The sequence below is a fragment of the Methylobacterium brachiatum genome (assembly GCF_900113845.1).
Classification (GTDB): Bacteria; Pseudomonadota; Alphaproteobacteria; order Rhizobiales; family Beijerinckiaceae; genus Methylobacterium; species Methylobacterium brachiatum.
Map to the genome: position 1 here is coordinate 55546 of NZ_FOQW01000002.1, position 115343 is coordinate 170888.

91 protein-coding genes and 2 pseudogenes (2 of these 93 only partly in view) are annotated in these 115343 nt (G+C 67.5%); 40 read left to right on the top strand and 53 right to left on the bottom strand.

The annotated features are described in order from the left end of the window. The 4 genes from BMZ47_RS00275 to BMZ47_RS00290 all read right to left on the bottom strand — a co-directional run. Positions 1-51 carry the beginning of a M20/M25/M40 family metallo-hydrolase gene (locus BMZ47_RS00275; protein WP_091857433.1) on the bottom strand. It extends 1068 nt beyond the left edge of the window, so 51 of the gene's 1119 nt are visible here — the first part of the coding sequence; its start codon is at positions 49-51; its stop codon lies beyond the left edge, outside the window. Positions 52-145: 94 nt separating this feature from the next. Further along, positions 146-1357: a serine hydrolase domain-containing protein gene (locus BMZ47_RS00280; protein ID WP_244536696.1), complete on the bottom strand. Its 1212-nt coding sequence runs from the start codon at positions 1355-1357 to the stop codon at positions 146-148. Between the two features lie 4 nt (positions 1358-1361). Beyond that, positions 1362-2861, bottom strand: coding sequence for a M81 family metallopeptidase (locus BMZ47_RS00285; protein WP_091857435.1), 1500 nt, complete (start codon positions 2859-2861; stop codon positions 1362-1364). 73 nt (positions 2862-2934) lie between these two features. Further along, a complete protein-coding gene (locus BMZ47_RS00290; protein ID WP_091857437.1) occupies positions 2935-4506 on the bottom strand; it encodes an ABC transporter substrate-binding protein in 1572 nt (523 codons plus the stop codon). 505 nt (positions 4507-5011) lie between these two features. Here BMZ47_RS00290 and BMZ47_RS00295 point away from each other — a divergent pair. The 6 genes from BMZ47_RS00295 (at position 5012) to BMZ47_RS00320 (ending at position 15276) form a co-directional block, all read left to right on the top strand. Further along, a complete protein-coding gene (locus BMZ47_RS00295; protein ID WP_230365385.1) occupies positions 5012-5656 on the top strand; it encodes a dienelactone hydrolase family protein in 645 nt (214 codons plus the stop codon). Positions 5657-6529: 873 nt separating this feature from the next. Next, on the top strand, positions 6530-8359 hold the full coding sequence (locus BMZ47_RS00300) for an ATP-binding protein (RefSeq protein ID WP_091857440.1): 1830 nt from the start codon (positions 6530-6532) through the stop codon (positions 8357-8359). 2 nt (positions 8360-8361) lie between these two features. Beyond that, a complete protein-coding gene (locus tag BMZ47_RS00305; RefSeq protein ID WP_091857442.1) occupies positions 8362-10038 on the top strand; it encodes a putative bifunctional diguanylate cyclase/phosphodiesterase in 1677 nt (558 codons plus the stop codon). 365 nt (positions 10039-10403) lie between these two features. Next, positions 10404-13796 (top strand): YadA-like family protein, encoded by a 3393-nt coding sequence (locus tag BMZ47_RS00310; protein ID WP_091857444.1) that lies wholly within the window; start codon positions 10404-10406, stop codon positions 13794-13796. A 76-nt stretch (positions 13797-13872) separates the two neighbouring features. Next, positions 13873-14421, top strand: coding sequence for an invasion associated locus B family protein (locus BMZ47_RS00315; RefSeq protein WP_167368975.1), 549 nt, complete (start codon positions 13873-13875; stop codon positions 14419-14421). Positions 14422-14466: 45 nt separating this feature from the next. Further along, complete coding sequence (locus BMZ47_RS00320; RefSeq protein ID WP_091857448.1) at positions 14467-15276, top strand: IS5 family transposase; 810 nt, start codon at positions 14467-14469, stop codon at positions 15274-15276. 399 nt (positions 15277-15675) lie between these two features. Here BMZ47_RS00320 and BMZ47_RS00325 read toward each other — a convergent pair whose 3' ends face one another. Further along, on the bottom strand, positions 15676-16659 hold the full coding sequence (locus BMZ47_RS00325; protein WP_091857450.1) for a LysR family transcriptional regulator: 984 nt from the start codon (positions 16657-16659) through the stop codon (positions 15676-15678). Positions 16660-16765: 106 nt separating this feature from the next. Here BMZ47_RS00325 and BMZ47_RS00330 point away from each other — a divergent pair, with 106 nt between their 5' ends. Continuing rightward, positions 16766-17488 (top strand): SDR family oxidoreductase, encoded by a 723-nt coding sequence (locus BMZ47_RS00330; protein ID WP_091857452.1) that lies wholly within the window; start codon positions 16766-16768, stop codon positions 17486-17488. Between the two features lie 372 nt (positions 17489-17860). Here the strand turns inward: BMZ47_RS00330 and BMZ47_RS00335 are convergent, their stop codons facing one another. After that, the gene (locus tag BMZ47_RS00335; protein WP_091857455.1) at positions 17861-20512 is read right to left on the bottom strand and encodes a sensor domain-containing phosphodiesterase; all 2652 of its coding nucleotides are present in this window, start codon (positions 20510-20512) and stop codon (positions 17861-17863) included. A 1084-nt stretch (positions 20513-21596) separates the two neighbouring features. Here BMZ47_RS00335 and BMZ47_RS00345 point away from each other — a divergent pair. Further along, positions 21597-21797, top strand: coding sequence for a type II toxin-antitoxin system ParD family antitoxin (locus BMZ47_RS00345; RefSeq protein ID WP_091857459.1), 201 nt, complete (start codon positions 21597-21599; stop codon positions 21795-21797). Positions 21798-21803: 6 nt separating this feature from the next. Next, positions 21804-25637, top strand: coding sequence for a PAS domain S-box protein (locus BMZ47_RS29245; RefSeq protein WP_091857461.1), 3834 nt, complete (start codon positions 21804-21806; stop codon positions 25635-25637). Between the two features lie 240 nt (positions 25638-25877). Here BMZ47_RS29245 and BMZ47_RS00355 read toward each other — a convergent pair whose 3' ends face one another. Continuing rightward, positions 25878-26309 carry a MarR family winged helix-turn-helix transcriptional regulator gene (locus BMZ47_RS00355; protein ID WP_244536697.1) on the bottom strand — a complete coding sequence of 144 codons (432 nt, stop codon included), beginning with the start codon at positions 26307-26309 and terminating at the stop codon, positions 25878-25880. Between the two features lie 85 nt (positions 26310-26394). On the opposite strand from BMZ47_RS00355, the gene BMZ47_RS00360 reads away from it, so the two are divergent. Further along, positions 26395-26766 carry a VOC family protein gene (locus BMZ47_RS00360; RefSeq protein WP_091857465.1) on the top strand — a complete coding sequence of 124 codons (372 nt, stop codon included), beginning with the start codon at positions 26395-26397 and terminating at the stop codon, positions 26764-26766. A 59-nt stretch (positions 26767-26825) separates the two neighbouring features. Here the strand turns inward: BMZ47_RS00360 and BMZ47_RS00365 are convergent, their stop codons facing one another. Then, positions 26826-27728 (bottom strand): SDR family oxidoreductase, encoded by a 903-nt coding sequence (locus tag BMZ47_RS00365; protein ID WP_091857467.1) that lies wholly within the window; start codon positions 27726-27728, stop codon positions 26826-26828. A 99-nt stretch (positions 27729-27827) separates the two neighbouring features. Between BMZ47_RS00365 and BMZ47_RS00370 the strand changes: the two genes are divergently transcribed. The 3 genes from BMZ47_RS00370 to BMZ47_RS00380 all read left to right on the top strand — a co-directional run bounded on the left by BMZ47_RS00370 (position 27828) and on the right by BMZ47_RS00380 (position 30262). Next, complete coding sequence (locus tag BMZ47_RS00370) at positions 27828-28682, top strand: helix-turn-helix transcriptional regulator (protein WP_091857469.1); 855 nt, start codon at positions 27828-27830, stop codon at positions 28680-28682. Positions 28683-28902: 220 nt separating this feature from the next. Continuing rightward, positions 28903-29367, top strand: coding sequence for an Rrf2 family transcriptional regulator (locus BMZ47_RS00375; RefSeq protein ID WP_091857472.1), 465 nt, complete (start codon positions 28903-28905; stop codon positions 29365-29367). Beyond that, positions 29357-30262, top strand: a complete 906-nt coding sequence (locus BMZ47_RS00380) for an NAD(P)/FAD-dependent oxidoreductase (protein WP_091857474.1) — start codon at positions 29357-29359, stop codon at positions 30260-30262. Before BMZ47_RS00375 ends, BMZ47_RS00380 begins: the two co-directional genes overlap by 11 nt. 391 nt (positions 30263-30653) lie before the next feature. Here BMZ47_RS00380 and BMZ47_RS00385 read toward each other — a convergent pair whose 3' ends face one another. From BMZ47_RS00385 to BMZ47_RS00400, 4 genes are all read right to left on the bottom strand, one after another. Continuing rightward, positions 30654-31316 carry a thioredoxin domain-containing protein gene (locus BMZ47_RS00385; protein WP_091857477.1) on the bottom strand — a complete coding sequence of 221 codons (663 nt, stop codon included), beginning with the start codon at positions 31314-31316 and terminating at the stop codon, positions 30654-30656. Positions 31317-31480: 164 nt separating this feature from the next. After that, entirely contained in the window at positions 31481-31744 is a 264-nt protein-coding gene (locus tag BMZ47_RS00390; RefSeq protein WP_091857479.1) for a GCG_CRPN prefix-to-repeats domain-containing protein, read from the bottom strand. Positions 31745-31901: 157 nt separating this feature from the next. Next, positions 31902-33278 (bottom strand): sensor histidine kinase, encoded by a 1377-nt coding sequence (locus BMZ47_RS00395; protein WP_244536698.1) that lies wholly within the window; start codon positions 33276-33278, stop codon positions 31902-31904. Further along, positions 33275-34006: a response regulator gene (locus tag BMZ47_RS00400; protein ID WP_091857485.1), complete on the bottom strand. Its 732-nt coding sequence runs from the start codon at positions 34004-34006 to the stop codon at positions 33275-33277. The genes BMZ47_RS00395 and BMZ47_RS00400 overlap by 4 nt, the downstream gene beginning before the upstream one ends. A 226-nt stretch (positions 34007-34232) precedes the next feature. Here BMZ47_RS00400 and BMZ47_RS00405 point away from each other — a divergent pair, with 226 nt between their 5' ends. From BMZ47_RS00405 to BMZ47_RS00420, 4 genes are all read left to right on the top strand, one after another. Next, on the top strand, positions 34233-34751 hold the full coding sequence (locus tag BMZ47_RS00405; RefSeq protein ID WP_091857487.1) for a MarR family winged helix-turn-helix transcriptional regulator: 519 nt from the start codon (positions 34233-34235) through the stop codon (positions 34749-34751). Then, the gene (locus BMZ47_RS00410; RefSeq protein ID WP_091857489.1) at positions 34748-35116 is read left to right on the top strand and encodes an antibiotic biosynthesis monooxygenase family protein; all 369 of its coding nucleotides are present in this window, start codon (positions 34748-34750) and stop codon (positions 35114-35116) included. The genes BMZ47_RS00405 and BMZ47_RS00410 overlap by 4 nt, the downstream gene beginning before the upstream one ends. A 60-nt stretch (positions 35117-35176) precedes the next feature. After that, complete coding sequence (locus BMZ47_RS00415; RefSeq protein ID WP_244536699.1) at positions 35177-36835, top strand: FAD-dependent monooxygenase; 1659 nt, start codon at positions 35177-35179, stop codon at positions 36833-36835. A 230-nt stretch (positions 36836-37065) separates the two neighbouring features. Further along, positions 37066-37698, top strand: coding sequence for a tyrosine-type recombinase/integrase (locus BMZ47_RS00420; RefSeq protein ID WP_091857493.1), 633 nt, complete (start codon positions 37066-37068; stop codon positions 37696-37698). Positions 37699-38020: 322 nt separating this feature from the next. Here the strand turns inward: BMZ47_RS00420 and BMZ47_RS00425 are convergent, their stop codons facing one another. Beyond that, positions 38021-40684: an MHYT domain-containing protein gene (locus tag BMZ47_RS00425; protein ID WP_091857495.1), complete on the bottom strand. Its 2664-nt coding sequence runs from the start codon at positions 40682-40684 to the stop codon at positions 38021-38023. A 334-nt stretch (positions 40685-41018) separates the two neighbouring features. Between BMZ47_RS00425 and BMZ47_RS00430 the strand changes: the two genes are divergently transcribed. Next, positions 41019-42488, top strand: coding sequence for a PAS domain S-box protein (locus tag BMZ47_RS00430; protein WP_007569445.1), 1470 nt, complete (start codon positions 41019-41021; stop codon positions 42486-42488). A 261-nt stretch (positions 42489-42749) separates the two neighbouring features. Here BMZ47_RS00430 and BMZ47_RS00435 read toward each other — a convergent pair whose 3' ends face one another. Together BMZ47_RS00435 and BMZ47_RS00440 are read right to left on the bottom strand one after the other, a co-directional pair. Then, on the bottom strand, positions 42750-46583 hold the full coding sequence (locus BMZ47_RS00435) for a PAS domain S-box protein (protein WP_091857497.1): 3834 nt from the start codon (positions 46581-46583) through the stop codon (positions 42750-42752). A gap of 244 nt (positions 46584-46827) precedes the next feature. Continuing rightward, entirely contained in the window at positions 46828-47805 is a 978-nt protein-coding gene (locus BMZ47_RS00440) for an HWE histidine kinase domain-containing protein (protein ID WP_007569441.1), read from the bottom strand. 182 nt (positions 47806-47987) lie between these two features. On the opposite strand from BMZ47_RS00440, the gene BMZ47_RS00445 reads away from it, so the two are divergent. Next, the gene (locus BMZ47_RS00445; RefSeq protein ID WP_007569439.1) at positions 47988-48362 is read left to right on the top strand and encodes a response regulator; all 375 of its coding nucleotides are present in this window, start codon (positions 47988-47990) and stop codon (positions 48360-48362) included. Between the two features lie 306 nt (positions 48363-48668). On the opposite strand, the gene selB is transcribed toward BMZ47_RS00445, so the two are convergent. The 3 genes and pseudogenes from selB to katG all read right to left on the bottom strand — a co-directional run bounded on the left by selB (position 48669) and on the right by katG (position 54886). Then, positions 48669-50576 carry a selenocysteine-specific translation elongation factor gene (gene selB / locus BMZ47_RS00450; protein ID WP_091857499.1) on the bottom strand — a complete coding sequence of 636 codons (1908 nt, stop codon included), beginning with the start codon at positions 50574-50576 and terminating at the stop codon, positions 48669-48671. Between the two features lie 70 nt (positions 50577-50646). Continuing rightward, a pseudogene (locus BMZ47_RS00455) lies at positions 50647-52164 on the bottom strand (ABC transporter substrate-binding protein). Between the two features lie 400 nt (positions 52165-52564). Beyond that, entirely contained in the window at positions 52565-54886 is a 2322-nt protein-coding gene (gene katG / locus BMZ47_RS00465) for a catalase/peroxidase HPI (protein WP_091858069.1), read from the bottom strand. Positions 54887-55962: 1076 nt separating this feature from the next. Between katG and BMZ47_RS00470 the strand changes: the two genes are divergently transcribed. After that, a complete protein-coding gene (locus BMZ47_RS00470; protein ID WP_091857501.1) occupies positions 55963-59304 on the top strand; it encodes a PAS domain S-box protein in 3342 nt (1113 codons plus the stop codon). 1250 nt (positions 59305-60554) lie between these two features. Here the strand turns inward: BMZ47_RS00470 and BMZ47_RS00475 are convergent. The 4 genes from BMZ47_RS00475 to BMZ47_RS00490 form a co-directional block, all read right to left on the bottom strand. Continuing rightward, positions 60555-61664 carry a hypothetical protein gene (locus BMZ47_RS00475; RefSeq protein ID WP_139220898.1) on the bottom strand — a complete coding sequence of 370 codons (1110 nt, stop codon included), beginning with the start codon at positions 61662-61664 and terminating at the stop codon, positions 60555-60557. A 515-nt stretch (positions 61665-62179) separates the two neighbouring features. Beyond that, positions 62180-64147 carry a phospholipase D-like domain-containing protein gene (locus BMZ47_RS00480; RefSeq protein WP_091857504.1) on the bottom strand — a complete coding sequence of 656 codons (1968 nt, stop codon included), beginning with the start codon at positions 64145-64147 and terminating at the stop codon, positions 62180-62182. A gap of 387 nt (positions 64148-64534) precedes the next feature. Further along, complete coding sequence (locus tag BMZ47_RS00485; RefSeq protein WP_091857506.1) at positions 64535-65581, bottom strand: nucleotidyl transferase AbiEii/AbiGii toxin family protein; 1047 nt, start codon at positions 65579-65581, stop codon at positions 64535-64537. After that, positions 65578-66243 carry a DUF6088 family protein gene (locus tag BMZ47_RS00490; RefSeq protein WP_091858072.1) on the bottom strand — a complete coding sequence of 222 codons (666 nt, stop codon included), beginning with the start codon at positions 66241-66243 and terminating at the stop codon, positions 65578-65580. Before BMZ47_RS00490 ends, BMZ47_RS00485 begins: the two co-directional genes overlap by 4 nt. A 176-nt stretch (positions 66244-66419) precedes the next feature. On the opposite strand from BMZ47_RS00490, the gene BMZ47_RS00495 reads away from it, so the two are divergent. Together BMZ47_RS00495 and BMZ47_RS27705 are read left to right on the top strand one after the other, a co-directional pair. Beyond that, positions 66420-67724: a hypothetical protein gene (locus BMZ47_RS00495; protein WP_091857508.1), complete on the top strand. Its 1305-nt coding sequence runs from the start codon at positions 66420-66422 to the stop codon at positions 67722-67724. Positions 67725-67754: 30 nt separating this feature from the next. Further along, positions 67755-67847: pseudogene (locus tag BMZ47_RS27705) on the top strand (IS5/IS1182 family transposase); the annotation flags it as partial. A gap of 25 nt (positions 67848-67872) precedes the next feature. On the opposite strand, the gene BMZ47_RS00500 reads toward BMZ47_RS27705, so the two are convergent. Then, a complete protein-coding gene (locus BMZ47_RS00500; RefSeq protein WP_244536701.1) occupies positions 67873-68319 on the bottom strand; it encodes a hypothetical protein in 447 nt (148 codons plus the stop codon). Between the two features lie 108 nt (positions 68320-68427). Between BMZ47_RS00500 and BMZ47_RS00505 the strand changes: the two genes are divergently transcribed. After that, on the top strand, positions 68428-68925 hold the full coding sequence (locus tag BMZ47_RS00505) for a transposase (protein ID WP_091857510.1): 498 nt from the start codon (positions 68428-68430) through the stop codon (positions 68923-68925). On the opposite strand, the gene BMZ47_RS27710 is transcribed toward BMZ47_RS00505, so the two are convergent. Next, a complete protein-coding gene (locus BMZ47_RS27710; protein ID WP_139220899.1) occupies positions 68910-70466 on the bottom strand; it encodes an integrase family protein in 1557 nt (518 codons plus the stop codon). The genes BMZ47_RS00505 and BMZ47_RS27710 overlap by 16 nt on opposite strands. A 1521-nt stretch (positions 70467-71987) precedes the next feature. Here BMZ47_RS27710 and BMZ47_RS00515 point away from each other — a divergent pair. Genes BMZ47_RS00515 through BMZ47_RS00530 form a run of 4 tightly spaced genes read left to right on the top strand, consistent with a single transcriptional unit; the run spans position 71988 to position 77062 of the window. Next, on the top strand, positions 71988-73709 hold the full coding sequence (locus BMZ47_RS00515; RefSeq protein ID WP_244536702.1) for a PHA/PHB synthase family protein: 1722 nt from the start codon (positions 71988-71990) through the stop codon (positions 73707-73709). A 4-nt stretch (positions 73710-73713) separates the two neighbouring features. Then, entirely contained in the window at positions 73714-74487 is a 774-nt protein-coding gene (gene fabI, locus BMZ47_RS00520; protein WP_091857519.1) for an enoyl-ACP reductase FabI, read from the top strand. Then, positions 74487-75887 carry a bifunctional enoyl-CoA hydratase/phosphate acetyltransferase gene (locus BMZ47_RS00525; protein WP_091857521.1) on the top strand — a complete coding sequence of 467 codons (1401 nt, stop codon included), beginning with the start codon at positions 74487-74489 and terminating at the stop codon, positions 75885-75887. Before fabI ends, BMZ47_RS00525 begins: the two co-directional genes overlap by 1 nt. Further along, on the top strand, positions 75884-77062 hold the full coding sequence (locus BMZ47_RS00530) for an acetate/propionate family kinase (RefSeq protein ID WP_091857523.1): 1179 nt from the start codon (positions 75884-75886) through the stop codon (positions 77060-77062). The genes BMZ47_RS00525 and BMZ47_RS00530 overlap by 4 nt, the downstream gene beginning before the upstream one ends. Positions 77063-77083: 21 nt before the next feature. On the opposite strand, the gene BMZ47_RS00535 is transcribed toward BMZ47_RS00530, so the two are convergent. The 7 genes from BMZ47_RS00535 to BMZ47_RS00560 all read right to left on the bottom strand — a co-directional run bounded on the left by BMZ47_RS00535 (position 77084) and on the right by BMZ47_RS00560 (position 83892). Then, positions 77084-78619, bottom strand: coding sequence for a bifunctional aminoglycoside phosphotransferase/ATP-binding protein (locus BMZ47_RS00535; protein WP_208600996.1), 1536 nt, complete (start codon positions 78617-78619; stop codon positions 77084-77086). A gap of 21 nt (positions 78620-78640) precedes the next feature. Further along, positions 78641-81271: a magnesium-translocating P-type ATPase gene (gene mgtA / locus BMZ47_RS00540; protein WP_091857525.1), complete on the bottom strand. Its 2631-nt coding sequence runs from the start codon at positions 81269-81271 to the stop codon at positions 78641-78643. Positions 81272-81511: 240 nt separating this feature from the next. Continuing rightward, the gene (locus tag BMZ47_RS28855; RefSeq protein WP_244536704.1) at positions 81512-81631 is read right to left on the bottom strand and encodes a cytochrome ubiquinol oxidase subunit I; all 120 of its coding nucleotides are present in this window, start codon (positions 81629-81631) and stop codon (positions 81512-81514) included. A gap of 359 nt (positions 81632-81990) precedes the next feature. Next, the gene (locus tag BMZ47_RS00545) at positions 81991-82182 is read right to left on the bottom strand and encodes a hypothetical protein (protein ID WP_091857527.1); all 192 of its coding nucleotides are present in this window, start codon (positions 82180-82182) and stop codon (positions 81991-81993) included. Positions 82183-82199: 17 nt separating this feature from the next. Further along, positions 82200-83021 (bottom strand): universal stress protein, encoded by an 822-nt coding sequence (locus tag BMZ47_RS00550; protein ID WP_091857529.1) that lies wholly within the window; start codon positions 83019-83021, stop codon positions 82200-82202. A 140-nt stretch (positions 83022-83161) separates the two neighbouring features. Further along, entirely contained in the window at positions 83162-83518 is a 357-nt protein-coding gene (locus tag BMZ47_RS00555) for a c-type cytochrome (protein ID WP_091857531.1), read from the bottom strand. Then, complete coding sequence (locus tag BMZ47_RS00560; RefSeq protein ID WP_091857533.1) at positions 83515-83892, bottom strand: SPW repeat protein; 378 nt, start codon at positions 83890-83892, stop codon at positions 83515-83517. Before BMZ47_RS00560 ends, BMZ47_RS00555 begins: the two co-directional genes overlap by 4 nt. Before the next feature lie 182 nt (positions 83893-84074). Here BMZ47_RS00560 and BMZ47_RS00565 point away from each other — a divergent pair, with 182 nt between their 5' ends. The 6 genes from BMZ47_RS00565 (at position 84075) to BMZ47_RS00590 (ending at position 87048) form a co-directional block, all read left to right on the top strand. Further along, positions 84075-84593 carry a potassium channel family protein gene (locus BMZ47_RS00565; protein WP_091857536.1) on the top strand — a complete coding sequence of 173 codons (519 nt, stop codon included), beginning with the start codon at positions 84075-84077 and terminating at the stop codon, positions 84591-84593. 85 nt (positions 84594-84678) lie between these two features. Next, entirely contained in the window at positions 84679-84894 is a 216-nt protein-coding gene (locus BMZ47_RS00570; RefSeq protein WP_091857538.1) for a hypothetical protein, read from the top strand. Positions 84895-84904: 10 nt separating this feature from the next. Next, entirely contained in the window at positions 84905-85162 is a 258-nt protein-coding gene (locus BMZ47_RS00575; protein WP_091857540.1) for a hypothetical protein, read from the top strand. Then, positions 85159-85347 carry a hypothetical protein gene (locus BMZ47_RS00580; protein ID WP_091857543.1) on the top strand — a complete coding sequence of 63 codons (189 nt, stop codon included), beginning with the start codon at positions 85159-85161 and terminating at the stop codon, positions 85345-85347. Before BMZ47_RS00575 ends, BMZ47_RS00580 begins: the two co-directional genes overlap by 4 nt. Before the next feature lie 156 nt (positions 85348-85503). Further along, entirely contained in the window at positions 85504-86151 is a 648-nt protein-coding gene (locus BMZ47_RS00585) for a BON domain-containing protein (RefSeq protein ID WP_091857545.1), read from the top strand. An 87-nt stretch (positions 86152-86238) separates the two neighbouring features. After that, positions 86239-87048: a universal stress protein gene (locus BMZ47_RS00590; RefSeq protein ID WP_091857547.1), complete on the top strand. Its 810-nt coding sequence runs from the start codon at positions 86239-86241 to the stop codon at positions 87046-87048. Between the two features lie 176 nt (positions 87049-87224). Here the strand turns inward: BMZ47_RS00590 and BMZ47_RS00595 are convergent, their stop codons facing one another. From BMZ47_RS00595 to BMZ47_RS00615, 5 genes are all read right to left on the bottom strand, one after another. Beyond that, positions 87225-88085, bottom strand: a complete 861-nt coding sequence (locus BMZ47_RS00595; protein ID WP_091857549.1) for a universal stress protein — start codon at positions 88083-88085, stop codon at positions 87225-87227. A 15-nt stretch (positions 88086-88100) separates the two neighbouring features. Beyond that, complete coding sequence (locus BMZ47_RS00600) at positions 88101-88430, bottom strand: c-type cytochrome (protein ID WP_091857551.1); 330 nt, start codon at positions 88428-88430, stop codon at positions 88101-88103. Continuing rightward, positions 88430-89245 carry a universal stress protein gene (locus BMZ47_RS00605; protein WP_091857553.1) on the bottom strand — a complete coding sequence of 272 codons (816 nt, stop codon included), beginning with the start codon at positions 89243-89245 and terminating at the stop codon, positions 88430-88432. Before BMZ47_RS00605 ends, BMZ47_RS00600 begins: the two co-directional genes overlap by 1 nt. Positions 89246-89441: 196 nt before the next feature. Continuing rightward, entirely contained in the window at positions 89442-90089 is a 648-nt protein-coding gene (locus BMZ47_RS00610; RefSeq protein WP_091857555.1) for a BON domain-containing protein, read from the bottom strand. A gap of 26 nt (positions 90090-90115) precedes the next feature. Then, entirely contained in the window at positions 90116-90316 is a 201-nt protein-coding gene (locus BMZ47_RS00615) for a hypothetical protein (protein ID WP_091857557.1), read from the bottom strand. A gap of 132 nt (positions 90317-90448) precedes the next feature. Between BMZ47_RS00615 and BMZ47_RS00620 the strand changes: the two genes are divergently transcribed. Then, on the top strand, positions 90449-92995 hold the full coding sequence (locus BMZ47_RS00620; RefSeq protein WP_091857559.1) for a phosphoketolase family protein: 2547 nt from the start codon (positions 90449-90451) through the stop codon (positions 92993-92995). A 229-nt stretch (positions 92996-93224) separates the two neighbouring features. Here BMZ47_RS00620 and BMZ47_RS00625 read toward each other — a convergent pair whose 3' ends face one another. The 11 genes from BMZ47_RS00625 to BMZ47_RS00675 form a co-directional block, all read right to left on the bottom strand. Beyond that, positions 93225-93551, bottom strand: coding sequence for a hypothetical protein (locus tag BMZ47_RS00625; protein WP_091857561.1), 327 nt, complete (start codon positions 93549-93551; stop codon positions 93225-93227). Continuing rightward, positions 93548-93979 carry a hypothetical protein gene (locus BMZ47_RS00630; protein WP_091857563.1) on the bottom strand — a complete coding sequence of 144 codons (432 nt, stop codon included), beginning with the start codon at positions 93977-93979 and terminating at the stop codon, positions 93548-93550. Before BMZ47_RS00630 ends, BMZ47_RS00625 begins: the two co-directional genes overlap by 4 nt. 11 nt (positions 93980-93990) lie before the next feature. Then, on the bottom strand, positions 93991-94641 hold the full coding sequence (locus BMZ47_RS00635) for a BON domain-containing protein (RefSeq protein WP_091857565.1): 651 nt from the start codon (positions 94639-94641) through the stop codon (positions 93991-93993). A gap of 52 nt (positions 94642-94693) precedes the next feature. Continuing rightward, positions 94694-95041, bottom strand: a complete 348-nt coding sequence (locus tag BMZ47_RS00640; RefSeq protein ID WP_091857567.1) for a DUF1476 domain-containing protein — start codon at positions 95039-95041, stop codon at positions 94694-94696. Between the two features lie 157 nt (positions 95042-95198). Continuing rightward, a complete protein-coding gene (locus BMZ47_RS00645) occupies positions 95199-95567 on the bottom strand; it encodes an SPW repeat protein (RefSeq protein WP_091857569.1) in 369 nt (122 codons plus the stop codon). 77 nt (positions 95568-95644) lie between these two features. Continuing rightward, a complete protein-coding gene (locus BMZ47_RS00650; RefSeq protein WP_091857571.1) occupies positions 95645-96337 on the bottom strand; it encodes a helix-turn-helix domain-containing protein in 693 nt (230 codons plus the stop codon). 121 nt (positions 96338-96458) lie between these two features. Next, entirely contained in the window at positions 96459-96683 is a 225-nt protein-coding gene (locus BMZ47_RS00655; protein WP_091857573.1) for a hypothetical protein, read from the bottom strand. A 95-nt stretch (positions 96684-96778) separates the two neighbouring features. Then, on the bottom strand, positions 96779-97144 hold the full coding sequence (locus BMZ47_RS00660) for an SPW repeat protein (RefSeq protein ID WP_091857575.1): 366 nt from the start codon (positions 97142-97144) through the stop codon (positions 96779-96781). Positions 97145-97655: 511 nt separating this feature from the next. Then, positions 97656-98051, bottom strand: a complete 396-nt coding sequence (locus BMZ47_RS00665) for a response regulator transcription factor (protein WP_091857577.1) — start codon at positions 98049-98051, stop codon at positions 97656-97658. Between the two features lie 93 nt (positions 98052-98144). Continuing rightward, the gene (fixJ, locus tag BMZ47_RS00670; RefSeq protein WP_091857579.1) at positions 98145-98753 is read right to left on the bottom strand and encodes a response regulator FixJ; all 609 of its coding nucleotides are present in this window, start codon (positions 98751-98753) and stop codon (positions 98145-98147) included. Then, positions 98743-100290 (bottom strand): sensor histidine kinase, encoded by a 1548-nt coding sequence (locus BMZ47_RS00675; protein ID WP_091857581.1) that lies wholly within the window; start codon positions 100288-100290, stop codon positions 98743-98745. Before BMZ47_RS00675 ends, fixJ begins: the two co-directional genes overlap by 11 nt. A gap of 308 nt (positions 100291-100598) precedes the next feature. Between BMZ47_RS00675 and BMZ47_RS00680 the strand changes: the two genes are divergently transcribed. Further along, positions 100599-101459: a universal stress protein gene (locus BMZ47_RS00680; protein ID WP_091857583.1), complete on the top strand. Its 861-nt coding sequence runs from the start codon at positions 100599-100601 to the stop codon at positions 101457-101459. A 288-nt stretch (positions 101460-101747) separates the two neighbouring features. Here BMZ47_RS00680 and BMZ47_RS00685 read toward each other — a convergent pair whose 3' ends face one another. The 6 genes from BMZ47_RS00685 to BMZ47_RS00710 all read right to left on the bottom strand — a co-directional run bounded on the left by BMZ47_RS00685 (position 101748) and on the right by BMZ47_RS00710 (position 109379). Beyond that, positions 101748-102161, bottom strand: coding sequence for a BLUF domain-containing protein (locus tag BMZ47_RS00685; protein WP_091857585.1), 414 nt, complete (start codon positions 102159-102161; stop codon positions 101748-101750). Positions 102162-102329: 168 nt separating this feature from the next. Continuing rightward, positions 102330-103142 carry a universal stress protein gene (locus tag BMZ47_RS00690; RefSeq protein ID WP_091857587.1) on the bottom strand — a complete coding sequence of 271 codons (813 nt, stop codon included), beginning with the start codon at positions 103140-103142 and terminating at the stop codon, positions 102330-102332. 95 nt (positions 103143-103237) lie between these two features. Next, positions 103238-105151: a heavy metal translocating P-type ATPase gene (locus tag BMZ47_RS00695; protein ID WP_091857589.1), complete on the bottom strand. Its 1914-nt coding sequence runs from the start codon at positions 105149-105151 to the stop codon at positions 103238-103240. 459 nt (positions 105152-105610) lie between these two features. Next, on the bottom strand, positions 105611-107461 hold the full coding sequence (locus BMZ47_RS00700; protein WP_244536705.1) for a hybrid sensor histidine kinase/response regulator: 1851 nt from the start codon (positions 107459-107461) through the stop codon (positions 105611-105613). A gap of 305 nt (positions 107462-107766) precedes the next feature. Continuing rightward, positions 107767-108549: a hypothetical protein gene (locus BMZ47_RS00705; protein ID WP_091857593.1), complete on the bottom strand. Its 783-nt coding sequence runs from the start codon at positions 108547-108549 to the stop codon at positions 107767-107769. Positions 108550-108746: 197 nt separating this feature from the next. Then, a complete protein-coding gene (locus BMZ47_RS00710; protein WP_007565674.1) occupies positions 108747-109379 on the bottom strand; it encodes a LuxR C-terminal-related transcriptional regulator in 633 nt (210 codons plus the stop codon). A 276-nt stretch (positions 109380-109655) separates the two neighbouring features. Between BMZ47_RS00710 and BMZ47_RS00715 the strand changes: the two genes are divergently transcribed. The 5 genes from BMZ47_RS00715 to BMZ47_RS00735 form a co-directional block, all read left to right on the top strand. After that, positions 109656-110240, top strand: coding sequence for a hypothetical protein (locus BMZ47_RS00715; RefSeq protein WP_091857595.1), 585 nt, complete (start codon positions 109656-109658; stop codon positions 110238-110240). 3 nt (positions 110241-110243) lie between these two features. Further along, positions 110244-111341: an AAA family ATPase gene (locus tag BMZ47_RS00720; protein ID WP_091857597.1), complete on the top strand. Its 1098-nt coding sequence runs from the start codon at positions 110244-110246 to the stop codon at positions 111339-111341. Between the two features lie 64 nt (positions 111342-111405). Then, positions 111406-113370, top strand: a complete 1965-nt coding sequence (locus tag BMZ47_RS00725; protein WP_091857599.1) for an AAA family ATPase — start codon at positions 111406-111408, stop codon at positions 113368-113370. Between the two features lie 13 nt (positions 113371-113383). Beyond that, the gene (locus tag BMZ47_RS00730; protein WP_091857601.1) at positions 113384-114742 is read left to right on the top strand and encodes a hypothetical protein; all 1359 of its coding nucleotides are present in this window, start codon (positions 113384-113386) and stop codon (positions 114740-114742) included. Continuing rightward, positions 114739-115343 carry the 5' end (the start) of a peptidoglycan-binding domain-containing protein gene (locus BMZ47_RS00735; RefSeq protein ID WP_091857602.1) on the top strand. 763 nt of this gene lie beyond the right edge of the window, so only the first 605 of its 1368 coding nucleotides appear in the window; it begins with the start codon at positions 114739-114741; its stop codon lies beyond the right edge, outside the window. Before BMZ47_RS00730 ends, BMZ47_RS00735 begins: the two co-directional genes overlap by 4 nt.

The window sequence follows — 115343 nt, forward strand, 5'->3', positions numbered from 1 at the left end:
CGCGATCAACGGCGAGGCCAAGGCGATGACTTCTGAGAGCGGGAACGACATCGCGCGATCCTGGACGGCGTGGACGCCTAGATCATAACGATGTCGCAGTCTCACCAAAGATCAGAGCTGAGACGCCGTGACGGCATCTTTCACCTCAGGCGGCGTGGAGCGCGGCGTAGACCATGGCGCGGGTCAGCGTACGGTAATGCTGGCGCTGCGTGGCCGATGACGTCTGCATCATCAGGAGGGCGAAGAAGCCCGCCGCCGGATCGACCCAGAAGTAAGTGCCCCCGACGCCGCTCCAGAACCAGTCGCCGACGCTGCCCGGAACCGGCGCCTCGCCGGCCGCGAGCCGGACCGCCACCCCCAGACCGAAGCCGTAGCCCGGCCCTGGCGGATAGTAGGCGCCCTTCGCGATCGCCGTCCCAAGATGATCCGAGGTCATGAGCCGCACGCTCGCCGGAGCCAGGATCCGCATACCATCAAGGGCGCCGCCGGCCAGCAGCATGCGCAGGAAGCGGGCGTAATCCGCCGTGCTCGACACGAGGCCGCCATTGCCTCGCTGGCTGCGCCTGGGCTCGGTGGGATCGTGGAAGACCGGCCGCTGCCCGAACGCCTGCGGCAGCGGCTGGGCGACGCGCCCGGCCAGCGCCGTCGGGATCCGGAACCGGGTGTCGGCGAGCCCGAGCGGCCCGAGGAGGGTCGCGTCGAGGACGCCCTGCAGATCCGTGCCGCCGACCACCTCCAGGACGCGGCCGAGGATGTCGGTGGCGTGCGAGTAGTGCCAGACCGTGCCGGGCTCGTGCTCCAACGGCAGGCGGGCGATGCGCTCGGCAAAGGCCGCGTTGTCGAGATCCTCGGCGAGCAGGCCGTCGGCCTCGTAGGCCCGCCGCGTCGGACCATCGCCGAGATAGCCGTACGCGATCCCGGCAGTGTGGCGCAGCAGATCCTGAATGGTCGGCACGCTCCCGGCCGGCCTCAGGCCGCCCTCCGGGCCCTGCACGGCGAGGCGTCCGAAGGCGGGGATGAAATCCGCGACCGGCTGATCGAGGCGCAGGGCGCCGTGCTCGGCCAGGACCAGGGCGGCGACCGAGACGACGACCTTGGTCATCGAGTAGATGCGCCAGAGCGCGTCGGGCTTCAGGTCGTCGCCCGCGACGCTGTCGCGGAAGCCAACGGTGCGCCGCCAGATGTCCCCGCCCGTCCCGCTGACGAGCAGGTCGGCCCCCGCGATCGCGCCCGTGGCGACATCGTCAGCCAAGCGGTCGCCGATGCGATCGAGGCGGGGGAGGGAGAGGACCGGCGCGTTCCGCATGGCGCCGATGTAGCGCGGGGCCGCCGCGACGGCATCGCCGAGACGGACCATCTGGCTATCCGACGTCGAAGGCAGGATCGCCGTAGGGATAGAAGCCGGCGACGTTGAGATGCTGGTAGGGGAGGGCGTCCAGGTGGACCGTCCCGACGAACGGCTCGAGCGGCTCGACCAGCAGAATCGTCCGTGCATAGCCGCCGTCGTCGAAACCCCGGCGGAAATGAACCCGGGACTTGATCGCCACCACGTCGAAATCCTCGGGTGTAAGGCCGAGATCCCAGAGTTCCGACGGCTCCATGATCTGAACGAGGTAGGGGCTGAGGACCAGCACGTTGCCCCGGCCGAAGGCGACGCAGAGCCACGTGCCGGCGCCCCGGCCGGTCGTGCCCTCGACGACCGCACACACCGTGCCGGTGACGCGGACCGGGACGCCCGCGGAGGGTTCCGCCTCGCCGGCCACGGGGCCGCCGACCTCCGCGTCGAACGGATCGCCGGCCTTCACGCCCCCGGCCAGCAGCCGGCGCAGAAGCATGGGCGCGGCGACCGTTGCGATCAGCGTGCGCTCCAGCCCCTGGGCCAGCACCTCGGCGAGCAGCCATGTCGCCCGGCCCGAGCGGTCGCTGTAATCGGCGAGCACGACCGGCGCGCCGCCCGCCCGCGCAGCCTCGGATGCCTTGGCGATGCCGTCCCGCATCGGGTGGATCGCGACGCTCGACACCAGCGCCGCGCGGTGCCGCCACGTCCAGGCCGCCATGTCGCGGGCGATCCGGTCGGCGAGGGCGTGATCGCCGTTCGTCAGGACCTGGACCGCCATGCCGGCATCCGGCACGTCCGACCAGGGGAAGCCGAAATACACGTTGACGAAGACATCGGGCTCCCGCGCCTCCCAGACCAAGGCGCGCTGGATCAGGTCGGACCACGGCGAGGCGCCGGTCCACATCACCACGGTCGGGGCGAGGATCGGGATCGGGATCGTCCGGTGCGCCGGCCGGAAGCTGCCGCGGATCGTCCGCACCAGCATCCGCGCCGCGCGCTGCCCCTGGAGATGCATGTCGTAGTGCGGGAAGTACTTCACCGCGAACGCCATGTCGGCGTGGTGCAGGAACTCCGCATCCTCGTTGCCGTGCGGGTCGAAGGTCGCCGCGATGGGCACGCCCGCCCCCACCACCGCCCGCACCCGTCGGGCGATTTCGGCCTCGGGGCGCGGCACGCCGCGCACCGCCATCGCGCCGTGCAGCGCGAGGTAGACTCCGTCGAACGGCGCCCCCGCCTCTAGCTCCGCCAGCATCGCGTCGAGGAAGTGCGCAAATGCGTCCTGCGTTACCCAGCCTGAGCCGATGCCGGTGCGCGGCCAGAGCGGCGAGGTGAGGCCGACGAGGTCGACCCCCTCGTATTCCCGGGCGACCTGGCCGAAGCCGCCCATGTAGCCCTTGGGGTCGGTGGCGAGCAGCGCCTCGCCCCCCGCCGGGGAGCCCGGATAGATGAAGTCGTCGCGGGTCGTGTCGTTCGGCAGGAACGTCACGGTCTCGTGGGTGAACTGGAGCACGGCGATGCGCATCGGCTGCGGTCTCCTCGGGTGCGCTCCGTCGATGCGGAGGCCGGTTCGGCATGGGGGAGGGGGGGGCAGGCCGCTAAGCCGGCCGGACGTCGTAGAATTGCGGGAAGCCGGTGCGCAGGCCGGTCAGCCCGCGCGAGGCCGTCGCCTCGTAATAGGCGCCGAGCGGCAGGTACGGCACGTCGATGAAGAACTGCCGCTGGATCTCGGCGCAGATCGCCTTCTGAGCCGCGGGATCGGGCGCGGCGAACCATTGCGCGCGCAACTCCTCGAGCCGCGGGGCACGGGGCCAGCCGAACCAGGCCTGATCGCCGTTGCCGCGGATGCCGAGCTGGCCGGCGGGATCGAAGTTATTGGTGCCGTTCAGGTAGGTAACGAAGGTGCTCCAGCCGCCCTTGTCGGGGGACTGGCGACTCGCTCGGCGCTGCACCAAGGTGCCCCAGTCCATCGCGACGACGTCGACATTCAGCCCGCTCTTCTGGAACGCCTCGGCGGCAACTAGCGCCAGCGGGTGGGTGGCGGGATAGTCGGTCGGGTCGAGCATGACGACGCGCTCGCCCTTGTAGCCGGCCTCAGTGAGGGCGCGCTTTACGGCGCCGAAGTCGCGGGGGCCGACCAACACCTCGGTGCCGTCGCGCGTCGCCATCGGAGCGTCCGGGCTGAACACGCCGACATGGTCCTTCCACAGGGCGCGCTCGTCGCCGGCGACCGCGCTCATGAACTCGGTCTGGTCGATAGCGCCAAGCAGCGCTCGGCGGATCGCGGGATTGTCGAAGGGCGGGTGCAGGTGGTTGAAGCGCAGGCAGCCGACGCCGCCGACCGGATCGAGCACCTCCAGCCGGATCTGCGGCTTGGCCCGGAGCAGCCCCTGCAGGTCCGGCGTCGGGTTCTGCCACCAATCGACCTCGCCGGCCGCCAAGGCACTGGCAGCCGTGGAGGCGTCCGGCACGATCCGCCACTCGACCCGGTCGTAATGCGCGCGCTTCGGCCCGGCGGTGAAGCTCGCCACGCCGTCCGGGCGGGGCACGTAGCCGTCGAAGCGCTCGTAGACGGTGAGCGCCCCCGGGACCCGCTCGTCTGCCTTGAAGCGGAACGGCCCGGAGCCGACCATCTCGGTGACCTGCGTATTGGGATCGGTCTTCGCCAGGCGCTCCGGCATGATGCAGGGCATCGAGGTGCCGGTCTTGCCGAGCGCAGCGGGCAGCAGCGGAAAGGGTCGCTTCAGGCGGAACACCACGTTACGGTCGGAGGCGGCGGTGAGCTCGTCGGTGGCCTCCATCAGCGCTCGGGCGAAGGCGTCGCGGGCGGCGAACCGGCGGATGCTTGCCACTGCGTCGCGGGCCAGCACCGGCTCGCCGTCGTGGAAGCGCAGACCCTCGCGCAGGGTGAGCCGCCAATGGCGGCCATCCGCCTCGATCGCATGCCCTTTCACCATCTGCGGCTGGAAATCGTAGCGCGCGGTCTGGCCGTAGAGGGTGTCGAAGACGAGGTAGCCGTGGTTGCGCGTGACAGTCGCGGTTGTCCAGATCGGGTCGATGACCGCGACGTCGCTTTCCGGAATGAAGCGCAGGACCTTCGCGGGCTGCGCCACCGCGGGCCGCACGACAGAGGCGGCAGCCAGCGCGGCGAGAACCTCGCGGCGCCTCATGCGCGATCGCTCGTGCTTGGCACCATCAAGATCAAGCACCCTTCACGCTGGTGGCTTCGCAGAGTGCCCTTGGATCAGCGGCGAGGCAAGTTGGAGCGCCGGACGAAGCGGTGTCATGATTGGAGGGGCGCTGGGCCTATGAACCCGTGCCCTTCACTGCCCAAGGCGTAGGCAGGCCGCTCCGCGCCGCGCGTTGCCGTCAGAAAGCCGATATTCGGCTTTGCGCCCATCTCGGTCATCCATGGAGCCACGGACGCTCATCCATAGCGGACATTCACCGTGACGGCTGCGGCAGTGGCCCATTCGCATAAGGGCACGCTACGAAACGCGGCTTGCCGTGGCACTCACCGATGGCTCGCGACCCAAGGCGAGCCCTCGGAAAGTCCGCTTCCAGCCTAACGAGGGTCAGCAGTCTATTGCTGGGTTGGGTAGTTTGCAGTCGATCCGCTGGCGGTCGTAAGTGGTTCGAAGCGGACGCTGCGGATGTCCGGCCGAGGAGCATCCCATGCCGAACCAGCAAGTCACGATCCGGACGCGCGATGGTGATTGCCCTTCGCACGTGGTGCTTCCGGCCAGCGGCGGACCATGGCCCGCGGTGATTTTCTACATGGACGCTGGTGGTATCAGGCCGGCGATGCTCAACATGGCACAGCAGCTCGCTGACGCTGGCTACATCGTCCTGCTGCCGGATCTCTTCTACCGTTACGGACCCTACGGGCCATTCGTACCGGAGGAGGTGTTCGTGGGTGACTTTCGTGCCGTCCTCGGGCCGCTGATGGCTACAACCGGTTCCCTCACGGCCGCGGAAGATGCAGAGGCCATGCTCGCTTACCTCGACACGCGCGACGACGTTAGAGGTCGGGAGGTCGGGGTGGTGGGCTTCTGCATGGGCGGCGGCATGGCCCTGGTTACAGCGGGAACCTACCCCGACCGGTTCGCGGCAGCCGCGAGCTTTCACGGGGGCAATCTCGCGACCGATGCGCCGACGAGCCCCCACCTGTTCGCGCCGAGGCTGAAGGCGGAGGTCTATATTGGCGCGGCGGAGAACGATGGCAGTTATCCGTCTGCAATGGCCGAGCGGCTGCAGAGATCTCTCACGGAGGCCGACGTACGCTATACATCGCAAACGTATTCGGCTGCGCACGGTTAAATGATGCCGGACTTTCCAGTTTACGACCACGCCGCCGCAGAGCGTGGCTGGAGCGCAATGCTCGCGCTCTTCGGCCGGGCCCTGCACGGTGGCGAGTGATGACGCAGGCACTGATCCAGCCTCCGCTAACAGGCAGGCCGTGTAGTAGCCTGAACGGCGACGTCGGGTCGGATTCGGAATGGACGTTTAGGGGGCTCTGGACATGGTCTGCTTCCGCCGCGCGAAAAGCAAAAGCGGACCTCATGCGTCATGTGGCTAAGTTCGAGCTATGATACCTTGTCAAACGGCAGCGGGTTCGGCGCAACAGAGCTGGATCTGGGTTGCAACCATGATGAATAGCCACCCTTGGCTTTGAAGTAGAATGTCCAAGCATCGTGGTAGTCGCGCGCCATTGATACGTCCCAGCCGTCAGCACCTAAACCCCCAAGGTCGCTGAACCGGTCGATCTGTTCCGCCGCCTCGTCGACGTCCCGCTGTCGCGCCGACCCGACGGACAAGATTGATACCAGCCATTTCACCTCCAAGGCGCCTCTAATACAGCGCGCGTAAACGAGATCCATCAATAAATTTTATAATGAGACTCGAATCCTTCGCGCGGGCGATTCAATAAAAAATTAAATTAGCCGTAAAAGCATTGTTGGAGCGTATATATATTGAAAATTTGATCGGCAATTTTGCGAGCACGACGAGAATATGCGACGTATATCGCGGTTTGACCGTCAGAGCGATCCTTGATCGCGCGCCTATAAACGACGAAGAACAGGGTCAATAATAGACTATTAACCAGTAAGATGGAGATGTCTCCGCGTAGCGGAATATTTAAGCAGGGCATCTCTAAGATCCGGGCAAATTCTGAGCTCGAGGACACGCCTGATGCTGAACTGCGACGTAGCGACACGCCTCGAAACTACAATGGCGCAGATGGGCTTCGTGACGTCGATCGATGGTTCGAAGGTCCATCTTGGGCTGCTGGGCGGCGATGGACGTCCCAGGATCCGCGCGACGGTCGGGCATTTAGTTCAGATCCAGGCCGGCGCCGCCATGCTGGTCGGCGTCATCACCACCTTGTCGTCAGGCGGCGATCGCGGTGGGCCATCGGGCGCCTATGCAAGCCTCGATCTACTGGGAGAGTTCGTCGTCGAGGCCGGGGCAAAGCGGTTCCGCCGCGGCGTCTCCTGCTATCCGGCCATCGGCGATAGTGTTAGCCTGCTCGCTCCGGCGGACCTTCGGGTGGTGTACGAAGTCTCCGCCTCGAACGTCGTGGCCGTCGGTACGCTCGTGCAGGATCCGGATACGCCGGCCTGCCTCAAGATCGACGATCTGCTCACGAAGCACTTCGCCGTCTTGGGAACGACCGGAGTCGGGAAGTCGAGCGGCGTTGCCGTGATCCTCGATCAGGTCATGCGCGCGCAACAGAAGATTCGTATCTTCCTGCTCGATGTACACAACGAGTACGCCAATTGCTTTGGCGAACAGGCGAATGTGATCACCGCCCGCAATCTTAAGCTGCCGTTCTGGTTCTTCAACCTCGAAGAGATTGCCGATGTGATCTACGGCGGCCGCCCTCCGATCGACGAGGAGATTGAGATCCTGGCGGACGTGATTCCGCTCGCGAAGCTGAAGTACTCCCAGTACAAGGAGGCGAGTGAGCGACAGACCATAAAGCGTTCGAACGGTAAAAACGCCGGCTACACCGTCGACACGCCTGTGCCATACATGTTGCAAGACCTAATCGCGTTGATCGATGAGCGGATGGGGCGGCTGGAGAACCGTGTCACGCGGATGCACTTCCACCGCCTCATCACCCGGATCGAGGCCATTCGCAACGACCCGCGCTACGGCTTCATGTTCGAGAACGCCAATGTCGGCGGCGATATGATGGGCGAGATCCTCGCTCATCTCTTCCGGTTGGAGCCGGACGGGCGGCCGATGACGATCATGCAGCTCGGCGGGTTGCCGATGGAGGTCGTCGACGCCGTCGTGTGCGTGCTCTGCCGCCTCGCCTTCGAGTTCGGCATCTGGAGCGAGGGCGCGATCCCGCTGCTGTTCGTGTGCGAGGAAGCCCACCGCTACGCTTCAGCCGACCGTGCGATCGGTTTCATTCCGACCCGGCGCGCGCTCTCGCGCATCGCCCGTGAGGGCCGCAAGCACGGGGTCTATCTTGGCCTCGTCACGCAGCGCCCCGCCGAACTCGACCCGACGATCATGTCGCAATGCAGCACGCTGTTTGCCATGCGCATGACCAACGACCGCGATCAGGCGATCCTGGCAGCCGCCGTTTCCGACGCGGTGAACTTGCTCACGTTCGTTCCGTCCCTGGGTACAGGGGAGGTCATCGCGTTCGGCGAAGGCGTGCCGATGCCGGCGCGGTTCACGTTTCGCCCGTTACCGCCGGAGCGGCAGCCGCGCAACGATATGGGCGCGCGTCTCATGGATGACGGCGCGACGATCGCGGGCGCGGGATTCGTCGGCGCGGTGGTGGAACGCTGGCGCGGTGCCACCATGAACAAGGCAAGCGGGCTCGACACTGATCCGTCGGCCGCGACCCGCATCGGTCGCGACCCGATCACCGACGGCGGCAACGGTAACGGCAGCGCCATCGACCAAGTCCATCGCCGGCTGCTCAGGCGTCCTCTCGACGGCGCCGAACACGCGGCCGAGGTTGGTGCGCACGCCACCAAGTCCCTCTGGCAGCAGGGCTGACCGTGACCGAGCGATCCGTCACTCATCTGCAAAGCTTGCTGGAAGTCGCCATTCAGGCGCTGCCGGTCGGGATCGTGGTCCATGACGACTTGGGTCGGTGCATTCTGGCCAACGCCGCGACGCAACAGCTCGGAACCAAGGCCACGCGGGACTTGCCGCGCGCGGCCCTGACGCATCCGGACGGGGTTGTCGTCGAGCCGGTCGGCGAGCGCATGATGGAGGTTCAGGCGCGGAGCGTGAAGGTTGACGAGGAGGTCTACACGCTGACTTCCCTGATCGACGTCACGCACCACCACAGGCTCCAGCGCGATCTCATCAATCGCGCCTTTATCGATGCGCTCACCGGCCTGCCCAACCGGACCATGTTCGAGCAGAGAGTGGAGGAGCTGGTCGCACGGGCGGGTCGGGCCGACCGGTTCGCCCTAGCGTTCATTGATCTCGACAACTTCAAGCACATTAACGATTACTACAGTCATTCGGCGGGCGACGCCGTGCTGCGCCGCGTCTCCGACCGGATCCGCGGTGCCCTACGCCCCAGTGACATGCTGGCCCGCGTCGGCGGCGACGAATTCGTGCTGCTCTTAAATCCGGTTACCGATCGTGCTGCGACGTTCGCGGCGATAACGGAGATTTCCGAACGCCTGAAACAGCCGTGCTTAATTGACGGCCATGAGATCTTCCCGTCCGCGTCGATCGGCGTCAGCCTGTTTCCGGATCACGGCGCGACCTACGAGATCCTTCGCTGCCGAGCCGATAACGCAATGTATCAAGTCAAAGGCGGCGTGAAAGGGGGCGTTAGCCTGTTCGACGAGACCATGAGCCACGCCGCTACGGCGCGCATGGCCGTCGAGCAGCGGTTGCGCCTCGCCATTCGTGACCGCCGCTTCTGTTGCGCCTTCCAGCCAAAGGTCGATATGCGCACGCACGCGGTGCTGGGCGTCGAGGTGCTGCTGCGGTGGCGAGACGAACGTGGGACGATCCACACCCCGGGTGATTTCATCGGTCTTGCGATCGAACTCGGATTGATCAACGAGATAACGCTTCAGATACTGTCGGAGACCATCCTCACCATACCAGAGATCGATGACATATTCGGGACCGGCATCTCGATCAGCCTGAACATCGCCGCCAAGCAGGCGTGTGACGTTCCATTCATGACCCGGTTTTGCGACACCCTCGGCAAAACCGGCATGGCCAGCCGCTTCGTGCTCGAGCTCACCGAGGAGGCGTTCTTCACGAAGGGACTGTTCCAGCGCGAAGTCCTTCCCTGCATCCGGGCTGTCGGGGCGCGGGTCTCGATCGATGATTTCGGCGTTGGCTATTCTTCCCTCGCGGCCCTCGCTGAGATTACCGCGGACGAATTGAAGATCGATCGATCGTTCATCACGGACATTCACAAACGGCCGCGCAGCCAGATCTTGCTCAGGGCGATCGAATCCCTGGGTCTCGCACTCGGGATGTCGGTCGTCGCCGAGGGTGTCGAAACCCACGAAGAGGTCGCCTACCTGCTCGGCGCGACGCAGATCCGCTGCGCGCAAGGCTATTACTTCGCCAAGCCCATGCTGATTGACCAGATCGATAGCACGAACGAGCGGATTTCCGCACCGCGCGGCATATATTTGCAACGGCAAATCGCGAGCGGCCGGGCTTATGAAACCCGGAAACGTGCGCTGCGCTGAATCGCGTCGAATTTTAACGAATGACATCATCACATCGGCCGGTGTCCGACACCCCTGATGGGCGAGATCTCGGCGACAACGTCGACGGCGTCCGAGACGACAATTTTCGCATCCTTCAATGCTGCATTATGGCCACAAAACGCGTCAGCATCAGATTAATCATTTCTTGCCCGCGCCGCGAGATTATCGTTAATAACCTTTTATTTATCAGTCTTTGTTAGCTGTGTGCTCAGCAGAAAGCATGTGGTTATAGGTCGAATTCGATGAGTTCTTGATCCGAATACTATCATTTTGCATGCGCAGATATCCGTCAACGTTGGCTCGCGGATATTTCGAATAAAGTCTCCGATTTCGACGAATGAAGCATGAATACGACTGGCCCGCATTTTTCAAGATGTATCCGCCGAGACTTATTGACTACGACCGCCGTAGCGATCGGTCTCGGCTTGATGCTCAACGGGTCAGCCCGTGCGCAGCAAAGCAGCTATGCGGCGGGTGGCGGATCTACACCCAACGCGAATAACAACGCGACAGCGATCGGGCCCGGAGCCACAGCCAGCGGCGATCGCTCGTTTGCCGGCGGGTACAATGCCACGAGCAGCGGTGCGGACTCGACGGCCATCGGCTCGAGCGCGAGCGGAACAGGCGCCGGCGCCGTCGCAATCGGCTCCGGCGCGAAGGCGCAGTCGGCGACGAAAGCGCAAGGGATCATCAATTACCGCGACGGCAGTGGCGCCGGCATCAGCGGTGCCGCCGCGGGCGGCGATCTCTCCAGCGGCTCCAACGGCAGCTCGACGCCGCCTAACGAAACGTCGGATGCAGGTTCGATCCCGTCCGGTACCGCGATCGGATTGCGATCGTCGGTCGGCGCTGCCGGCGGTGTGGCGGTCGGCTACAACAACAGCGCGGGCAATCCGGACTACAACTCGACCGCGATCGGGACGAGCAACTCCGCCAACGGCGCGTACGGCGTTGCGATCGGCTACGGCAACACGGCGGATGGCCGTTCGACGCTGTCGCTGGGCACCGGCAACCAGGCGTCGGGCGATATCGCCATCGCCCTTGGGCGGCAATCCTATGCCGTCGGTGACTTTTCGTTCGCGCAGGGCTTCATCGCCAGTGCCTACGGCCAGGATGCGCTCGCCATCGGCCGTCTCTCGGTCGCGGGCGAGAAAGGCGCTAGTTCGACGGCTAGCAACATCGCCATCGGTGACAACACGTCCGCCCAGGGTGGCTCGGCGCTGGCGATCGGCAGCGGCGCCAAAGCGTCGTCGAAACGGGCGGTCGCGATCGGCTCGAACGCCATGGCGTTGCGCGGAACGATCAGCGGCACGGAGGCGTATAGCGGCACGGCACTGAGTTCGGCCAACACGGAATTCTCGGTCGGCGATTCCGGGACCGAGCGCCAGATCACCAACGTCGCGGGCGGCCAGAAAGACACCGACGCGGTCAACGTGCGTCAGCTTAGGGGCCTCGGCAACACCCTGGGCACCACGCTCGGAAGCTCGTTCGACCAGACGACCAACACTTACACGCCGCCGAAATATTCCTACGCGAAACGAAACTACAACACGATCCCGGATCTCGTCGGGTCGATCGACAGCCTTGCCTTGCGCTACGATACGGATGGTGGCGGAAAGCGTCTGGCGAGCATCGATCTGACTCGCAGCGGCGACCTCGGATCAGCCGTTTCGATCACCGGCCTGGCTCCGGCGACGACCGATAGCGGCGCCGTGGCCCTGTCACAGATGCCGCTGCGCTATTCGACCGCGAGCAGCCCGACCATCGCGAACCCGGCCGTTCCGTCGAACGACGTGACGCTGGTCGGTTCGAACGCCCGCCAGACGGTCCTTCTCCACAATGTCGGCCCCGGCGATATCACCACCAGCGACTCGACGGATGCCGTTAATGGAAGCCAACTCTATACGACCAACCAAAAGGTCGCTGCGCTCCAGAATGGCAGCCTCGGTCTCGTCCAGCAGAATCAGACCACCCGCACCATCAGCGTCGGCAAGGGCACCGATGGAAGCGCCGTCGATTTCACCGGGACCGACGGCGCCCGCCGCCTGACCGGCGTGGCCGTCGGAACCAGCGACAGTGACGCCGCGACGCTGGGTCAGCTCCGGGCGACCAGCGACGCGCTGGGCGGTGGCGCGGGCTACGACGCTACGGGTGTCTTCGCGAAGCCGAGCTACAGCGTCGGTGGCCAGATCTACCGCGATGTCGGTTCGGCCCTCGCGGCGAGCAACAACCTCGCGGTTCAATACGTGCCAGACAGGAATGGCAATCCGACCGACGTTGTCGATCTCGCCAAAGGTGGCACCACGGCCGTCTCCCTGCGCGGTGTCGTGTCGGGCTTGGTGGCAGTAGGCTCGACCGAGGCGGTCAACGGCGGTCAGCTCTACGCGATCAGCAACAGCGTCACCGATCTGCAGAACGGGACCTCCGGTTTGGTGCGACAAGACCCGACCTCGCGCGCCATTTCGATCGGCGGCGCCACGGACGGAACGGTGGTTTCCATCGCCGACCTGAACGGCACGGCGCGCACGCTGACCGGGGTCGGCACAGGCCAAATCGCGGCCGGCAGCACGCAGGCGATCAACGGCGGCCAGATCTACGCGGTCGGCGCCTCCGTGGCCTCGGCTCTGGGCGGCGGCGCTGGGATCGCCGGCGACGGGACGCTGCGCGCGCCCAGCTATGCGATCCAGGGGGCGACCTACAACACCGTCGGTGGCGCCCTCGGCGGCCTCAACGCGGCGGTGACGACGCTCAGCACCAACGGTAGCCGCTATGTGGCCGTGCGGAGCACGGGCGCTGCGGCGCAGGCCCTCGGCGCCGATTCCGTCGCGATCGGTCCTGCGGCGTCGGCCAGCGCAGATCGGGGCGTCGCCCTCGGGGCCGGTTCGGTCGCCAGCCGAGCCGGGATGGCGGGGGCGGCCGAAGCCTTCTCGGGAGCCGCGGTGAACTCGACGCAGGGGGCGATCTCGGTTGGCTTTGAGGGCGGCGAACGCCAGATCACCAATGTCGCCGGCGGAACGCAGGACACCGACGCGGTGAATCTGCGCCAAGTGCGCGCTCTGGGTGGCAACCTGGCGGGTGCGCTGGGTGGTGGGGCTCGCTTCACGGCAGATGGCGGCTTCACGGCGCCCAGCTACACGATCGGCGGCCAGACCTACGCCAGCGTCGGCGCAGCCCTCGGCGCCGTCGACACCTTCGGGGTGAGATACGACGTGGACCCCTCCACCGGCGGCCGCGGTCAGTCGATGACGCTGGCTGGCGGCGATCCGAACCAGCCGGTAATGATCCGCAACGTCGCGGCGGGCGTGCTGGCCACCGATGTCGCCAACACCGGACAGGTGGCACAGGCCAAAGCCGAGGCCAACGCCTATACCGATCGGAGCGTCGCGGTGGCTTCGGCCGCCAGCGCCGCCTACACTGATGCGGCCGTGGCCCCCCTGCACAAGCAGATGAGCAGCTTCGGCAGCCAGTTGCTCGATCTCAATCGACAAGTCGGCGAGGTTCGCGCGGACGCGCGGCGCGGAGCGGCGATCGGGCTGGCCGCCGCGGCCCTCCGTTTCGACGACCGGCCGGGCAAGCTCAGCGTCGCCGCCGGTGGCGGCGCCTGGCGTGGCGAGGCCGCTGCGTCCTTCGGCGTCGGATACACCCTGCTGGACGGCACGGCCCGGGTGAATGCCACCGGTGTCGCCGCAGGCCGCGATTTCGGCATCGGCGCCGGCGCAAGCTTCACCCTGAACTGAGGTATACAGCGTGGGGCCACCGCGGATGTCATGGCGACCGGGATGCGCATGCGCGCTCCTCCTCGGGGTCGGCCTGTTGTCGGCGGCACAGGCGCAGTCGCCTCTGCGCGGCAGCCTGACCGAGGAGCTACCGTCCGCCGCGCTGCCCTATCAGGTGAAGCCCGTCGACGGGGCCCCGGTCAGCCCGGGCATTCGCCGCGTCCTCGAACGGTTCCTGACTTGGACATTGATCTGCGACGAATCGAAAGGCCGTCAGGTCTGCAACATCGTCCAATCGATCGCTGCCCCGGACGGGAACTTGGTTTTCAGTTGGTCAATCGCTGCCACAGCATCAGGCGAACCGGTCTTCGTCGTGCGCGCGCCGGTGACGGGCATCCCCGCCCGCTCCGTCACGCTGAATTTCGGGGGTGCTGCAACGGTAATTCGTCTCACTGCCTGCGACGCCAGCCTGTGCGTCGGCTTTCTGCCAGTCGACCCGATGATGATGCGCCAGATCCGTGATAAGGGCACCGTAAAGATCCATTACTGGAAAACAGACGAATCGCCGAGAGTCGATATATCGTCGTCATTGGACGGGCTTGCACTTGCAATCAAAAGCTTGCGACGAAAATTTACCCCGAGCTAGAGGCTGTTATGGACCTGGGTCGGGCTGATGCTCAGATGAGCGGGGATGAGCGCGACCCGCAAGCCGTATCCGTCCGATGTTTCCGATGAGGAGTGGGCGCTGGTTGCGCCCTACCTGACGCTGCTGCGTGAGGATGCCGGTCAGCGTGAGCATGCGTTGCGCGAGGTGTTCAACGGCCTGCGCTACGTGGTCAGGAGCGGCTGCCCGTGGCGGCTGATGCCCCACGACCTGCCGCCCTGGTTTGCCGTGTATCAGCAGGCCCAGCGCTGGCTGGCGGCCGGCTGTTTCGAGCAGCTGGCCGAGGACCTGCGTGCGGTGCTGCCCATGGCGGCCGGTCGCCCACCGGAGCCGAGCGCGGCCGTGCTCGACAGCCGGACCTTGCGCTCCTCACCCGAGAGCGGCGAGCGGGCCGGCTACGACGGGGCTAAGCGCAAGAAGGGCTCGAAGCTGCACATGGCGGTGGATACCCTCGGCCACCTTCTGGCGCTGCATGTCACACCCGCCGATGCTGATGATCGGGCTCAGGTTGGCCGGCTGGCCAAGGCCGTGCAGGCAGCCACGAGCGAGAGCGTCGAGGTCGCCTTCGTCGATCAGGGCTACACGGGCGAGAAGCCGGCCGCGGCAGCCCGCGCGCACGGCATCGAACTGAAGGTGGTAAAGTTGCCCGAGGCCAAGCGGGGCTTCGTACTCCTGCCCCGCCGCTGGGTCGTCGAACGCTCCTTTGCCTGGGCCACACGCTTTCGCAGGCTCGTCAAAGATTACGAGCGCTATGCAAGCACCCTGGCAGACCTGCACCTCGTCGCTTTCGTCTGCCTCATGCTCAAAAAGCCCGCTCAACTCGCCACAGGTTCATAACAGCCTCTAGATCGCGGAGTCTGACATCCGGGGCTATCATCCGTCGGCGTCATGCGACTTCCGCATCGGATGTCGCTCCGCTGATGCGGCGACAGGAAGGTTCGCCCGCGCAGGCCGCATCGCCATGTCGCTGGGCTGCTATCGGTCAGACCGTGACCGTGGCGGTATCCTCTGCGAACCTCTCCGGCGAAACGATGCCCACGGGCAGTTCGAGCGCCGCCGCGGCGATTGTCAAACTGGGTGGCACCGGCAGCTGCTGGACTGTGGCGAGAGTGACCAGAGGCCCGCCGATGCGGTCGGCCGCATCGGGAGTTAGTTCCGCGTCCGCAACTCAGTTCCCATGACCGAGCGCGTCGAGGAGAGACGGACGCCGCTCAAGCGGCCATGACGCCAGCACGTTCATGCGGGCCTCGCGCCCATCGGGCTGGCATCCTGCTTGTCTCCGCCCCGTGCGGAGAGCAACCTGTCCCAAGGTGTCGGGGACGGAAACACCTCCCCGAGGAAAACCAGGAAGGCTTTCACGTTCGGGTTGCCGCGCCGGCTCTCCGGCCATAGCGCCGTGATTACGGAACGCTCGACAACGAATTCCTGCAGGACCGGCACCAGCACGCCCTGCTCGACGTACGGAGCAGCGATGTAAGTTGGTGAGACGCCGATGCCGCCACCGGCTACCAAGACGGCCGCCACGGCGTCGCTGAAGTCAGTGACGATGCTGGCGTTCGGCATAATCTCGACCGTGCGGCCGCCGATTTGAAACGGCCAGCGCAGAGCTTGGCCCGTGCTCTGGAAGCGAAAGTTCACGCAGTCGTGGCGGACCAACTCATCCGGATGCACCGGCGTGCCGCGCCGCTGCAGGTAGCTCGGGGAGGCGAAGGCGCCGAGCCGATGCGGCGCAAGGCGCCGGGAGATTAGGCGCGTGTCCGCGAGCTCGCCTACCCGGATCGCGACATCGATGCCCTCCTCGATCAGGTCCACGAAGCGGTCGCCCAGGCGCAGGTCTATGGATAGCCCTGGGTGGCGCTCGCGGAAGCGCGGCAGCGCCGGGGCAACTAGATGTACCCCGATGGGGAATGGCGCCGTCACCTTCAGGGTGCCGGCCGGCTCGGAGCGCGCTGCCACGGCGGCCTGCTCGATTTCCTCGGCCTCGCGCAGGAGACGAAGCGCCCGCTCGTGCAGGTCGCGGCCTTCCGGCGTCAGGGTCAGCGAGCGCGTGGTACGGGTGAATAGGCTCAGGCCCAGCCGTTCCTCCAGCCGCTGCACGCTCTTGCTCACCGCCGAGGGCGAGATGCCGAGGGAGCGTGCGGCGGCAGTGTAGCTGCCGAGCGAGGCCGAGCGCGCGAAGGCGATGATGCCGGTGAGGCGGTCGAGACCAATCTGTTCCATGACGGCAAGATTGAAACGAAGACGAGCCTGATTATCAAGCTCGAAGCGATGATCCATTCTTTTTCCTATAGGCGCTGCAGCCGCGGCGCCGAGAAGGATCATCGTCATGACCAGCACTCTCCAGGACCGCACCGTCGTCATCTTCGACGGTACCTCGGGTATCGGCCTCGCGGCCGCTCAGCAGGCCAATACCGCGGGCGCCAAGGTCATAGTGGTCGGCTTCAACGCCGAGGGTGCCGAGCGCGTGGCGGCGGAGAACGGCTTCAACGGCTGGCGCGCCGCGGACGTGACCCGGCCAGAGACCATCGCTGCGGCGCTCGCCGACATCCCGCATGTGGACCACCTCGTACTGCTGGCCGGCACGTTCGTGGCCGGAAAGATCCTGGAGGCTGAGATTGACTACCTCAAGCGGGCCTTCGACGAGCGGATCTGGGCGGCGCTCCACACGCTGCGCACCCTGGACGGCCGACTTGCGCCGGACGGCTCCGTGACCTTCATCTCCGGCGCCCTGGCAGACCGCCCCAGCGCTCAGGGCACCGCCGTGCTGGCGGCTGCTTCAGCCGCGATGGAGGCGTTCGCGCGCGGCCTCGCGCTCGAACTGGCACCGATACGGGTGAATACCTTATCGCCGGGCACCACCGACACCCCGCTCCTGGCCCGTACGCTCGGCGCCCACCGCGACGCCTACGTGACCGCGTTGACCGAGAAGCTGCCGCAGCGACGCCTCGGCACGGCCGAGGAGGCGGGCGCGGCGGTCGTCTTCCTGATGAGCAATGGCTTCATGAACGGCGAGACCCTACACATCGATGGGGGCGCCCGCCTCGTCTGACATCATCTCGCAGAGGAGGAGTTCGATGCCCGACCGTTCTGCACCAACGGCAGCGGTCGGGGACGAGGATCATTCCGGCGGTTTTGGCTGAAGGTCTGGAAGCCACCCCGAGCTGAAGTTGCCGGACGGCTGACGAACGGCCGCTTCGGAGGAACGCCGGCAGCGCTTCCGGCGGCTGAATTGGGTCGGTAGCAGGTTGTCCGCTTTTCCCGCGGACTTTCTCCGAAGCGGACAGACGGCTTTCGGCCAGCACCAGTCGCATTAGCCGGCACCTATGAATGACCGGGTTGGGTGGGAAACGGTCTGGCTGCTTTCAGTCGCGTCCCGTCCTCAAGCAGACATTGATCTTGCGGTTGTAGCATGACGGCTGCTTCACGCCGCCTTCCGCGGGGTTTGCTCTCTCATAAAAGCCAGAGCCTGCTCCGGCGTCATCGGCTTGCCGAACAGGAAACCCTGAACCTCCGTGCATCCCGTTTGGGTCACCAGGGCGAGTTGATCCTCAGTCTCGACACCCTCGGCGGTGATCGCGGTCCCAAGACGTTCGCCGATGCTGACCACGGCGCGGACGATGGCCTGCGCGTCGGGGTCGTCGATCTCGCGTACGAACAACCGATCGATCTTGATCTTGTCGAACGGGAAGCGCCGAAGGTAGCTGAGGCTGGAGTACCCCGTCCCGAAATCGTCCAGGGCGATGCGGACGCCGATGGACCGAAGCCTATGCAGGCAGGCGATGACTGCGTCGCCATCCTGTATCATCAGGCTCTCTGTGATCTCCAGTTCGAGCCTGTTGGCCGCGAGACCGGAGACCGCAAGGGCGTTCGCAACGGCCGCTTCAAGGCCGGGCTGCTGGAACTGGACCGCCGAGACGTTGACGGCGATGCGCGCTTGGATCGGCCACGACGCGGCGAAGCGACAGGCCTCCTCCAGTGCCCAGGTCCCGAGGGGAACCACCAGGCCGGTCTCCTCTGCGATCGGGATGAATTCGGCCGGCGAGACCATCCCGCGGATCGGATGCGGCCAGCGCATCAAAGCCTCGAAGCCACGGACCTGCCCGTCCGTCAGTGCGACAAAGGGTTGGTAATACAGCCGAAACTCCGCCTTGCGATGGGCGAGATGCATGTCGAACTCAAGCTTGTTCCTGTACTCCAGGGCTTCGTCCATTCCCTTGGTGTAGACCTGGGAGCTGTTCCGTCCGGCCCCCTTGGCCCGGTAGAGGGCGAGGTCGGCATGGCGATGCAGGAGATCCACCTCCAGTCCATGTTCCGGTGCGAGCGCGATCCCGATGCTCGCGCCGATGGTCACCACCTGGCTGCCGAGATGGATCGGTTGGCCGATGGCGTCGATGACGGTCCGTGCGAGCGCCTGCGCGGTCTCAAGCCCCGCCCCCGGCAGGATGATCGCGAACTCGTCCCCGCCGAGGCGCGCGATGACGCCATCATTCCCGACGGAGTCCCTCAAACGGTCGGCGACGACGCGTAGGAGCCTGTCCCCGGCATGGTGTCCGAGCGTGTCGTTGACGGTCTTGAAGCGGTCGAGGTCGAGGCAGAGCAGCGCGGCTTGACCGTTTCCGAGATCCGCGAGGCATCTTTCGAGCGTCGCGTGGAAGACCACGCGATTGGGTAGGTCGGTGAGGTTGTCGTGACTCGCGACGTGAGCGATGCGCGCCTCGGAGACTTTTCGATCCGTGATGTCGATCTGGAGGCCGACGCAGCGGACGGGCTCGCCGGCCGCGTCGTCGAGCATGCGACCGAAAGACTGCATCCATCGCGGTTCGGCCGGGACCGCAGGATTGGCGATGCGGAACTCGCAGCTGTACGTGGTCCGATCGGCTATGGCGCGCTTTACCTCGTCCCAGACCTTAGGAAGGTCGTCGGGATGGACCTGCACCTTCCAATCGGCCAGCGGGATCTCCATCGCGTCCTGGCCGACCGGTACCGGAAGGTTGTGCATGCGGGCGCTCATCGATGAGAGCCGGACGACGTCGTCGCGCATGTCCCACTCCCAGATGCCCGCCTCGGCCGCCTCCTGGGCGAGACGCAGGAGGTCTCCGGTCGCCTTCAGCGCGGTCTGTGCCGCGATGATGTGGTCGATATCGAGCGCCGTACCGAGCCACTCGATCACCTCTCCGCTGCGCTTCAGCGGGATCATGACGATCCGGTGCCAGCGGTAGTCCCCGTCATGCCGCCTGAGGCGACCTTCGAGTTCGAAAGCCTGCTTGCCCGAGACCGCGGCCTCCCAGGCGCTCGACATGCGGTCGACGTCACCCGGATGGTTGCGACTGTGGGCCCGGCCGCGCGAACCGTCGGCCTCGCCGTAGTAGGCACGGAAGCTCGCGTTCCGGTAGGCGGTGACACGGTCCTCGGGCGAGACGGTCCAGACCATCTGCGGCAGGGCATCGGCGAGTGAGGCGTAGCGGGATCGGGCGTCGCGCAACGCATCATCGGTCTCCGCCAGCGTCGCCGCCACGCGGCGGTGCTCGGTACGATCCTGGTAGACGCGCAGGTTCGCGGTCACGACCTCGGCCAAGTCGCGGAGCTGGCGGCCCTGCTCGCTCGAGAAGCGTCGCGGCTCGGTGTCGATGATGCAGAGTGATCCGACACGGATGCCGGACCTTAGGATCAGCGGTGCGCCGGCATAGAAGCGGATGCCCGGCTCCCCCGTGACCAGGGGGTTCGACTTGAACCGGGCATCGTCACGGGCATCCTCGACGATGAGGACCTCGTCGGCCTGGATGGTATGGTTGCAGAATGCGACGTCCCGGGACGTTGCGTCGTGGCTCAGCCCGCAGCGCGCCTTGAACCATTGGCGGTCTTCGTCGAGGAGCGAGACCAGGGCAATCGGCATTCCGAACAAGACCTGGGCCGTACGGCAGATCGCATCGAACTGGGTCTCCGGTGCGGTATCAAGGATGTTCAGGTCACGCAGGGCGGCAAGGCGCTCGGCCTCATTGGAAGATCGCAACAAGGGGGTGTTCATCAGCGTGAACTCCAGGATCGAGCGATCCACCATTTTTGAAACCAACATTTACGCGATGTCTCGCTCACGGCGGCTTAATCGATCCTTAATCCTGCCTGGATCGCTGCCGACGATTGTACGCTGAGAACAGACCTGTCCCCGAGCAACAGCCCTCTTAAGCCCGCCAACGAACGGAAGGTGCCAGCGGTGGCTTAACCCCTTCACGCTCAGGGACATTCGCGGGCTCCTCGTCGAGCGGACAGGGCGTGGTTTCGATTGCGCCAGGCTTCGTCGGAAAGCCACTTGTATTTCTTACCCGGCGTGAAGGGGATGATACTGGTCTCGGTATCCACTAGGGGAAGAAGGAAGATATGTCGCTCCTAAGACAATTTGCTCGCTCCTCAGCCGCATCCTCGTCGTCGTCGCCATCGCTCACGAGATATCGCTTGCGGTACATCAGCTCTTTGATCGCTTCCTGACTGTGTCCAAGCTCTGGATCTGCCCATGTTGGTAGGGCTCCTGGACCAAATCGGCACTGATCCAGAGCGTGATGTCGCTCGCACGCATCGTTACGCGATCCGGCAGGATGTCCCAGGCCTCCTGAACGAAACGCCAATAGTGATTGAATGACCGCACCCGGCCGAGGCACTTCTTTTCCGGTTCGAACGCGGCCGCGGACGGGCGAACGGCCATTATTGGGTTCGCTGCTGCAAGGACGGCAGTTGGCCGAATGACCGCTTTCGGGCCCAGCGCGAGTAGCCTTGAGCGGCGAGTTTGGGTCGATAGGAGGCTGTCCGCTTTTCCAACGCACCTGCTCCGAAGCGGACCAGCTGCTTCCGGCCAGATCACGTCGTTGCGGATGGCCTACAAGAACGTCTGTGATGGGTGGATTTCGGCTGGTCCGCTTCTGAGCGACGGGGCAGCGAAGCGGACGTAGCCGCTCCGGCCGCTCACGACCCGTTGCAGAAGGTCGGAAGGTCCGCTCCCAGGCGCGTCAAGAAGTAGGGCTGTACGACTGGTCCGGATGAAAGGCGCCCGTGCCGCGATTGGCACCGGAAACGGAAAAACTATCGAGATCGGTGCTGGCGAAGAGTTGAAGGCCGCCGTCACCCATAAGGATTGATAGCTCCGCCGAGCCGTGCGACGGCGGTCCATGTCCGCAACCCCCACACGCTGCATCGCCCTGACAAAGGAGCTGGAGGCCTACATCCGGGCCCAGGTCGCCTCGGGACGCTACACCAGCGCCAGCGAGGTCGTCCGCTCGGCTCTGCGCCTACAGATCGACCGTGAGGGCGCGATACTCAGCGCTCCGCCTGTGGTTGGGCGGTCAGCGACCGAGCGCGGTTCGGTCTGAAGCGTCATGTCCGCCATCGCTGATATCGTCCGTGATCCGGTCCGGCTCGCCGCGCTCGACGCCCACAACATCCTCGACACAGTGCCCGAGGAGGGCTTCGACGACATCGTGCAACTGGCCACCCAGCTGTGCCAGACCCCGGTGGCGCTGGTCAGCCTCGTGGCGGCCGACCGTCAATGGTTCAAGGCCAATGTCGGGTTTCCCCATTGCGAATCCGATCTCGACAGCTCGGTCTGCGCCTACGCGCTGGCCGAACCGGACCTGCTCGTCATCCCGGATCTCACGGCCGACCGGCGCACCCAGACGAACCCGCTCGTCATCGGCGATCCGTACATCCAGTTCTATGCCGGCGCGCCGCTGCGCACTGCTAAGGGGCAGGTCATCGGCAGCTTATGCGTCATCGACACGAAGCCCCGCCCGGGCGGCCTGACGGAGCCTCAGGCCAGCAACCTGAAGGCGCTCGCCCGGCAGGTGATGAGCCAGCTCGACCTCAAGCGGTCGGTCAGCGAGCGCGACGCACTGCTGGCCGAGCAGGCAGTGGTTCAGCGCACCCGCGAGACGCTCCACCGCACGCAGACCGCGATCTCGGAAGCCGGGGGCGATCTCGACGCCATCCTGAAGATCCTCATCGACGGCGCCATGGAAGCCGTGTCCGAGGCTGACGGCGCCGCCGTCGAGCTCGTCGACGGCAAGGAGCTCGAATACCGAGCCGTCGCTGGCACCCTCAAAGCCTTCCAGGGCCGGCGCGTGCCGTTGGAGGGCAGCCTGTCAGGGGCCTGCTTCCAGTCCCGCAAGCCGTTGCTGGTGCCTGACGTGCAGGTCGACATGCGCGTCAATCAGCTCCGGGCCGAGCGAATGAAGCTGCGCTCGTGCGTGACCGTGCCGGTGTTCCGCGGGCGCAAGAGCATCGGCGTACTGAAGCTGCAATCGACCCGACCGGACGCCTTCACGGAGCGGGACCTGCAGGTCGCCCGTCTGTTTGCCGGTGCGGCCTCGGCCGGACTGATCGAAGCCCGTGAGGCTGCCGCTCAACGCGCAGTGCAGGCGAGCGAGAGCCGCTACCGGGCGGTGTTCGAGAGCGCCACCGACTACGCCATCGTCGTGATCGACCTCGACGGGCATGTGACTAACTGGAACGAGGGGGCGACGCGCATCCTCGGCTGGACCCCTGAGGACGTCTGCGGCAAGCCTGCCGACGTGTTCTTCACGCCCGAGGACCGAGCTGCAGACATCCCCGCACAGGAGATGCACAGCGCCCTGACCGAGGGTCGTGGGGTCGACGAGCGCTGGCATCTGCGCAAGGGCGGTGAGCGGTTCTGGGCCAGCGGCGAGATGATGGCCGTGCGCGATGAGACCGGCGCCGCCATCGGTTTCGTCAAAATCCTGCGCGATCGCACCGAGCAGCACTTAGCGGGAAGAGCGCTCGCGGAAGCCGAGGCGCGCCTACGTCAGGCGCAGGCGGCGGGCGGTGTCGGCCTATTCACCATCGACTTGACCGACAACGTCCTCACACCGACCCCGGAGTTCTGCCGCCTCTACGGCTTGCCCGAGCGGGCAAGCTACCCGGCGACAGCGTTCGAGGGACTGATCATCCCCGAGGACGCGCACCTCATCTCGACGGCGGAGACCCGGCGAGAGGGCGAGCCGCCCCGGGATGTCGAGTATCGTATCCGCCGTCCGGACACCGACGAGCTTCGCTGGATCGCCCGCAAGGGTGAGATCGAACGCGACCCCGCCGGGCATCCGGTGCGGTTCTCGGGCATAGCCCGTGACGTCACCGAGCAGCGGCAGGCGATCGACGCCCTGGCGCGCAGCGACGAGCGGTTCAGGACGATCCTGGACACGGTCGAGGCGGCGTTCGCCATCGTCCAGGTCAAATTCAACGCCGATGATCAGCCGGTGGACTACCGCTTCGTCGAGGCCAATCCCGCCTTCGAGCGAGAAGCCGGTGTCAATCTGCGCGGGAAGTGGGTCACGGAGTTCGCCCCGGACCTTGAGCGCTTCTGGTTCGAGACCTACGGGCGGGTCGCCAAGACGAGAGAGCCGGCCAATTTCGAGAACTATGCCGAGGCGTTTGGGCGCTGGTTCGAGGTCCGGGCCGTCCCGGTCGGCGATCCGGTCGAACGGCAGATCGCAATCTTCTTCAACGACATCACCGGCCGGCGTTTGGCCGAGGAGCGCCTGCGCGCCAGCGAGGCGCACGCGCGTGAGAACGCGGAGCGCGTCCAGCTCGCTCTCGCAGCCGGGGCGATCATCGGCACTTGGCACTGGGATCTGCCGACCGACCGCTTCACCATCGACGAGGCATTCGCCTGTGCCTTTGGCCTCGACCCAGCGCTCGGTCGAGACGGTATCCCGCTCGCCCAGATCGTCGCGACCGTTCACCCCGACGACCAGGCGGGATTGGCCGAGGCGATCAACGAGGCGATCGCGCGGGGCGGCGCCTATGCTCACCAGTACCGCACCCGGCGCGCGGACGGGAAGTACTACTGGCTGGAGGCGAATGGCCGGGTCGACCGTGGGCCGGACGGGACGCCGCTTAGCTTCCCCGGCGTTCTCCTCGACGTCGAGGCACGGCGTGCCGTGGAGGCCGAGCGCGACCGTGCAGCCGCGGATCTTCGCGCCCTTAACGAGACGCTGGAGCAGCACGTCGCCGAACGTACGGCGGAGCTCATGAAGGCCGAGGAGCTGCTCCGCCAGTCGCAGAAGATGGAGGCGGTCGGCCAGCTCACGGGCGGTCTGGCGCACGACTTCAACAACCTGCTCGCCGGCATCTCCGGTTCGCTGGAGTTGATGCAGACCCGGATGAGCCAGGGGCGGCTCAACGACCTTGACCGCTACATGACGGTGGCCCAGGGCGCGGCCAAGCGTGCCGCCGCGCTCACCCACCGCCTGCTGGCCTTCTCGCGCCGCCAGACGCTTGACCCCAAGCCCACCAACGTCAACCGCCTGGTGGTGGAGATGGAGGATCTGATCCGGCGCACCATCGGGCCGCAGATCACGCTGGAGGTGGTCGGCGCGGCGGGGCTGTGGGCCACGTTGATCGACCCGGGCCAGCTCGAGAACGCTCTGTTGAACCAGTGCATCAATGCCCGGGACGCGATGCCGGACGGCGGCCGGATTACCATCGAGACCGCCAACAAGTGGTTGGATCGACCGGCCGCGATCAAGCATGAGATCCCGGAAGGGCAGTACCTGTCGCTGTGCGTCACCGACACCGGGACCGGTATGCCGCCTGAGGTGATCGCCAAGGTGTTCGAGCCGTTCTTCACGACCAAGCCGCTGGGCGAGGGCACGGGGCTCGGCCTGTCGATGATCTACGGCTTCGCACGCCAGTCGGGCGGCCAGGTACGGATCTACTCGGAGGTCGGCATGGGGACGACCGTGTGCCTGTATCTCCCACGACACGACGGGGAGACCGACGAGGCTGACGCCGTGGGCATGCTCGCGGAGGTGGCGCGTGCCAAAGACGGCGAGACGGTACTCATCGTCGACGACGAGCCATCCGTTCGCATGCTGGTGACCGAGGTCCTGGAGGATCTCGGCTACACGGCGATCGAAGCGGCCGACAGCGTCGCCGGGCTGAAGGTCTTGCAGTCGGACGTGCGTATCGACCTGCTCGTCACCGACGTCGGTCTACCCGGCGGCATGAACGGGCGACAGATGGCGGATGCCGGCCGCGAGCGGCGGTCCGACCTCAAAGTGCTGTTCATCACCGGCTACGCGGAGAATGCGTTTCTCGGCAACGGGCACCTGGAGCCCGGTATGCAGGTGCTGACCAAGCCGTTCGCGATGGAAGCGCTCGCCTCGCGGATCAAAGATCTCATCCACTCACCGTGAGCACACCAAGGATCGTAGGCGGAACGTCCGCTTCCCGCTGAAAGGCCAAAGTCCGTTCCCCACCCCTAGCCGAAGTTGCCGGGCGGCCGACCAATGACCGCTTATGGGAAGCGCCCATGCCGATCCAGGCGGCCGGGTTGAGTCGATAGCGGATCGACCGCTTAGGGTGGCTTTCCGCCGGTCCGCTTCGGGACGTGGGATAGAAGGACCGGACGTTGGACTCGCGCTGAAGCGGGCCGCCTAACGAAGCGCATCCGCGATCCGTAGCAGCGTCGCGGTGACGACCCGGGGGTCGAGCGGCGCCACGGCAGTCCGGACACGATCTTCCGCATCGGCCACGATCCCGGAAGCCCTGTCCAGGATGCCACGACCGGACGCCGTCAGTTCGGTCTTCAATACGCGCCCGTGCTCGGGGTGGGCAGTCCGCACGATGAAGCCGTTGCGCTCAAGCGCGACGAGGATCGCCTGCATCGTCTGTGGGGTCATGAATGCCTTCCTCGCGAGCGTGGCGTTCGACGCGCCCGCTGTGCCCTGCAGGCAGGCGAGGACCGCATATTGCGGCATGGTCAGCCCGGTTTCGCGGAGCTCGGCGTCCAGACGGAGGCGGAGCGCGTGCTGGGCCTGCTTCAAGGCAAACCCGAGCGTCCCGTACGGATCGGCCTTGCCGGACACGGCGGCCTCGCTTGACATATCAGTACCCTTATACTTATCAGGGGCCTGACAATAGCCTCGAACGTCGGCCCAGGGAAGACCCATCGTGCCCCATCTGATCGGACCGGATTTCATCGGCATCCAAGTCGTCGACATCGAGGCCGCGCGGACCTTCTACACAGACATCGTCGGGTTGAAGGCTGCCGCCCAAAGTCCGCCCGGCGCCGTGGTCTTCGACACCAAGCCCATCCCGTTCGCCGTCCGGACGCCCGTGATCGACCTGGGGGACACGGAAGACCTCGGCCGGGGCATCGCCATTTGGTTCGGCTGCGACGACGCCGACGCCCTGCACGATCAACTAGCCCAGCGGGGCACGACGATCGTCTTCCCGCCCAAGGACGGGCCGTTCGGCCGCTACTTCGCGTTCCGTGACCCGTTCGGCTACACGATCACGCCGCACACCGTCGCGCGGCCATAGCTGGAGCGCGCCATCCGGACGCCCGACCGTCGCGGACGGTACGGGCGGACGGGAGCGCTTCACGCCGTCCCGCGGGCGTCATCCATCGCGTCGAGGTCGGCGATGAGGCTTCTTCCGCCCGGCTGCCAGCCGAGCCGGGACCGCGTCAGCGCGCTCGACGCCGTCATGTCGGCCCCCGCGAACCCCGCCAGCCACCCGAAATGCGCGGCGGCCGCGTCGGGCGCCACCGAGACCGCCGGGACGCCCAGACCCCGGCCGACGGCTTCCGCGATGGCTCGGAGCGGGACGCCCTCCTCGGAGACGGCATGGTACCGGGCCCCCGCCTCGGCACGCTCCAGGGCCATCACGTAGAGGCGGGCGACGTCGCGCCTCGGTCCCGCCGCCCAGCGGTTCGCGCCGTCGCGGACATAGGCGGAGACACCCTTGGCCCGGGCATGGGCGATCAGGTAGGTCACGAGACCCTGCTTGACGGTGTCGTGCACCTGCGGGAGCCGCATCACCGACACGTTGACGCCTGCGTCCAGCAACGCCTCACCCGCCCGTTCGGAGGCGACCCTGGGGTTCGGGTGGTCCCTGTCGAACACGTCCTCGGTGGCCGGGCGACCGGGCGCCGGGCAGCCCATCGCCACGCCGGACGTGATCAGCAGGGGCCGGTCCGAGCCCTTGAGCGCGGAGCCCAGGGCCTCGACCGCGCGCCGGTCCTTCTCGCAATTGGCTACGAAGTCCGAGAAGTCGTCATGGTCGAACGCGGCGTGGATCACGCCGTCGGCCCGGGCGGCTCCGTCGCGCAGGCTGCCGAGATCCGTGAGGTCGCCGCGATGCGGCTCGACCCCCGCCGTGCGCAGCGCCGTAGCGCCGGCCTCGGACCGCGTCAGCCCGACGACCTGATGCCCGGCGGCGACGAGTTCCGGGATGAGCGCCGAGCCGATGAATCCGGTGGCGCCGGTGAGGAATACACGCATGGATGACTGTCCGCGTTGTGGGGAGAGCCCACTGTCCAGCGGCTGGCATCATCGTAAAATACGTGACCTTATCGGGGTATAGTCTTTCACAGGATCGCCATGCCGGCCGGCTCGGAGAACCCCCTCGGCGCCTACCTGCGGGACCGGCGGGCGAAGCTCGACCCGTCCTCATTTGGGTTCGCGGGCCGCAGGCGCACGCCGGGCCTGCGGCGGGAGGAGGTCGCCCAGCGCTCGAATATCAGCGCGACCTGGTACACGTGGCTCGAGCAGGGCCGCGGCGGCGCGCCCTCCGCGGACGTGCTGAACCGCATCGCCGCCGGTCTGATGCTGACCGATGCTGAGCGCGAGCACCTGTTCATGCTCGGCCTCGGACGCCCGCCGGAGGTCCACTACGCGGTCGCCAAGGGGATCACGCCCCGGCTGCAGCGGCTGCTCGACACGCTGGAGACCAGCCCGGCGCTGATCAAGACCGCCACCTGGGACGTCGTCGCGTGGAACCGGGCGGCGGCCGTCGTGCTGACCGATTGGGACACTGTTCCCCCGGGCGAGCGCAACATCCTGCGCCGGATGTTCGGCTCCAGCCAGGTGCGCGCGATCCAGCACGACTGGGACAGCGTGGCCCGCTACGTGGTCGGGGCGTTCCGCGCGGACGCCGCCCGCGCCGGCGCGGCGTCCGAGGTCGGCGCACTGGTCGAGGAACTGTGCCGGACGAGCGAGGACTTCGCCGCGCTTTGGCGTGAGAACGAGGTGCACCGTCACGGCGAGGGGACGAAGCGGCTGCGGCACCCGACGCTCGGCGCCATCGAGCTTGAGTATTCGTCCTTCGCCGTCGATGGCCGTCCCGATCTCGGCCTGATCGTCTACAACCCCACCACACCGTCCGTCAGGGAGCAGATCCGCAGGCTGGTCGATGCCCGGCCCGGCGACGGCACCCGCGCGGACCCTTCGCGGTAACCGCGCGATCGACATCGACGTTCGAACGCGCCGGCCCCATGGGATGGGACCGTCCCGTCGGCCTCCTGAGACGGGCCCCTCCGCTTCCGCGGAATGAGGCCTTCCCGAAGCGACTTCGGCTGGACCTATACTCCCGGTCGCGTCACCCCGAACCCGTCACCGTCCTGGACAAGGCGGCGGCGGGTTGACCTTTGCCGCATTACGTAGCATCAATTGTTACATGAGACGCGACAGTCGCCTTTCCGGCATCCTGCACGTGCTGCTGCACATGGCCGGGGAACCGGGACCGCTCACCTCCGAGGCACTCGCAGCGGCCATGCAGACCAATCCGGCGGTGGTGCGCCGGACCATGGCCGGGCTTCGCGAGGCGGGCTTCGTCCGGTCCGGGCGCGGGCACGGCGGCGGCTGGACCATCGCGCGCGACCTGCACGAGATCACCCTTCGCGACATTCATGTCGCGCTCGGTTCGCCCGACCTGTTCGCCATCGGCAACCGCACCGAAGCCCCCGGCTGCCTTGTCGAGCAGGCCGTGAACGCGGCCCTCGACGACGGCTTCCGCGAGGCCGAGCGCGTGCTCTTGGACCGCTTTGGCAGCGTCACCCTCGCCGCGCTCAGCGCCGACTTCCACGCTCGCCTCGCCGCGCGCGGCGGCACCCTGACCCTGGAGCAAGCCCATGCCGTTTGACGTGATCGTCGTGGGAGGCAGTTTCGCCGGCTTGGCGGCGGCCACCTACATCGCCCGCGGGCGACGCTCGGTCTGCGTGGTCGACGCGGGCAGCCCGCGCAACCGCTTCGCGGCGGCCTCCCACGGCTTCCTCGGCCAGGACGGCAGCGACCCGCGGACGATGCTCGCGCAGGCCCGCGCCCAACTCGCCGCCTACCTGCAGGCAACCCTCGTGGAGGGCAAGGCCGTCGATGTCCGCGCAGGACGGGACTTCACCGTCACCCTCGCAAGCGGTGAGGCCATGGATGCGGCCCGCCTCGTCCTCGCCTACGGCCTCACGGACGTGCTTCCCGAGATCCCGGGCTTGGCGGAGCGATGGGGCAAGAGCGTCCTTCACTGCTCCTACTGCCACGGCTACGAGTTCGCCGACGGGAAGCTCGGCGTGTTGGCCGTGTCCCCCATGTCCGCGCATCAGGCATTGCTGATCGCCGAGTGGGGGCCGACGACGCTCTACCTGAACGGCGGCGACATGCCCGATGAGGCGACATGCGCCCGGCTCGCACGCCGCGGTGTCGGGATTGAACCCGCCCCCGTGGCGGCCCTCGTCGGCGAGGGCGGTACGCTGTCGGGCTTGCGGCTCGGTGACGGGCGCATGGCAACCGTCGACGCCCTCTATCTCGCCCCGCGGACGCGGATGAACAGCCCGCTGGCGGAACGGCTCGGCTGCGCGCTCGACGAAGGGCCGTTCGGTCCGGTCATCCGCACGGATGCCGCCAAGCTGACGACGGTTGCGGGGGTGTATGCGGCCGGCGACATCGCGCGGGCGCCCCACAGCGTGAGTTGGGCCGTAGCGGACGGTGTCACGGCGGGTATCTCGGCCCACCAGTCCCTCGTACTGGCGCGCTTGGCTGCCTGATCATGCCCAACGAATGTCGTGTCCGCTTCGGAGCATCGACCAAGAGACCCTGAATGGCCGTGTCGGGTCGGCTTCTGCCGGTCTGCTCTGCGACCAGGTTGGGTGGGGAGCGGTCAGGCTGCTTAGAGTCGCGCGAGGTCTCTGAGCGGACATCGTTCCTGCAGCCCACCGATGCAGCTCCGAATATGTGGTCGCGATCCGGTCACGCCTGAACGGTGGAATCCCGCTTATTCGAGGGAACCATGACAGGGTCAGCCTGGGCCTAGCCTTTGACGGCCGGATCGTCGATGTGGTCCGTATCCTCTTCCAGGATTCGGTGGCCGGCCGCCATCGGAGGGATCACGGAGCCCGCCGGGGGGCGTCTGACGATGAATCCATCCGTGACATGCTCCTACACCGGTAGCTTGGCGATAATCCCATCGAAGGCCTCGCCGGTGAGCGCCCCCTCGTAACGGGCGTCGTTCACGAAAAAGGTCGGGGTGGCATGGATGCCGAGCCCCTCCGTCGCGCGGGCCTGCACGCGGTTCACGTGGTCGTAGAGTTCCTGGTCGGCGAGGAGGGCGTCGAACTTCGCCCGGTCGAACCCGGCCTGGCGCAACAGGCCACGCATCGCATCGAGGGGCTTCGGCACGAAGGCCCAGGTGGTTTGCCTCTCGAACAACAGGTCGGTGATCGCATAGTAGTGCCTTCCGCCATCTGCCCGGGCGAGCATGAAGGCGGCCGTGTCGAGTGGGTTCAGGGGATATCCACGCAGGGCGAAGCGCACCCGCCCGGTGTCGATCCAGCGCCTCCGGACGGCCGGCAAGGTCCTGTCGTGGAACGCGGCGCAGTGCGAGCACGTCACCGCGGCGTACTCGATCAGCGATACCTTGGCGTCGGACGCACCGATCCAGATGTCTCCGAGGGGCCCCGCCATCGACGGGTCGTCGACGGAGACCGCGAGGGCATCGGAGGGCCATGTCGCCAACGCCCAGGCGGGACCGAGGAGGATGGGGCCAGCAAGGAGATTGCGGCGGGTGATCCGTCCCGCCGCCGTTACTTCCGTAGATATCATGCGATGTCGCCTCGGTAGCGCCCCCACCCGATCGGATCGACCGGATGGGAACGTTTGGAACAGGTTCGTCGCCGGTACCGTGGGTAGCCTCAGCCGGGGCCGACGCGATCCTTGGCATCGTCGGCGAGGTCGCCACGGTGCATCCAACGAGAGTGGCTGAAAGATCAGTTCGGCCAGCAGCGGCGTCCGTAGGGCCCGATGTGGAAGCCCGCCGGGCAGGAGGCGCCGCGGACATAGCCACCCCATTGGCCGCCAGTCCTGCACCCGCCGTAGGGGCCGCGATGGGCGTAGGGGCCGCAACCGCCGTAGACCTGGATGATCTTTGCGCCGTCCAAGCCGGTGAACACGGCCGGCTGGATCAGCGGTGACGCCGCGGCGGGAAACGCCAGTCCGGCAAGGAGGGCGACCGGGGCGAAGATCTTCAGCATCGTCGAATCCTTCTCTGCTCTCATCAGAGCCGCGATGCCGGAGATGGCCTCGCGACCGATGAGGGCCAGGATCGTCCCCGCCTGCCTCCCGGATGTGACGGACCGATGCGTCGACGTAACGTTTTGTAACGGGGCGCTTCACACGTCGTCCCTGTCGTCAGGCAATGGCCGGCAGGATCGCGACGAGGCGGGCGCCGCCGAGCGAGGACGCCTCAGCCACCACGGTACCGCCGTGGGCCTCCGCGATCTGCCGCGCGATGGCGAGCCCCAGGCCGGTCCCGCCGGTCTGGCGGCTGCGGGACCGTTCGATCCGGTAGAACGGGCCGAATACCGCGGTCCGCTCCGATTCCGGGATACCCGGGCCGTCGTCGTCCACCGTAACCCGGCACGACGCACCGGTCCGGCTCACCGAGACGGCGACGGTCGAGGAGCCGAACTTGACGGCGTTACCGATCAGGTTGGCGACGACCCGACGCAGGGCGAGTGCATCCCCCGCGGTGACCGCATCCTGCACGTCTTCGCCGGTCAGATGGACGTCGATGCCATGCGCGGCCTGCTCCGCGACCTCGATGGCGACCAAGTCGGCAAGGTCCACCGCCGTCCGCCCCACCTCGACCGCGGTGCCACGGGCGTAGCCGAGCGAGGTGTCGATCAGCGCGGTCATCGCGTCGAGGTCCTCGACCAGCCGGTCCCGCCGCTCCGGCTCCGACACGCCCTCGGCCCGCAGGCGCAGGCGGGTCAGGTAGGTCTTGAGATCGTGCGAGATGGCGCCGATCAGCAGCGAGCGCTCGCCAAGGAGCCCGACGATGCGATCCTGCATGTCCCGGACCGCCCGGGAGAGGCGTCGTATCTCCGGGGCGCCACGCGGGGCGGCGACCGGCTCTGGCGCTCGACCATCGAACCGGGTCACCGCCTCGGTTAGATGCCGCAGCGGGGCAAGTTCGTGGTGGGTTCCGACGAGGACGAGGCCTGCGACCACCGCGCCAAGCACGGCCACCCAGAGGCTCAGTGGCTGCCCCAGCAGCCATGGCATGATCGAGCGATGCTTCTCGACGGCCGAGATGACAAGGGTCCGGCCGTCCGGCAGCCGATAGGTCGCCGTCGCGAGGCGGCCTATCGGCTGGTTCCTGTCCCTGTCGTTGACGTCCCCGGGATCGACGCCCCGGTGCAGCATGGCGGTGTCGGTGTAGGCCTGAAGCGGCCCGTCCGGATCGCCGGTCATCCGGCGCAGGCGCCGTTCGAGGCGCGGCTCCCGGATCAGCCCGGCGTCGTCCGGGGTCGCGTCGACGATCTCCACCCTGAGGGACTCGCCGCTGACGGCCTTGAGGATGGCCGGTCTCAGGGCCGGGTCGGCATCCCTCAGCAGGGTGACGATGTTCGCCGCCTGGTCGACACGCGGGAAGCGCGTGGCGTAGGGAGAGGGCTCCTGCCGCCGCTGCCAGGTATCAAGCGCGACGGTGGCGAGCACGAGCGTCGAGAGCGCCCCGAGCAGGATCAGCATGATCCGCCCGAGCAGGCCGACCCGGGCCATCATGGCGCCCGCGCCACCGGTGCGGCGAGGATGTAGCCCGCGTTGCGCACCGTCTTGAGCAGGGCGGCCGCGGCGCTGCCGGAGGCGTCGAGCCTGTGGCGCAGCCGGCTGACCTGCACGTCAATGGTCCGGTCGAAGGCCTCCGCCGTGCGCCCCCGGGTCCAGTCGAGGAGTTGGGCGCGCGACAGGACCCGCTGCGGCCGGGTGATGAAGCAATGCAGCAGGTCGTACTCTGCGCTGGTCAGGGCGATCTCGGCCGCGGGTTCGCCGGTCGTCACGCGACGAGCGGCGAGGTCGACGACGAGGTCCGCCACGGCAAGGGTCTCGGGATCGGTGGCGTACGCGCTGGCGCCATTCCCATGGGCTCGCCGCAGGACGGCGCGGATGCGGGCGAGGAGCACCCGCGGGTTGAACGGCTTCGAGACGTAGTCGTCGGCGCCCATCTCTAGGCCGAGCACCCGGTCGATGTCCTCGTCCTTGGCGGTGAGCATGACGACGGGCGGTCCGCCCGCTTCCCGCAGTCTCCGGCAGATGGAGAGCCCGTCCTCGCCCGGCAGCATCCAGTCGAGCACGATCAGATCCGGAGCGGGCCCGACCGCAAGGTGGCGGTCGAGGCCTGCGCCACCGTCGAGACCGACCACTCGAAGGCCCTCGCCCTCCAGGTAGCGCGCGAGTTGGATGCGGATGTCTGCGTCATCCTCGACGACGACGATGGTCGGGCCTTCTCTCATGCCCCGAACATACGAGGGACGGCCGGCTCGACAACGTGGAAATGGCCATTGTCACAAAACGTTACATTGGCCGCCCGACCGGTCGGATCTCCAGCGAAACCCCGTGGAGCTTCCTCGGCAAGCAATGCCATCGCCCTACGCCGGACCTCCAGGGATATCCAACCACGACCATAATGACAGCCTATTGTCGTATTGACTATGTGCTGGCGTCTGATATGTTCTGCTCATGAGCAAGACGTCCTCGCCCCGGCCGCCGGACCCCGCCCATCCGAGGCGCGCCCTCAACGACCTCATCATCCAAGTCTTCCGTTTGAACGGCGACCTGCTCGCTGCGGGCGACGTCCTGGTCGGCGACCTTGGGCTGACCAGCGCCCGCTGGCAGGTGCTCGGAGCCATCGCCCTGTCCCCGGTGCCGCTGCCGGTGGCGCACGTCGCACGAAACATGGGCCTGACCCGCCAGGCGGTGCAGCGCGTCGCCGACGACATGCGGACTGAGGGGCTGGTCCGGTACGAGCCCAACCCTCACCACCGCCGCGCCATGCTCGTGGTAATGACCGAGCGCGGCGAGGACGCCTACCGCCGTGCGAGCGAGCGGCAGGAACACTGGGCGGACGGGCTCGTCTCGGGCCTGCCCCCCGACGCCATAGAGGCGGCCGGCACACTGCTGCGCACGCTTCAGACCCGCCTCGCCGAGGCCGAGACCGGCGCACCCGCCGAACCTACCCTGGAAGGAGCCCAGCCATGATGACCTTCGTCGAGATGGATCCCACCGTCGCGCTCGCAGACCAGCTCGGGGACGAGGGCGGCCCCGTCGTCCTGTTCAACGTCTTTACCGCCCCTTCCGAGGATGCGGACCGCCTGCTGGCCGCATGGGCCGCGGACGCCGCCGTGATGAAGCGCCAGCCCGGCTTCATCTCGACCCAGCTCCATCGTGGCATCGCGGGCAGCGGCGCCTTCCTGAACCACGCCGTGTGGGAGTCCGTGGCCCACTTCCGGGCGGCCTTCTCCAACCCGGAGTTCAAGGCGAGCCTAGCCGCATATCCCGACACCGCCACCGTCAGCCCACACCTGTTCCGCCCCCTGGCGGTACCCGGCATCTGCGTCGCCTGACCCCGAGCTCCCCGAAACTGCAAGGCGACACCGATGCCGACATCATCCGACACCCCCGCCGTGGCAGCGTACGACGCCGACGTCATCGTTGTCGGTGCGGGACCCGTTGGCCTGACCACGGGCTGCGCCCTGCGCCATCACGGCATCGACTGCCTGATGCTGGAGGAGCGCACGGAGGTGCAGGCCTACTCACGCGCCAACAACCTCTGGGCACGCCCACAGGAACTTCTGGCTTGCATCGGCCTTCGCGACGCCCTCGCCGAGCGGGCCTACGCCATCCGTCTCGTCAACTTCTTCATGAACGGGACGCCGACGACGCCCATCCAGATCGACGATGTGGCCAGCCCCTTCCCGCAGGTCCTCTACAGCGGACAGGACGTGATCGAGCAGACCCTGGTCGAGACGTTCGAGGCGCGGGGCGGACGACTGGCCCGGGGTCGCAAGATCGTTGGCATCGTCCAGGACAATGACGGCGTGACCGTTTCGCTCAGACTCGGAGACGACGGCCCGGAGCACCGTCTGCGCTGCCGCTACCTCGTGGCCGCCGACGGCGCCAAGAGCACGGTGCGCCCGCAGGTGGACCTGAACTTCGAGCCCGAGCGGTTCGAGGGACGGATGAACCGCCAGGTCGACGCCAAGCTGTCCTGGCGGCGCTCGATGGACCCCGACCAGCTCTGGTTTTTTTACTACGAGCGCGGCTTCTGCGGCGTGTTGCCGGTCTGGGGCGGCTACCATCGCCTCTTCTTCCTGGCCGACGATGCGGGCGTGCCCGACCGGGACCCGACCCTCGACGAGATCCAGGCCGTGGCACGCGAGGTCACGGGCGACGAGACGCTGACCCTGTCCGACCCGCAATGGCTCACGCACAGCCGCTTCCAGTACGGCGTCTCGCCGGGCTACACCCGCGGACGGGTGTTCCTCGCCGGCGATGCCGGGCACCTGTCGCTTCCCATCGGCGGGCAGGGAATGAATGCCGGCCTGCACGATGGGGTCGAGATCGCCTGGCGGCTGGCCATGACCCTGCGGGGCGAGGCCGCGCCGGTCGTGTTAACCTCCTACGATGACGAGCGCGGGGGCGAACACGCCCGCCTTAGCGCGCAGCAGGCGAAGGGCTTCCGCCGCACCGTGTATCGCGGGTCGGTGACGGACGCCGCGCTCGGGCTGGCCGCCAAGGCGATGCCGAGCATCGGATCCCTGCTCCAGGGCACGGACGACCTTCAGCAGATGAGCGTAAGCTACCCGAAAAGCCCGCTGAACGAGGACCACCTCTCGGGACTGGCGCACCCTCTTCAGCGTGGGCCGAGGCCGGGCGAACGGGCCCCCGAGGCGGAGGTGACGCATGCAGGCACGACGACCTCGCTGTTCCCTTTCCTCTACAATCCGGACGGGCGAACGACAGGCTGGGCGTTGCTGTGCTTCGACGGCCGTTCATCGGACGCGGGCGACTCGCTGCGCGCGGCCATCGAGGCTGTCGCGCCCTGGAGCAACGTGCGCCCACGCCTCGTTCTGGCTGGTCCATACCTCGACGTGAAGGATGTGCCCGCCCTGTCGGATCTGGACGGCAAGGCGCACGGGGCCTACGACCTAGAGGGGAAGCCGGCCCTTGTACTAGTGCGCCCCGACGGGCACGTCGCCTTCCGCGCGTCGGCCGACCGACACGACCGTCTGGCCGCGTACTGTCAGCGGGTGTTCGGTACCGATGCGGTTTTCTCCGCTTGAGATTCCCTATCCGCTAGGAGCGACCGGACCCGGAACGCCGCAGTATCGGTTATCGATCCTGCGCCAAAACTATCGCGCGGCCGATGAACGGCCGCTTTCGGGAAGCACCGAGGGCTGACTGCACGGCCTGTATGGGTCGCATGCGGAATGTCCGCATATGCCCGCGTCTCCAGAGCCTTCGTTCGGTTGTCTCCTCTCCTCGTCGGCATGAGCCGGCGAGGAGACAGACGATGGGACACTCAGCACACGATCCGGCCACGAAAGGGCGGCCGGCCTGGAACGCGGGCCGCAAGCTCGGCGCCAAACGAGCCCTCAAACCTCAGCAGGTATGGGCCATCCGGTTCTGGCTCGACCGCGAACGGCGCACACGCGACCGGGCAATGTTCGACCTCGCCATCGACAGCAAGCTGCGCGGCTGCGACATCGTCAAGCTTAGGATCGGCGACCTCGTCAGCGGCGGTCGCGTCCGTAGCCGCGCCATCGTCATCCAGCGCAAGACCGGTCGACCAGTGCAGTTCGATTTGCTTGAGCCCGCTCGTACCAGCATCTTCGCATGGCTGGAGGTCAGGGGTGGAGCGCTTGAGGACTATGCCTTCCCGAGCCGGCTCGACGGCGTCACGCACATCAGCACCCGGCAGTATGCGGGGCTAGTCGATGAGTGGGTCACGGGCATCGGGCTACGCAGCGAGGACTACGGAACCCATTCGTTGCGTCGCACGAAGGCGTCGTTGATTTACAAGCGGACCGGCAACCTGCGTGCCGTCCAGATCTTGCTCGGTCACACCAAGATCGAAAGCACGGTCAGGTACCTCGGTGTGGACGTCGAGGATGCCCTGACCCTGGCAGAGGGAACTGAGATTTGAGCGGTCGGCCCCTCGACGTCAGTGTCGAGGGGCTTCAGAACCAGCCTGGCAGGAATGCGCCCATGGCGGCCGTTCCAAGCGCTCTGAATGTTGCTCCATTGCAGACATTCGCGTGACGTCTTCGGCCGTAGCTATTTGCATAGGGTGTCGGTTACAAAACCACTTCGCCTCCAGTGTTTTGTCACGGTTGCTGGCAAGGTCAGCCTCATAGGCGTGGCCGATGTCTCCGCGCACCCATTGTTCACTCAATCACTTGAAGGAAGTAGCTGGCAGCCTGCCCGTCCCACGCTGCCTTAGTACCTCCGACATACGTGCGGGGCCCTCAATCTTGGGAGGACGCCTCGACGGATGCTGTCTCTTCGGTATGCGCCTGGCGATTGTCGAGCTTACGCAGCTCCGAAGCGATGTCCTGCAGGCTGGCGTCGCCCTTGCGCAGAATGCGGTCTGCCTCGGACAGGCGGTCGCGCTCCGCTGCCGTGATGTTCCGAGCGCTCAGCACCACCACCGGAACCTCGGCGCAGCCGGGCAGAATCCGGAGCCTGTCGAGGAACAAGAATCCGTCCATCACGGGCATGGTCAGGTCGAGCAGGACGAGGCGCGGCACGCCGTGCCCGACTTGGTCGAGCGCCTCTTGGCCGTCGCCGGCCTCGCGGACAGTCCAGCCGTTGCGCTCCAGCACGGTCCGAAGGCGTTGGCGCATGTCGGCATCGTCGTCGATCACGAGCACGTCGCCGTCGGCGGCCCGGAACTGGTCCAGGATCGTGCGGAGGCGCGTCCAGTCCACGGGCTTCGGCACGGCCTCGACCGCGCCGAGCGAGGCGCCGAGCGCCGCATCGGCGACGAAGCTGACCATGACCACCGGGATAGCGGCGGTCTCCTGGTCAGCCTTGAGGGCCGCCAGGACCGACCATCCGTCCATCTCGGGCATCATCACGTCCAGCAGGATCGCCCGCGGTTTCAGCGACTTTGCCAACTCCAGGCCGGTGCGGCCGTCGCCCGCGGTGCGCACGGCGAAGCGCTGGCGTTCCAGAAACCGGGTCATCACCTCGCGCTGGGACGCCTCGTCGTCGATCACCAGCACGAGGTCGCCTGTGAGGGCCGCGCCTTCCGAACCCGCAACTGCCGGCATCTGCACAGCTTGGTCCGATGGCATCGCCGGCACCCGCAAGGTGAAGCACGTGCCCTGACCCGCGCGGCTCACGACCGTGATGTCGCCGCCGAGGAGCTGGGCGAAGGCGCGGCTGAGCGCCAGGCCGAGGCCAGTTCCGCCGAACCGGCGCGTGGTCGTCTCGTCGGCTTGGGTGAAGCGCTCGAACAAACGTCCGACCTGTTCGGTGCTCATCCCGATCCCGGTATCCTCGACCGTGAACCGAAGCCAATCACCGGCGCCATCCGTGTCGCGACGGGCCCGCAGGGTGATGGTGCCGCCCTCGGTGAACTTCGCCGCGTTCGAGAGCAGGTTGAACAGGCACTGGCGTAACTTCACCGCGTCCGTTCGGGCGCGACCTGCATCGTCGGCAATGTCGAGCACGAGGACGTTGCCCTTCTTTCGGACCAACGCTTCGACCGTGCCGGCGGCGTCCCGGGTAAAGGCGGCGACGTCGATGTCCTCAAGGTCGAGCTCCATCTTCTCGGCCTCGACCTTGGACAGGTCGAGCACGTCGTTGATCAGACCGAGCAGGTGCTGCGCGTTCGACTTGATCTTGCCGAGATCCTTCAGGAGGCTCTCCTGGCCGAGTTCCTCGGCCTCCTCCTCCAGCATCTCCGAGTAGCCGATCACCGCGGATAGCGGCGTGCGCAGCTCGTGACTCATGTTGGCCAGGAAGCGGCTCTTGGCCCGGCTGTGCTCCTCGGCTGCGTCGCGGGCCTCTTTCAGGGCGATCTCGAACGCCTCGCGCTCGGTGATGTCGGCATGGATGCCGACCCATTCCCGGATCGTCCCGTCGGGATTGCGGACCGGCCGGCCCTTCACGGCGAACAGCCGGTAGCCGCCGCTGCGGTTGCGCACGCGATGCTGGAGTTCGTAGCCCCGGTTCGCCGCCACGGCGTCCCGCCACGCGGCCTTCGTAGGCCCGACATCGTCGGGATGCACGGCCTCCGCCCAACCGGTTCCCTGGCACTCGGCCTCGGATTGCCCGGTAAAGGCCTGCCAGTACGGCTGCGGTCCGACCATCGCCCCGCGGGCGTCGGTGGTCCAGATGATGTCGCCGACCGCCTCGGCGGCGGCCCTGAAACGCCCCTCGCTGATATGAAGATTCCGCTGTACCCGCTGCTGTTCGAATGCGGACGCCAGCATGGCGATGAACAGGATCAGGAACGTCGCCCCGGCCACGGAAAGCGCGAGGTACTGCTGGCTCACGCCGACGCCGGTGGCATGGGCGGCGTGTGCGCCGGCCTCCTCGGCGGTGAAGGTCGCCGCCGCCATGCCGGTGTAGTGCATCCCGGCGACGGCGAGCCCCATGACCGCGGCTGCAGCGAGCTTCTGCCAGACGCTGTTCTGCCGGAAGGTCAACCAGAGCGCGGCGGTCGCGGCGGTCACCGCGATGGCGACAGAGATGGCGACGATGGGCAGGCTGTAGGCGAGGTTGCCCGCCACCCGCATCGCGGCCATGCCGGTATAGTGCATCCCCGCGACGCCGAGGCCCATCAGCGGGCCGCTGACGAGGACATCCCGCGTGTCCGCACCCTTGCGACTGACCCAGGCGAACGCGGCGCCGGTGGCGGCGACGGCGATGAGCAGCGACGCGACCGTGATCCCGAGATCGTAGGCGGCAGGCATGCCCATCTCGAAGGCGAGCATGCCGACGAAGTGCATCGCCCAGATGCCGCCGCCCATCGCCACCGCCGCGAGCGCCACCCAGGCCCAGCGCACCCCCGCGGCCGCACCTCTGACGCGCCCGCCTAGGTCGAGTGCCGTATAGGAGGCGAACACCGCGATGGCGATGGAGAGGGCAACGAGGGAGGGGTCGTAGCCGGTGTGGACCATAAGCAATCCGGAGAAGCCGCTGGTCGTGTCGGACCACTGCAGGAAGCAGGCTTGGCAGAGGTGAGTCTTGGTAGGAAGGCTTTGGGCCTGCGACAGACGTAGCAGCGCGCCCCGTCCGCCATCACGGACGTGTGACCACACGCTCATGCATGACGGTCGATCCCGCAAGCAGCCCGGTTTGGGCGGCCGATAACGGATCGGATTTAGTGAGGACGGCTAACTGTAAAGACCCTGTTCCCAGGCATAGGCCGTCGATGAGCGGTGTGACATCCGCGCCCCTGGTATAGGCGGAGTCGTTCTCTAGAACGAGAGCGATTAACGGGATCTCTCAAGCTTGAACGGCTTCTCAGACGGCGCGCGGATCGACGCCGAGATCACCAGCACCGTCGTGGGCTCCGATCCCTTCGCCGCCGCCGTACGGGCGACGCGGATGCCGATGGTGATCACCGATCCGCGGTTGCCCGACAACCCCATCGTGTACGTCAACGACGCCTTCGTGAGACTGACCGGCTACGCTCGCGAGGAGATTATCGGCCGGAACTGTCGCTTTCTCCAGGGGCCTGAGACGAGCCTCAAGGATGTCGCGCGGGTCCGGGATGCCATCGAGCGACGCGTCACCATCGAGATCGACCTGAAGAACCGGCGCAAGGATGGAACCGTCTTCTGGAACCGGCTTCTCGTCTCGCCCGTCTTCGCATCCGACGGTGAACTGACCTACTTCTTCGCCTCGCAGTACGATGTGACCCTTGAGAAGGAACGCCTCGTCATCCTTCAGAGGGACCGGGATGCCCTGGAAGCGGAGTCCGCGCGCCGTTCCCTCGAGCTCATCCAGAGCGAGGAGCGCCTGCGCTTCACGCTGAAGGCCGGGCGCCTCGGGGCGTGGACGCTCGACCTCGGTGTCATGCGCCTGATCTCGTCGGACGGGCTCAGGGAGAACCTCGGCCGCTCGCCGCACGCCCCCCTCAGCTACGAAGAGATGATTGCGGCCATCCACCCAGACGACCGACATAGGAAGCTGGCGGCACGGGATGCGGCGATTGCGGGGCACTCGGATTACGACATCGAGATCCGTATCATCACACCGCGGGGCGAGATCCGCTGGCTGCAGTTTCGCGGCCGGGCATCGTACCGCGCGGATGGCACGCCGCTGAGCATTGCCGGGATCAGCCTGGACATCACCGACCGCAAGAGGGCCGAAGAACACCGGGACCTCCTGGCGGGCGAACTGAACCATCGCATCCAGAACACCCTCGCGACCGTGCAGTCCATCGCCCGGCAGACGCTGCGGGGGGCAGCCTCCTTGGAGGAGGCGCAGGTCGCGATGGAATCGCGCCTGCAATCGCTGTCCGCCGCGACGGAGATGCTGGCCCGGGGTAGCGGCGATTGGGCGACCCTGACGGAGGTGGTCATCGCAGCGCTGCACCCGTTCGGCGTCGAGCAGGATCAGCGCTTCAAGATCGGCGGTCCGATCCTGCGCCTCGCGCCGCGCATCGCACTGGCGTTCGCCCTCGCGATCCACGAACTCGCGACGAACTCCGTCAAGTACGGTTCCCTCTCGGTGGACGATGGCCGGGTGATCGTGAGCTGGGATGTCGTGGACGGGTCTAGCCCCGACCGGCTCTGGTTCCAGTGGCAGGAGGTGGGCGGACCTCGGGTCTCGCGGCCGACGCGAACCGGCTTCGGCTCGCGGATGATCGAGCGGGCCCTGGCCCAGGAGATCGGAGGGACGGCCGAGATCGATTATCGGCCGCGCGGCGTCGTGTTCACGGCCGAGGCTCCACTTCCGGAGATCACCCGAGACTGAAGGCCCCATGGCGGCCGCCGCTGGAAGTCCCGAACCGCCGGGAGCCGCGCCGGACTGGGCGGGCGCGCTCGGCCAGGGGTACGCCGCACGTCGAACCAGGCCTATCGCCCTCGGTGAACGCAACGGGTGAGAGGCGCCGTTCCCTGACGAGCTTCAAGGCCGGGAATGCTCCACGGGCCGCGTCATCGGCGCCCACACCCCACCGCCGAGACGTCTCCACGGTCAGTGAGTGGCGGTTCAACGGGATCCTCCCCGCCGCGCTTATCGAGCGTGGATGAGGTCCTTGATCCGGGAGGCGAGCGCTTCCATCGCGAACGGCTTGGTCAGCATCTGCATCCCGGGCTCCAGATGCCCGTTTCCGAGGAACGCATTCTCCGCGTAGCCCGTGATGAACAGGACCTTGAGGGTGGGACGCCGTTCCCGGCCCGCATCCGCCATCTGCCGGCCGTTCATGCCGCCGGGTAGGCCAACGTCGGTGACGAGCAGGTCGATGCGCACGTCGGATTGCAGGACTTTCAGCCCCGCGACGCTGTCGGCCGCCTCGATGGCGGTGTAGCCGAGATCCTCCAGCACCTCGGTCACCAGCATGCGGACGGACGGCTCGTCGTCGACGATGAGCACGGTCTCGCCCTGTGCGGCACGCGCCACCTCGGACAGTCGCCCGACGACGTCGTCCTCGTCGGTCTCCCCGTAATGGCGCGGCAGGTACAGGCACACGGTCGTGCCCTGACCGACCTCGGAATAGATCCGCACCTGACCGCCCGATTGTCGAGCGAAGCCATAGATCATCGATAGGCCAAGCCCGGTCCCCTCGCCGATGGGTTTGGTGGTGAAGAACGGTTCGAAGACCCGGGCGATCACCTCAGGCGGCATGCCGATGCCGGTGTCCGTCACGCAGAGCGAAAGGTACTGCCCCTCCGGGATCTCATGTTTGATGGCGGCCGGTCGATCCAGCCACTTGTTGGCTGTCTCGATGGTGATGCGCCCCCCCTCCGCCATCGCATCCCGGGCGTTGATGCACAGGTTGAGAAGTGCATTCTCGAGCTGGCCCGGGTCGATCAGCGTCGGCCACAATCCTGTCGTACCGACCACCTCCAGCGCGACCTGCGGGCCGATGGTGCGCCGGATGAGCTCCTCCATGCCGGCGACCAGGCGGTTCACGTCGGTGGGCTTCGGGTCGAGGGTCTGGCGACGGGAGAAGGCGAGCAAGCGGTGCGTCAGGGCCGCCGCCCGCTTGGTCGCGCCCTGGGCCACGGTCATGTAGCGGTCGAGATCGCCGAAACGTCCCTGGCCCATGCGCGTCTGCATGAGCTCGAGTGAGCCGGAGATGCCGGCGAGCAGGTTGTTGAAATCGTGGGCCAGCCCCCCTGTGAGCTGGCCCACCGCCTCCATCTTCTGCGCTTGGCGGAGCTGCTCCTCGGCCTGCATGAGCTCCGCCGTCCGCTCGGCGACGTGCTGCTCCAGGCTCTCGTTGAGGGCGCGAAGCTCGGCGGCGACGCGGTCGCGCTCGGCCTCGACCGCGCGCCGCCCATCCACGTCGATGAGGACGCCGGGAAAGCTCAGGGGTGTGCCGTCCGGGGCATGCTCGACCCGGCCGTTCGCCTCCAACCAGTAGTACCGCCCATCGGCGCGGCGCACGCGATACTGGTGGGCGTAGGCGCCGCCGCGGTTGACGGCATCGTTGATGGCCCGGGCCAGTCCCGCTTGGTCGTCGGGGTGGACGGTCTCGACGATCTTGGCGAGGGGAATGCCCTCCCGACCGTGCGCCGGATCGAGGCCGAAGGCGCGGGCAAAGGCCTCGTCCACCGTGAAGCGGTCCTTCGGCAGATCCCAGAACCAAGTGCCGATGATCGCACCGGCCGCGAGTGCGAGCTGGACGCGCTGCACGTTCTCGCGGGCCAGGGCCTCGCTGGCGCGCAGTTCCGCCTCCGCCTTCTTGCGGGCGGTGATGTCGGTGAACAGAACCGCGACTTCGCGCCGGCTGGCCGGTTCGATCCGATGCGCGGACACCTCCAGGTGCCGGCCGGTCGGACCGAACATACGGTCGAATCGGACAGGCTGGCCGGTGCGGAGGACATCGCCGTAGCGCTGGAGCCAGTGCTCAGTCTCGAAATCAGGGGCGATGTCGCGCAGCGTCTGGCCGGCCACGTGCGGGATGCCGAGGTGATGCTCGAAGGCGAAATTGGCCTCGACATGAACGTAGTCGCCGAATGGTCCATGCGGTCCGTCCACGAAGCGGATGATGCAGAAGCCCTCGTTCATGCTGTCGAACAGCGTGCGGTAACGCCCCTCACTGAGGGCGAGCGCGTCGCGTGCGATCCGCTGCTCGGTGACATCGCGCGCTATGCCCGCGAACCGAACGGGACGCCTGGAGGAATCGCGCTCGATCTCCCCCTTGCGGGCGATCCATCGGATCTCGCCGGTGTCGGGGCGGCGGATGCGGTACTCGACATCCCGGGGCGGCGCGCCCTGCTTGCGCGTCTCCGCCGTCGAGACGAGATGCGCGTCATCAGGGATGATCAGTCTCTCGAACGCCGTCGACGGGTACTCCGTCCGTTCGGGCAATCCGTAGAGGCGGCAGAACTCCGGGGTCGGCTTGAGGACGTTGTCGGCCAAGTCGATGGTGAAGAGGCCAACTCCGCCGGCCGTCTGGGCCTGGCGCAGGCGCGCCTCGGCGTCCGCGAGCGCCTTTCCCGCGAGGTGCTCGTCGGTTCGGTCGCGGAGGATCTTGACGAAGCCGGTGGCGGAGCCGGCCTGGTCCCGGAGGGCCGACATCTCGCCGCTGGCCCAGAACAGCTCACCGGTCTTGCGGAGATGCCAGCGTTCGTCGACCGCACGCCCCTCGGTGAGGGCTCGCCGCATCTCCTGCACCGGTATGCCGGCGGCGCAGTCTTCCATCGTGAAGATTGCGTCGCCGGAATGTCCCCTGATCTCCTCGGGCGTCCAGCCCAGGATGCGGGCCGCCCCCTCACTCCAGTTCGTTACGGTCCCATCGAGGTCCATCACGATGATGGCGTAATCGACGGCGCTCTCGAAGATCGCCCGGTAGCGGCTCTCGGTCGCCTGGAAGGAGCGCTGAGCAGCAACCTCCCGCGCTTCGACCAGGCTTGCCGAAGCGGCATCGGCAAACAGTCGAACGACCTGCAAGTGGCGGTCCGTGAACGCATCCGGCCGGCTCGATTGAAGCCTGAGGACGCCAATGCTGGTGTGTCCCCGAAAGACCGGGACGGCGACGCATGAGTGCATCCGCATCCGCTCGGCAAGAAGCTGGTTGACGCGCATGTCGACCCGGATGTCGGGCACCAGCAACGGTTTGCGGGATTTGAAGCATGCCCCGGACAAGCTGCCTTCCACCGGGACGCGCCGTCCCCGGAAGGCTTTCAGGGTGCCGGCAACGGCGCGGTATTCCAGGTCCTTTCCGTCGGCCAGCTCGACGACCCCGCCGTCGGCTTCGGGCGCGGCCTGCATGGCGCCATCGACGAGGATATCCAGGATCCTGTCGAGGTCGCCCCCAGCGTCCGAGATGGCCGCGTGGGTGCGGTGCAGGACTTCGCGGGCGTGGTAGATCGCTGCCTGCTCAGCCATCAGCGCATCGCGTGCGGCCAACGAACGCCGGAGGTCGAGTTGGCTCATAACCTGCCGCGCCAGCGCCTTCAGGTTACTGGCCTGGGCCTCCGTCAGGCCGTCCGCGCGCGGCTCGGTATCGATGACGCACAGGCTCCCGATGACCTGCCCCTCAGTCGTGCGCAGCGGTGCACCCGCATAGAAGCGGATGAAGGGCACGCCGGTGACGAGCGGGTTCGCCTCGGTGCGCGGGTCGCCGGTGAGGTCCGGGATGACGAGAAGGTCGGGCTCATTGAGGGTGTAGGCGCATACAGAGCTGTCGATCTCCGTCTCACACAACGGGAACCCGACGCGGGACTTGAACCACTGCCGGTCGGCCGCCACGAGGCTGACGAGCGCGACGGGAGTCTGGCACAGTTGGGTGGCCAGTTGCACGATGTCGTCGAAACCGACCTCGGGCTGGGTATCGAGGATGTCGTAGGCCGCGAGTGCGGCGAGCCGGTCCGGGTCGCGGACGGTATCGGCGATCATGGACACGGCGTCAGGCCGAACGACGCATGATCCCGGGCCACACCGTCGCTGATCCGGGCTCGAAAGCGGCGCCCTCAGCCCGGACAAAGCCCTCCTGGGTCGTGGTCAAGGCGATGCTGCGAGGGGGCGTAGCGGACATGGGGTGCCTTCGCACGGCGATGCGGATCGATCAATCTTCACGAAGATCCCGGGTTTACGATCAACCCACGATCCTTGAAATGCCGCCACAGCGGCCCTGTCAGCTCTATTGGCCCGGGACGACCATCTCGAAGCGCAGTCCCCGGTCGTCGATGGTGCGCCGGAAGTTGCCCCTCAGGCTGCGCTCGATCGTCTGCTTCAGGAGGCGTGACCCGAAGCCGGTGCCATCCGATTTCGTCGCCGCTGCCGATACGGCTTTTTCCTGCCAGATGAGCCTCAACGCCTCGCCGTCGATGCGACCGGTCAGCGTGAGCGTACCCGAGCCCGAAAGCGCCCCGTATTTCGCGGAGTTTGTCGCAAGTTCGTGAAAGATCATCGCGTAGTCGTTGATTCTGTCAGGGGTCGCCGCAGCGGCGTCCTCAACGTCAACCGTGATGTTGGTGCCGTCCCGGTAAGGGGCCAGGACGCGCTCGGCGAGATCGCGTAGCCTGACGTTACCCTGGTCAAGCGTGTGCGACCGAGTTGCCAGGGTCGTCGCCTCATGCAGGACACCGAACCGCCGGGACAGGTCCTCGGCGAATTGCGGGGTCGACTTTGCCTCACGGGCGACGAGGGCGGTGAGCGCGCGGGCGACGGTGAACATGTTCGAGACGCGATGGGCGAGTTCGGCGGTGAGCAGGTGTTCAGCCTCCTCCGCGCGCTTCCGGTCGGTGATATCGAGAAAGATGGCCTGGACCCATTCGCCGACACGGCCGGCTTCCCCGCCGGCACCCCGCGCGGAGATCCAGCGGGCCTCGATCCCCTCGCCGATGCGAAAGTCAAAGCTGTAGGGCTGCGGATCGTTCGCGCTCGCCGCCCAGTCGAGCGTCATCCGATCGCGATCCGTGTCGTTGACCTTGGCGAAGAGCGTGTCGATGTCCACCACCGACTGGGATGTCCCCCAGAACGTCCGGCACAGGCCATCGAGCTGCGCCAAACGCCGTTCCGGGGACCAGGCCCACAGGCCGACGCCGCCCCTGTGGATCGCGCCGGTGAAGCTGGCGAGGGTCCACTCGTCACCCGTGAGGACAGGGTCGTCAACCATGCGCGTTCTGTTCGGCGAGGGGGCAGGAGGTTAAGGGTTTAACCGCCGGGACTGGAAACCCGTCGGCGGCGGAATTGCTCCATTCCTCGCCCTTCGTGCCGTCACGGACGAAGACCGACGCGACAGATGTGCAATCGTCGTAGCGGCTTGCAACCGATGCCGACATCGCTTGTTGACCGGCCATGTCGCTGAAACGCGCCCCGGAAGCTTCCATCATCCTCGTCGTGGAGGACGATGATCTCGTGCGGATGAATGCCGTCGAATTGCTCGAGGATGCGGGATTTGCCGTGATCGAGGCGCGCCACGCGGACGAGGCGTGGTTCATCCTGCATGACCGGTCGGATATCGGCGTGCTGTTCACCGATGTCGACATGCCGGGGTCGATGTGCGGCGTGACCCTCTCTGAGCGTGTCTACCATGCATGGCCCGACATTCGGCTGGTGCTGACATCCGGGCGGCACCGGTTCTCCGACCGGGAGGTGCCCGACCACGGTCAGTTCGTGCCGAAACCCTACAGCCAAGCGCAGGTCGTCTCGGCCATCCACAACGCGGATTGACGGACGAGAAGGATCACTCGTGAGATTAGGGCCCACGTCTTCTCCACGCTTTGTTTCACGGCCCAAGCGATGCGTCCGCCTATAAAAGCTACCTTACATAGCCTGCGCGCAAGCTGGGTCAGGAGCAGGGTATGCGCGGCACGATGAAAGCCGGCAGAAGGTGGACCGGGGGCATTCCTCCAAATCCTGGCGTTCCTGATAGCCTGCGTGAAAGTCTTGAATGGCCAAGCCTTCATCCGTCCAGTTCGCCTCAAATCATGATCCAGGCGAAAAAGATCTCGTCCATCCGCGCGGGGCAAATCAATGTCACAAGTCGCGATTGTCTGGATGAACCACGCGACCATCATCGATACGCGTCGTGAGGCCCCGCGCGTCGAAGTAGGCCAGTAGCGGCATGGTCATGTTCCGACTGATGCCGGTGGTCTCGCGAAAACGGCCGACCGTGAGGAGTGCCTGGGGATGCTCGGCCGCGACCGCGCGCGCCCTGTCAGCCAACTCGGCCAAGACATCGGGCAAGACGTAGTAGTGCCCCGACACGCGCCTCAGCCATCCGAGTCGTCCGAACTTATCGAGATGGGGCCGCAGGGTCTCGGGCTCCCGGTCGACCCGTGCGGCGAGATCCGCGAGGCGCGGCTGGTCGAGCCCCGCTTCCTCAAGAACGGCGCGGACGGCTTCATAGAGCGCTGCCTCGGGCGCAGCGAGACGGACCGTGTGCCCGGCCAAGTGGTAGAGCGCCCCCCGCCGTTCGATGCGGCCCGCGCCGAGAAGCGGGTCGAGGGCCGCCCGCAAGGCGGGGCGGTCCGCACTGGCCACGCGTTCGCTCAACTCCTCGACCGTCAGGCCCGGATTGTCCGGCTCGAACCTGTGTGCGTCGTCGAGGATCGCGGCGACCGACTCTCCGAGCGCTGTTATCCGCCCTTTTGCAAAGCCCAAACGCTCGCGCGGCGTGTCGACCGCTATGAGATCGACCTCGCGCGACAGAGCTTTCATCCTCGCGGCCGGGACGTTGCGCGAGCGCGCGAAGTGCTCGAGATCGAGACCCTCCTCGCTGTGAGCGAGGAGGTGGGTGAGCGCCGCGCCGTGGTCCGCCGTGTTCAGAGCCTCGACGATCATGCGCCGCCCTGGCGACCATGCTCCCCGGCGGGGTCCCTCGATATCGATGATCCGCCCGCCGCCCAGGGTGCGCACGGCTGAGACATCGCGCAACACGAAACGGTCGCCATGCAGCGCACCCAGGCTGGCATCGAGGACGATCTGCGCGATCGCCGCCGCACCGGGTTCGACGCTGGAGCCTTGCGGCAGCAGAACCCGGCCGGTCGCGGAAGCAGCGCCGTGATGAAGGTGGACGGGCGTTCGATGGCGCAGGGGACGAGTTTCGCTCGGCAGCACCCGCAGGGACACGTCGAGGCGGCGTGCCGGCCCGTGCAGGTGTGGTGCCAGGATCCAATCGCCCCGGTGGATGCCGGCCCGCGAGAGTCGCGGACCCGTCAGGTTGAGGGCACATCGCTGCCCGGCCGCGGCCACGGCGCAGGCGTCGTGACCGACGCGCAGACCCCGCACCCGTGCTTCGACCCCGCTCGGGGATACGAGGAGCGTGTCGCCCGGTCGGACGCTGCCGGAATGGACGGCCCCCGTGACGACGAGGCCAGCGCCGACGACGGTGAAGCAGCGATCGACGGCGAGGCGAAAATCGCCTTCGGCGGCCGCGGGGGATAGGTCGGCTGCGGCCGCTTCGAGACGCCGGGCCAGGTCCGGGATCCCGGCGCCGTTCAAAGCCGAGCAGGCGATGACGGGCGTCTGCACGAGCGCGGTCTCGGAGAGCACGGACCGAATCTGCGCCTCGACCTCGGACAGGCGTCGCGCATCGACCGCATCGCTCTTGGTGATGGCCACGAGGCCGCGGCGGAGACCGAGCACGTCCAGGATCGCGATGTGTTCGCGGGTCTGGGGCATCACACCATCGTCGGCCGCCACGACGATGAGGGCGAAATTCACCCCGGTGGCGCCGGCGACCATCGTGCGGACCAGGCGCTCGTGGCCGGGGACATCGACGAAGCCGATCGTGCGGCCGCCGAGGGCCGTATAGGCGAAGCCTAAATCGACGGTGATGCCGCGGGCCTTCTCCTCCGGCAGCCGGTCGGCATCGATCCCGGTGAGCGCCTTCACCAGGGTCGTCTTGCCGTGATCGATATGGCCGGCGGTGGCGACGATCATCGTGTCCTCGCTCCTGTCGGCCTTGCACCTAAGACGGGCGGCACGGGGAGCCCCCGCGCCGCCTGCCGCCTCAACCCTTGATCCGGGTCTCGGCCAGTTCCGACATGCAGGTGTCGTAGGGCGTGAACGCCACGCGGTCCGACACGGCGAACAGCGTGTAGGGCGAATACAGGAACAGGGCCTTGGCCTTGTCCTGGAGGTAGCGTTCGACCTCACGCACGACCGCCTCCGTGTCCGGCTCCTGCGACGTGTGCAGGAGCTTGTCGTAGAGTGCGTCGAACTCCGGATCCTCCGGTCCCTGGCGAAGGGTCGCATCCTTCCCGAAGAACTCCCGATGCACGCAGGCCACCGGATATTGCGGCGTCCAGTCGAAATACCATTCGAGCTTGACGTCGAAATCCTCCGGGGGCTCCTCCTTGGCACTGACGAAGCGGCAGCCAAGGCCGACCTTCGAGAGGCAGTGCCCGATCGCCTCGACGACGCCCTTCCAGGCGGGTGAGGCGACGAACACCAGGTCCCGCCCGCCGATCCCCGCCGCCGCGAGCGCCCGTTTGGCGGCCTCGGGGTCGTAGGGGAACGGCTTCATGCCAGGGTCGGCGCCGTAGCGACCGGGCTGGATGAAGGCCGGGATCACCGTGCCGTAGCCGTATGCGCCCTGATCGAGCACGACCTGCCGGTCGATGGCGAGATTTAGCGCCCGGCGGGCCTCCGGGTTGCGCCAGGGCGAGTCCGGACGGTTCTCGTTGAAGACCCCCGTGAGGATCGTCTTCGCCTTCTGCGTCTGGATTTTGCCATGCTCGCTCGCCGGGAAGGCCTTGGCCTCGTCCGGTGTCAGGTCGAAGACCACGTCGACCCGGCCGTCACCGGCCGCCACCGACTTGATGCCCTCGGTCTTGCCGATCACGTTGTCGTAGATGATCCGGACCGTCGGCTTGCGGTCGGGATTCCAGTAGGTCTCGTTGGGCTCCATGACCACGCGGTCGGAGCGCGAATCGATCAGCGAAACGCCTTCGGTGAGCACGAACGGGCCAGTCCCCCACGGACCAGGCGCGTCAATCACTCACCAATGGCCTTCGGCCGATCCCGTCTTCGGGTCGACGAATCCCCACTCGTTCCAGAAGCGCGTCGAGGGCAGGTGCATGCCCCGCAGCTTCATCAGCGCCGCGGAATCGCCGCCGGGGAAGCGCATCCGGATCGTGCGGTCATCCACCGCCTCGCAGGTGACGTCCCGGGCGAAGTTCAGGAAGGCGCCCGGCGGATGCGGGTTGGTCCATTCCTGCACCTTGTCGAAGCCGAGCTTGAACATCGCGGCGTTGAACGGCTCGCCGTCCTGATAGACCGCGTCGCGCATCGTCAGTTCAAGGGTTTCGCCGTCGAGCCAGCGCCAGGCTTGTGCGAGGCTCGGCTGGCCGATCCCGTCATGGTCGACGCGGTTGGCCTCCTCCATCGTATTCCAGGTGATGGAAAGCCAATTCACCGGCGACGGATCGACCACCGTCACCGTATTGTGGGGCCCCCAGGGCTGCGCTCGCCCCGGATCCCCGGTCGCATGTGCCGTCATGCGCTGTCCTCCTGTTTCAACCTGCATGGCGTGCAGGGGCGGCCACCTCGGATAGGGGCCAGCAGAAAGAAGCTAGTGCACAAGCGCTTTGCTCTCAATCGATCCCCGGTGACGATCTAGCGACCATGCCGATGCCGGGCCGGATCGCCGGCCGCGCCCGAACCGAAAGGACGCTTGCTGCGAGGCCGCAGCGCCTGAGGCGACGTGAGAAGCAGATGCCGTCGATGCGCGCTCGATTTCCGGAATCTCGGTCTGTGATCGCGCAGATCACGTCGTGTCATCAGCGGTCTGTGCTCACACAAACAAAGCGACGGAAAGGAAAACGCGTTGGCGATACGCGATTCCAGACCCATGACGACCCTCGCTATTTGCCCCCCGTCCCACAGAGCGATGGGACGGGGGTGTCGGCTGACGCGACGGCGGCGGATCAGGCCGCCATGGGCCCGGAGCGCCGATGCCCCTTCACGTCGTAACGGTCGAGCATCATCACCTTGTCCCAGACCCGCACGAAATCGGCCACAAACCGAGTCTGGCCATCGCTGCCGGCATAGGCATCGGCGATGTTGCGCAGCTGCGCGTTCGACCCGAAGACGAGATCGTTGCGGGTGGCTTCGAATTTCGCCTGCCCACTGTTGCGGTCCTTGAGCGTGAAGGTCGTCCCGGCCGCGTCGGCCTTCTCCCAAACCAGATCCGTGTCGGTCAGGTTGCGGAAGAAGTCGGTCGTCAGCACGCCCACCCGGTCGGTGAAGATGCCCGTGTTCGACCCGTCGTGGTTGGCGTTGAGGGCGCGCAGGCCACCGGTCAGCACCACCCATTCCGGCGCGGTCAGCGTCAGCAGGTTGGCCTTGTCGAGGAACATCTCCTCCGGCGACAGGCTTGGCGCGATCGCTCCGAACCCGTCATCGACGTAGTTGCGGAAGCCGTCCACAACGGGCTTCAGCCACTCGAACATCTCGATGTCCGTCAGGTCCTGCGTGGTGTCGACCCGGCCAGGCGTGAAGGGCACGTGGGTCTCGATGCCCGCGTCCAGGGCGGCCTTCTCCACGGCGGCACAGCCACCGAGCACGATGAGGTCGGCCAGCGAGACCTGCTTGCCGTCGCTGCGCCCGCCGTTGAACGCGGCCATCACCACCCGGAGCGCCTCGATCACGGGGGCGGCCCGACGATTGACGGCCCAATCCTTCTGCGGTGCGAGGGCGAGACGGCCGCCATTGGCACCCCCGCGCTTGTCACTGTCGCGGTAGGTCGCGGCCGCCGAGAAGGCGGTGAAGGCGAGGTCCGAGACCGAGATGCCTTTCGCCATGATGGCCTGCTTGAGGGCGGCAACCTCTGCCTCGCCCACCGGGGCGTAGGCGGCATCCGGGATCGGGTCCTGCCACAGCAGGCCGTCCTCGATCGTGACCTCCGGGCCGAGGTAGCGGTGCTTGGGGCCCATGTCGCGGTGGGTGAGCTTGTACCACGCCTTGGAGAAGGCCTGGGTGAAGGCGTCGAAGTCGCTGAGGAACTTCTCGCAGACCTTGCGGTACTCCGGGTCGACCTTCAGGGCGATGTCGGAGGTCATCATCATGAGCGGATGCATCTGACCCGCGACATGGGCGTCCGGCGTCTTGGGCGCGTTCGGGTCCTTCGGCGTCCACTGCAGGGCGCCGGCGGGGCTCTTGGTCTGCTCCCACTCGAACTTGAAGAGGTTTTCCAGGTAGGCGTTGTCCCACTTGGTCGGATCGGGGGTCCAGCTCCCCTCGATGCCGTTGGTCATCGTGTCCTTGCCCGAGCCGGTGCCCTTCGGGTTGTGCCAGCCGAGCCCCATCGCCTCCATGGGCGCCATTTCCGGCGGCGGTCCGATCTCCTTGGCGGGCGTCATGCCGTGGCTCTTGCCGAAGGCGTGGCCGCCGGCGATCAGCGCCACCGTCTCCTCGTCGTTCATGGCCATGCGGGTGAACGTCACGCGAATGTCGTTGGCCGAGCCCTGCGGATCACCATTCGCGTAGGGCCCCTCGGGGTTCACGTAGATCAGCGCCTGGTGGGAGGCCGCGAGCGGGTTCTCCAGGTCGTAATCGGTGTCGCCGTTCTTGCCCCGCCAGCGCTTGTCGCGGTTCACCATGTCGTCGAAGCTCGACACAGAGCCCATCTCGACGACTTCCGGACCCCAGTAGGTGGCGTTATCCGCCTCCCAGGCGTCGAGGCGCCCGCCGGCGAAGCCGTAGGTCGGCAGCCCCATGATCTCGAGGGCGCAGTTGCCGGTCAGTACCATCAGGTCAGCCCAGGAGAGGGCGTTGCCGTATTTGTGCTTGATCGGCTGCAGGAGGCGGCGCGACTTGTCGGTGTTGCCGTTGTCCCACCAACTCGAGATCGGTGCGAACCGCTGCATGCCCGTGCCGGCGCCGCCCCGCCCATCCGCGATGCGGTACGTGCCGGCCGAGTGCCAGGCCATCCGGATCATCTGCGGGCCATAATTCTTGTAGTCCGACGGCCACCAAGCCACGGACGAGGTCAGGAACTGCTTGATGTCGCTCTTCAGCGCGTCGAGGTCGATTGTATTGAATGCGGCGGCATAGTCGAAATCAGGCCCCAGCGGATCGGCAGCGACCCCGTTCTGGTGCAAGAGCTCGACCCTCAGGCGGTGGGGATACCAATTCTCCAGCGCCGGGCGGCTCCCCAGAACTCCGCCGATACGGTCGCCTCCGAACGGGCATTTCCCTTGCATAGGGTATGATCTTGTATTGGTCTTGTCGATCGTCATCTCGTTCATCAACATCCCCTTAGGCGTAGGACCGGTATCATCAAGCGGATTGTGCCACTAAGCTTTCGCCGACGGTGGCGCGTTGTGTGCGTCACGTCTTTGCCAGAGTAGCGCCATGGGTGATCTGACCCTGAGCGCGAAATCAGGCGCCCATCTCTAAAATCAAGATGTTGTCGCCTCTCTTGAAGGCCAGACCGCAGCCGACCACGCGAAAGGCGAACCGCCTCACATTTGCGCGAGTCCCTAGAGCGCGAACTGGAAAGGAAACGGAAGGTTAGACGTCAAACCACATCACTCGCGGGTCTCGATGCTGGATCTGTCGGTGGGTCATACGGTCGGTCACTGCACTGTGAATGATGCGCTCCGGGACAAGCTCTTCACAGCGCGCAGCCGTGACGGAGGCTACCCAGTGCGACGCGGCACGGCGCAGCTGTGGCTCAGCACCCGATCGCGCCGTTGCGCCGTTGCGCAGGAGAGCGTGCGGACTCCGCGGCGAACTGGCCCCTCTGTTTCAGAGCTGGGGGCCTCGATTTGTTATGATGGTGGTGTGGTGCCTGGGCTGTCCGCACTCAGCAGCCTCGCACGGGATCCGAATGTCCGCCTCGCAGTTCCATCTGCTCCTACGCAGGCCTATTACCCTCGTTTAGCTACTGTCGGTTGACTGAACTCACCCTTGTGAGCTGGTAAAAGCCCGTTGCTGCCTTCACTGCGGTAGACAGGGAAGCCAAATCAGGGGCAGCGCGATGCAACTTATAGATGATCTCGTCGACGCTGGGTTATCTGGAATTCCCGGCGGACCAAGGAAGACCGCTTGTAAAGCTGCAGCCCGCGCCGCACGCCGTCCCAAAGAGGTCGTTGCGCCATATGACGGTGATCGAACACATGACCGTGATCCTGATCGCCCCCACATTACCTAGTCCATCGCATTGGTTGAGGACACGGCAGAGACCCACCAGTGAAGTCACGCTGTCGTGACACCCCCAGTATGCTCACAGCCTGTTCACCAGCCTGTGGTTTAGCCTCCTCCGGTCGGCGGCCTTGAAGGCGACGTGGCCGACGTGATCTGAGCAGCGGCCCGTACGACGATGAAGATGAGGCTCGGGACACTCGCGCGGACTGCCGCGCTCGCGGTCGGCCTCGGCGTGCCCGCACTCGTCGGCTTTGCCGTTTTCAATCAGCGTGCGCAGGATATCGCCGACGCCGAGATTCGCGCGGCCAATACCGCCCACGCTCTCGAACAGCATGCCGCTCGCACCTTCGAGACCATCGACACCTATCTGCGAGCCGTAGCGCCCCTGGTCGGGCCTCGGGCGGTCGACTTGCCATCGGAAGCAATCCACACCGCGTTGCGCGATCAGATGCAGCACTCGCGACTGAACAACATCATCATTATCGACCGGAACGGCCGGGCGACAGTCGAAGCGGATGCCTTCCCTGCGCGTCCGCTCGATGTCCAGGATCGCGACTACTTTCAGGCACTGCGTGATCGACCGAATTCTAATGTGGTGATCGGCAACCCGATCACCGGGCGCCTGACCGGTAAGGTGCTGATCCCCGTCGCTCGGCGCATCGAGGGGCCGGACGGAACGTTTCTCGGCGTCGTGCAGGCGACCGTCGACCCGCAGACCTTCGAAAGCGTGTACGGGGCCATTCATAACGGGCCGGGCGCGGGGCTTACCCTTTGGCGATCTGACGGCACCCTGCTGGTACGCTCGCCACCGCTCCCCTCTGTCATCGGCAAGAATTTCGCCGAGGGCGAGAACTATCGGCAGCACGTTCCGGCTCGGGACACGAAGCCGTACTGGTCGGCCACCATGACGGATGGAGTCGAGCGCGTCGTCGCCCTGAGCTTCCTCGCCGAGTATCCCTTGTACGTCGGCGCCGCGTTCGCGCGGGACGATATGTTGGCCGATTGGCGTCGGTCTGCGCTCGTACAAGGGGCGGTGGCTGGAGGGCTGACGCTCGTGCTCGTTGGCGCCCTGCTTCTGCTCGGCCGCGAGATCGAACGGCGCGAGGCCGCGGATGCGCTCATCCGAGAGAGTGAAGCGCGTCACCGGCTACTGGCGGAGAATGCCACCGACATCATCATCTGGTGCGACCTGGATACGACCCGGCAGTACGTCTCGCCCGCCGTCACCGCCGTGCTCGGCTACGCCCCCGAGCAATTAATCGGCACCCACACCCTCGACTTGGTTCATCCCGATGAAGCGACCGGCTATGCGGAAACCCTCGTCGACCTGACGACCGGGCGCGTCGGGCGCACCACGACCTGCCATCGCTATCTTCACCAGCAGGGGCACTGGGTCTGGCTGGAGATCTCGCTCAATCTGACGCATGACGCGGCGACGGGCCGGGCGGACGGGTACGTCGCGACGTTGCGTGACATCACTCAGCGCAAGGCCATGGAGGATGCGCTTCGCGAGAGTGACGCGCGTTACCGCTCCGTGACCGAGGCGCAGTTGCAGGAGGCACGAGCACGCGCCGACTTTACCACGGCCACGAGCGCGGCAATTCTGGCGCAGCTTGCAGAGGGCGTTATCGTCACTGACGCCGCAGGGAGGATCACGCTTGTCAACAAGGCGGCAGCCGAGATCCACGGCGTGGCTCGGCTCGACATAGAGCCTGATGCCTACAGCGACACCTATCACCTATTCACCGAGGATGGCCGACCTCACCCGCCGCGCGATCTGCCGCTCGCCCGAGCTGTAGCGGGACAGATAGTGCGGGACGCGCGTTGGCGAGTTCGACGGACGGATGGCACCGAGGTTGTTGCTATCGGCAACGCTCAGCCGCTCCTTGGGCAAGATGGCGCACAAATCGGCGCCGTGCTCACGGTGCGCGACGACACCGCGCGAGATGCAGCCGAGACGGCCCTACGCGATCTGAACGCGACGTTGGCCCAGCGCGTAGCTGAGCGGACGCACGAAGCGGAGACGGCCCGGGCTCTGGCCGAAGCCGCGAGCCATGCAAAGTCTGAGTTCCTGGCCTCAATGAGTCACGAGATCCGGACCCCCCTGAACGGGGTGATCGGCTACGCCGATCTCCTATGCGAGGAACCAAACCTCAGTTTGCGCGCACGTCAGCACGCCGAACGCATCCGCACGGCCGGCGCGGCACTCCTGACCGTGGTCAACGACGTGCTCGATTTCTCGAAGCTGGAGGCCGGACAGGTCGAGATCGTCCCGCAGCCGTTCGCACCCGTCACACTGATCGACAACACGGTGTCGATCGTTCGCGGCTCGGCTGAGGCGAAGGGACTGACGCTTGGCGTCAGCTTCGATCCTATGGTTCCTGCGTGGCTGTTGGGCGACGAGGATCGACTGCGGCAGGTGCTGCTGAACCTGCTCAACAACGCCGTGAAGTTCACCGCACGAGGCCGGATCGATCTGAACGTGGCCGTGGATGCCATGTCTGAAGACGCTGTCCGTCTACTCTGCTCGGTGCAAGATACCGGCATCGGCATACCGGCGGACAAGCGTGACAGGCTGTTCCAGCGTTTCAGCCAGGTCGACGGCTCGATCGGACGCGACTACGGCGGCAGCGGGCTGGGGCTGGCGATCTCGAAGGCGCTCGTCGAGCGTATGGGCGGTGCGATCGATGCGAAAAGCGAGATCGGGCAGGGCTCGATCTTCTGGTTCGCACTCGACCTGCCTATCGCGGCCGAACCAGCTATTGGCTTCGAGCCTTCATCAAGCGCGGGCGTCCGCTTAGGCCGGCGACTGCTGTTGGCTGAGGATGTGCCGCTTAACCAGGATCTCGCCCGCGCAATCCTCGAGCGCGCCGGGCACAGCGTCGACGTGGTCGGCGACGGTGCCGCGGCGGTAACCGCGGTGCAGGTGAAGACCTACGACCTCGTGCTGATGGACATTCAGATGCCGGGCATGGACGGCATGAGCGCAACACGGCGCATCCGAGCCTTGGACGGCGTTGCCGCTCGCGTGCCGATCGTGGCTATGACCGCTAACGTCTTGCCGGAGCAGCTTACGGAGTTTCGTGCCGCAGGCATGGATGATCACGTCGGCAAACCGTTCCGGCAAGAAGCACTGCTATCGGCGATAGATCGATGGTCCTCGGGTGGGACTGAAAGCACCCCGGCTTCCAGCCTGGACCACGCAGCTTACGAGGAGATCCAAGTTTTGGTCGGCCACGAGCGCATGGTCGGCTTGCTTTCGATGTTGGCAGACGAACTTACCCATCGGTTCGGACCGTCTTCCAACTCTCACGATCGGAAGCAGATCGCTGAGGATGCGCACGCGATGGTCTCGGCAACGAGCATGGTCGGTTTTGAATCGCTGGCTACTCTATGCCGAAAGGTCGAAGCTGCGTGTCGTTCGAATGAGGATTACACAATGCTATTCAAAGTCTTGCAAGCCCGCTCGTCCGAAACGATCAGCGAGATCACGGTCATGCGCTCAAGATCAGCATAAAGGCGCGGACTCCGGCCGCAAATGAATTCGATGTTCTAGTGGCTAAATCGGTGTCGAGCCTTTACGCCAGACTGACCAGTTATCCCTTGTTCGTGAGGGCCGACACCTGTCTTAAGAGTGATGATACGAGACATTCAAGCGAGGCCTGTCCGCTTTCTCAGCAGACGTCCTCCGAAGCGGACCGGCGGCTTTCGGCCACCTTCGGTCATTCTAGTTCGCTCAGACCTCCAGCAAGCGGACCTTCTGAAGGTCTGAGAAGGGTCAGATCCTACCGTTGCTTAGACCGCGAGCCTATGTCCGTTTCCAGGCAACGCACGCAGTAACTCGTACGACTTGGCTGGGCCGCTATAAGCCCGTCCGCTTGTCAGGCAGTCCTTCTCCGAAGCGTTCGTCCCGCTATCGGCCTGTTTCTTCCGACAGCACTTTCGAGCCAGAATGAGGGTCTTCACAAACCAGGATCGACCAGCGAGCAACACATGCTCCATCGACAACGGCTCAAGGAGCATACTCGCTGAAGACGGCCACGCATCGAGCTTCGCCATCCATGATCTCGACCTTGGCGGCCTCGATCTCGGCGCTTCGGTGAACGCTCCGGTAAACGAGAACAATCGCCTTGGAAAGTTTTAGGTGACGCACCGTGCGGGCCAACCTTGGTCTGATTTGCGGGCGTCGATGTGGACAATTGCGGGCGAACTGTCCCCTTTGCATCAGCGCCGTCTCCCAAAGTCCCAAGTGGCGCGGCAAGTCGCGTCGAGGACAGCCGGTTTTCTTTAGGTACTGGCAGGCGCTGCCCCTCTCGCGTAGGTCCGCCGTCGACGGGGCATAGCCCGACAGAAAAGGCGAAACTGTCGCCGTCTGCACATCCATCAGGTCCCTGGGTCGTGACTGCCTCGGTCCCCGCGGAAAACCCGCCCGTCCATATCAACTCATCTGGAAGCCAACGCCCAGGTACGTAAGCCACGCAAATAGGCTCTGATGCCGTGACCCTCGAACGCCTCGACGCTGGCCCGGTCGTAGAAGGCCGCATGACAGTCGCGCTTGTCCGGCGCGGGCTCAATGCCTCGGGCGCAAAGAAACCCGCTCACGCATTCTGGGCCGGAACTCGATCATCAGGCCGGCCTGGACGCGCGCCGACAAACTTCGCGCGCCCAGGCCGACACACAACCCTCTCCTGCCGACAAACTTCCTGCGCTCGCACACCGCCGCAGCACGCGTAGGGCGCCCCCGACGAAAGCGTCGGGGGCGCCACGTCAGGCGCTGTGTTCGGCGATAGCCGAAGCCACCGCGTCGACGGTCATCACGAACATCGCGGGTTGAGCCACAGCCTCTTTCAGCGTCTCCGGCCACTCCGGGTGTGCATTTGCCCAGGACATAATCTTAGACGGGCTCAGCTGCCGGTGCCGGGCGAGATACCGCGACGAGATCTTCGCGGGGACCGCCTCGCGTACGAACATTGCATTGGCAGGCCGGATTGACGCGAACAGACCATACGCTTTCGCGAAGGTCTCGACCTCGCCCTCTTCTGCCAGTTCGGAGAGCAGATCCAGGACGGGTCCCGAGGGGGTGTTGTAAGCGTCCGATCCCTGGTTCGCGATCGCACCGGCCACCCTCAATGCGTTCCGGACCCCGATCGAGGCGAGCGCGTCCCGCAGCGCGTTTGCCAACTCGGCTCCGCCCTCCTCGCCCCAATGCTGCGCCTTCCCTGCCCGCGAGTCCGCGACGTGCGCCACCACGGCCTCTCGGTTCGGTGATAACACCCGTACCCGATCCTCACGGACATCGAGAATTCCGGCTTCAGCGAGCGTTGCCAACTCAGCCTCGAACCTCGGATGACAGAAGTCGTCGCGGAACAGGGTCGCGGCGTCGCCGCGGAAGACCAGCGCCAAGCTGTCTGGCTCGAGCCGGGGAACCACGCGGCGACCGCCATGGAGGTTGAGCAGCAAACCCACAACGAGCGCTTCACGCAAGCGCTGGCCCGCGCCCGAGCCGGGGCGGAGCAGCGGAGTCCGGTTCCGATGCAACGCCGCCGTCGCCATGAGATAAGGGAATACGTCACGGTACCATCGAGGAGGTGTGTCTGGGGCGGGAGCTTCCTCGGCGGGTTCCTTGTCGAGCCACGCCAGGGCCGGCGGCCTGCAGGGCTCTGGTAGCGCGGTGAGCAGGCGCTTCCGGAACGCTAAAGGCTCCACCGGGTGCGGCGCCCGCCCGAGGGCACCTTCCAGATCGTGCCAGTCACGGTAGCCCCCTGCGCGCGCAACGGCGGACTGGCACTTATTGAGGGCAAAGTCCAAGCCACTGTTGTCGAACAGCCGCTTCAGTTCCTTAGCGCACTTCTTCGCGCCGTCGATGGTCGAATACATACGAGCGTCCTTCATCCCGGCCTAGTCGAGACGCGCTGCTCGTCCCTAGCGGCCGAAAGAGGATACGGTCGCAAGACATCTGAACTCGTTGGACTATAAGTCCTTCGCCAAGGCAGCGGCCACGCCGACGGTTACGGCGCTCATCGCTAACAGACGTCCCGCGAATCCTAGATTCAAGACGACCTCTGCGGGAGGAAGGACACGAGGTGACCGGGATCGACGTCACGAGCGCCAGATTTGGGGGCGCCGGAGGCAACGACGGCATGGTGGATCGAGCGATGGCGGCGTCGCACGACGCGTGAAGGACGATACTTATGGGCCGCTTGTAAGTACGGCCGCCCGAATGCGACACGCCTCGCCGTAAAGCTCACCATCTCGGGCATTGCGGGGCCGAGCGCTTCTCGAAGTGGTGGGCCGAGACGTCGGGCTCGAACGTAGGAAGGCTTTCCCTTGAAAGAACGACTTGGTGTGTTCCAAGTTTACATGCTTACGAATCTACGATGATCCGGGCTGGATCAGCGCGCAAAATAGCGGAGCTCGTCCCCTTTTCGGCCATCGAAATAAGGCGTCTGCCATTCGTCGTTGACATGGAGGAAGCCGGAACCCACACTGGACGGCTCCGTAGATGATCTGCTCAGGATGCGCCGGCGGCGCTGCTCTTCAAGCACTGCACGGAAACGGTAGTGATCCTGAACATCAAGGACGTGGACGGCGTAGGCTGCCGCCAGCGCCGGGGCACCACGGATGATCAGCATGTTCTCGTCGTTGGCGTAGGACGCCTTGAACCCGAGGTTATGGCTGCCGGTGATGACCACGCAATCGGTCTCGGAAAGGGGGTCTATCACGACGACCTTGTCGTGGATAATAGCGGTCCCCGCGGTCAGCAGTTCGCGCTGGAAGTCGCCGATCAGGTCGCGCACAGCGCTCGCCCGGACCATCAGGACCCGCGGAGCCTGCTTCAGCGTGTAGATGGAGGGCGCGGGCACCTTCTCGCCGTCTTCCTGGTCGTCTTCGTCGTCATCCCGCATCGGCGCCTCGTAGTTGGGCATTGCCTGCGGCGCGCTGATCGCACCGAGGACCAGGAGCTCGGGCTTACCCTGTGCGATCTTCACGGCTTCGCCGATGATGCTGTTTCGACCTTGCTGGGCCGGGTAGAAGCTCAGGAAAAGCAGCGCGTCCTTCGCACTTCGCATCAGCGCAAACACTTCCTCTATATCGGGCGGCGTCGCCGGATTCGTGCGAGGGACGGCAACCTTCTCCGTATTGGGCGAGCACCAGACCGACGCTTTGGCTCCTACCGTTACGCTGTCCAGGCTCAACCTGTTCGGCTCCGCGTCTGCCTCCCTCAAGGCCGCGCCTTGATCGACCTTGTTGGGGGCCGACAAGGGGTCAGGCTCGGGCAGAAGGTCGTCGTGCAGGCGCCCCCAGTATTCCAGGTAGGCGGCGGCGAGATCGCCATCCTCGATGAATATCGCGTTGTTGGTCTGGCCGCAGAGGCCCGTGGAAGTCCAGTTGGTACTGCCGGTCAAGACAGCAAGCGGCTCGCCCGTCCTTGAGACGAGCACGCCGAACTTGTTGTGGCCGATATGTTTACTGTTATTGAACATGCGGTTCTGCAGGCGCTTACCAAGACGTTTGCCGAGACGGTCTCGCGCGTCGTGGTTGGTCGTGTCCCAGGTCTTGCTGTCCTTGGACTTGCCGGCGGTCGAAAGTATAAGGCTGATACGCGCGCAGTGCTTGTCGATCAGCGCGATCAGCTCGTCGTCATGTAATTCGTAGAGGGCGAGGTGGATATTGGCGTCGAGCTCGACGGCCCGGTTGAAGAAGCGGCGGAAGATCTTGATGGCGTCTCCGCTGAGAAACCGGCGAAGCGAGTCCTTGGGATCCGCCATGCGATCGAGCACCTCCTTCTTGCCGGGCGCCCGGCCATCCGGCGTCTGGAGTTGCTTGCGGAGGTTTTGGGTCGAAAGGATGCCGTTGTTGAAGGCAACGGTCGCCGCGCCGAAGCGGTTCGTGACGAGGATCTCGTTTGTCTCGATGGGCTTGCCGCAGAAGAAGAGCTGGATAGGATCGCCGTTGTAGCGGGGTTCGCCGTGGGCGTCCCGGTAGGGGGCCGTTGGCGAGGACGGAACGGGCATGCGGCCGTGGCCGGCCAAGCCAACCGGCACGATCTCGTACCGAGCCTTGAACTCGCCCTCGCGCAGTACCGTCTCGTTGCGGCTTCTGCGGAGGGTGAGGTCGCGCCAGGAGAATTTCTGGACGGGCCAGACGCTCGTGTCCTGCTCTTCGCCTTTCGGGTTCGACTGGGACTTGAAAGCAACCCAGGCAGGGAGGATGCGGCGCTCGACTTCGTTCCCATTCAGATCGGAGTGGATCCGGGTGATCATGAACCCGAGGCAGTCCTGGATCGGACCGTCCGTGCGCCACGCGAGATAGCCCACCTCGTTGTTGCACCAAGCATTCGCTTTGACGATTTTGGCCATACCTCTCTCCTGCCCTTCCCAATGCGTAGCACAACTGCGTCAGCACGTATGGGCATTTGAGCGAGTGGGCCGGAGTGGGCCGACGTATCCACCTTACGTTCGACATGGCACAGTTCACGTGCGCGAGCATCGGTGAATGCGGTCGTAGCGGAGTTGCGGGGCGGAGCTTGCCCAATGGCTTCGCCTAACCGTGGCTCACGCGATAGGAGACGCTTTCCACTGGCTGATCGGGTTGGTGGCCGATTGCTGACCCGAGCCGCTGACCCCAGAACTCACCACAGGATGTCGGTTGTGGGAAAGTCTACCTCAGCCACGAAGTGACGAACCTGGTCGCCCTCGACGAATGCGGGCTTCGCTTTTTGGCGGCGACTCCGCGCACGGAATCGATCATGCGGATTTATTATTCGCGGCGGCTTCGAGCTGCCGCATAGAATCGAGAATGGCGTCGAACGTGGGAGGTTCTCCAAAGATCATGCCGGCGGTGTTGACGTAGTCGCGGCGAAGCGCGTCGGTCATCCCCGCGACCGGCGCAAGCGCGAAGCTGCCCGGCTGGGCCGAGGCTAAGTCATAGTCTGGCCGGTCGAAGAACATGCGCGCGTGCCGCACACAATCCCCTGCCAATTCGACGTCGCTGAGCGCCGCTTGGCCCATTTCTGACCGGACGAGCTGATGGAGGTCGTAATAGTGGCGGGAAATGCGCTGGCCCTCCTGGCGTAGCTCGCCACGGCGCTCGTACCAGCGCCGAAGCCCATGCGCGATCACCACCTTGTCCCAGAAGGTCCGGCCAGCTTCGATGGTGGTCACATCTGGGACGGAGAGGTCCAAATCGGGTGTTTCGTCGGCGATGTACGGCTGCAGGGTGACGGATTGGTTGGGATCGAGCGCGGACTTCGCGCCGGATTCGATCCGCACGGCCGGGCGGACATAGGCATCGTCACGCGGCTCGACCTCGGGATACCAGACGAGCAGCGTTTGCCTGTCCGGGTCGGCGTCGTCGACCTCGATGCGGCCGGCGCCGTTGGTCGCATCGGTGAGCAGTGCGGTGAGGCTTTCCCGGAGCGGCCCAGTGACATATTCGCGGCAGGCATCGCGGATCGCGTCGAGGCGTGCTCGGCGCTTCTTGCCGGAGAGGCTTTCCAGCTCTTCAACGCTCGCGGCTTGTTCGAGATCGTCGCGGAAGACCGTGACGTCGATGTCCTCGGAGAAGCGCTCGATCAGACCGTACGCCTTGGAGAGTGATGTGCCGCCTTTGAATAGGAGGCGAGGCCGGTCGGCGGGCAATCGATGGTAGAGCGCCTCCAGCGTCCAGCACACCCAGAAGTCCTTTTCGACGTTGCCGATAGGAGCGCCGAGCCGGTTCGCGGTGGCCAGAAAAAGATCGAGGCGGTCGCGCGCTGGTGCGCGGATCACCGTCGCGTAAGCTTCCGCGGTCATGCGGGCGGCGCCTTGCCGACGATCAGCGGGCGGAGAAAATCCTGCATCCAGATCGGTAGCGCCGATAGGCCATTGCGCAGATCGCCCCGGATCGCCGGACCGTGCTTAGGGTCAGCGAACAGGCGCCGAAGGGTATCAGCGATGCGGGTGCGCTCGTCTTCATGGGTCAACACGTCCTGCAACCAGTGCAGAGCCTGGACCACCCGCATGGCTGGCCGCCCGGCCCAGTAGAGCCGGCTTGCGGCGGCGGGCTTAAAATGGATCTCCTGCTTGCCGAGCTGGATGGGCTTGAGGCGAGCATCGACGAGCATCTCGATGCGGGCTGGTACAGCCGTGGTGAGGCCGAGGTCGTTGGCGGCGGTCATGCCATCGACGACGAAGCGGGCCTTGTCCCGCCGGGCGACGGCGCGGATGACAGCCCGGTAATCGGGAACGGTAGGACGGCCGGTCAAGCTGTTGATGCGAGGCCGGTCGTAGAGGCCTCGGTCTATGCGGCGAAGCTCGCCTGTGGCCGCCAGCCGCTGAAGGGATTTGTCGACAGCATGGCGGCTCGCGAGGTCGGCGAAGTCGCTTGGCGTCCAGACCTCATCCGGCTGTCCCGCAATGCGGGCAAGCAGGCGGGTGCGCAGGTCGGAGGATGGCTGAACGGCAGGCGAAGACATGTCCGAAATATGCAGCATTGTTCGGACAAAAGGAAGGGTGTCCGAAACTTGTGACATTCTTCGGACTCAACCCTCAGTGAACCCCGTCCTCCCCTTTTGCACCCGGGTGTGCGCACCTCAAGCATGACACCAGTTCAGCTGCGCCCCCGACCTTCCGCTCGTCATAGAAGCGATCCATGGACCCGGCCGATCTCAAAGAGTTAAAACGAACAGCCCTAGCGTTGCTGCACCTCACGAACGACGAGTGGAGTGCGATTTCAGAGACTCGGCGCCGCGGCGAACGTTTCTCCCTCCATTTCCCCCACGCGGTGGCTCGACAAGGCCAGCGCGGCGGCGGCGTTCTGGTCGCTACTCCTACCGGTGAAATGCGGCTCGGGATGGTCACGTCCATCGGCGCGACCTCGACGTTCGATTCACGAGTCGTCTTTGACCACCTCACGCCGGTCGTGCCGGAGACCCTGGAAGCCTCGCTCGCAGAGATCGATGGTGTGGGCCTGAAGGCGCCGCGCGAGCGCCTTCAGGCATCCAGCTTCGGCTTCCACCGAATCTCCGAGAAGCTCGGCGAGGCGCTGGTCGACAAGCTGGCTGGCAAGCCAGAGAACGGGCCCGCGCTTGCCCGCATCCTCGCCCATCGTCGGCGCTCGCGACGGTATGAGAATGCCCGGGCAATGCAGGGCGACGCCGTCTCGCTTGCGATCAAGGCCTTCGGCGGGTCCGACGAAGCTGCAATGGTGAGCCTTCCCGGCAGCGATACCGCGCTAGGGACCGTTCGCCTGCTCGAAGATGCGGTGATCGAGCACGATGCGCGCTGGATGCCGGGCTGGCGCCTTGCCGACAGTAGCCTCACCGGTCGGGCGACGTTCGAGAAGCGGGGTGCACGACTGGATGTCTTCACCGCGAACAAGCGCCCGCTCGAGCAGCTCTTCGGGGTTGACCTGATCTACCTCAACGAGGCTCGGGGGGCGCTCGTGATGGTCCAATACAAGATGCTGGAGCCCGAAGGGCGCGCTCATCGCCGGATCGAGACCGGAACGTTCGCCCTTGAGGAGGTGGACGAGCAGGAATGCACGGTTCGCATCGATGATCAATTTCGGGACGAGCTGGCGCGGATGCGCCGTTTCGACCGGGATCTCGATCCAGAGGGGGCGTACCGACTCCACCCGGGCGCCTTCTTCTTCAAGTTCGTCCGACGGCGTGCAGCGACCAACAGCGCCGGTATTCTGCTCAGTCTCGGCCATTTTGATCAACTCATGGAGGCGGGGGAGTTCACCGGTGAAAAAGGGGGCCTTCGGCTGAGCTACCGTAGTCTGGACGGGCACTATCTCCGCACCGAACCGTTCGTGGGACTGGTTCGATCGGGCTATGTCGGTACGCGCGGAGCCACGACAGCGCACTTGCAGGCCCTGATCGACGCCTCGTTGAATGGCGGCAAGGCGGTGGTTGCTGGTATCCAGACCGCACTCGGGGACGCCAAGAGTTAGACACGGTTAGATGGGACGTGCTGCGAGGTCATCCGCTACGAGCGACGCGCCGATCTCCACATCGCCTTCACGACGCTCGCATGTGTCCTCATCTGCAGGGCACAGCTCAAACGGTTTTGTCCCAGCCTCTTAGCTCGACTATGGCCCATCATGCGGCGTGGCAGAGGGCATAGGCCCAGGGCGCGGGCAAACGGAAGCGGGGTTTTGTTTGGGCGCGTCGGCGCGGTGATGTTGCCGAAGTCCGCTCGCGCCAGATCGCACAGCGTACGGCGGCCAGGGCATCGGCGAAGGCCGAGCGCGGTTTGAGGTACCACGCGGCGATCGCGACGCGTCGCCGTTGGCGGGCCGGGAGTTGCGCAGCCAGCAGCGTGACGATTGAGAACAGGGCGAGCAGGCAGGGCGTGGTGCGAGCGATCGCCGTGTCGGACCACGGCCGCTGCGTCTCGACGCCCATATGGGCGCGCACCTCCTGGAACGTGACCTTGACGCTCCAACGGCGAACGAACCACCCGACGATCTGCGCGGGCTCGCGTGTCGGATCCGTGCAGAGCAGGGCCTGGGGCGGGAAGCGCGCCTCGGGATTGCGGATGAACACCCATCGGATCGGCACGACGGGCAGGCCCCGGTGCCGCTACACCGCGGTGTCCGAGGCCATCTCGATCGTGCGCTCGCCCGCCCCGTACCAGCCGGGCACCACAACCGCATGCCAGCGCGTGTCCTCGGCGCACCGCGCTCACCGCTGATCGATATGCCGGAGCTGAGGCAGCTCACGCGCGAGCAGGCCGCCTGCCTAGCCGGCCTCGCGCCCTTCGATCGCGCCTCGGGCACGCACAAAGGCGTGCTTCGCATCGGCGGCGGGCGCGCCAGCGTGCGGCGCGCGCTCTATGCTGCCGCCCTGGCCGCCAGCTTCCACTGGAATGCCGCGCTGTGCCGGCTCTACCGGCGCTTGCTCGAGGCCGGCAAGCCGCACAAGACGGCGTTGACCGCCTGCGCCCGCAAGCTCATGACCTACGCCAACGCCGTCCTCCAGCGCGGAACACCGGGGAGCGAGTCCGAGCCCGTTCTTAATGGTTGCTCGTCGAGTGCTGCAGCCGGCCAACGTGCATGGGCTGTAAATGCGCTTTGGGATGATGCCGACACCTGCGTATGCCTCTCAGCCCACAGGCGCCACGGCCACGGGGATAATCAATCCTCCCAGTAGCCGTCGTCATCATCTTCCTCATCGTACGCCGGAATGCGGCTACCGAAGCCAGTCAGCCTGTCCTTGACGACCCCACTGTCGCGATACCGGTTCCCTCGGATCCGCTTCGCGAGCTGCTCCCGGTACTCCTTGTGAAGCATCGGGTCTGCCGACAGGGCTGCATCGCGAAGTCCGTCGAGCCATTTGCCCCATGCCGCGAGCACGGTCAGCTTGCGATTCATCTCCTCGTCCCAATCGTAGGCTGCCGTTGCGTCGGACGGACGTCCCTCGTTGTGATCGAGAACGAGCTTGGCATCGTCCCGCGTGAAACCCAGATGCTTCTTGCCGTAGGTGAGAAAGGCCCGCCGGATACCGTGAGGATTGATCTCGACCTCGGGAAAGGCGAGCAGATTGTGGTTCAGCACGCCAGGATCGAGCGTCGGCGACTTTCGCTTCACATCCTTGAGCTTCGGGTATCTGGCGGGAAACAGCCAAAACTCGCTCATCAAATATCGATCGCTGTCTTGGTTCTCTCGCTGGATGAGGCCTACGAGTTCGGCCGCCGATCCTGTCAATGGGAGCCTATGCGGGATCGACACTCCTCGTGTGCGGCCGGTCTTGCGGAAGAAGGGGGGCAGGTTCCAGACGACGGTTCCCGTAGGCGCCTCCGGGTCAGTCCAGCTGAAGTCTGTCGAGTAGGCTCCCATGATCGCCCGACGGCGTTGCGCGGTATAGAGCAGCAACCCGATAGCCCGGGATACGTGCGGGTCGATCGCGCCGGATTCGGCAATCGCCAAGGTTCGGCCGAGACTCTCCTCGGTAGGTAACTTCGGTTTGGCGGTTTTCCGCCCCGACGATGTCACGGCCGGCCGCGAGATCAGATGGTCGCCAATTTCGCGGCGCGTCTTCTCAGGCGGTCGAAGTCGGTAAAGTAGGTTGGGTTCGACCAGGGATCGCTTCCGTTGGCTGTCATCGGATAGCCACGTCCAGAAGGAACGGACGACACGCAGAACGTGGGCCGCGTGGGACTCGACGCCTCTCTCGTGGATGATCCGGATCGCCCCGGCGACCTCTTCGCGCTCAATGTCGGCGAGGCGCCGCCCGTGGAAGACCTTTAACTCCTCGGTGTTTCGTAGGATGCGTCGATAGTCGGTATGGGTATCGGGCCGCCGAGTTCGTTGAATGTGAACGAGGAACGCTTCGACACCCGCTTCCCAGTCCCAAGAAGCAGGTGGATCGACGATCGGAGGCGCTTCCGCCGTCGTCGCCATAGGGTCGATGTTTTTCCGCAGCGCCTCCCGAATGCGAGCGGCCCGGCCGCGGACATCGGCCAAGCCGTCGCGCGTAGCGATCACCGGTCCGAGGTCCCAGCGCTTCTCCCGCCCATGAAGGCGTCCCTTGTAGGACCATCGAGCGCCCGAGCGCGGGCGAATCCGCAGAACCAGCCCAGGACATTCGGGGTCGCGCCGCTCGGCCTCTGGTGCGCCGACCTTTCGAAGGACGTCCTTGAGCACGTCCACGGTAATCTTGGCCGCCTTGCGAATTGCGACAAGCTCGTTCATAATCTGGGTCGCATCTGGGTCGCGCGCTCAACTCGGGGTGTACCGAGGCGACTGTAAACGGGTTATGGGTAATCGATTGCCTCGTTTGAAGATTTTGTAAAGACACAGCTCCTTCGAATAATGTAAAAATAGTCGGCAGAAGGAATCATAATCCTTGTGTCGGGGGTTCAAATCCCTCCCTCGCTACCATCGGCATCATCGAGTTTTTTGGCGCCGCAGGCGAACAAAGTCCTAAAACCGTGCCGACCGGGTTCCACAGTCGTTGACGCGCTTGGACAGCCCCAAGTCCGTTGCTTCGCGCGGATGGGCTGATCCCCCAGCGCGAGTGATCATCATTCGCCACCTGTACCCACGGCGGCGATTTCGTCGGTCGGCCGCGAGTTCAGGCGGAAGGCAGGCCTCATCCCGAGACCGGGACTTACTGGTTCCCACATCGTGTTCCGAAGAGATTTCGCCTCCTGCTCGGAAGGATTGAGGAGGGGAACAGCCTCTGCACGAAGGAGCCCAGTTGAGCCCGAACGCAGCCTCTCCGAGCCGCCGCCGAGATCGGCGCAGGTTGGGCGCCCACAAGATTATCGGCAGCAGCTCTAGCATGTCATCGCGGTGGTGCGCTGGAATGTCGGATCGAGGATTTCCGACAGGTAGCCATCCGATTGACGTCCCTCTCACAACAAACTCGGTCGCATCGCGTCCCCTCCGGTGAGCACACCTGCTCTCCCGCCCGCGCATGCCGACGCCGTCCTTTGGCGTCTATTCATTGAGGCCTACTCGGCCGAAGGGAAGCTCGCGCCATCCACCATCGAGCGCTGGCCCGGAATCCGAGCCGCATACGAAGATGTGCTTCGCCTTGACGATCCCGAACTCGTGAGCCCGGCAGATCTGATCGCATGGAAGCGCGCTCTGCTCGCTGCTGATCGCGCACCATCCGCGACGCCCCTATCGCCGCGACACCAATCCAGCCGTCGGCGACGTCATGATGGTCCCCGACAAGCCGCGGCTTCGTGGCCGGTATTTTGCCGACGGCGAGGCACAGACCATCCTGCAGGCTTGGCGTGGGAATATACATCTCGACGACCTGTTCATAGGTCGGGGACAGGTCGAGCGCATGGGGCCACGATCGGCGAGCCCACCCAGCTTGCGGATGATGGCCGGCAAGCCCCTGGGGCGATGGCGAGCGGTTCGTCTGACAAGCCAGTCGGCCATGCGAGCTGCGACGTGGCCCGATCCGGTGTCGGCGCTGGGGCGCGGCTCGTGCATCCCCTCAGCCTGAGCGGGCCCGACGGCGATCGATGCAGCGAGCTTCCGGCCAGAAACGGCGAAGCTTTGATCTGAATCACGGCCACGGATTCGTCGGCGCCGTAACCTCTTCGGCATCGCAGGCGACTGCGCATGCGAGAAGCAGACATGAAAGCCTTGGCCACGATCAACACGGATTTGGCCGCCGGGGGAGCCTCGCTCTCGGTCGCCGAACTCTGTCGCCCCGCGTCGCGTTCGGACCCCGGCGAAAACGACGACGATCTGATGCCGCTTCGGCATGCGATCGATGAGAGTGTGCACGCCGCCGTCGCCCGGATGACCGGGGGCCTGTCGCCGGCGGCGCTGGCCGAGGCCTGGTTCGACTGGGCCATCCATGCGGCCTTCTCGCCGGGCAAGCATGCGGCCCTCGGTATGAAGCTGCTCCGCGAGCAGAGGCGCCTCGCCCAATTCGCGGCGCGGTACGGGCTGGTGCAGGGCGAGGCTCCGCCCCGCATCGATCCGCTGCCCCAGGATCACCGATTCGACGATCCGGCCTGGCAAGCCTGGCCGTTCAGCTTCGCCTGCCAGGCGTTCCACTCGGCCCAGCAATGGTGGCACGACGCCACGACCGACGTGCCCGGCATGTCGCAGGCCAGCCAGGACCTGGTCTCATTCGCCGCGCGCCAGGTGCTCGATGCGCTCGCGCCGTCGAACCTGCCCTGGACCAACCCGGTCGTCCTGCGCGAGACCCTGCGGAGCGGCGGAACGACCTTTGCCAGGGGCGTGATCAACGCCGCCGAGGATACTTTGCGCGCGGCCGGCGGCCTGGGGCCGGTGGGCGCCGATGCCTTCCCGGTCGGGCGCGCGGTGGCGGTCTCACCCGGCAAGGTCGTGTTCCGCAACCGGCTGATCGAGCTGATCCAGTACGCCCCGACCACCGACGCGGTCCGGCCCGAGCCGGTGCTGATCGTGCCGGCCTGGATCATGAAATTCTACATCCTCGACCTGTCGCCCGGGAACTCGCTGGTCCGCTACCTCACGGCCCAGGGCCACACCGTCTTCATGATCTCCTGGCGCAACCCAGGTCCCGAGGACCGGGCTTTGTCCTTCGACGATTACCGCCGGCTCGGGATCATGGCGGCCCTCGACGCCGTCTCGGCGATCGTACCCGGGCGCCCGGTCCACGCGGCCGGCTACTGCCTCGGCGGCACGCTCGCGGCCATCGCGGCTGCCGCGATGAGCCGGGACGGCGACGCGCGGCTGGCCTCCCTCACCCTGTTTGCCGCACAGCTCGATTTCACCGAGGCCGGCGAGCTGACGCTGTTCATCGGCGAGAGCCAGATCAGCTTCCTGGAGAGCCTGATGCGCAGCCAGGGCACCCTGGATTTCAGCCAGATGGCCGGGGCCTTCCAGCTCCTGCGCTCGAACGACCTGATCTGGTCGCGGATCGTCCGGGATTACCTCCTCGGGCGACGCGAGCCGATGACCGACCTGATGGCCTGGAACGCCGATTCCACCCGCCTGCCGGCCCGGATGCATTCGGAGTACCTGCGCCGCCTGTTCCTCGACAACGACCTGGCGGAAGGGCGCCTGGAGGCCGGCGGTGAACCCGTGTCGCCCGCCGACATCCGGATTCCGGTCTTCGCGGTCGGCACCGAGCGCGATCACGTCGCGCCCTGGCGGTCGGTGTTCAAGATCCATCACCTTGCCGAGGCCGAGGTCACCTTCGTCCTGTGTAGCGGCGGCCACAATGCCGGCATCGTCGCGGAGCCGGGGCATCCGCACCGCCGCTATCGGATGCGCACGAAGGACGTCGCCGCACGCCACCTCGGCCCCGACGCCTGGATCGCCACCACGGACTCGACGGAAGGCTCGTGGTGGCCGGCCTGGTCCGGCTGGCTCGCTGCGCGGTCGGGGCCGCCCGGGCCGCCGCCCGGGATGGGGGCACCGGCCGCGGGCTACCCGGAGCTCGGGGACGCGCCCGGAACCTACGTCCTGGAGGCTTAGAGCCATGCCCCTCAAGCAGCCGCTTGCCGGCAAGGTCGGCCTCGTGGTCGGCGTCGCCAACACCCACTCCATCGCGACCGGCTGCGCCCGCGCCTTCCGCGCCGCCGGCGCCGACCTCGCGCTGACCTACCTCAACGACCGGGCGCGGCCCTACGTGGAGCCCGTCGCCCACGCGGTCGAGGCCGCCCTCCTGATGCCCCTCGACGTCGAGCACGAGGGCCAGCTCGAAGCCGTCATGCACCGGATCGCGGCCGGTTGGGGGCGGCTCGACTTCCTGCTTCACGCCATCGCGTTCTGCCCGAGCGACGACCTGCACGGCCGCGTGGTCGATTGCTCAAAGGCGGGTTTCACCCGGGCGATGGACATCTCGGTCCATTCGCTGATCCGCATGACCCGCTTGGCCGAGCCGCTGATGCGCGACGGCGGGTCGATCCTCACGGTCAGCTATTACGGCGCCGAGAAGGTGGTCCCGCACTACAACGTCATGGGTCCGGTCAAGGCCGCGCTGGAGGCGACGGTTCGGTCGCTCGCCGCGGAACTCGGCCCCGGCGGCATCCGGGTGAACGCCCTCTCGCCGGGGCCGATCGCGACGCGGGCCGCCTCGGGCATCGCGTGTTTCGAGGACATGCTGGCGAGCGCGATGGAGAAGGCCCCCGAGCACCGGCTGGTGACCATCGATGAGGTCGGCGCCGTCGCGGCGATGCTGGTCGGTGACGCCGCCCGAGGCGTGACCGGCAACGTGACCTTCGTCGATGGTGGCCTGAGCGTGGTGGCGTGATGGAACCGCTGCACTTCATCGAGAACCGCACCCTCGACGAGATCGCGGTGGGTGACACCGCCAGCCTGACCCGCACCCTGCGGGCGCAGGACATCAGCCTGTTCGCGCTGGTCTCCGGCGACGTGAATCCGGCCCATCTGGACAAGGATTACGCCGCCACCGACTGCTTCCACGGCGTGATCGCCCACGGGCTCTGGGGCGGGTCGCTGATCTCGGCCGTGCTCGGGACCGAGCTGCCGGGGCCGGGCACGATCTATCTCGGCCAGTCGCTGCGCTTCCTCCACCCGGTCCGGGTCGGCGACGCGATCACCGCCCGGGTGACTGTGCGCGAGAAGAACGCCGCGAATGCGCGGCTGGTGCTCGACTGCGTCTGCCTGAACGCCCGGGGCGACACGGTCATCACCGGCGAGGCCGAGGTCCTGGCCCCCACCGAGAAGGTGCGCCGGCCGCGGGCCCTCCTACCCGAAGTCCATCTGCACGAGCGGGGCGTGCACTGGAACCGCCTGATCGCCGCGGCGCGGGCCTTCGCCCCGGCCGCGACGGCCATCGTCCATCCCTGCGATGCGGCGTCCCTCGGCGGCGCCCTGGCGGCCCGGGAGGCCGGTCTGATCGTGCCGGTCCTGGTCGGACCCCGCGTCAAGGTCGAGGCGGCCGCCCGCGACGCCGGCCTCGCCCTCGATGGCATCGAGATCGTCGACGTGCCCCACAGCCACGCCGCCGCCGAGCGCGCGGTGGCTCTGGCCCGAGCCGGGACGGTGGCGGCGCTGATGAAGGGGGCGCTGCACACCGACGAGATCCTGACGCCCGCCTTCGCCCGCGAGACCGGCCTGCGGACGGAGCGGCGGATGAGCCACGTCTACGCCCTCGACGTGCCGGACTATCCCAAGCCTCTGTTCATCACGGATGCCGCGGTGAATGTCGCACCGCGCCTGGAGGAGAAGCGCGATATCGTGCAGAACGCCATCGACCTGTGCCGGGCGCTCGGCCTCGTCGAGCCCAAGGTGGCGATCCTCTCGGCGGTGGAGACCGTCTCGACCAAGCTCGGCTCGACGCTCGACGCCGCCGCCCTGTGCAAGATGGCCGAGCGCGGCCAGATCACCGGCGGATGGGTCGACGGACCGCTGGCCTTCGATAACGCGGTCTCCCGCCAGGCCGCCGCAGCGAAAGCCATTGCCTCGCCGGTCGCGGGCGAGGCCGACATCCTCGTCGCGCCTGATCTCGTGTCCGGCAACATACTGGCCAAGCAGCTGATCCACCTCGCGGGGGCCGAGGCCGCCGGCCTGGTGCTCGGTGCGCGGGTACCGATCATCCTGACGAGCCGCTCCGACAGCCGGGAGGCACGGCTCGCGTCCTGCGCGCTGGCGCAGCTCTTCGCCCACCGCACCGGGACGCCCCCATGAGCCCGACGATCCTCGTGCTGAATGCCGGCTCGTCGAGCCTCAAATTCGCGCTCTACGCCGCGGGCACCGCGGAAATCCTGTGCCGGGGCGGCGTCTCCGGCATCGGCGGAGCGGTGAAGGTCGCGGCGACCGGAGCGGAGGCGTCGTTCCTCGACGCCGCGCCGCCAGTCGCGCATGACGATCACGAGACCGCGGTGGCGTGGCTGCTCGACGCGTTGCGCCGCACCCCACGTCTTGCCCCCGGGGCTGCCGGGCATCGCGTGGTCCATGGCGGAGCGGACTTCGCCGATCCGGTCCGTGTCGATGATGCGGTGCTGGAGGCCCTGGACCGCCTCGTGCCCCTGGCCCCGGCCCATCAGCCGCACAATCTCGCGGCGATCCGGGCCGTCGGGAAGGCCTGGCCCGGCCTTCCGCAGGTCGCCTGTTTCGACACCGCCTTCCATCGGACGGTGCCGCGGCTGGCGCAGCTGTTCCCGATCCCGCACGCCCTCTCGGACGAGGGAATCGTCCGCTACGGCTTTCACGGCCTGTCCTACCAGCACATCGCGGAGGTGCTTCCGCAGATCGCCGGCGACGGGGCCGAGGGCCGGGTGATCGTCGCCCATCTCGGGCACGGCGCAAGCCTCTGCGCCCTGAAGGCGCGCCGCAGCGTGGCGACCACGATGGGGTTCACCGCCCTCGACGGGCTGATGATGGGCACCCGCTCCGGAGCCATCGACCCCGGATTGGTGCTCCACCTGATCCGCGAGCGCGGCCGGGATCCGGGGGCCGTCGCGGACCTCCTGAATGCGCGCTCCGGCCTCCTCGGAGTCTCCGGTCTGAGCGACGATGTCCGGGTGCTCCAGGACAGCGCCGATCCGCGCGCCGCCGAGGCCCTCGCCCTGTTCGCCTACCGGGCGGTGCGCGAGGCCGGCTCGCTCATGGCCGCGCTGGGCGGCCTCGACGCGCTCGTGTTCACGGCCGGCATCGGCGAGCACGCCCCGGCGGTCCGGGCGGCGATCTGCGCCGGTCTGGCCTGGGCCGGGATCGCCCTCGACGAGACCCGCAACGAAGCCGGCGCCGGGCGGATCAGCCGGGACGGATCCGGGGTCGCCGTCTACGTGATCCCGGCCGACGAAGAGGCGCCGATTGCCCGGGCGGTCGATCGTCTCGTGTTCGGCGCCCTGCCGGAATGACCGGGCTTCGAGGCCACAGCCTTATCGCCGGACGCGCGCCCCGCCATCGTCACACAGCGCGTGCACGGCGTCGCGCAACGCATCCAGGGGTTGCCCGGCATCGAGGCGGTGCCAGAGGATCGCCCCGGGGTCGCGCGCGAGCTGGCCGGACAGGACCGCCACGGTTGCGTCGGACGGATCGTTCGTCCGCCCCTCGACCCGGCGCGCCAGCGTCGCCGCCTGCGCTTCCAGCCAGATCCCGCAGAACCCGACGCCAAGCTCTTGGGCGACCGCCGCGATGGCCGCCCGCGCGTCCGGACGGTCGAACACCGCATCCGCCACGGCGCAATGGCCGGCGTCCAGGACGCGCCGCGCCTCCCGTCGCAGCGTGGCATAGACCTGCGCCGAAACCGCCGGCTCGTAGGCCGCGGGCGGCAGGCGCGTCAGGGCGTCGGCCCCGTGCAGGCGCTTGCGGATGCGATCGCTTGCCAGGATGCGGGCGCCCGGGGCTCGGCCGAGCCGCGGTGCGACCGAGGCGGCCACGCTCGACTTGCCCGAGCCGCTGAATCCCCCGATCGCGAGCAGTCGCGCGGGCACCTCGGCGAGCAGGCTCTCGGCGAGATCGATATAGGCCCGCGCCTCCGCGAGGGTGGCCGCGGGATCGGGCGCATCGGCCGCCTGGGCACCCGTGACGTGGGCACGGATCACCGCGCGCAACGCCATCAGGAACGGCAGCAGGCTGATCCCATCGGTCTCGTCCGCCTCGTCGAGGTAGCGATTGAACAGAAGGTTCGCGAGGTCGAACCGCGCTCGGTGCCACAGATCCATCAGCACGAAGGCGAGGTCGTAGAGGACGTCTGTCGTCGCGATGTCCTCGCTGAACTCGATGCAGTCGAACGGCGTCGGCACGCCCTCGAACAGGCAGATGTTGCGCAGGGTGAGGTCGCCGTGACAGCGGCGGACCTTGCGGGCGGCGCGGCGCGCATCGAGGAGCGTTGCGTGCCGCACCAAGGCGGCACGGAAACGCGCCGACAGCGCCTGGGCCTCGGCCTCCGGGACGAGGCCGGCGTTCCGGAGGGCGGCGTCGTTCATGGCGATGAGGTTCGCGATGGCGGCGGCCCCGCCGTGGTCGCGGCTGATCGCGGCGTCGGCATGGAACGCCGCGATGCGGTGGGCGAGATCGGCGATGTGGGTGGGGCCGAGGCGTCCGGACCGCGCCATGGCGTCGAACAAATCCGCCTCGGGAAACCGCCGCATCTCCACCACCGCGTCGACCAGCGCGCCGGTGCCGTCGAAGGTCAGCGCGCCCCCGGGTTCGCGCGTGATCCGGCGGACGCCGCAATAGAGCGCGGGCGCGGTGCGCCGGTTGAGCGCGACTTCCGCCTGGCAGGCCGCGAGCCGGAGCTCGGGCGTCGAGAAATCGAGATAGGGGAAGCGGACCGCGCGCTTGCATTTGAGCACGCGATCTCCCGCCAGGAACAGGCCGGAAATATGCGTCGAGACCCTCTCGACCGTCCCGTCGCCCGCGAGTGCGCGGGTCAGGAACTGCGCGACGTCGATCTGGCTCTCGGGCAGCATGCGGGGCGTCCTCGATGGGGATCAGGCGGGTCTCGTCCGGACCCGGTCCGCGGATACGGCCGCCCCCGCGCCGGCCGTGCCGGCCGACCCGAGGGCGAACGGTTTCACGATCTCGGCCGCGACCAGGTACGCGACGGTGATCGCGGCGATGCCGGCCAGGACCGGGGCGGGCGGCACGACGAAGCCGATCCATGCGCCGGCCGGCGTGAACGGGAGCGCGAGCGCGACCGCCAGCGCGAGGAGCGAGGACCCGGCCAGCACGGCGCTCGGCCGATTGTGCCAGGGGCGCCCGATCGTGCGGATCACGAAGATAACCAGGATCTGTGTGGCCATCGATTCGAGGAACCAGGCGGTGCGGAACTCGTCCGGCGTGGCGCCGAAGACGACGAGCAGGAGCGCGAAGGTCGCCAGATCGAACAGGGACGAGAGCGGTCCCATCACGCCGGCGAACCGGATCAGCCGCGCCATGTCCCAGGCCTGCGGCCGCGCAACCGCCTCGTCCGGCACGCCGTCGAACGGGATGCCGACCTCGGAAAGGTCGTAGATCAGGTTGTTCAGCAGGATCTGGGTGGGCAGCATCGGCAGGAACGGCAGCGCCACCGAGGCCGCGGCCATGGACAGCATGTTGCCGAAATTCGAGCTGGCGCCCATGCGGACGTATTTGAGAATGTTGGCGAAGGTCCGGCGCCCTTCGGCGACGCCGTCGGCCACGACCGCAAGGTCCGGGGCGAGCAGGATCATGTCGGCGGCGGCCTGGGCGACACCGGTGGCGCCCTCGACCGAGAGGCCGATATCGGCCTGCCGCAGCCCGGGCGCATCGTTGATGCCGTCGCCCAGGAAGCCCACCACCGCGCCGTTGGCCTTGAGGGCGCGCACCACCCGCACCTTCTGGTCCGGCGTGAGGCGGCCGAAGGCGTCGATCTCGCGCACCCGCACGGCCAGGGCCTCGTCGCTCAAGGCCGCCACCTCAGGTCCGGACAGGGTGACCTCGGCCTTCAGGCCGACCAGACCCGCGAGGCGGCGCACAACGACCGGATCGTCGCCGGACAGGATCTTCACGTGCACGCCGGCCTGCGCGAGCCCGGCGATGGCCGCGGCGGCGGTCACCTTGGGCGAGTCGGCGAACGCGCAGAACCCCTCGAACACGAGATCGGCCTCGTCCCCGGGCTCGACCGCGCCGACCGGCCCCGTCCAGACCCGCGAGGCGATCGCGATGCTGCGCAGTCCCGCCTCGGCCAGGGCCCGCACCCGGCCGAGCGCCTGCTCGCGCTCCGCCGGGGAGAATGGCCGGACCTGACCGTCCGCGCGCCGGCTGGCGCAGGCCGCGAGCACCGCCTCCGGCGCCCCTTTCACGATCAGGATTGCCCCCTCTGGGCCCTCGGCGAGGATCGAGCCGGTCCGCTTGGCGTAGTCGAAGGCCCGGCGGCTCGCGAGGCGCCAACCCGCCGCCGCACCGGGCTCGGCCCGGACCAGGGCGGCGTCGAGGGAGCCTCGGTCGCCGCCGAGATCGGCCGCGATGGCCGCGAGCCTGGCAGGCCGCGAATCCTCGCCGCCGGCGGCGTCGAGGCTGCGGGCCAGGGCGATCTCCGCGGAGGTCAGGGTGCCGGTCTTGTCCGTGCACAGGATCGTCATGGCGCCGAGATCGTGGATGGCGGCGAGCCGCTTCACGATCACCTTGCGCTTGGCCATGCGCAGCGCGCCGCGCGCGAGCGTCACGGTGGTGATCATCGGCAGCAATTCGGGGGTGAGACCGACCGCCAGCGCGACGGCGAAGAGCAGCGAGTCGAGGACGGGCCGGCCGAAGGTGACGCGTAGGGCGAGGACGGCGATGACCAGGGCCATCGTCAGCCGCGCGACAACCAGGCCGAACGCGCGCAGGTCGTTCTGGAAGGGCGACGAATCCGCGGCCTCGGCCAGGGATGCCGCCGCCGCGCCGAACACCGTGGCGGCACCCGTGGCGGCGACCAGGGCGACGGCCTCGCCCGTCTGGGCGACCGCGCCGCGGAACAGCGCGTTCGACGCCTCGGCCGGGCTCGCCGCGGTGACGGATCCGGGGCGCTTCTCCAAGGGATAAGGCTCGCCGGTCAGGGCGGCCTCCGCGGCCGTGAAGGCGCTGGCCTCGATGATCAGGGCATCGGCCGGGACGATGTCGCCGGCCCGGACCCGTATGATGTCGCCGGGCACCACCGCGTCGACCGGGACGGTGACGAAGGCGCCGTCACGCCTGACCTCCGCCTTGAGCGCCACCGACCGGCGCAGGGCTTCCGCCGCCCGGAGGGCATGCCCCTCCTGGACCGTGTCGAGGCCGACGGAGAGCGTGAGGATGGCGGCGATGATCACCCCGCCGATCCAGTCGCCGGTCACGATCGAGACCAGCGCCGCCGCCAGAAGGATGAGCGAGAGCGGCTCCGTGAACCTCCGCAACACCACCCGCAGGGCGCCCTCGGTTCGTGCGGCGGCATCGACGTTGGCCCCATAGGCGCCCAGCCGACGGGCGGCCTCCACGGACGACAGGCCGCCGAGACCGCAGGCCAAAGCTGTCGACAGCTTCTCGGGCGTTGCCGTCCAGAACCTCGGCTCGGGCGGTCCGGGGCGCGACCCTGTCGGCGCAACAATGGTGGGGGAATGTTGAAAGAGGGCGCGTCTCGACATCGAGGAGTTCCGTTGACGCAGGCAGGGACCGGGGCATGGCGCCGCTCAAACCGATGCGCACAGGCCCGGTCCCGCGAATGCCGCGGCAGCCCGCGGACCCGCGGGAGGGGGCTGTTTCTCCCTGTCGGGAGGGGCGGGCGTCGCGGGCCACCCGTTCGCTTGGCCCGCGACGCGCCGGGCCCGTGGCGGTCCGATATCACCCGGCCTTCGGCAGCCACCGGAGCAGGAGGGCGATGGCCGTCAGCCCGGCGATGCCAGCGGCCTGATGGTGAAGGCCGGGAACAGGACGTGCCAGACGACGGTGAGGGCGAATTGCGCCCGGGCGAGGTTCACCGCGCTGGCTAAGGTGACGGGCGGCATCGCGAACTCCGGCTGAGCCCAGGCTATCGACTCGGTGCCGCATGCTTGGCCGGTGCGGTCCGCGACGCCTTGCGCTGGATCAAGACCGATGCGGTATCGGCGTCGCGGCGCAGGGGCTCGGTCGGACCGGACGCGGCCAAACCTCCGGGAACCCCGCCTTCCTGAACGGCCGGACTCTGCGGGCTGGTAGCGGCCTCCCCTGGCGATCGGGATGAGGCCGGCTGCGTCGCGCGGGCGCGGCCGCGAGCAGAGCCCGGCCATGCCCATTAAGCATCCGACGCGGCAGCGGCGGAGATGACCGCTACACAGCGGGACCGGACATCAGCTCCCCCGGCGAAAGGCAACCGGCGAGCGCCCATTTAGGGCACGATCTCGGGCGGCATCCCGCCGGGGATGCCGAGCGGCTCGTTCACCGGCGGGACGTCTTCCGGCCCCGGGCCGGGCATGCCCAGCGGCTCGGGGAGCGGGTCCTGGCTGGGTTCCGGCGGGTGGGCCGGGGTCGGCGGCGGGAAGCCCGGATCGGGCTGGCCGGGATGGCTCGGATTGGACATCGGCGTGCTCGCGCAGGTCAGTGGGACATGAGGCAACAGATGGAGGCGTTCTTGAGCAGGTCGCGCGTGACCCCGCCGAAGAACCACTCCCGCAGGCGGCTGTAGCCGTAGGCGCCGGTCACGATCAGGTCGGCGCCGAACGCGCTCGCCCCCGTCCGGAGGTCGTCCGCCACGGTCCAGCCCGAGCGCTTGGCCTGCAGCGCCCTCGCGTTGACCGCGTGCAGCGACAGGTAGCGGACCACGTCCTCGATCTCGGATCGGTTCTCGACATCGTCGGCGATGCGCATCACCTGAACGGCCTCGGCCCGCCTGAGGATGGGCATGGCGTCCGACAGCGCCCGGCGCGTCTGGGGCGTGTTCTTCCAGCCGACGACGATGCGTTCGGCCGCCAGGTGCTCGGTGCCGGGCGGGACCGCCAGGACCGGGCGGCCGAGCCCCATCAGCACGTCACCGATCTCGACGGCCATGCCGGGCGTGACGCCCTCATCGTCGGCATAGCGTCCGACGACGATGAGGTCGGCCGCCCGCGCCTGCTGCTCGAGGAAGCGGACCGGAGGCTCAAGATCGGAGCGCCACTCGACGCGGTCGTTGAGGCAGGCGGCGTGTTGGAACACCTGCTCGGCACCTGCGAGGCCGTTCAGGGCCGCCTGGCGGATCTCTTCGATGACCATGCCCATGGGCACGGCCGTCTCGCCGTACCCTTGCGGGTAATCGGGCCGGCAGGCGGCGGTGCCGGTGAGGCGCGCGCCGAGACGGAGCGCCAGGTCCGACGCGAGCCGGACCCGCGCTGGGGCATGCAGGCCGTCGTCGACCGCGACCATGATGCTGGCGTAGGACATGGGGCTCGCTCCTGCGAGAGGGGGATCGAAGGACCCAGCTTGTGGGCGCTCGGGTGACGCGGCCTTGATCTGTCTCAACGTCCGGTGATCGTGGGCGGGAGAAGGGAGCCGCTGCTGCGCGTGCAGCGCGCCGCGTCGTTTCAGGGGCTCCGGGGTTCGGGAGCCTTCAGGCTGAGGATGTCGTCGATGACCGCGTCCGTCTCGTCCCTGTCCAGCCGCAGGCTCGGCATCCGCTGATGGTGGCTCTGCAGGAAGACGTTGAGGGCGAGCCCCGTCGTCGACGGCATATGGGCGATGCCCACGAAGGACGGGCCGACGAACCCGCCCTCCTGCGGTTCGCGTCCGATGACGTGGCACTGGCTGCAGAGCTGCACGGCGACAGTCCAGCCCCGGACGCGACGGTCCTCGGCGGAGGCGGCAGATGCCGGGTCGCAGGCGCGGGCGATCAGCAGGCCGGCCAGGATTGCGGTTCGGACGGTGCGGATCGAGCTCGTCATCGCGCGTCCGCGCGCCGGAGCCAGACCGCCGCGGAGACCGTGGCCATGCACCCGAAGGCGAGATGGGCCCAGGTGGCGTTGTCGCTTGCCGCGAACCCGAGCAACCAGGGCGCGACGAGGGCCCAGATGCCGATCAGCAGCACGGCCCGTTCCAGGACGGCCCGGAAGCAGAACCGGTCGGCCCCGTAGAGCGTCGTGATCAGCAGGCCGGGCACGAGCGCGGAGGCGGCCGCACGGCTCTGCTCCGTGGAAATCATGACCCAGGCCGCCAGCACCAGGGCGGCACCGGCCGCCGCCTGCAGGGTGCCGGCCGGAAGACCGATCCCATGCCAGGCTAGCGGCGCGGCGGCTGCGCGATGGTTCGGAGAGGACATGCGACGCCTCCAGGCCACGGTCCCGGCAGCGGCCGCGACGGTGCGGGGTCGATCCTTCCGCGCGCTCGATGGCTTGGCCTTGATCTGGCGCAAAGACGCGGGCGCCCGGGGCCTTGAGGCAGGTCAATGACGCGCCCGCTCCGTCGGGCAGGCTTCGGCTGGCACAGGGTCCGGATCGCGCCATGCTCCTCGCCATGACGGCCAGCGTCGTCCTCGTCGTCACGACGATCCTGGTGCTCTACGAGACGCTGCGGCTGACCTCGGAGCACCTGTCGGACCTCGCGATCCCGCCCCGCGCCCGCATCCTGGCCGTGGTGCTGATGACCTTCGTGGGCCACACCGCCGCGGTCTGGATCTATGCCGGCGCCTACTGGCTGCTGGTGCTCCAGCTCGGCGTCGGCGCCTTTGCGGGCGCGCCGGTCACATCCTTCGAGGATTGCCTCTACTTTTCGGTCGTGGCCTACACCTCGCTCGGCTTCGGCGACCACTTTCCGACATCGCATACCCGGCTGCTGGCCGGGGTCGAGGCGCTGAACGGCCTGCTCCTGATCGGCTGGTCGGCCTCGTTCACCTACCTCGCGATGGAGCGGTACTGGCCCCTCCACGGGAAGGCCCGCGCCCATCGGGCGGCCGGGGCCGGCAGCGACACGATGGCGGTGCCTGGCCGGGAACGCTTCTTCCCGCCGGCGCCGGGCAGCTGATCGCAGGAGCGTCCTTGCGCTGGATCAAAGCGGCGGCGTCCGCGGCCCCGCAGAGTCGGTGACTCACGCGTTACGGAGGCCCGCGATGCGCACCTATCTCGTCACCTTCCGCAAGCTCGTACCGGACGGCTGCGGACACGACCATCGCGCCCTCCAGAAGCGCGTCGTGGTCGCCGCGCGTTCGGATGTCGCCGCGGCCTACGCCGCCAAGGCGATGTTCTGCGAGGCCGCCGGCATCGTCGACTGGCGGCTGCGGGCCGATACCTGCGACGTCGTCGAACTTCCCAAACTGGCCGCCTGAGGATCGAGCGATGAGCCACGATCTCGCCGAACCGGTCCACTGGCGGGGCCGGCAATGGGCCGTCACCGGCTACGGCATCGAAGCGCTGGACGGGCGGTACCATGTCCCGTTCTCCGAGATCTCGAACGCGAGCCGGGGCCGCTTGGCGTGGTTCGACGCCCTCTGCCGCCGGTACGGAACCGATCGCGACGACCTGGCCGCCGCCCTGAAGATGGCCCAGGCCATCCGGGCGGACACCGCTGATGCCGGCTCGAAACGGGCGCCATGAGCGCGCCCACGCTCCTGCCGCGCTGGACGATGGCGACCCGGAGGCACCGGGCGCGCGGCCGGATCGTTTGGTCTGCAACGGCCGCGGGGCCTGTGGCTGGGGATGTCCTGATCGACGCCGGTGTCCCGGTATTCGAGCGGGCGTTCGACGCCAAAGCGATGATCGAGGCGATGGTGTCCCGCTAGCCGTATCCGGGCGGTTGCGAGGATGGCGGGCGCTCGTCGAGGCGCGGTTGGATCGACGCGGCTGAGACCTTTGCGCTGGATCAATGTTCGATTGCCGGCCGAACCTAGCGTCAGCATCGGCCGGGTGCGGCCCGGGCTTCTGCGAGGAGATTTCCGATGAGCGACAAGCTGATCCGCCAGAACGTCGTCGATGAACTCGACTTCGAGCCGAGCATCGACGCGGCCCATATCGGCGTCGCGGTCGACAACGGCATCGTGACCCTCACGGGACATGTGGGAAGCTACGCGCAGCGCACGAGTGCGGAGAAGGCGGTCCGGCGGGTGCGCGGCGTGCGCGGCGTTGTCGAGGAGATCACCGTGCGCTTCGCCGGTGAGACGCCGCCCCGCGACGAGGACTTGGCCATTCGGGCGGTGCAGATGCTCGACTGGTCGGCCACCGTTCCGAAAAACGCGGTGCAGGTTCAGGTGAACGGGGGCTGGGTGACGCTGACCGGTCAGGTCGAATGGCAGTACCAGAAAGAGGAAGCCTACCGGTCGATCCGGCGCCTCGCCGGCGTGTCCGGCATCATCAACGCGATCGAGGTGACGCCGAAGGCGAGTGCGCCCCATGTCCTGTCGAAGATCGAGGCGGCGCTCAAGCGCAACGCCGAGATCGAGGCGGATGGGATCAAGGTGACGGTCAAGGACGCCAAGGTCATCCTCGAGGGCAAGGTGAACGCTTGGTACGAGCGCGGCCTCGCCGAGAACGCCGCGTGGTCGGCCCCGGGCGTCCGCGCCGTCGAGGACCGCCTGACCCTGGCTTAGACCCATGCGGAGCGGGGTGGCAGGGCCATCGATCCGGCGCACCCCGCGGACGTCTCCACCACCTGTCCGTCCTTCCGGAGTCCTGCCATGACCTACGCAAGCATCATGGTCGCGGTCGATCTCGGCGACCAAGCGCGTCCCCGCACCGGCCTCGGCGCGGATCTGGCCGACACGTTCCACGCCCGGCTCATCGGCCTCGCTGCGCAGATGCCGGATTATGGCGGTTGCCCGGTCGGTCCGACGCCGGGGGGAACGTACGGCATCCCGGCAATCCGGGACGCCGTCCTCAACGATCTCAGCCGCGCCCGCACGGCGTTCGAGGACGCCGCGCGTGGGCGAAGCCGGATCGAATGGCGGTCGAGCCTCGATTTTCCGCTGGCCTTCCTGACTTCGCAGGCCGCCGCCGCGGACCTCGTGGTGCTGGGACGCGGCGATGACGGAAATCCCTGCATGGCGGTCGATCCCGGCGATGCCGTGATGCGCCTCGGCCGCCCGGTGCTGATCGTGCCGCCCCGGGTCGATCATCTGGAGGCCCGGCGCGTCGCCATCGGCTGGAAGGACACCCGCGAGGCGCGCCGGGCGGTCCGGGACGCCTTGCCGTTCCTCAAGCGCGCGTCCCAGGCCGTCATCGTGTCCATCGACGATGGGCGGGGTGCCGCCGATACGCGGGATGTCGTCGGCTTCCTGCAAGCCCATGACGTGGACGCGACCAGCGTTGCCCGGGATGCCCTCGGTGCCGCGGCCTCCGAAGCCCTCGTCGACGTGGCCGCCGAATACGGCGCCGATCTCATCGTCATGGGCGCCTACGGCCATGGCCGCCTGCGCGAATGGGCCTTCGGCGGCGTGACCCGGGACCTGCTGGCCGGTGCCCCGGTCTGCTGTCTGATGAGCCACTGATCGCCGCAACGACGCGCGATCGTGCGGGCCGCGACGCTGCGCAGGCTCGCCGCTATGGCCCCCGGCATTTGCGGCGGATGCGGAGGTCGTGCGTGCGCGTAACGTACCGTCGGAGTGCGGGCCGCTGCCGGATCGTCGGAAACCGGAGCCGGCTCGATCGCAATCCCGCAAAAACGTCAGTGCGCCATCAGGATCGGCAGGCGCGCATGCTCGATGACATGCCGCGTCACGCCCCCGAGCAGGAACTCGCGGACGCGGCTGTGGGTGTAGGCGCCCATCGCGAGCAGGGAGGCGTTGCGCCGCTCGGCCTCGCCGAGGATCGCCGCGCCGACCGATGTCCCGTCTTGAATCGGCACGGTCACGGCCTCGGCCACGATGCCATGCCAGCGCAGATACGCGCACAGGTCCACGGCCCGCGCTTCGTCGAAGCGCTCGGTCTGCGCATGCACGACCGTGACCCGCGTCGCCTCGTGCAGCAACCCGATGGACTGGCCGATGAGGCGCGTCGCCTCCAGGCTGCCGTTCCAGGCCACGAACACATGGTCCAGCAGATCGTGCGGAACGGTGTCGCCGACCATCAGCGTCGGCCGCCCCACCGAGAACAGGGCCGTGTCGAGCGCGCGCCCCGTGAACGACACGTTCGGATCGGGCCGATCGACCACGACGAGGTCATGGACGCGTCCGGCCAGGGTCAGGAGCGGCTCGACCTCGCCGTAGAGCTCGGTCCAGGTCGCGAAGGTGGCGTCGAGGCGCTCGGGTCTCGCGATCAGCGGCACGGACCTGCGCTCGCACCAGGCCTGCAGGGCGGACTTGCTCTCCGCCGCCGCCGCGCGCACGCCCTGCTCGATCGCCTCGACCGTCCTGGCATCGAGGGGTACGAGGCTCGCCATGCCGGCCAGCACGTGTTCCGGTCCGGGCGACAGGAAGCTGACGCCGATATGGGCCTCGAGGCGGCGACCGAGGCGCAGCGCCGCCTCCAGCCTGTGGGTGGGATCGATCCCGGGGGCGGTGGGGACGAGCAGACAGCGCATGGACATCGGGGGGCTCCTCGCTCAGCGCTCAAGGGATCTCAGGTAGGCGATGAGGGCGTCGGCCTGGTCGGGCTCGAACCGGAACTCGGGCATGCTCGGATGCCCGGTGCGAATGCCCTCGGTAAGCGCCTCGCCCAGATCCTCGACGGGATAGCGCGTGTGAAGCTCGCGGAAGGGCGGCGCATCGGGCCACGGGCTGGTCCCGGCGCGGCCCACGGCATGGCAGCGGGCGCAGTGCGTCCGGGCGAGGGTCTCGCCCAGGTGCACCTGCCGGTCCCAGGCCTCCGCCTGACCACCCTGGATAGCCAGCCATGCGGCAAGGGCCGCCGCGAGGGGAGAGGCCGCGCCCATCAGTGGCTCATCAGGCAGCAGAGCGACGTGCCCTGCAGCATGTCCCGGGTGGCACCGCCGAGGATCCACTCGCGCAGCCTGGAATGGCCGTAGGCGCCCATGACGATCAGGTCCGCCTCCTCGCGCCGGGCGAACCGGCGCAGCTCGTCGGCCGCACCGGTCTCGGGCTGGTGCAGCAGGTGGGTGCTCACATGGACGCCGTGACCCGACAGGTACGCCGCGACATCCGCGGCCCCCTCCTGGCCCGCGCCGGCCCCGACCACCGCGACGTGGACCCGGTCGGCCCGGGTCAGGAACGGCAAGGCGTCGTGGACCGCCCGGCGCGCTTCGCGCGTGTCCTTCCAGGCCACTACGATCCGGCTGGCGGCAAGGCGCTCGATGCCGGGCGGCGCGACGAGGATCGGACGCCCGACTTCCATCAGCAACGCCCCGACGGGAACGTCCATCAGGCCCGGGTCGCCATCGCCCGGGCCGCGACGGCCCAGCACCACGAGATCGGCCGCGCGGGCCTGCTCGATGACGTAGCTCAACGGCTCGGCCAGGGCGGAGCGCCATGCCGTCTTGACCCGCGTCCCGGCCTCGCGCTCGAACAGCGCCCGGGCCTCGGCCAGATCCTCGCGCGCCCGCTGCTCCTCGATCGCGAAGATGCGTTCCGACGCGTCGGGGCTTTCCACCGGGATCATGGTGACGACCTGCCGCGCGGCGACGCCGGTCAGCTTGGCCTCGAAGCGCTCGGCGATGCCGGCGGCGAGCTGGATGCGGTCCGCGGCCGCGGCCCCGAGATCCACCGAGACCATGATGTTGCAGATCGTCATGACCGCCTCCCGTCCTCGGACTCGTCGGTTCCGCCGTAGGCACCCTCGCGCCCTTTTCCGGGCCGGGCGTTGATCCACCTCAAAGGGAAGTCTTGCCGGCTTCGAGGCGGGCCGACCGTGGATTCACGGCACGAGAATGCCGGCGCCCTGGAGGGCGCCGACCCCTTTCGGAACCCCGGCGAGCAGCCGCGCGCCCTTATCCTGCCAGGGTCAGGCGGTCCTCGACGGCCCGCACCCCAGGCGCGGACCAAGCGGCACGCTCGGCCAGATCGCGCTCGCGCCAGACATCGACGCATCCGTCCAGGATGACCACGTCGCCGTCCACCGCGACGCGGATCGTGTCCGGATCCTTGGCGTTCCGCTTCAGGGCCGCCAGGATGCGGGCCTTCACCGCGTCCGGCTGAACCGGCGGCGTGACGGCGATGAGATTGACGATGTCGGTGACCCCGGCCAGGCGGCGCAGGGCCTTATCGACCGCCGCCTTCTGATGGTAATGGGGCACGCAGCCCTGCAGGGTCACGCAGCCCTTCGCGACCTTGATCTCGACCGATCGCTCCGGAACCTGCACGTCCCATTCGAGGACCTTGGCACACCGGTCGGCGAGAGCCTCGTCATCGACCCGGACGCTGTCCGGAGGGCGGACGCCGATCTGCTCGACGACGGCGCGGACGCCGCGGACCCGGAGCGCGACGCGTTCCGCGATGCGCTTCTCGGCGTAGTTCCGGACATGCCCGGTCAGGGTCACGACGCCGTTCTCGACTGCGACCCCGATCTGCGCCGCGTCGATCATGGGGGCGAAGTCCAACTCGTCCGTCACGTGCCGGCGTACCGTCCTGTCGTCCATCGCAGGTCTCCTCCGGTCACCGGGCCTCAAAGGGCCAGCCCGAGCAGCGCCGGCGTCACCACCGCGGCCGCGACAGCCAGGGCCAGCGCCTGGAAGCTGCCGATGGTCTGGTAGCGTGCGGCATCCGCGATGATCCTGGCGCCGGCGTCATTGCGGGCCTCCAGCGTGATGGGCGGCCGTACGCTGCGGGCTGTCGTGCCGTGTGTGGATCGCAGCACCAGAATCATCGTTCGCTCCCGTCTCGTCTGACGGGAGCATCCTGCCGGGTCGGTCCACGGCCGCGTTGATCCACCTCAACGCCGTTCACCTGCCGCGCCGGCATCGTCGCCCCTGAGATTCGCATCTCCTGGGAGCCCGACATGGACGCATCGCACGAGCCGAGGGACAGCCGCTGCCGCGCACGTCCGGACGCCGGTCACGACCTGGCCTTCGTGCCGGGCCCACTCGGACCGGACAGCCTTCGGCGGATCGACGCGTATTGGCGCGCGGCCAACTACCTCTCGGTCGGCCAGATCTACCTGATGGCGAACCCGCTGCTGCGCGAGCCGCTCAAGCCGGAACACGTCAAGCCGCGGCTTCTCGGCCATTGGGGCACGACGCCGGGCCTCAACTTCATCTACGCGCACCTGAACCGGGCCATCTGCCAGCGCGACCTCGACATGTTGGCGGTCTGGGGACCGGGCCATGGCGCGCCGGGGCTCGTCGCGAACGCGTATCTCGAGGGGACCTACAGCGAGATCTACCCGGACGTGGCGCGCGATCTCGATGGGATGGGCCGGCTGTTCAGGCAATTCTCGTTCCCGGGCGGCATCCCGAGCCACGCTTCGCCGGAACTGCCGGGCTCGATCCACGAGGGCGGTGAGCTCGGCTATTCGCTGACCCACGCTTTCGGCGCGGCCTTCGACAATCCCGGCCTGATCGTCGCCTGCGTGGTCGGCGACGGCGAGGCCGAGACCGGCCCACTCGCCGCCGCCTGGCACTCGAACAAGTTTCTCGATCCGCGTCACGACGGGGCCGTCCTGCCGATCCTCCATCTCAACGGCTACAAGATCGCCAACCCGACGCTGCTCGCCCGCATGCCGCAAGACGAGCTGCGCAGCCTGCTGATCGGCTACGGCTACGAGCCGACCTTCGTCGCGGGCGGCGACCCGGCCTCCATGCACCAGGCGATGGCGAAGGCGCTCGACGCGGCCTTGGACGACATCGCGCAGATCCAATCGAGCGCGCGCAGCGGTGGAGCCGGGCGGCCGCGCTGGCCGATGATCGTGCTGCGCAGCCCCAAAGGCTGGACCGGCCCGAAATCCGTCGACGGGAAGCCGGTCGAGGGGACGTGGCGCGCGCATCAGGTGCCGGTCGCGGCCGTGCGCGAGACCCCCGACCATCTCGCGATCCTCGAACAGTGGATGCACGCCTACCGGCCGGAAGAGCTGTTCGACGTCGACGGTGCGCTCGTGCCCGAACTCGCGGCTCTGGCGCCGAAGGGCCCCCGGCGCATCTCGGCGAACCCGCATGCCAACGCGCACGGAACACGCGCCCTGCGTCTGCCGGATCTGCAACGCTTCGCCGTCGCCGTGGCAAGTCCGGGCCGCTCAGTCGCCGAAGCGACCCGGGCCCTGGGGACTTATCTCCGCGAGGTCCTGACCCTGAATGCGGAGGCGCGCAACTTCCGGATCATGGGTCCGGACGAGACCGCCTCGAACCGGCTTGACGCGGTGTTCGACGTGACGAACCGCGCCTGGCAGGAAACGCTCCTCCCGGGGGACGACCATCTCGCCCGCGACGGGCGCGTCATGGAAGTTCTGAGCGAGCATCTCTGCGAGGGCTGGCTCGAAGGCTACGTGCTGACCGGCCGGCACGGCCTGTTCGCGACCTACGAGGCCTTCGCCCACGTGGTCGATTCGATGGTGAACCAGCACGCCAAGTGGCTGAAATCCTCGCGCGACCTGCCCTGGCGGCGGCCGGTGCCGTCCCTGAACATCCTGCTGTCCTCCCATGTCTGGCGCCAGGACCATAACGGCTTCAGCCACCAGGATCCGGGCTTCATCGACTTCGTGGCCAACAAGCGCGGCGACACCGCCCGGATCTACCTGCCGCCGGACGCGAATAGCCTGCTCTGCGTGACCGACCATTGCCTGCGCACCTATGACCGCATCAACGTCGTGGTGGCCGGCAAGCAGCCCGCCCTGCAATGGCTGACCCTGGACGAGGCCGCCAAGCACTGCGCGGCCGGAGCCGGGATCTGGGATTGGGCCTCGAACGCGGGCGATGCCGCGCCCGACGTGGTCATGGCCTGCGCCGGCGACGTCCCGACCCAGGAAACCCTCGCGGCGGTCGACTGGCTGCGCCGGCACGTGCCGGAGCTGCGGGTTCGGGTGGTCAACGTCGTCGACCTGATGACCCTGCCTTCGCCGGACATCCACCCGCACGGGCTCGACGATTCGACGTTCGACGGTCTGTTCACCCACGACCGGCCGGTGGTCTTCGCCTATCACGGCTATCCGTGGCTCATCCATCGGCTGACCTACAGGCGGACGAACCACGCAAACTTCCACGTCCACGGCTTCATCGAGGAGGGCACCACGACGACGCCCTTCGACATGTGCGTGATGAACCGCCTCGACCGGTTCCATCTGGCGCTGGCCGCGTTGCAGGCCGCCCCGCGCCTCGGGGAGCGTCGCGAGCACGCCGAGCGCGCGCTCCGGGAGATCCTAGCGACGCATCGGGCGTTCGTCCGCCGGACCGGCGACGACCTGCCCGAGGTCAAGGACTGGACCTGGCCGGAACGGCCTCCGTCGGCGCATTCCGACCCGCGCCGGATCGAGGGCGACATCATGCAGGGCGGTCCGGAGACCGCGGAGGCTCCCCGCCCGGGCGAGAGCGTGGATAGCTGGATCGCCACCCGGTAAAGCCAGGCGATGATGCGTCGGGTTTCGGGCAACGGATCAACCCGGAGGCCAAACCGCGCTTTCGGGTCGATGCTGGCTCGCAGGCGTGTCCTCCCGCCTGTGCCGCGGCTCAAGCCGGTGCGCATCGCCCTGGTATCGAGGGGCCGCTCGGGGATCCGGCGAGCCGAGATGAATTGAGCGCGCGGCCACCGGAGCGATGGCCGCGCGCGATCTGAGAGCGATCAAGGATTCAGTTCTGACCGATCGCGCCGAGTATCGCCTCCGCATAATCCCCGCATCCGAGGCCGAGGGCGACCGCCACCTCCGGCGTCACAGAAGCGTCGACCATCCCGAGCCCCGTCTCACCGCCATTCTCCCGACGTCCATCGGGGAGCGGTGCGGCGTCGGTCAGCGGTCCGGCCGCCCGGTCCAGCAACCGATCGATCTCGTTGGCCCAGAGGATCGGCACGTCGAACCAGAGCGTGCGCCACAGGATCAGCCAGGGATTCTCGAGCGGGTCCAGCCCCGGATGGCGATCGGTGTCGGCCGCGGGCAAGGGCGCGGATAGCGGCGTCATGGCGGACCTCCGGGAATGGCGTCGCCGACACGGGCGACCATGAAGGTGCGGTAGGCCGCGTCGTCGACCTCGCGGATCGAGACGTATTCGCCGGGGACGAAGGCGTGCGCGCCGAGGCGGTAGCCCGGCTCGTCGTCCGCGGTGGTGCGGTCGTCGTAGTCGATCAGCCAGGTCGCGCCGCCTTCGCCGCCGGCGCGGTGGACGAGGCGGCCGTGCCGGTCGGGCTCGCCGGTCCAGAAGCGGAGCACCCGGCAATGGTCGCGGATGGCCCGCCAGAGCGCCGCGTCGAGGTGACCGTCCGGGCCCAGGGGCGCGACGATCTCGTAGCCGCGGCCGGCGCTGCCGTCCGGATAGTCCGGGCAGCGCGCCAGCGTCAGGGTCACCCGGTGCAGCGCGGCGGACGTCGTGTCGTGTGTGGAATGGGTCATGGCCCGGCTCCTCAGGACAGGGCGACGATCCGGTCCTCGACGGACCGCACGCCCGGCACCGACCAGGCCGCGCGCTCGGCGGCTTCGCGCTCGGCCGAGGCGGTCACGGCGCCCTCCAGGATGACCTTGTCGCCCGCGACGCTGACCTTGATCGCGTCCGCCTCGAACAGCGCCCCCCGCTTGAATGCCTCCAGGATCCGGTCCTTGATCGCCGTCGGCCGGATTTCGGGCTTGATCGCGATGAGGTTCGTGACCCCGAAGACGCCGCCGAGCCGGCGCACGGCCGCCTCGGCGCCCATCGCCTGATACTGCCAGGGCACCGCGCCGGTCAGGGTGATCCAGCCGCCGGCGACCTTGACCTGGATGGCGTCCTTGGGGAGGTGGACGGACCAGTCGATGATCGCGAGCGCCCGCCGGGCGATCTGGTCGTCCTCGATCTTCTTGGCGTCGGCGAAGCGGACCTGGATCTCCTGGGCGATGGCGCGCACGCCCTTGACCCGGCGGACGGCGCGCTCGGCCTCGACCTTCTCGGCATAGCTGCCGACATGGCCCGTGAGGGTCACGACGCCGTTGGAGACGGCGACGCCGATATCGCCGGCATCGAGGCTGGGGTCGAAGTCGAGCTCGTCGAGGACGTCGCGGCGCAGATCCTTGTCGGTCATGTCGTCTCTCCCGGTATCTCCACGTTGCGCGGAAGACCGGAGTGTGGACGCGCTAGGCCGACGAGCCTTGATCCAGCGCAAGGCCGACGCGCCGTTCCGCCTGGGCGAGCCGGGCGCAGCGCTCCATCTCGGTGCGCAGGACCGGGAGCGGCGCCTCGACGCCGGCATCCCGCAGGTCGTCGTGAAGCCGCGCGAGCAGATCCTCGTCGCGGGTCACCACGGCGCCCTCGGTGAAGGCCGTGACGTAGCCCTCGGACGCCTTGCCGGTCAGACCCATCCGCTCGCAGGCCCAGGTGGCCAGGAGCCTGTTGCGCCGGTTGCGGGTGTGAAAGCGCGCCTCCTCCTCGTAGGCGAAGCGGCGCTCGAAGGCCTGTTCGCGCTCGTCGAACGTCGTGGTCATGGGACGCCTCCCTCGCGGAGCTGTGCCGATTGTGCCGGCAACGGACCAGGCATTCTCCGACCGGCCGCTGCGGCGGACCTTGAGACAGATCAACGTGCGCGTGGGGGGCCGGTGCCCTGCGCCGGTGGTCGCCCGACCTCGTCCGATGCGCGGGCGATCAGATCTCGTAGGCCGCGGGCGAATCGCGCAGCCGCCACAATGCGGAGCCGGCCGAGACGATCAGGGCGATGCCGAAGCCGACATGCGCCCAGATCCCGGCGGTCGTATCCGCGAAGGCGAGGATCCAGGGCGCCGCGCAGCTCCAGAGCCCCGCGGCGGCGATGGCGTATTCCTCCCAGGCGTAGGTCTGCTTCATCGTGAGGAGGGCGAGCGCGATCACCGCCGCCCCGGTCGCCCAGGCGTTCCAGGCGGCGACGGGTTCGCCGGAGAAGCCGAAATACCAGGGGGCGACGGCCAGTCCCGCGCCCAGCAGCAGGTTCCAGATGCCGAGAAACAGGTCTTCGGGCTGGTTCTTGATCGTGCGCATCGTCCGCTCCCCTGAGCAATGTCAGGCGGGGAAGCGTGCGCCGTGCCCATCCACCGCTCCTTGAGGTGGATCAAGCCTCAATCCTCGACCATCCGCCGCAGGCGTACGCGGTGCAGCGTGACGGTCCGGGCGCCGGAGCGCACCAGGGCCCGCTCGGCTTCGAGCAGCGAGAAGGTGCGCGACACGGTCTCGATCGTGAGCCCGAGATAGTCGGCGATGTCGCGCCGGGTCATCGGCAGGTCGAAGGTGCCTGTGCCCCCCAGGCGGGTATCGACGTCGAGCAGGATGGCGGCGACGCGCTCATGCGCCGAGCGGCGTCCGAGCAGCAGCATGTGATCCTGGGCGCTGCGGAGGCCGTTCGCCGCCATGTCCCAGAGATGGCAGGCCACATCGGCCCGCTGGGCCGCGACGCGCTCGATCTGCCGCCGCCGGAAGATGCGGACCTTCGTGTCGGAGAGCGCCTCGGCCGTGTGCCGGTAGCTCTCGCCCTGCTCGAAGCCGAACAGGTCACCCGGCAGATGGAAACCGGTGATCAGGCGGCGTCCGTCGCTCAGCACCTTGTGCGTGCGCACCGCGCCGGCGACGACCCGGTAGACGAATTCCGCGTCCTCGCCCTCGCCGTAGATTTCCTCCTCACGGGCATACGCGAAGGGCGTCCCGATGAGCTCGGGGCAATCTGCGAACAGAACACTGTCCCGGTCGTCGACGGCCGGCGAGGGCCGACCGGCCGGCCTGTTCGACACGATCGGCTGCACGAACGGGTTGGTCATCGGTCGCTCCTCATCGGTATCGATGGGGGCGAGACTGGTCGCTTCTCGAACGCCGCGAAATTCCGTGCGGTCGCTTAAGCAAGCTTGCATAAGGGAACTTACGTAGGCGCTTCGCCCGGCCTCACATCGCCCCGGCCGCTACGAAGACCCAGCCGGCCGTCGGGTTGGACGGCGCCATCACGGCCGCCCGGATCGCCAGCATCCAGCCGACGGCAACGAGGAGCCCGTAGGCCAGCACCGCCAGGACGAGGGTTACGAGCTCGGCATGGCGCTGCAGCGCGTGGATCGACGCGCAGCCCATCGTGAAGGATGCGGCGGCGGCGACGGCGAAGAGGTCGATCGGCATGATCCTGCTCCGCGTCGGGACGAGCCGTGCTCGCAATCGCGCCGCGCCGGACGCGATGTCCCGGCGCGGCCCGTCGCGGGACGGTCGCGGCCCGATCACATGGATTGCGTGCGGGGGCCGTAGAGCTTCCGAAGCTCCGCTCCGGCCATGATGGTGACGGCGAGCCCGACGATGACGTGGACGCCCATGGCGGAGCGAAGCTCTTCGAATCCGAGTGCCCAGGGCGCCATCGTCACCCAGAGGCCGAGGGCGAGGTTGAGGTATTCCTCCCATTCGTAGGTCACGCCGAGGGCGAGCACCGCAATGAACGTGATGGCACCGCCGCAGGCGAAGGCGTTGCGCGCGGCGGCGGTCTCGTAGCCCAATCCCAGATACCAGGGCGCCAAGGCGAGCGTGATGCCGAGCAGGATGGTCACGGCATTCGAGGCCATATCTTCGGTTCGGTTCTCCAGAACGCGCATGCGTCCCTCCTCAAGACAGGGACCACGTCCGCCATCGGGCCCGTGATCGAGCGGCGGAAGACCCGTCGCCTGCACTGAGAAAATCCTTGCCGGATGCTGCGCCCAGGCATTGACCTGCATCAATACGCTTTTCGCAACGCAGGACCCGCTCCGTTATCTGTTTTCATCGTCGCCGAAAGCTTGACGGATCGCTTGGCAGGCGACGCATTCGCATTGACCATCGGCTTCGTCATCCCGGGGCCGCGACGTCGAGCCTCGACTGTCGAGATCGGCGAAACGCGCCGACCGCGGCGGCGTCCACACCGCATGGAGAGTAGGGTCGCAGACCGTTCGGCCTCGCATTCCCCGACGTGCCAGGGGCGGGATTGCGCTGGATCAAGGTCGGGCCGCCCGGGAGCGGTCAGGCTCTCGGTTCAGCCGGAACGGGGAAAGTGCAGGCCGTGTCACGCACGCTGCGCCCTGGGCCACTCCGCGCAAGCCGCCGCGCCCGCAAGATCCCGCGGCGGGCTGTCTAGTCCGTCGGACCTTCGCGCGAACGCGGCTCGGCTTCGCCGGCAGCCAGCATGGTCATGAAGGCGTCGAGCGCGAGCGGCTTCTCGATCAGGGGCAGGCCGGCGTCACGGGCGCGGGCGCGGATGCCGGGGTCGGGGTGCCCGGTCATCAGCACGGCCGGCGTCGCGAGGCCGGATGCCCGCAGACGCCGGAACACTTCCAACCCGTCCATCCCGGGCATGACCTGATCGAGGATCACGAAGGCCGGGCTCGGGCCGGGAAAAGCCTGCAGCACCGCGTCGCCGCTCGCGAAGGCCTCGACGCGGTGCCCCTCGCTCTCGAGGAGGAAGCGCATCGAGTGCAGGATGGCGGGATCGTCGTCTACGACGAAGATGGTGGATGGGTCGGATGACATGACGGCGGCCGGAGGGAGCGCCCGGCTGGGGCGCCCGAGAATGGAATCTCGGCGAAAGCGTACAAGCCGACCTTGACCTATCTCAACGGCCTCTCAGGCGATGCCGGCCAGGACCGCCCAGCGCACCAGTTCCTGGAGGCTGGCCGCATGCGTCTTGGCCATGAGCTTGGCCCGATAGATCTCCACGGTCCGGTAGCTGATATCGAGGGCGCGACCGATATCCTTGCTGGTCCCGCCGGCGACGAGGCGCTCGAGCACTTGGCGCTCGCGCTCGCTCAAGGTCCCGACCCGCCGCATGAAGTCCTGAAGGGCGGGGTCGGCTGCCTCGGACGGATCACCCCGCTCCGTCGCGGCGCGCAGCGCCTGGAGAAGCAACGCGTCGTCGAACGGCTTCTCGATGAAATCGCAGGCTCCGAGCTTCATCGCCTCGACCGCCAGCGGCACGTCGCCGTGACCGGTCATCATGATCACCGGGAGCGTGTGGCCGACGGCCCGCAGGCGGCGGAGGAGTTCCAGCCCGTCGATCCCGGGCATCCGGATATCCGTCAGGATGCAACCGGAGGCGGGCGCCGTGAGGCGGTCGAGCAAGCTTGCCCCGTCCTCGTAGAGCACAACCGTAAATCCCGCGGTGTCGAGCAGGAAGCTGATCGAGTCCCGCATGGCCGCATCGTCATCCACCACGTGCACGAGGCTATTCGCCATCGGTGATGTCTCCTTCGTGCGCGGCCTGCAGGGTCAGCCGGAAGGTCGCACCGCCGTCCGGGTTCCGCTCGACCGTGAGGCGCCCGCCATGCGCCTCGATGATGGTCCGGCAGATCGACAGCCCGACGCCCATCCCGGTCCGCTTGGTCGTGACGAAGGGCTGGAACAGGCGATCCGCCACGACCTCCGAGATACCGGGCCCGGTATCCGCCACGGCGATCTCGACCATCCCCGGGGGCAATCGTCGCGCCACGATGGCGAGGTCGCGCCGCGGGCTGTGCAGCATGGCCTCGCGTGCGTTCCGGATCAGGTTGATCAGGACCTGTTGAACCTGCACGCGGTCGGCCAGCACCGCGCCGATGCGGGGGGCGAGCGTCACCCGCAGGCTGACCCCCTCCTGGCGCCCGCCCACCAGGGCGAGGGCTGCGGCTTCCTCGATCAGCCGCGAGACGGATTCGACGCGCTTCTCCGTCTCGCCGCGGGCGACGAACTCGCGCAGGCGGCGGATGATCTGCCCGGCCCGCAATGCCTGCTCGGCGGTCTTGTCGAGGATCTCGATGGTCTTGGCGATAGTCTCCGGTTCGGCCCGCGCGAGCAGGCGGCGGCAGCCCTTGGTGTAGTTGCTGATCGCGCCGAGCGGTTGGTTCAGCTCGTGCGCCAGGGCGGAGGCCATCTCGCCCATCTCGCTGACACGGGACATGTGGACGAGCTCGGCCTGAAGCTCCTGGAGCCGGGCCTGGGTCTGCTGGCTCTCCGTCAGATCGTTGATGAAGCCGGTGAAGAACACTTGGTCGCCCGAGCGCATCTCGCCGATGGCGAGCTCCATCGGGAAGGTCGAGCCGTCCTGCCTACGGCCGGTCACCACCCGCGTGGTTCCGATGATGCGCCGCTCGCGGGTCCGCCTGTAGCGGTCGAGATAGCCATCGTGCTCGGCGCGCATCGGCTCCGGCATCAGCATGCGGACGTTCTGCCCGGTCGCCTCGGCCGCCGTGTAGCCGAACAAGCGCTCGGCCGCCGTGCTGAACGAGTGGATCGAGCCCACCTCGTCAATGACCACCATCGCCTCCGGAACAGTGTCGAGGATGGATTGCAGATGCGCCTCCCGCGCGCGCAGATCCGCTTCGGCGCGCTTTTCCGCGTCGATGTCGAGGACGACGCCCCGGTGCCGGACCGGGCGGCCTCCGGGATCGAGCTGCACCCCGCCGCGCGACCGAAGCCAGCAGACATGTCCGTCCGGCCGCAGCACGCGATAATCGACCTCGTAGCGTCCGCCCTCGCGCAGGGCCGTGTGGATCGCGTCCGCCCTGGCCTGGCGGTCGTCCGGATGAACCAGGGCCTGCGTGGCGGCGAAGGTATCGAGCTGCTCGGGCCGGACGCCGAACAGCTTGGCGCAGGTCGGCGAGATCGTGGCCCGACCGGTCGGAATGTCCAGCGACCAGATGCAGATGCCGACTTCGTCGAGGAGCTTGCGGAGTTCGTCGGCGGCCAGGATGCCGCCGGCCGGATCCGTGCCGGACGACACGATGGAATTCGTCATCGCTCCCAACCGAAGTGGTCACTTGGGCTGCGGTGCCGGGGGGCTTACCGGTTCGCCACCGGCATGATCCGCACATGACCTATAGCTCGCGCCCCGGATCGGCCAAAGCTAACTTGCTCGGAATCCGGACGTTCTTCGGTGCCGGCGACGGCAATCCGTCCCATCCAGTGCCGGCAGTCGGCTCGACCCCATCGGCAGCGTCGGCGGGGTTCGGCATGGCCGGTCTTGCGCTGAATCCTTGCGCTGAATCAAAGTGACCGCGCGGCAAAGGAGCCAATTTCGGGCCCGGTTCAAACCGGAGGCGACCCATGTCGAGAAGCACGCCAAACCCTCTCACGTCCATTCGCGACGTTCTGGTCGGCACCGCCGTGGAGAGCGAGCGCGAGGAATCCTCAGCGGCGATCGGCTACGGGTTGACGCTGGCGAAACTGGCCGGCGCACACCTGACGGTGCAATCGGCCTCCTGGCGGCTGTCGGGCGATGATTCCTGGCTCTGCGAGTTCGACAGCATCGGCGCGGCGGCGATCGATCGCCGCCTCGACGCCCTGGCCCGGTCCATCGCCGAACGAACCGCCGGGAATGCGGCCCAGGCCGGGATGATCTGCACGACGGAGACCCCGAGCCTGTCCTACCCGGAGGTGGTGAGCCGGCTCGCCGCCCGGGCGCGCCTGCACGACCTCGCCATCCTGGATGCCGGTCCGCGGACCTATGACCTCGACCGTGAGATGATCGAGAAGACGCTGTTCCATAGCGGTCGGCCTGTCATCGCCGTCCCGCCGGATCAGACGGCGTTTGCCGCGCGGCGCGTCATCGTCGCCTGGGATGGCAGCGCGCAGGCGGCCCGCGCCGCCAACGACGCCCTGCCGTTCCTCCGCGCCGCCGAGGCCGTCGAGATCGTGTCGGTCGGCGAGGACGAGGAGATCGAGGCATCGGTCCCGGGCGCCGAATTCGCCCCCCACCTAGCGCGGCACGGCGTGAGCGTGAGCGTCAACGACCTACCGGCCAGGGGCCCGGTCGCCGAGAGCCTTCGTGCCCAGGCCGGCCTGTTCCGAGCCGACATGATCGTGATGGGGGCCTATCGGCATTCCTGGACGCGGGAACACCTCTTCGGCGGCGTCACACTCTCGCTCCTGAGGAGCAGCCCCGTCCCGCTGTTCCTGTCCCATTGACGGCGCGAGGCGGATCATGAGCGATTGTAAATTGGCGGGTCCGGACGCCGACCCATCACGGGCTCCGGCTCGGCCGGGCCCGGTCGAGGGCAGACCGGTGCCGGACGATGCGCACCGGGGCGAGGCCGCTGCGCAGACGCCTGTCCAGAATCGGATCCCGTGGACGGCACCGCTGGACGAGGAGAAACTCCGAGCCCTGAAGGCCGGCTGGGGATTCCTAGAATGACAGGCCGGCGCAACCGCGGCGCTGAGGCGGCGGCGCCCCATCCGCGCTGATCACCGCGTCTGTCATCGCGCGACATGCGGGGCCTGTGCGAACCCCCGCATGACGTCGATCAGACGCCGCAGATGGTGCGGATCCGGTTGCGGCGACGTCCGCTCCACCAGGATCCTGATCAACCCGTCAACGAAGACCGAGGCGCCGGAATAGGCCAGCGACCAGTCCGGGAAACGACGTCCGTCGATGGCGTCGTACAGGAGAACCTCGACCTCCGCATGGCGTGGATCGCGACGGATGCTGTCCATCAACTCATCCACAGCAGCCCGCGGCCCCTCGAGGATCTGTGCGAACTGGCCCGGAGACGTGATCAGCGCGCCGGTGACCTGCAACCGCGCATTCCGGGCCCGTGACACCGCGACGATGTCGTCCACATCAGCGTCGCTCGCCATCCGCTGGCTGACGTAGAGAAGCGAACCTTCCATCCTCGTTCCCCTGACTACCTGAGGTCGCCTCCGATCCCGCTGCCTCCGAGATCGGCTTTCAAGCTGCGATGTAAGGCGCGTGCGCGCGCCGGGCCTCCTGTGCGTGGGACGGCACGACGAGCCCCATTCGAGCGATCGGCGTACCGAGGACGAGACCGCGTCAATCCATCAGTGGCTCATCAGGCAGCAGACCGGCGAGCGGTCGAGAAGGTCGCGCGTGACACCGCCGAGGATCCACTCCCGAAGCCGTGAATGGCCGTAGGCGCCCAGGACGATCAGGTCGGCATCCTGGCGCACGGCGAAGTCGATGAGTTCGTCGCCGGCCCGCCCGCATGTCCGCAAAGAGTGGGTGGTGACGCGCGCGCCATGCCGGGCGAGATGCTCCGCCACCGCCTCGGCGGTCCCGCCTCGACCGTCGTCGCCGACGGTGGCGACCAGGACATGGTCCGCGACGCGGAGACAGGGCAGGGCAGCCGACACGGCCCGCCGCGCCTCGGGACAATCCTTCCAAGCGACGAGGATGCGGGCGCCCTTGAGATGCCTGGCTCCCGGCGGCACGACCAGGACGGGGCGACCCGCTTCCATCACGGTCGGTCCCGGCCGCACGCCGAGCGGGCCCGCATCCGCGTCGTCCGATCCGCAGCGGCCGACGACGACGAGGTCGGCGGCGCATCCACACGCGACGAGATGCGCGATCGGGTCGGCAAAGGCCGCGTTCCAGGCCGTGCGGAGCCGAGGCCCCGCGCAGCGTTCGAACACGTCGCGCGCCTCATCCAGAAGCCTGCCTATCCGGTCCGCGTTCTGCTGGAGGTGGGCGACGGCGGCCTCGATATCGTTCACCAGGATCGGGACCGGAAGCGGGTGGGCGGCAACACCGGTCAGGGTCGCCGCGAACCGCCGAGCCAGGTCGGCGGCGAGGCCGATCCGGTCCGGCGCGGCACCACCGAGGTCGGCGGAGACGAGGATGTTCGCAAAACCCATGGCCGGCTCTGGCCTCCGTCGTGGAGACGGAAGCTGGCCCCTGGACGGCCTCGCCGCCTTGATTCAGCGCAACGATCAGCGCCGACGCGGGCGCGTCAGGAGGGCCGCAGGCTGGCCAGCCCTTCCCTCGCGCCTTCGCCGCTGCCGCCGAGGACGCGCATGGCGTTCAGGATGACGGCGACGTCGATGGCCTCCTGTAGGAGCGCCCCCTGCAAGGGCGAGAGGTAGCCCAGGGCCGCCGCGACCATGCCGACGACGGACAGCCCGAGACCAGCCAAGACGCTCTGCAACGCGATGGCGCGGGCCCGCCTGGCGATGCGGATGGCCTTCGGCAGGGGGGCCAGGCTGTCGACGAGAAGCACGATATCGGCCACCTCGGCAGCGGCTGCCGCCCCCCGCGCACCCAACGCGACGCCGAGATCGGCGGCTGCCAGGGCGGGCGCGTCGTTGATCCCGTCGCCCACCATCATCACCCTGCCGTTCGCCCGCTCCCGCGCGACGATGGCGGTCTTGTCCGCCGGGTCGAGGTCGGCCGCCACCGCGTCGATGGTCAGGCCGGCGACGAGCGTATCCGCGACGGCGCGCCTGTCGCCGGTGGCGAGCACCACCCGCGCGATGCCGGAGGCCCGAAGCTCGGCCAGCAGCCGGGCCGCGTCCGGCCGCAATGGGTCCTCGAAAACCAGGATGGCCGCCGGCATGCCGTCGACGGCGACCAGGACCGTCGCCGCGGCCGCGTTGCCTCCGCGAATGCCGTCCGGGGGCGGGAAGGCGATGCCGCGCGCACGCATCATGCGCGGGCCGCCGACCTCGACCTGCCGTCCCGCGACGAGACCGCGAATGCCTTCGCCGGGAAGCTCCGTCACCGCCGTGGGCGGCACGAGCGCAAGGCCGCGTCCTCGCGCGTCCTCGACCAGGGCGCGGGCCGTCGGATGGCCCGAGGCCTGGTCGAGGGAGGCCGCCAGCCTCAGGACGTCCGCCTCCGTGAAGGTCGGCAGGACAAACGCGGACTTCTGTCGCGCCCGGCCGAGCGTCAGGGTTCCGGTCTTGTCGATGACCAGGACCCGCACCTTGGCCAGGGCTTCCAGAGCACCGCCCCCCTTGACGATGACACCGATGCCGGCCGCTCGCGACAGCCCGGAGACCAGAGCGACGGGCACGGCCAGGATCAGGGGACAGGGCGTGGCGACGACCAGCACAGCCAGCGCCCGCAGGGGGTCGGCCGTGGCGGCCCAAGCGATCCCGGCCAGAAGCAGCGTCAGCGCGAGGAAGACGAGACTGTAGCGGTCGGCCATGCGGACCATTGGCGCCTTCTGGGCCCGAGCCGCTTCGACCAGCCGGACGATACCCGCATAGGTGCTCTCGGCGGCCCGGCGCTCGGCCACGAGGGTGAAGGGCGCCCCGACATTGAGCGTGCCGCTCACCACGGCAGCGCCCAGCTCGAAGGTGACCGGCCGCGCCTCGCCGGTGAGGCTCGCCTGATCGAGGACGGCCCGGCCCGCGCACACGCGGCCATCGACCGGAAGGACATCGCCGACCCGCACGAGGATGCGGTCGCCCGGCGCAAGGAGCTCGACGGGCACATCGCTCACGACGCCGCCCGCCTCGCGCAAAGCGGTGCGCGGCTGGCGGCCGACCAGAGCCGTCATCGCCCGACCGGCCCGCCCCGCTGCGTAGGCCTCAAGCGATTGCCCGCCTGCATACATCAGCGCGATGACGACGCCGGCCAGCGGCTGGGACAGCGCGACCGTGCCGCCCATGGATAAGGCTGCGACGAGGTCGAGGCCGATATCGCCGTGGGCCAAGCTGATCGCGATCCGGATCGAGAGAACCGCGAGCACGGTCACCGTGGGAAGCGTCCAGGCCCAGGCCGCGAAGCCGGGCTGTCCCTGGGCCTGCGCCCACAGGCCGACGCAGAGGCCGATCAGCGGGAGGATCGCGAGCCAGCCGCGAAGGCCCAGTAGCAGCGCTGTCAACCCGCGCCATCGCGTTGCGGTCGAGCCCACGGCCATCCCTTTATTTTCGCGGCTGCCGCAGCTTGCGCCCGACGGGCTTCACCGGATATTCGAGCGTCGACGAGGCAATGACTTCGATGAATCGCCGGAATACCCGCGTCCGGGTAACAGCTATCGCGGGTCGCTGCGCCGCCACGAGACTGAGCCGTGGCCTGTCCACCTCAGCATGCGTGACCCATCATGTATTCGTAACCCGGCCTGTCACTGCGTTGCGATGGATCAAGATCATGGATCTCTGTACCGCTCGGCTTCCCGGGCGGATCAATTGCCATTCGTCGTCGCGCTATGGAGCGCCGACACCCGCCAGCAGCGCACCGGATCTTGTGTTCCGGCGACCCAGGGTCGCTACGATGCAACAGCTTCCGACCCGGTGCGGTCGATAATGCCGCGCCGGGCCGTCGTGGGCAGGCGCCACGACTGATTTCGAAGCCCCGCCCCGTGTCGAGCGGGCCTTTTTCATACAGCCACGCGAGATCCGCGCAGCGTCACGCTCGCCGCGAGGATGACCGAGCGTAGTTCGGCCGGCCGGACCGGCTTTGACAGGATCGGGACATCCGTCCTGGCGAGATCCTCCTGCACGCGCCCCGCATCGTGGCCGCTGATGACGACGACCGGGACGTCCCGCCCCAAGGCCTCCTGCACCGCCGCGATGCACTCTGTCCCGGTCACGCCGTTCCCGAGTTCGAAATCGGTGATGAGAAGGTCGGTTGCGGTGATGGTCTTCGGGATCGTCGGTTCCGGCTGGACCTGACATCCCCAGCGCCGGAGCAGGTCGGCGGTCGCGGCCAAGACGGCCTCGTCATCCTCGACCAGCAGGACCCGCAACCCGTTGACGGATGCCGCCGGATCGAGCGCGGGCTTGCGGCTCGCCTCGGCCGGCCTGCCGACGATCGGCAGCGGCCCGAAGGTCACGCAGGTGCCGTGGAGCGGGACGGAGCGAAGCCTGAGCTCCAGATCCAGGAGTTCGCAGAGACGGCGCACGATGGGCAGGCCGAGACCGACGCCGTCGATGTCTTTGTCGCCCCGCTGGCGAACCCGATAGAACTCGTCGAACACCTTCGTTTGATGCTCCGGCGCGATGCCCGGGCCGCGATCATAGACCTGGACGGCGAGCCCGCCCTTACGCCGACGGCAGGCGATCAGGATCGGTCGTCCGGGCGCGTATTTGATCGCGTTGTTGACGATGTTCTGGAGCATCGTCGTGAACAAGGCGCGGTCGGTCTCCACGATCACGCGGCATGCGCGGCTGCGCAGTTCGGTCCCCGTACGCTGAGCGGCCTCCGAATTCTGGCGCAGCACATCCTCGATGATGTCATCGATCGCGACGGGTTCGATCCGGGGCTGGACCTTGCCGCTGTCGAGGGTCGAGACATCCAGCAAGGACTTGAACAGTCGCGACACGCTCTGCAAGGACCGGTCGATATTGTCGACCATCTGGAGTTCCTTGGCGCCGAGATTGGCATCGCGCAGGCAGGCGGTGAACAGGCTGATCGCGTGGATCGGCTGGCGTAGATCGTGGCTCGCCTGCCCGAGGAAGCGCGACTTGGCGAGGTTCGCCTCCTGCTCCCGCTGGTAGGCGCCGCGCAAACGATTGAGCAGGATGTAGATGTAGTTCGGCACCAGAAGGGTGATGATGAACAGCGTCACGACCAGGAACGGGTTCTGACGCCAGTAGGCGCTGAAGAACGTCGTCACCGCCATCGAGGCGAGCGCCAGCCCGGTGGTGATCTTGAGGTCGGTCTGACCGTGGCGCAGGCCATTGCCGACGATGATCCGGAGCACGATCACGTAGAGCGGCACGAACGGCGCGCCGCCGATCGCCATGGCATAGGTGATGCCGGCGAAATCGAGGCTGGTGGTGAAGGTGCGTCGCAATCGGTTCTCGCCCGGGTGATGCGAGATCCACCAATACATCCCGACGGACAGAACCAAGTGGATCGGCACCAGATAGACGATCAGATACGTTTCCGGCGGCGCATAGCCGAGAAGGATCTGTGGAACGAGGTACAGGCACACGGATCCCATGGAGACGATGCGGATGAGTGCTTGCGCCGTCTCGTCGTCGGCGTTGCCGCCGCGATGGCGTCGTGCGGCCGTCATGGCACGATCAGGGGGTGCGGATGACGGATCCGGCCTTCGATCGAGGCCTGCCCTGAACCTCGCCGCAAGCCCGGTCCAGTTCGGCCGTCGGGCTGTCAAAGGTCCTTGCCAAGGCTGCATCGAAGCCGTCCGGTGTTTGCCGGGCCTCGCCGATCGCAGCCTTCTGCCGTCGCGTCGGATCCTGAAGCGGCGCTGCAGGACAGCCACCGCGGATCTCGGCCGCGACATGCATCCGGCCGCCGATCGCGACCCTGTTCGCCGGTTCTACGAAAACCCTGATGACATGACCACGTGTTTCCAGAACAAACATCAACGCAGAATTGTCTTGTGTGCCATGTTTTGCAGTGCGCTCTGATGATTGTTAATAAAATGATCTTAATAATTAGGTGTGTTGAACAAACAAAGCGCCGATCCCGACAAATAATGGGGCCGCGTGACGCTCAATGATCGCGACAGGTTCCGGGACCGGGTCGCTGGCTCACACGGATGCCATTGTCATCGGGCCATCCGTATCAACGGTAGGTGCCGGATGCCTCGTCGAACCGGTAGATCCGGGCATCGCGTTCCGATGCCGGCCGGACTTTGCCGTCCGGGCCGGCCAAGGTTCCGGTCAGCGTGACGCGGATCGGCGGCCATGCGGTGGGTCTGGCGGAATCCTCCGGAAGGATCTCGAGACGGCCCATGCTCTTGCCCATCTGGCAGGGTTGGTCGCCATCGGGCTCATCGCAGGCGGCACTCTCGTCGGAACCGGCCTCCACCTCACCGGCCAGTGTCCACCGCAGTGGCGTTTCCCTGAAATGCAGCAGGAGGAACGCGAAGCTGCGTGAGCCCGCGGACCCGTAAGAGGTCAGGCGCACCCCCATCATCACACGCCCGCCGCTCACGGCGCTGACGACCGCCCCCCGGCCTTCGTCGATGTCCGGGGCGTCACCGTTCCTGTTGCCGGTACCGACTTTCCCGACCTGAAGCTGAACGCCCTTCAGACGCCAGCGCGTGTCCTCGAGCGCAAAGGTCGCGGCGGCGACCGTCCGTGTATTGGGTGTGTCCGGGTCCTCGCCGGGCGCGGGGAGCGTCGCGAACCCGGTGAACCACCGTCCGGTCTCCGTAGAGAATGCGGCGCCGTACCAGAACTCCGCCGAACGGCCGTCCTTGGCCCGGCAGGTCTTGGTGTCCTGGCTTGCAGGCCGCCCGCAGATTGCCGCCAGCACGGTCTCATTCGCGGGCGCGCCGATCTCCGGGGCAGCTCGGGAAGGCGACACAATCGATGCCGCGGCCAGAGCCAGCCCCAGGACCATCAATCTGCGCAGTCGGGTCGAACGCCCGATAAGACCGCCGGATCGCCTCATGGCGCCCTGCATAGCCAGAGACAAGGCCAAGCTTAAACTAGGACACCTGTACTATGCGCCCCGGACCGGGAGGTTCGGATCGGACCACCGCCGCGCATCGTGCCGTACGGAGATCGGGCTCGCCGTCTGCAGGGGAGTCGTCCTGTTTACCCGCACAGACCGGCATTGGCGGCCTTGGCCGCCGCTGCGGATCGGGAGCTGACATCGAGCGCCCGCAGGAGCGCCGAGACGTGGATCCGGACCGTGAATGGGGAGATGTTGAGCTCCCGGGCGATCTCCTTGTTGGTGCGGCCCAGGGCGACGAGGCGCAGGACATCCTGCTGGCGCTGCGTCAGGCAAGGCAGGGTGCAACGGGGCGCCGCGAGAACCGGAGCGGGGTTTCGTTCGATGACGAAGGCTCCGTCGCGAATCGCCGCGATCGACGTCGCGATATCTGCCGCCGGCACCGACTTGCCGATGAATCCATCGGCGCCTGCGGCCATCACGGCCTCGATCGCGTCGTCGTCCTCGATCATCGAGACGATGATGATGGAGGCCTTCGGGAACTCCGTGCGCAGGGCCCCGATGGAATGCCGGGGATCCAGGCCGGGAAACAGCAGGTCGAGGAAGAAGACCTGGGGCGGCGGCCCGGCGCGCGACAGCGCCCGAACATCGTCCATCGTGGCCGCCTCGTGGATTGTCGCCTGCGGGTAGAGCCGTTCGGCGATATGCCTCAACCCCTCGCGGAACAGGGGATGATCATCGGCGACGACGATTCGTTCTCTCGCCCAGCCGGTCATCCAACTCCCGATCGTCACATACGCTTGGGTGCAGTCCCTGACGGGACAGTCCGACCTTTAATGCCAAGCTGGCGGCTCGGGCAGTCAAGGCCAAAACCCTAGTCCAAATGCACTAGTAGACCGGTTTTGGTCGCCTGCCTAGAAGCAGTTTCCCGCAGCGTTCATGCATTTGCGGGATAATTCGAAATCTCTGGCAACTGAAGCGCGCTATTCCGGCAATCGAAAGCATAATCTTCTCGAAGTATTTACGCTCAACAACGTTCAGGAACCGGACGGATGTCGAACATTGAGCATCAGGCTCAGGCGCAGAACAAGATTGCTGGCCAGAAGGCGCCCGCGTCCGCTGGGGCTCCGGCCAAGCCGCCGCTTTCGCCGAGTGTGATCGCCATCGCCGGAGGCATCGTAGCCGCTGGTGCGATCGCGGGGATCCTGCTGCTGGGAGGTGGCGAGAAGGTCGGCACGCCCGAGCGGCCTGCTCTGAGCCTGATCAAGAAGACCGATATCGATAAGGCTGCCGACACGCTGGCGCCCGAGGAGAAGGACAAGATCGTATCCGAGGCCAAGGCCTGCCAGGCGCCCCTCGCCAACATGCGCATCTCGAAAACCACCGCCGACGCCGGCGGCGTGGTCCGCATCCGGGCAGGAAACTACCTCTCGCCGGCTTTCAACGTGGCCGATGGGCCGATCAACGTCGCGGTGCCGTTCCCGGGCCCCTACGAGGCCGGCAAGGGCGAGGTCGTCATCGAAGGCGCGGCCAAGGACGTATTCGTCGAGTTCACGCCTGGCCTGAAGATCGACACGACCGCGGGCGTCCGGCGGGTTCCGGTCTTCTGGGACACCAGCAAGCCGTGCGGGGGCTGAGGGATGTCGAAGCAGGCCATCATCCCGTTCGTCATCTCCGGACTTGCCGTCGCCGTCCTGACGCCGCTGCTGCTGAGCACCGATTACGGCCCGGTCGCCTGGTGGAACGCCGCCGGAACGGAGATGAGATGGCGGGCTGCGATCGGGATCGCCGTCGGCCTGTTCGCTGCGCTCGGCCTCCTGGCGACCGCGACCGCCGCCCGCAAAGCCGAGGCCGCCCTCGGTCAGCCCGCCGGCGGGATCATGAGCCTGCCACGCCTGATCCTCGCGCCGCGCCGTGTCGTGGAGCCGCGCTCGCCCGAGGACGTCATCGCCACCCTCGAGGGCATGGTCGGGCTCGCGCCGGTCAAGCGCGAGGTGAATGCCCTGATCGCCCGGCTGGAAGTGGAGCAGCGCCGGCGTGCGGAAGGCCTCCCGGTTTCGGCGATCAGCCAGCACATGATTTTCACCGGGCCTCCCGGCGTCGGCAAGACCGAGGTCGCCCGGGCGATCGGCGAGATCTTTCGCGCCCTCGAAGTCCTGCGCCGGGGCCATCTCGTCGAGGTCGATCGGGCCGGGCTGGTGGCGGGCTATGTCGGGCAGACCGCGGCCAAGACCCTGGAGAAATGCCAGGAGGCGCTCGACGGCATCCTGTTCATCGACGAGGCCTACACGCTCGCCGGCGGGGGCGGCGGCAACGACTTCGGCAAGGAAGCGATCGACACCCTCCTCAAGTTCATGGAGGACCATCGCGACCGGATCATCGTGATCGTGGCCGGCTACACCAACGACATGCGCCGGTTCATCGACACGAATCCGGGGCTCGCCGGGCGCTTCACCAAGACGATCGAGTTCCCGCCCTACAGCCCGAAGGATCTGTGCGAGATCCTGAAACGGATGGCGGCCCGCCAGCACTTCGCCCTTCCCGACGGGTTCGAGGCGGCGCTGACGCCCTGGCTCGCGCAACGCGCCCGCGCGGAGGATTGGTCGAATGCCCGCGAGATGCGCACGCTCCTGGAAAAAGCCCGCGAGGCGCAGGCGGCCCGCGTCGCCGTTCAGGGCGGCGACCTGAGCCGCCTCGAGATCGTCGATCTGCTCCGCGCGACGGGTGAGGACGCCTGAGGACGAGGCCCCACCCGAACCGCGCAACGCTGCGCCCGCCCAGCATCAAGGCTCGTCAACCCCCATGGAACGCCTCGACAAGCATCCTGCGGCCGTCTTCCTGGTGATCGCCGGCGGCGCGACCGCCCTCCTTCTGGCCCTGCGGCCGGACCTGCTCGGCCCGCTCATGGCGACGCCCTCGGCGCTGCTGCGCAACGGCCTGATCCTCGGTGGTCTCGCGACCGGCCTGCTGGCGGCGAGCTACATCCCGGCCCGCATCGAGAACATGCGGCGGGCGCTGGACCAGGCCCGGGCGAGCCGGAAGATCCGGCCGATCCAGTTCGTGGATGACGGGGCGGCGGTGGAGAAGAAGGATCTTCTCGCCACGGCGCTCGCGACCCTGGACGGCATGGTCGGCCTGGCGCCGGTGAAGCTGGAGGTCAAGGGCGTCATCGCCCGGATGCAGGTCGAGCAGCAGCGCCGCGCCCAGAACCTCCCGGTGGCGGCGATGAGCCAGCACATGGTGTTCACCGGGCCACCGGGCGTCGGCAAGACCGAGGTGGCGCGCGTGCTCGGGAACGTCTTCAAGGCGTTGAAGGTGCTCCGTAAGGGACATCTGGTCGAGGTCGACCGCGCCGGCCTGGTGGCGGGCTATGCCGGCCAGACCGCGATCAAGACCCTGGAGCGCTGCAAGGAGGCGCTCGACGGGATCCTGTTCATCGACGAGGCCTACGCCCTGGCGCCCGGCGGCGGGGGCGGCAGCGACTTCGGCAAGGAGGCGATCGACACCCTCCTCAAGTTCATGGAGGACAACCGCGACCGGATCATCGTGATCGTCGCCGGCTACACCAACGACATGCGCCGGTTCATCGATACGAATCCCGGTCTGGCGAGTCGCTTCACCAAGACGATCGAGTTCCCGCCCTACAGCCCACCCGAACTCGCCGAGATCCTGAAGCGGATGGCCGGGAGCCAGGGCTTCGTCCTGCCGGACGGGTTCCAGAAGGAGCTGATCCCCTATGTCGGCGCGCGGTCCAAGGCCGAGGACTGGGCCAATGCCCGGGAGATGCGCACGGTGCTGGAAAAGGCCCGCCAGGCGCAGGCGATGCGCCTGGCGGCCAATCCAGGCGGCGACATCAACCGGCTCGAACTGTCCGACATCGCCGCGGCGCTGGGCCGTCAGGCGGCGGGCGCGGTGGACATGGACGAGGCCCGGAAGGTCATCGCGCGTCTGGACGCGATGATCGGGCTCGCGCCGGTCAAGCAGCAGGTCAAGACCGTGGTGGCGCGGGTCCTGGTGGATGCCAAGCGGCGCGCGGAGGGCATCGAGGTCGGCGCGGTCAGCCAGCACATGGTGTTCACCGGACCGCCCGGCGTCGGCAAGACCGAGGTCGCCCGCATCATGGGCGACATCTTCAAGGCCCTCGGTGTCCTCCGGAAAGGCCACGTGGTCGAGGTCGACCGCGCCGGCCTGGTGGCGGGCTATGTCGGCCAGACCGCGACCCGGACGCTGGAGCGCTGCAAGGAGGCGCTCGACGGCATCCTGTTCATCGACGAGGCCTACACCCTGGCCGCCGGCGGCGGGGGCGGAAGCGATTTCGGCAAGGAGGCGATCGACACCCTTCTCAAGTTCATGGAGGACAATCGCGACCGGATCATCGTGATCGTCGCCGGCTATACCGACGACATGGCCCGGTTCATCGATACGAATCCGGGGCTCGCCGGGCGCTTCACCAAGACGATCGAGTTCCCGGCCTACGATCCGTACGATTTGGTCGAGATCCTGCGCCTGATGGCGTCGCGGCAATCGTTCCGCCTGCCGCCGCGCTTCGAGACCCTGCTGATCCCGTGGATCGAGCAGCGCGCCCGGGCGCGCGACTGGTCGAACGCCCGCGAGATGCGGACGCTCCTGGAGAGGCTGCGCGAGGCCCAGGCCATCCGGCTGTCGAGCGATCCGCTGGGCGATCACGGGCAATTCGAATTGGTGGATGTCGAGCGCGCCCTGCAGGGCCGCGGCGGCGGCACCGTGTATCCGGCGACGGCGTCGTGATCCGGTCGAAACGATGAGCGTCGCGCGAGAGGATTGGCTCCGCGCGCACGGAGCCTTGTGGTACGGCGATGCCAGCTACCGGCTGGCGTGGTTCGTCCTGCCGCAGGCCGTTACCTGCGCGGTGGCGGGCCTGTGCCTGGCGCTCGCCGCGCATGGCGAATGGGGCCGGCCGGCGACCGCCTCGAAGGAGCGGCTCGCGGAACTCACGGCCCTGCGCGATCGGGCCGGAAAGAACGGCGACCGCAAGGCGTTCGAGGAACTGAGCGCGGCAGCCGCGCGCAACCAGATCGACGCGTCGACCAAGCTCGGGACGCTCTACGATCCCCTGACAGCCCCGTATTTTCCGAAGAAGCCGTCGCCGGACGACTTCTCCCGGGCCACCGCGCTCTACGGCCCGGGTGCCGCCGCCGGCGAACTCCTGGCGGTCACGCGTCTCGCCGACGTGCTCCTCGACCCGGCGAATCCCAACGGTGACATGAAGCGCGGCTGCCGCCTCGCCCAGACCTGGATCGACGATCCGGAGACGCTCAACCGCACGATCACCGGGGAGGAGCGCCTCACCGTCAAACTGGCCAAGTGCTACGTCCACCCCGAGAGCGGCTTGCCGCAGAACCCGGTCCGGGCGGGCGAATTGGTGACCGCGGTGCTGTGGCGCAAGCATCGGCCGACGATCGACGCCTTCATCAACAATCTCGGCGCGCAGGACCCGGCGCTCATAACCGGCATCCAGCGGCACCTGGCCGAGCAGGGGCGCTACATCGGGCTCGTCGATGGGCGTCCCAACCCGGCCCTGATCACGGCCCTGCAGGTCGAGGCGGGCATCAAGGATACGCTCGCCACCCCGAGGCCGGAACCGCGCCGGGTGACGCCGAGCGGACCGGCTCCCGAGGTGTTGGCGCTCGCCGGCGCGGCCCGCACCGATCGCCAGGCGTTGGCGCGCCTGAAGAGCCTGGCCGAGTCCGGGAATGCCGACGCGCTGATCTTCTATGCCGACCTGTTCAACCCGGTCAGCAACAAGGGCGAGGTCTTCGCGCCGGATGCGCAGGTCGCCGTCGCCTATTACGAGCGGGCCGCGGCAGCAGGCCAAGGCAGGGCCGCCTCCCAGGCCGCCGCGATCTACGACGAGGGCTGGGGCAACGTCGCGAAGGATCCCAAGAAGGCCGCAGCGCTCGCGATACAGGCCGTCGATCTCAAGGACTACCAGATGGAATTCTGGCTCCTGTTCGAGGAGGGCAGCAGCTGGAGCGGCGCCTTCTGGGGGGCGCTCCAGGCGGAATTGAAGGCCCGCGGCTTCTACACGCTCCCGGTCGAGAACAAGCGCAACCCCGCCGTCATCACGGCCGTGCGCGCATATCTGAAGGCGAGGTCATGAGCGGCACCGATCGAGTCAGAGCGCACGCGGCGCTCTGGTACGCGGATGCGCGTTACCGCCTCGCCTGGCTGGTCTTGCCTCAGGCCGCCATCGCCCTCGCGGCCGGCCTCGCCCTCGCGGTCCTGAAGCCGACCGGCGAATGGGGCAAGCCGGCCGACAGCAAGGAGGACGAGAAGCTCTACCACGAATTGCTGGATAAGGCCGGCAAGGATGGCGACAAGGCCGCCTTCGACAAGCTGAAGGCCGGGGCGGATGCCGGCAATATCTCGGCGCGCTCGTTCCTCGGGACGCTCTACAATCCGGAATGGGCCTCGCTCTACCCGAAGAGCCCGGTGAAGGCCGACGCGGCCAAGGCCCTGACCTACTACCAGCAGCCCGCCGACCTCGGTTATCCCGGCGCCCAGCGCGGCATGACCGAACTGCTGCTCAATCGCGGGCGCGGGCAGTACGACCTCAAGCGCGGGTGCCGCTACGGCCTCGCCTTCTACGGAAATCCGGCCGCGATCCGGGACAACCACTTCGATTCCTGGTCGACGCTGTTCTGGATCGCAGGCTGCTATATCGACTCGGACAGTGGCATGCCGCGCGACGCGCAGAAGGC

Bases quoted from the DNA above. Each gene is read 5' to 3' on its own strand.
- BMZ47_RS00445 (WP_007569439.1), top strand. From the start codon at position 47,988: ATGTCGCTGAAACGCGCCCCGGAAGCTTCCATCATCCTCGTCGTGGAG.
- BMZ47_RS00530 (WP_091857523.1), top strand. From the start codon at position 75,884: ATGAGCCCGACGATCCTCGTGCTGAATGCCGGCTCGTCGAGCCTCAAA.
- BMZ47_RS00680 (WP_091857583.1), top strand. From the start codon at position 100,599: ATGTCGAGAAGCACGCCAAACCCTCTCACGTCCATTCGCGACGTTCTG.
- BMZ47_RS00320 (WP_091857448.1), top strand. From the start codon at position 14,467: ATGAGCGCGACCCGCAAGCCGTATCCGTCCGATGTTTCCGATGAGGAG.
- BMZ47_RS00660 (WP_091857575.1), bottom strand. From the start codon at position 97,144: ATGCGCGTTCTGGAGAACCGAACCGAAGATATGGCCTCGAATGCCGTG.
- BMZ47_RS00325 (WP_091857450.1), bottom strand. From the start codon at position 16,659: ATGGAACAGATTGGTCTCGACCGCCTCACCGGCATCATCGCCTTCGCG.
- BMZ47_RS00480 (WP_091857504.1), bottom strand. From the start codon at position 64,147: ATGGCCAAAATCGTCAAAGCGAATGCTTGGTGCAACAACGAGGTGGGC.
- BMZ47_RS00550 (WP_091857529.1), bottom strand. From the start codon at position 83,021: ATGTCCTACGCCAGCATCATGGTCGCGGTCGACGACGGCCTGCATGCC.
- BMZ47_RS00685 (WP_091857585.1), bottom strand. From the start codon at position 102,161: ATGGAAGGTTCGCTTCTCTACGTCAGCCAGCGGATGGCGAGCGACGCT.
- BMZ47_RS00390 (WP_091857479.1), bottom strand. From the start codon at position 31,744: ATGCTGAAGATCTTCGCCCCGGTCGCCCTCCTTGCCGGACTGGCGTTT.
- BMZ47_RS00385 (WP_091857477.1), bottom strand. From the start codon at position 31,316: ATGATATCTACGGAAGTAACGGCGGCGGGACGGATCACCCGCCGCAAT.
- BMZ47_RS00420 (WP_091857493.1), top strand. From the start codon at position 37,066: ATGGGACACTCAGCACACGATCCGGCCACGAAAGGGCGGCCGGCCTGG.
- BMZ47_RS00715 (WP_091857595.1), top strand. From the start codon at position 109,656: ATGTCGAACATTGAGCATCAGGCTCAGGCGCAGAACAAGATTGCTGGC.
- BMZ47_RS00605 (WP_091857553.1), bottom strand. From the start codon at position 89,245: ATGACGATCTGCAACATCATGGTCTCGGTGGATCTCGGGGCCGCGGCC.
- BMZ47_RS00485 (WP_091857506.1), bottom strand. From the start codon at position 65,581: ATGACCGCGGAAGCTTACGCGACGGTGATCCGCGCACCAGCGCGCGAC.
- BMZ47_RS29245 (WP_091857461.1), top strand. From the start codon at position 21,804: ATGTCCGCCATCGCTGATATCGTCCGTGATCCGGTCCGGCTCGCCGCG.
- BMZ47_RS00655 (WP_091857573.1), bottom strand. From the start codon at position 96,683: ATGCCGATCGACCTCTTCGCCGTCGCCGCCGCCGCATCCTTCACGATG.
- BMZ47_RS00705 (WP_091857593.1), bottom strand. From the start codon at position 108,549: ATGGTCCTGGGGCTGGCTCTGGCCGCGGCATCGATTGTGTCGCCTTCC.
- BMZ47_RS00645 (WP_091857569.1), bottom strand. From the start codon at position 95,567: ATGCGCACGATCAAGAACCAGCCCGAAGACCTGTTTCTCGGCATCTGG.
- BMZ47_RS00625 (WP_091857561.1), bottom strand. From the start codon at position 93,551: ATGACGCCGCTATCCGCGCCCTTGCCCGCGGCCGACACCGATCGCCAT.
- BMZ47_RS00435 (WP_091857497.1), bottom strand. From the start codon at position 46,583: ATGATCGCCGATACCGTCCGCGACCCGGACCGGCTCGCCGCACTCGCG.
- BMZ47_RS00400 (WP_091857485.1), bottom strand. From the start codon at position 34,006: ATGAGAGAAGGCCCGACCATCGTCGTCGTCGAGGATGACGCAGACATC.
- BMZ47_RS00335 (WP_091857455.1), bottom strand. From the start codon at position 20,512: ATGTTGGTTTCAAAAATGGTGGATCGCTCGATCCTGGAGTTCACGCTG.
- fabI (WP_091857519.1), top strand. From the start codon at position 73,714: ATGCCCCTCAAGCAGCCGCTTGCCGGCAAGGTCGGCCTCGTGGTCGGC.
- BMZ47_RS00280 (WP_244536696.1), bottom strand. From the start codon at position 1,357: ATGGTCCGTCTCGGCGATGCCGTCGCGGCGGCCCCGCGCTACATCGGC.
- selB (WP_091857499.1), bottom strand. From the start codon at position 50,576: ATGATCGTCGCCACCGCCGGCCATATCGATCACGGCAAGACGACCCTG.
- BMZ47_RS00380 (WP_091857474.1), top strand. From the start codon at position 29,357: ATGCCGTTTGACGTGATCGTCGTGGGAGGCAGTTTCGCCGGCTTGGCG.
- BMZ47_RS00585 (WP_091857545.1), top strand. From the start codon at position 85,504: ATGAGCGACAAGCTGATCCGCCAGAACGTCGTCGATGAACTCGACTTC.
- katG (WP_091858069.1), bottom strand. From the start codon at position 54,886: ATGAACGAGATGACGATCGACAAGACCAATACAAGATCATACCCTATG.
- fixJ (WP_091857579.1), bottom strand. From the start codon at position 98,753: ATGGCGAATAGCCTCGTGCACGTGGTGGATGACGATGCGGCCATGCGG.
- BMZ47_RS00490 (WP_091858072.1), bottom strand. From the start codon at position 66,243: ATGTCTTCGCCTGCCGTTCAGCCATCCTCCGACCTGCGCACCCGCCTG.
- BMZ47_RS00635 (WP_091857565.1), bottom strand. From the start codon at position 94,641: ATGACCGACAAGGATCTGCGCCGCGACGTCCTCGACGAGCTCGACTTC.
- BMZ47_RS00475 (WP_139220898.1), bottom strand. From the start codon at position 61,664: ATGTATTCGACCATCGACGGCGCGAAGAAGTGCGCTAAGGAACTGAAG.
- BMZ47_RS00405 (WP_091857487.1), top strand. From the start codon at position 34,233: ATGAGCAAGACGTCCTCGCCCCGGCCGCCGGACCCCGCCCATCCGAGG.
- BMZ47_RS00345 (WP_091857459.1), top strand. From the start codon at position 21,597: ATGTCCGCAACCCCCACACGCTGCATCGCCCTGACAAAGGAGCTGGAG.
- BMZ47_RS00695 (WP_091857589.1), bottom strand. From the start codon at position 105,151: ATGGCCGTGGGCTCGACCGCAACGCGATGGCGCGGGTTGACAGCGCTG.
- BMZ47_RS00300 (WP_091857440.1), top strand. From the start codon at position 6,530: ATGCTGAACTGCGACGTAGCGACACGCCTCGAAACTACAATGGCGCAG.
- BMZ47_RS28855 (WP_244536704.1), bottom strand. From the start codon at position 81,631: ATGCCGCCCGTCACCTTAGCCAGCGCGGTGAACCTCGCCCGGGCGCAA.
- BMZ47_RS00395 (WP_244536698.1), bottom strand. From the start codon at position 33,278: ATGATGGCCCGGGTCGGCCTGCTCGGGCGGATCATGCTGATCCTGCTC.
- BMZ47_RS00640 (WP_091857567.1), bottom strand. From the start codon at position 95,041: ATGACCACGACGTTCGACGAGCGCGAACAGGCCTTCGAGCGCCGCTTC.
- BMZ47_RS00295 (WP_230365385.1), top strand. From the start codon at position 5,012: ATGCCGAACCAGCAAGTCACGATCCGGACGCGCGATGGTGATTGCCCT.
- mgtA (WP_091857525.1), bottom strand. From the start codon at position 81,271: ATGTCGAGACGCGCCCTCTTTCAACATTCCCCCACCATTGTTGCGCCG.
- BMZ47_RS00720 (WP_091857597.1), top strand. From the start codon at position 110,244: ATGTCGAAGCAGGCCATCATCCCGTTCGTCATCTCCGGACTTGCCGTC.
- BMZ47_RS00375 (WP_091857472.1), top strand. From the start codon at position 28,903: ATGAGACGCGACAGTCGCCTTTCCGGCATCCTGCACGTGCTGCTGCAC.
- BMZ47_RS00570 (WP_091857538.1), top strand. From the start codon at position 84,679: ATGCGCACCTATCTCGTCACCTTCCGCAAGCTCGTACCGGACGGCTGC.
- BMZ47_RS00560 (WP_091857533.1), bottom strand. From the start codon at position 83,892: ATGTCCTCTCCGAACCATCGCGCAGCCGCCGCGCCGCTAGCCTGGCAT.
- BMZ47_RS00555 (WP_091857531.1), bottom strand. From the start codon at position 83,518: ATGACGAGCTCGATCCGCACCGTCCGAACCGCAATCCTGGCCGGCCTG.
- BMZ47_RS00600 (WP_091857551.1), bottom strand. From the start codon at position 88,430: ATGGGCGCGGCCTCTCCCCTCGCGGCGGCCCTTGCCGCATGGCTGGCT.
- BMZ47_RS00410 (WP_091857489.1), top strand. From the start codon at position 34,748: ATGATGACCTTCGTCGAGATGGATCCCACCGTCGCGCTCGCAGACCAG.
- BMZ47_RS00285 (WP_091857435.1), bottom strand. From the start codon at position 2,861: ATGCGCATCGCCGTGCTCCAGTTCACCCACGAGACCGTGACGTTCCTG.
- BMZ47_RS00710 (WP_007565674.1), bottom strand. From the start codon at position 109,379: ATGACCGGCTGGGCGAGAGAACGAATCGTCGTCGCCGATGATCATCCC.
- BMZ47_RS00725 (WP_091857599.1), top strand. From the start codon at position 111,406: ATGGAACGCCTCGACAAGCATCCTGCGGCCGTCTTCCTGGTGATCGCC.
- BMZ47_RS00630 (WP_091857563.1), bottom strand. From the start codon at position 93,979: ATGACCCATTCCACACACGACACGACGTCCGCCGCGCTGCACCGGGTG.
- BMZ47_RS00505 (WP_091857510.1), top strand. From the start codon at position 68,428: ATGCCAGCGCGTGTCCTCGGCGCACCGCGCTCACCGCTGATCGATATG.
- BMZ47_RS00620 (WP_091857559.1), top strand. From the start codon at position 90,449: ATGGACGCATCGCACGAGCCGAGGGACAGCCGCTGCCGCGCACGTCCG.
- BMZ47_RS00690 (WP_091857587.1), bottom strand. From the start codon at position 103,142: ATGGGTTTTGCGAACATCCTCGTCTCCGCCGACCTCGGTGGTGCCGCG.
- BMZ47_RS00595 (WP_091857549.1), bottom strand. From the start codon at position 88,085: ATGTCCATGCGCTGTCTGCTCGTCCCCACCGCCCCCGGGATCGATCCC.
- BMZ47_RS00290 (WP_091857437.1), bottom strand. From the start codon at position 4,506: ATGAGGCGCCGCGAGGTTCTCGCCGCGCTGGCTGCCGCCTCTGTCGTG.
- BMZ47_RS27710 (WP_139220899.1), bottom strand. From the start codon at position 70,466: ATGAACGAGCTTGTCGCAATTCGCAAGGCGGCCAAGATTACCGTGGAC.
- BMZ47_RS00310 (WP_091857444.1), top strand. From the start codon at position 10,404: ATGAATACGACTGGCCCGCATTTTTCAAGATGTATCCGCCGAGACTTA.
- BMZ47_RS00590 (WP_091857547.1), top strand. From the start codon at position 86,239: ATGACCTACGCAAGCATCATGGTCGCGGTCGATCTCGGCGACCAAGCG.
- BMZ47_RS00565 (WP_091857536.1), top strand. From the start codon at position 84,075: ATGCTCCTCGCCATGACGGCCAGCGTCGTCCTCGTCGTCACGACGATC.
- BMZ47_RS00665 (WP_091857577.1), bottom strand. From the start codon at position 98,051: ATGTCATCCGACCCATCCACCATCTTCGTCGTAGACGACGATCCCGCC.
- BMZ47_RS00575 (WP_091857540.1), top strand. From the start codon at position 84,905: ATGAGCCACGATCTCGCCGAACCGGTCCACTGGCGGGGCCGGCAATGG.
- BMZ47_RS00515 (WP_244536702.1), top strand. From the start codon at position 71,988: ATGCCGCTTCGGCATGCGATCGATGAGAGTGTGCACGCCGCCGTCGCC.
- BMZ47_RS00615 (WP_091857557.1), bottom strand. From the start codon at position 90,316: ATGATTCTGGTGCTGCGATCCACACACGGCACGACAGCCCGCAGCGTA.
- BMZ47_RS00580 (WP_091857543.1), top strand. From the start codon at position 85,159: ATGAGCGCGCCCACGCTCCTGCCGCGCTGGACGATGGCGACCCGGAGG.
- BMZ47_RS00730 (WP_091857601.1), top strand. From the start codon at position 113,384: ATGAGCGTCGCGCGAGAGGATTGGCTCCGCGCGCACGGAGCCTTGTGG.
- BMZ47_RS00365 (WP_091857467.1), bottom strand. From the start codon at position 27,728: ATGCGTGTATTCCTCACCGGCGCCACCGGATTCATCGGCTCGGCGCTC.
- BMZ47_RS00610 (WP_091857555.1), bottom strand. From the start codon at position 90,089: ATGGACGACAGGACGGTACGCCGGCACGTGACGGACGAGTTGGACTTC.
- BMZ47_RS00525 (WP_091857521.1), top strand. From the start codon at position 74,487: ATGGAACCGCTGCACTTCATCGAGAACCGCACCCTCGACGAGATCGCG.
- BMZ47_RS00440 (WP_007569441.1), bottom strand. From the start codon at position 47,805: ATGGTTGACGACCCTGTCCTCACGGGTGACGAGTGGACCCTCGCCAGC.
- BMZ47_RS00495 (WP_091857508.1), top strand. From the start codon at position 66,420: ATGGACCCGGCCGATCTCAAAGAGTTAAAACGAACAGCCCTAGCGTTG.
- BMZ47_RS00370 (WP_091857469.1), top strand. From the start codon at position 27,828: ATGCCGGCCGGCTCGGAGAACCCCCTCGGCGCCTACCTGCGGGACCGG.
- BMZ47_RS00545 (WP_091857527.1), bottom strand. From the start codon at position 82,182: ATGTCCAATCCGAGCCATCCCGGCCAGCCCGATCCGGGCTTCCCGCCG.
- BMZ47_RS00675 (WP_091857581.1), bottom strand. From the start codon at position 100,290: ATGACGAATTCCATCGTGTCGTCCGGCACGGATCCGGCCGGCGGCATC.
- BMZ47_RS00650 (WP_091857571.1), bottom strand. From the start codon at position 96,337: ATGACCAACCCGTTCGTGCAGCCGATCGTGTCGAACAGGCCGGCCGGT.
- BMZ47_RS00470 (WP_091857501.1), top strand. From the start codon at position 55,963: ATGAAGATGAGGCTCGGGACACTCGCGCGGACTGCCGCGCTCGCGGTC.
- BMZ47_RS00425 (WP_091857495.1), bottom strand. From the start codon at position 40,684: ATGGTCCACACCGGCTACGACCCCTCCCTCGTTGCCCTCTCCATCGCC.
- BMZ47_RS00535 (WP_208600996.1), bottom strand. From the start codon at position 78,619: ATGCTGCCCGAGAGCCAGATCGACGTCGCGCAGTTCCTGACCCGCGCA.
- BMZ47_RS00330 (WP_091857452.1), top strand. From the start codon at position 16,766: ATGACCAGCACTCTCCAGGACCGCACCGTCGTCATCTTCGACGGTACC.